The sequence below is a fragment of the Paenibacillus sp. NMA1017 genome, assembly GCF_058895805.1.
In genome coordinates, this window is the sequence record NZ_JBZXYR010000002.1 from 461,372 (window position 1) to 571,619 (window position 110,248).

Here is a 110,248-nt window from a genome sequence, read left to right on the forward strand (position 1 = left end):
ATTGAGCAAACCATTGGAGAACAAGCTGAGTCTATGGCTTCTATTGTCAAAGCTTCTGACAAGCTTACATTGATGTCTGGCGAGCTGGAAGAGCTTATTTCTTTCTTCAAGGTAAACCGAGAAGCATAATTTTATAACCTCTAAATAGCCATAGATAACAGTAAAGAACCTCTAATCTGCATAGAATGCGCATTAGAGGTTCTTTGATATACTCTTACGTACTTCTTAATTTATAAATCCTTCCAAAGCTGAGGTTGGCTTACCGTCAGCCTGCCAAGCACCTTTGTTATAACCCTGATTATAACCTGGAGTTGCAGCCGGCTCCCAATAAAATACCCCTGTACCTTTGCCGCCTCCGATGTTCCGAACCTTCGTTTTGATTGCAGAAATAAATGCCTTGGAAGCTGCAGGTTCGTTATATTCCATCCCAATTTCACTGATGACAATACCTTTACCGTATTTTGCAATGAGGTTATTGGCATTGGTAACCGTCTGATCCACCTTGTCCTGCCAGTCAGAAGGAGACGGATATAGAGACAATCCAATAAGGTCAAACTGGGCTCCATTATCAATCAGCCCACCGATATTCCAGTTCAACACAGAACCGTTATCCCCGTTGGCTAAATGTACGATCGTTTTAGTACTGCTGCTTACCGATTTTACAGCATTATTTCCTGTATTGACGAGCCAGGCATAGTTTTTCATGTTCACCGAAGCTTTGCCGTCTTCCCAGAGCATTCCATTGTTCGTCTCATTACCGATCTGCACCCAGTCCGGTGTTACCCCCTTGCTTTTCATCGTGTTCATAACATAGACCGTATGGGACCAGACTGCATCCATGAGTTGTGTAAATGTGAAACTGCGCCACGCGTAAGGTTTGTTTTGTTGCCCCGGATCTGCCCAGGAATCACTATAATGCAGAGTCAGCATAACGCTCATACCCAATTTTTTAGCTCGTTGCGCCAGTTCTGCTGCCTTTTCGGCATTCATGTATCCGCTTGCATAATCTTTCATGTCAGGGTTTACCCACACACGGATACGTACCGAGTTGATTTGATAGTCATCTCGCAAAATTTGCAGTATATCCCGACGAACACCCTTTTTATCCTTCCAAGTCATACCTTGCGCTTCCATTCCTGCTACCCAGCTTATATCTGCTCCTTTGGCGAAAGCAGGGGCGGCCGAAGCCGCACCCAACCCTACAGAGCCGAACGGATACAATAAGCTGGATAACAAGATCAACATCGCAAATACCATCGTGCGGTTACCTGTTTTCATAAGTACATCCTCCATTCAAATTGTATACTTCTCATTGCCTCTGACCAATCTACCAGCTCCCTCACTCGGGAAAACGACGGTGAACACACTTATAGAATGGTCTATTTATTGCGCTCTGTCTTTAAAACCTTAACAGAATAGGCATCCAATTGAACGCTGCCGTCTTCTATCGCATGATTTTCAAGCATATCCGTATAAGTTCGTCCATCCAATGTAATCCTTTGCGGCTCATGCGTGAAATTCAGTATAAAAATATAATCATGAACCCCATCGGTACGAATCGCTGTATTCACTCCATGAGGCAACTTCACATTGAGCGCTTTACTGATTCCTGCATCCTCAATTAAACTTCTGTAAAAATGACTGTGGAACAGTCCGGTGTTGCGTGATGCGATGTAATAAGCCTTTCCCTCTCCCAAACGGTTCACCGTCAAAGCCGGGCGTCCTGCATAAAAGTCTGAGCCGTACACAGCCAGTACCTCTGCACCCTCCGTATGAATGAGATCACACAATTCTACAGCTTCATACTCCCCTTGCAGATCCAGTTCATTGCCTTCAATCGGCAAAATGTGATTACGGTCATGATCATGCAATCCGTCAATCTCTTCCGACCAGATCCCCAGCGTCTTACGAAGCGGCCCCGGAAAGCCCCCAAGGAAGCACAAATCATGTTCATCTACGATACCAGACCAATAGGTTGCTACGAAAACGCCGCCATTTTCAACAAACTTCTGTATACGCTCCCCCACACCGCTGCGGACCATATACAACATTGGAGCTACCAAAAGTTTGTATTTAGAGAAATCTGCATCCATATGAATGACATCTACAGGCACACCCTGCTCCCAAAGTGCCAAATAATGCGCTTCTGCTGTCTCCTCATATTTCACACCTTTGTTCCGCGGTCCCTGTGAATCGTTGATTCCCCAACGGTTCTCCCAGTCAAAAATGACTGCGGCCTCCGCCGGTACAGATGTACCGATAACCTCCTCCAGTTTTTCCAGCGCATTACCGACCTCTGTCACATCTCCGAATACACGAGTGTGCTCATGTCCAACATGATCGACGACTGCACCATGCAACTTTTCACTCGAACCGCGGCTTTTCCGCCACTGAAAATATTGAACGGTGTCTGACCCATGTGCCACAGCCTGTAAAGACGATAGCAGATGCATTCCCGGTCGCTTCAGCTTGCTTACGTCTTGCCAGTTCGTCAAGCTCGGGGTACTCTCCATGAGCATCCAAGGCTTTCCTCCCTTAATTGAGCGAATAATATCGTGCATCATGGCCACTTTAGCAGCCTGACGGCTATCATCTCCCTCACGGTCATGCCACGTTGGGTAACTATCCCAGGATATAACATCGAGCAGATCAGCAAACTTCCAGTAATTCAATCCTTCAAAAAACTCCATTAAATTGGTTGTGACCGGAATTGCTGGATTTGCGGCCTTGAGCGGCACAATCTCATGTTTGATAAAATCTGCGGTCTGATCGGTCACAAACCGTCTCCAGTCCAAATTCAGGGCATGGACCTGTGTTTCACCGTGAGGTGCCGGGGACTCAACTTGGCTCCAATCTGTAATCGTATGACTCCAAAAGGTCGTCCACCATGCGTGATTAAGCTTGTCCAGCGTACCGTATTTATCCTGAACCCAAGCGCGAAATGCCTCCTGACAATAATCACAGTGGCAATCTCCACCAAATTCATTGGAAATATGCCAGCCAATAACAGCCGGATGGTTAGCATAACGCTCGGCTAGCTTCGTATTCATGATACGTACTTTTTCCCGGTAAACAGGCGAGGTAGCACAGTGATTATGGCGAAACCCGTGCAGGTTACGGACACGGTTAGCCTCCACACGCAGCACCTCAGGATATTTTTGTGACATCCAGGCTGGTCTTGCTCCACTAGGAGTGGCCAAAAATGCATAGATTCCGTTCTTAGCAAACGAATCCAGAATACGATCCAGCCACTCAAACGTAAATACACCTTCCTCAGGCTCCAAGGAAACCCATGAGAAAATACCGACAGACATCACATTACATTTGGCTAGTTTCATTAGACGGATATCCTCCGCTAACACCTCAGGGTAATGCTGCCATTGCTCCGGGTTATAGTCCGCTCCATGCAGCATACGTGGAACTCGCTCACTAATGGGAGGGTACTTGATTATGTTTTGATTCGTCACTACAAATCATCTCCTTCTATGAATTCTATTACTCTTTGACGGAACCTAGCGTCATACCTTTAACAAAATACTTTTGTAAAAATGGATATACAATTAGAATAGGCGCTGCACCAATGAAAATTTGCGCTGCATTAACCGTCGTTTGAGAAAGTAATTCCATCTCTTTGGGACTCATGCTCATGGAACTCATGTCCTTCTGAATAATTACAGTTTGCAGGAACGTCGCCAGCGGATAATCCTTTGCATTGCTCAAATAGAGCAGACCGTCAAACCAGGAGTTCCAATGAAATACCATACTAAACAGTGCAATCGTCGCAATGGAAGGCATGGATATCGGTAAAAAGATACTAAACAATGTCCGAAAATGTCCTGCTCCGTCGATCAATGCTGCCTCTTCCATCTCTTTGGGAATTCCTCTAAAAAAGTTCAACATAAGGATGACCAGAAATGTATTGACCGCTCCCGGCAAAACAAGTACCCAGAAGCTATCCATTAAATGAATCTTTTGAATAACCATATAAAATGGAACCAGACCACCGTTAAAAATCATGCTGAATACGAACAACCATGAATATACGTTTCGGCTACGGAACACAGATGTTTCCTTTGAAAGTGGGTAAGCAGCTAAAAAGGTAATAAGCAGTGTCAAGCCGGTCCCCAATACAGTCCGACAGACAGAAATCCAAATGGAATGCAGAAAAATCGGGTTATTCATCGTCTTCTTATAGGCTTCCAATGAAAATTGCACCGGCCACAGTCCAACCAGATTGGCATCTGCTGCTGATTTAGCACTAAACGATACCGCCAACACATGAATCAGCGGAACGATACACATGATGGACAAAATCACAAGCAAACAAATATTAAACACATTGAAGATGCGGTATGGCGTTGTTTTATGATACATGACTCTCCCTCTTTCAGCCTCGTGGAATCAAAATATGCGGTAACCTGCCCATTTGTAAGCAAGTCGATAAGATATCAGAATGAGAATCATACTAATAACGGATTTGAATAAGCCGATAGCAGTAGCAAAGCCCATCTCTCCATTGATTAACGCTGTCCGGTAGACGAATGTATCAATAATATCGCCTTTTTGGTAAACCAGCGGATTATACAGGTTGAAAATTTGGTCAAAACCGGCATTCAGCACATTGCCAAGTGCAAGCGTTCCAACAACGACTACCATCGGAATTAACGAAGGTACAGTGATGTGTAGCGTCTGTCTCCAGCGGCTCGCTCCATCCATTTCAGAAGCCTCATACAACGAAGGATTAATACCCGCCAGTGCAGCGAGAAATACGATGGTGTTGTAGCCGAACTCTTTCCATATATCCGAAACAATGACAGTAAACCGAAACCAGTTATTATCTCCAAGAAAAAAGATAGGCTGGATCCCGAAACTACCGAGAATACGGTTCATAAATCCATCTGTAGCCAACAGGTCAATCAGAATTCCGCCCAAGATGACCCACGACAGAAAGTGTGGCAGATAAACCAGTGTCTGAATGGATCGCTGAAGTCCGACCTTGCGAATTTCATTCAGCAGTATAGCAAAAACAAACGGAACCACCAGATTGAAAAACATCTTTAACACAGCAATAATTAGCGTATTCCAGACGACTTGAAGACTGTCCTCCCGTTGAAACAAAAAGCGGAAATTATCCAGTCCAACCCACTCGGAACCAGTTATGCCTAGCCAAGGCTTGTAATTTTGAAAGGCCATCACGATGCCGCCCATCGGAATGTAGCTGAATACAATTAAGAAAATGATGGCTGGTAGCAGCATGATATGAAATGGCCACGTACGTTGTAGACTTCTCATTGCAGTTCCTCCTGTAACTCTCATGGTATACTTCAATTATAAAAGCGTTTTCGCTGTCCCAACAGTTCAATAAACCAACATACATGGCACAAAAGCAATCATTTTTTAAGCTCGCCAAACGAATGAAACTCTTTTTCAAACACACCATGATAGCGCATTTAATTCCATTCCATCCGGGTGAAGCTGTATTAAAAAGGCTGCCCACCTCGGGACAGCCTCCTACTCTGTTACAACATCATTGGGTTTTACTTTTCGACGCTTTTATACCATTCGTTTACTTCATTTGTAATTTGTTCTCCGCCAGCTGTTTTCCACGTCTGCACAAAGGTATCAAAAGCAGAGATCGGCTGCTTGCCATAAATAATTTCATTGAAGGTCTGACTTTCAATCTTATCCAGATAGTCCTTTTTAGCCTTCATGGTTGGCGTAGTAGGGCCCGTGAACTGATCTTTCATGGAGATATCCTTCTGTTCCATAAGCACTTTGGCAGCTGCGGGAGTATCTTTTCCGTAGTTCACCATTACATCTTTCTCCAGACGGGTCTTCGGTTCTGCGCCGTTAGCCAAACTTAGCAAAGCCTTCATTTGGGCATCAGGTATACGCGCACCATCACGAACCAACAAATAACGAATAGAGTTTACATAACCGCCTGGTATTTTATCAATAGACATTAGCTTTCCGCCCGCATCCAAATCATAATCGTAGCCCTTAAACAGCCCATTCGACAAATCGCTATCCGGTTTGGCATTAGCATAATGGTCAAACAAATAGTTTTGATAAGTGAAAAAAGCTTCAGGATGCTGCATTTGTTTGTTGATTAGTACAACACCATTGGTGTATTGCGTACCGTGACGCATGGCTTTGTTGTCAGGACCTGCTGGAATCTTGATCGGCTTCCATACGGCACCCGGTGCATTTTTGACTGTATCCTGAAGCGGCCAGCCGCTCATCCAATATGGCCCAGGAATCATACCGGCTGTTCCTGCGACTGTAGGTTCTGCCGTTTTATTTTCATCCCACAATGCTGCTTCCTGAGGAATATATCCCTTTTTGAGCCACTCGCTCAGCTTTTGCAAACCCGGCTTCATGCCAGGCTGCACGGAGCCATATTCCAAACTGCCATTCGTGCCTTTGTTCCACTGCTGAGGTAGTGTGCCATATGCCCCGAAAATCCAGGACGGGTCACCCATCCAAGTGTTCATGGATGTTTTGAAACCGATGCTGAGCGGAATCACTTTGTTCGGAGCCAGTCCGTCCGGATTTTTATTTTTAAAGGCATCCATCACTTTTTCCAGATCATCCATCGTCTCTGGAGCCTTCATACCCAGCTTATCCAACCAATCTTGTCGTACCCACAATACATAATCATGGTTATAGGCAAAATCAAGCACAGGAATACCCATTTTTTTGCCATCTCGGCTATACTGATTCCATACGTTCGTATCCTGATTCATCGCCTGCTTCCAGGTATCCGAAGCGTACTTGTCAAACAACGGACCAGCCTCTGCAAACATACCAGAATCGATCATGTCCTGTGCCAGTTGCTCATTCTCCGTCCCCAATACAACGACGTCCGGCATCTCCTGACCGGAGGACATAGCCAATCGCAGCTTCGTAGCAAATGCGCCATTCGTATCTGTCACGGACCAGAGTGATTTGATATTAATACCGAACTTCTCTTTAGCCCATTTTGTCGCAATGTTATTTTCGATAGATTCACCATTTTTAAATTTTAAGGCGGGATCTACACCCCATACCGTGGAAATTGTGACTTCTGGATTGTATTTTTCTTTGTATACGTTTTCAGTTTTAGCTGTGCCGTCCGCATTCCCATCATTTCCCGCTCCTGAGCAGCCCACAAGGCCAACTCCTAATACCATAGTTGCGGCGAGCAACGACAACAACTTTTTTTTCGAATGAACTCGCATATTGTTCCCCCTCTAAAAATCATTTTCTACTCTTTTATTATAAGAGGGCTTTTCTTCGCAGCCTATGTCACAAAATAAATATTTCTGCACCTTTCCCAACTGATCTTTACTCATCTCATTTTACTGGTCCCGAAATTCATGCGGAGTCATTCCGTAATGCTTTTTGAACATCTTACTGAAATATTGGGGATTCTGATAGCCCAGTTCCGTCGTAATTTCGTATATTTTTTTGTTCGAATATTTGAGCAAATAAAGAGCCCGCTCCATTCTCATCCGGATGATATAGTCACCCAGACCTTCTCCGGTTTCAGCTTTATAGATTTTGGACAAATAGACTGGATGTAGATAAACCTGATCGGCAATCGTCTTAACAGACAGCTCCTGACCTTTATCCTGGGAGATGAGCTCCTGAACCTGCTTGACCACATAGCTTTTAGCGCTTTGCTCGCTTGCGGACCATTCAGATTTAAGTTTGTTCATCATGGAAAATATCCAGTCTTGGAGGTGAGGAAACGATTGAACCATTTTTTGCGCATGTAACGGATCGAAGCCGGCTTGATCCATCTGTGTAATGAAACGTCCTTGTTTGTGCGCTGTATACATAAAGGCGCTCGTCACCGAAATAAACAGTTCATATAAATGCTCGCGTGTATATCCCACCTCTTCCATTTTTCCAAATACACGGCTCACTTTCGCTTCAGCCTCGTCCCATTGCCTGGATTCAAGCAGATGAGTAAGCGTAGGGTGCATATAAAGCCCCTCCAGTGACTTAACTGAGCTGTGTGGCTGTTCTGTCTGTTCTTCTATGAATAGCAGTGTATCCGTCTCCTCCTGATGGTTCCAGTATAAGGATCTAATAGCTGTCTGATATAGCTTAGGTAGCTCCTCTGGAAACTTAAACCAGCCGGTTAATGTAACGTAAATTTCCCCTTTCAAGTAATTGCTCACATTTTTTCGAAAGGTCTCAATCGCCGCACGCAAAAAATGATTCTGCTCATCCATATTCCGTTCAGGAAATGAATTCCAATTCCCTTCTATTAATACAATTAAGCAGTCATGCGGTGCTTTGCAATGCCAAACGTAAAAATCAGGTGCGAACACTTCTTCAGCAATATTTCCAATCGCATACTCAATTAAGGAGACTGAATGATAGTCCATATCAGAAAAATGTTTCCCTAGTTGAATAAGCAGCATACTAGCAGGATATCCCGTGCGTAGCTTGATTTCGTACTCGGACATTTTGCTCTCTATTTTTGGTACTGGCAAATCACGCCCGAGTAGCAAATCATGCATCAAATGGGTCCGCAGTACACCAAAATCGTTTCTGCGGCTATATTGTAATTGATGAACCTTGTCAAACGCTTCCCATTCTTCCTTTAGCGAATCCATGGCGGCTGACACACATTTGATAAACTCTTCATCATCCACTGGCTTTAAAATGTATTCAAAAGCTTTAAGCTGGAGCGCTTTTTTCGCATATTCAAAATCGGCATAGCCTGTCAGCAACAAACTTCGGATATGTGGCCATCGCTCGTTTACCTCAACAATCAATTCCAGTCCCGTCATGCCAGGCATACGAATATCCGTAACCAGAATATCAATATCGTACGCTTCCAGTACATCCACCGCTGCTAATGCGGAAGCCGCTTGATGAACCCTCTCGATGCCTAGCGTCTCCCACGGAATGGTAGCTGCCAGACTTTCTGTTACATAACTCTCATCGTCTACTAGTAATATCTGAACCATCTGGTCCCTCCGTTTTAACTATATTCAAATTTGGCGAAGGCTCAATTAAACCATTCACTTGCTCTCCTTCTGTTGACAGCGACCATTTTAAAACCGCACGCAATCCTCCCAATGGAGACGAAGAGAATTCCAGTCCGGCATCTTCCCCAAAATGTAATCGCATGCGTTGATGCACATTCCATAGACCATATCCATGTTCCTCTTCCACAGGCTTGTCAAGCGTCGATGTCAGGGTAGTTATAGCCTCTCTACTCAAACCGAGTCCGTTATCATCTACAATCAGGTACATATACGAGCCAACACGCTCAGTCGAAATATGGATTATACCATCCTCCGCGTGTGGCTCTATCCCGTGCAGTACCGCATTTTCCACCAGTGGCTGCACTACAAGCGGCGGAATCAGCAGACTGCTGGCCTGTGAAGAAACATGCATTAAGAACGTTAGCCTTGGCATACGCATCTGCTGTATGTTCAAATAATATTGAACAAACTCGACTTCTTCTGACAATGGAACCAAATCCCGCTCCTGTCTTGTCGTATACCGATAATACCTGGATAAATTATGAGCCATGGCTACAACCGCCTCATGATTGCGCAGCTTTGCCATACTTGTAATAAACGAAAAACAATTATAAAAAAAATGCGGATTGATTTGTGACTGGAGCTGCTTTAGTCGCGCTTCCTTGACATGTAGCTGCTCAACATACACCTTCTCAAACAGCTCCTGAATCTGTTCGACCATCTGATTGAATTGGCTAGACAGGAAAGCAAACTCGTGACTCCCCCTTAGACTTAATCGAACAGCATAGTCTCCATCCTTTAATCTCCGAAATGCCCGCACAAGCTGAAGAATCGGCACTTGTACCTGTGAATGAAGCAAGTAAGCGCCAATCAATCCTACCAGCAGCGAGCCAACAACAGTTATATAAAACATTCGATTTGATGAGTAAATCGGAGACATCATATCGGACAAAGGCATGTAATCAATCAAATACCAACCAGTCGTTTGCGAAAGAACGGCATGAACCAGGTAGCTTTCTTCTCCAATTTTCACAGTCAGATTATCAACTTCATGGAGTCCCATTTTTTCCAATTTAGAAATCAACTTTCCAGAAAGCTCTTCATTTGCAGTACGATTAAAGATCACTCCTACACCCTTTTTATAATAAAAAGGCTCCTTTCGACCATCACCTTTGAAGCGGTCAAGCATGTCCTGAATATTACTGCTATCAAATTCAACCTTAATAATCGTATTAGCGGTTTCTGGATTACCGAGTGAAGAAAACGGGGATAATGTATACAATGAAAATATAAATTGGTCTTTCCCGTATGATCTTTTTTTGGATACCTGCCAGCCGTCTTTTATCAGCTGATTTAGTTTTTTCTGGTCATATAAACCGGCCCCATTCTCCGATACAACCCGTCCAAGCGAAGGAGAATAGATACTCAGCCCAGTTCTCCAATTAGAAGAGCTTTCTTGAAGCCCTAGCTTAGTTTGAATCCGTTTGACAAGGTTAATTCCATCCAGATTGAGAACCTTGTCCTTCAAAAAAATCGATTGAAAACTGGCTACATCAGGATCATGAATCAGCAGATGAGGCCAGGAGGAAATCATTTCAATGTTCGTGTTTACCTGATTTTGAAAAAAAGTCAGCTGGTTATAATTAGATTGATTCAACTCCTCACGTAATACACCTGTCGTTGTCTGATTAGAATAGACATACAGGATCAGCATAGGTATAAGCAATACAATAACGATGGAAACAATTTTAGTATAAAAATTAAATTTAAACATGAGTTTTACACATCCTCTGCACAAAAAACAGGCATACTTAAAAGGTATGCCAGAGCCCTGACCTTCGTTGCCGCCACTACATACTATACATTATTAAGGGTTGGCGGTGATAATATGTTTGACGCTAAGCAAATGGAATGGTTAGATCAACTATCTGCTGAAGACCTGGCCATATTAGGTGCCGGCTTCAATACACTAGGTGATTTTTTTGATTTTTTGGCGCTGATTAAAGCCAAACAGGAAACATCTAAGGAGCTAAAAGGTAAAAACACTAAATCAAAAACTATTTAATAACGAATTTTACACGAATCCCATCATCGTACTGATCTAACTGGTGACTGACCCATGATCCTGCCCCACGGTTATCCTTAGGAGCTATGTATTTGACATTTGCACCTTTGCCCCCTTCTGAGCACATAGCCATCGGCCATTCATCACGATCAAACCCTTTACGAGTAGGAACACCCGCAAGTGAATGCTTACGATTTTGCTCGGCTCCTTCCCGGTCAATTGTGCATACTGGTGATTTTCCCGCTTGAATGGCTTCCTTAATATGCTGCGCCGTTTCAGGATAACGACCTGACGGAAATTGCAGCGTTACTTGAGCCGATGAAGGCGGGTTCTCTCCTGTTATTTTCGTAAAAAGATTGTCTCCTTCAAACCAGTACGCTCCCACAGCTAGCAACACTAAGGCTATAAAACTTAGCAACTTTTTCTTCAATTTCCCTCTTCCTTTCAAGCTATTCCAGTAAATGACCTTCAGCTAAGGTAACCCCAGATTTTATTTTTTGTAACCCCTTACCGACTATAAAAAAAGGTTAAATATCCGACGACAAATAGTATAGAGAGGAGGTTGTACGAATGAACGATGAGATCAAACTAGCCGTGAGCCAAATGCAAGCCGTTGTAATCCGGTTACTGAATGGAAGTACCGTAATCGGCTGGCCTAAGCTCCTATCTGACCAAGAAACTCAGCAATTCAAGCTCTATGATGACGAACACGTATATACGATTTCCGTTAATGACGTGGATACAGTCGCAAGAGTTATTGTATAAGAATACCGGAAGCAACTTATTGAGACATCCAGTGGACAAGCCCAAACAAGGCGCACCACAGGAGAAGACTGATCAGAATCCCCCAAAATAAACCTTTAAAAAGCTTCATACCATACTGACAACCTTTCCGACTGGGCTTTTACCTCATTATAACATGTCAGAAAGACAGCTGTCGCAGCTTGCTCTTATATCATCTTCGTGTCATATATATTAAATTTTAAAATCTCGACACAAAGGAAAGAATGAAATAATTCCGAAAATTATGCCTGATCACCATTGAAAATGCAATCATGACATAATAAAAGTCACATTTTAATCAAAATTTAATGAAAGTTTTCCGAAAATGATGTATAATTATTGACATAACAAAACGCACGAGGTGATCATCATGGCATTATTAAACAGAGTTCAAGAATTAAAATTGCAACTCCCTAACGAGCATCATAGCATTTCACAATATGTGGAGCATGCATTGCATTCGATTGACAGTTTTGTGGAGCAACATCGTCAATTTGTAGCGGCCCAGGCTCTATATGGTGAAAAAATCAATGGTACGGAAGAAAGACTGTTTCGCGACACGATTTCTGAGATTAAAGCCCAGCTGATAGCTACTTTGGAAAAGACAGTTGAAGACTTCGCACACAAAGGCGATAAGCACTGGAAAAATCATTATCAGGACGGCGTAGAATAAGCTGAAAATACCCCCGGTCTTTGGACCGGGGGTATTTTAGTATAAGCGGATGTCGCATTGTACGCAGCTATTTTAACACTTTAGCAGATGTCGTTACCTTCTTACCATCATAGACTACTTTAATGCTGGAGCTACCGCTATCCAAGGCCTTCACCTGACCAGCTGTAACCTGTACAATCGACGGTTTGGAAGATGTCCATACCGCTGAGCTTGTCACATTGGTAGTAGCACCTGAATCATAAACTGCATTCACACTAAGCACTTGAGAGGAGCCTTTAGGCAGTTTCAGATTTTTATTGCTCAATACCAGTTTGAGCAGCTTAGGTGTGACCTTGATCTCAACGTTAAACGACTTATCCTGATATGTGCCCGTAATCGTTGCTGTTCCAATTCCAACGGCTTTAATAGAAGAGCCTTTTACAATTGCTACGGAAGCATTCGATGTTGTCCATTTCACTTTGCTGCTCAGTGTAGCTTTTTTACCATCCGTATATATGCCGACGACTTTGATGGACTTACTTCCTTTCAAATTCATACCAACACTCGAAAAGCTTGGTGTCAATGTAGAAATGGCCCCTTCCACAATGACAGGTACTTTCACATATTTATTCATATACATAGCCTTGATTCCAGAGTTACCGCCATTCACCGCTTTTACTTTACCATTTGCTACTGTAACTGCGGCTGTTGTACCTACCCAGCTTACCTGATTGGTAACATCCAAGATTCCGCCACCAGCCATGTGTGCTTTTACTGTCGGAATACTTGCTTCTTGGCCTGCAACCAATACGTATTTTTTCTCTGAAGCGGTTAGTTTAAGTACTTTGTATTGCACAGTCACTGGAATATCCAGTTTGAGCGCACCTACCGTTGCTGTCAATGTTGCACTGCCTGGGTTCACTGCAACCAGCTTACCATTTGCTATTTTAACTGCACTTTCACTGCTTAAGCTCCATTTCACATCGGATTGAACTGCTTTTTTAGCCCCATTGACCAAATAAGCAGATATACTCGGAAGAGAAGTTTTGCCTCCTGTTTCGAGAGTCAGACTGGCTTTGCTTGAAACCAGTTTTTCAACCGTCGGAAGTACATTAATCTTCAGAGTCTTGCTCAAACCGTGATAGGACGCTGTAATCGTCGAATTGCCTGCATCCATCGGTGTGATTTTACCTTGCTCGACTGTGGCAACCAGCGGATTGGAGGAAGACCATTCTGCCGTGTTGGTCACATCTGTTTTGCCGCCAGTCAGGTTGACATCGGTTGCACTAACCTGAATTGGGGAGCTACCCAGAAAGACCGATTTGGACCCAGTTGCATTCAATACTAATGCCTGAGAAGAAGAACGCACATACACAATCGTTTGTGCTTTATGTTCATCTTTGCTTGCTTTAATGTAAGTCACGCCTTTGGCAAGTGGACGAACCAGACCATCTTCAACGGTAGCAACAGCCGCATTCGAAGAAGTCCATTCGACACCGGATACATTTTCCGTTCCACCTCCAGTAAGTACACCTTGAGCAGTCAATTGCTTTGATTCTCCGCCAATCGTCAAATTAATAGGACTAGACGGATTTAATTGCAGCTTGCTGTAAGGCGATTTTACTGTAATCGTTGTACTTACCGTTTGCTGCTCATATGTGGCAACAATCTTAATCTGCCCTTTTGACACAGGAGTAATGAGTCCCTTATCTACCTTTAAAATACTTGAATCCCCAGAGATCCATTCTGCCTTTTGGGTTACATCTTCTTTTCCCTTTTCTGTCAATGACCACACTTTTAATTGAGCGGGGCTTCCACCCAGATTCAATGTAGTCGGATTTTGACTGTCCCACTGTACCGTGGAGGTCGTGCTCTCCTCGGCCCGGATCAAACCCGCTGGCCATGCTGCAAATACAAACATCAGCAAAGCAAGTAAGAAGGTACTCCGTTTGCTCATACGTTTCATACGCTCCATTCGTTTCTCTCCCTTAGTTTCATCTCTATAAAATAGGATATAATTAACAATCCCATTACTTTTATCGGTTAGCAGCTAGCTAAATTGAACCCTTCATCAAAAAAAGGTGAATAATTACAGTTAAAGTTCTCCACGCAGTGACCTTACCACAAACAAATGCTCTTCTTTAGATAAGGTTTGTCCATCCTCAAGAATTACATCGTGTGCCGAGTGACTAACCAGCTTTACATTATAAGCAATCAGCTGATCCTCTCTCCAAATCGTTACCGCCGACTGAAAATGAATGGCATTATCAAACTGTAACGGAACACTCATTATATAACCAATAGCGTTCAGCTTCGCCGGATGGCGGCTTCTACGCTCACGCCCCGGAGGAAGCATGGTAATATGCGTAATATTTTCAAAAGGAATAGCCAGCATTTTCGGGCCTAAAATAACGAACTTTCGTATATCATCCCATTTTTCGAGCGTGCCGCGTACCTTCTGGGTATGACCATTGTTGCCGTGATATAAAATGACCTGACGTCCCTTCCATTGACGCATGTCCTCACCTCCAGTGCTAGCGGTTAGGAATCTCCCACCGAATCGGCTCCATTCCATGCTCCTGCAAAAATGCATTGGTTTGCGAAAAAGGCTTGCTACCAAAAAAGCCTCTGTGAGCCGCCAATGGACTCGGATGAACGGATTTCAGCACCAAATGCTTGCTGCTATTCACGAAGCTTGCTTTTTTCTGCGCATGGCTCCCCCACAAAATAAATACTGCGGGCTGCTCGCGCTCATTAATCGCTTCAATGACAGCATCCGTGAAACGTTCCCAACCTATTCCCTGGTGAGATTGCGGTTGTCCTTCACGCACGGTTAACACGTTGTTCAGCAGCAGCACACCTTGCTCAGCCCAAGGAACGAGGTATCCCTTATTCGGAATGGGAGTGCCGATATCATCGCGAAGCTCCTTGTATATATTTAGTAGAGACGGCGGTGTTCGCACACCGGGTCTAACAGAAAAGCTCAAACCGTGAGCTTGTCCCTCTCCATGATATGGATCCTGTCCCAATATAACCGCTTTGGTCAGATAAAATGGCGTTAATTTAAGTGCGGAAAACAAGTCTTCTTTTGGAGGATATACCTTATGTAACTTGTACTCTCGGGCTAACGTATACCTTAATTCATTAAAGTATGGCTTTTCGACCTCTTCTCGTAGTACATCATCCCAGTCATTCCCAAACATACCCCTGTCTCCTCTCAATATGTAGATCTGTGAAAACGGTAAGCTTTTTGATCCAAAAAAATAAGCTGAACTCCTCATCCGGAGCCAGCTTATTTATTCGTTACCTGTGTTATATGCCGAAGGACCAGGAAAATATCCTTACGGTAATCAGCTACCGCAGGTCTAAATTCGATTTCCTTATTATAACATTAACGATAATGATGTCAAGTAACTGAAAGCTTAATTCCCTCAGAAGAAAAGCTCTTTATTGCTGTATTTATTACGATTTTGTATGAGCATTCAGGTATTCCAATGCATTATATAACATAACAGCAGCTTCGGCACGTGTAATCTCGCTTTTAGGATGAAACTTTTCATTTGCATCCAAAGTATTGACCTTGTAGACTAGCGAGCGTTGAATGCTACCTTGGTAAGAAGGCTCCAGTTCGCTGTCATCCGCAATATTCGCAGGTGCGATTTTAATCATCGGAAGAGCGCCTGCTTTTTCCATGCCCTGAATCAGCATGTGGGTGAACTGTTCCTTAGTCAGAGCTTTGGCAGGATCAATATCCTTTGGAATAACCACACCATTATAATGAGCGTTGATAAAAGCTTCGGCGTACCATGCATTATCCTTAACATGGGTAAACAGTCTACTGACCTGTGGCTCCTTGTTCAAATCAATGGCGGCCAAACTGAGCTGGAGTCCGCCGGAGATCAACTGAATGCCTTGGGCAGCGGTGACTTTAGATGACGGGAGAAACTGCGTGTCAGAGGCACCTTTGAGTAGACCCTGATCTTTAAGGGATATAATTTTTTCTTTACCACTTACGTTATCCAAATCCTTAAATTGCCGGTCTGCAGCAGACATTTGACCTCCAATGGAGAAGGACAAAATGGCTACAGTTGTAATGGCTGCAAATGCACTTTTTCTCATACTCATGTTATGTTCCACCTTGTAGTTGAATTAGGCCGCTTGGCCATTAACAACTTCATTGACGTAGTATAAGCTGGAAAGGTTGCAGGCAGACGCTGTTGCTTCTTATGCTACATACCCTCCTAATATAATACCTTCTCCAGACAGCGTGCCAACTCATCATCGGGAAGGGGCTTGCGATGCGTATTCTCTAGGTAGATATATTTCTCTGTTTCTGGCATTAGATATTGTTTGGACCATAGGAACATATCCGGACTGTCTCCCTGAAGACGAAGAAATCTCCGCACCGTGTCCGCATGAGAAATAGTGTTATCTAGATTGGTTAACCAATCTGCCCGGTAGAAATGCTCCCATCTTCCAGTTCCTGCGAGCGATAAAGCTTCTTTACCCATTCGGTAGCTCCAAACGGCATGAGAAGCTTGTATAAATGCTCGTGGATAATCTTTTCCAAGGAACAACCCATAAGCGCTACATAAGCTTGCCAGTCCACGTGAGCCACTTAGATGCAGTTCAATCTGCACAAGCAGTTGATTGTACAGCCTTCGACATTCATTTTCTGACAACTGCTTCATTATTCGTAGACACCGCTCTCGCAGTTCAACCCAGTCCGGGATTGCCGACTCGGCTTTTTCCTTGAACCAGCGAACCTGTTCAGGAAAAGGCCTTTCTCCAGTCGCCCAGTACAGCCGTTCATCACTGCCTTCTTTGCCTTGTAGCCAATACCCCATAATTTGCCGAGCTGGATGGTGATAGAATTCCTCCCCTGCCCGATCATCCTTATGCAGGCCATAAACGATCGTACAACGGGAATAATCCCGGTATAATTGGGAAATCTCTTGAAGCTGATTACTGTACAGCCGTCCGATAAAATCAGTAAGTTGCTCTTCGGCATCCACGTTACCATTGGTCCATAAATTTGCTACTAAATCCAGCATATATACATGCGGCAAAATATTTCCTGAATTGACCAACAGGTACTCGTCCGCCCCTGAAGTAAACGCTGTTGTTAATTCGTCTATAATCAAGTTGGCTGAGGAGGGAAATTGGGTAAGATGGTTCGACGCTTGCAAGTCGTGGAAGGTCACATGGTAATATACTCCATTCTTGCCCCCATCCTGCGCCTCAGGCAATGCTGGCACACGATAATTAAGATTCCCATGACGCCGGGATACCATTTTACCGTAACCATTGTCCGCCCATATTTTGATCACCCCTTCGGGTACTTCAATATGCCCCTGCTTGTATAACTCGGCAATCTCACCATACATCGCCATACAGCACACAGGCTGCTCCACAAATTCACAGATCATATTGTACTGCTTGCGAACCACATATGAGATTAATTGTCCGCGTTTGTCCGGCGTATTAAAGGAAGGATCATCTTCCCAAAAAGGCTTGTCACCCTGCCCGCGAAAAGACAATACCCATACAATTTTCTCTCCCTTTTGCCGTTCAATCGCTTCCTGCCACAGCTGTTCAAACAACTCGGGATGCTCTCTGTAGCTAGCTTGTTTACCCGGAAAGGCGCGCAAAAACATTTCCGCCCCCAACGGCTCGGCATGATGATGTGTGATCCATAAGCCCATGTCTGCTGCAAGCTTATGATGGATACCTGTGCGTGGTAAATCGGTTCCCGGAATCACCATATTTCCACCGCAGCGCAGTAACGCTTCAAAAACGGGCTGCCACACCTGCTCCGTTGGTGGATAATCTTCCTTCCAGCCAATCAAGCATACCTCATCATTGACAAACCATCCCCGATATCGGACCTTGGACGGTATACTGTCCACATTCTGACTCGGCAAAACTATGGTATCCCGCTTAGACGGGAGAAGCTCCGCCCAGAACCAGAACGGCTCCACACCCAGAGCAAAACGGCTGTAATGAAGCAGTCCATAAATAATTCCTAATTCATCACGGCCAATAATATGGAGTACCGTTCCCTTGCTACCAGCAACAAAACGCAGACAATAGCCCTCTGGCCAATGCGGACAACTATCTCCTTCCTGCGCATAACGGATAATGATCGAGGGCTCTACTTCTGTTTGCAATGGCTCGCGGCCAAACACTTGCTTATGATCTCGCGCAATCATGTTCCATGCGTGGGCAATTGGCACACTTTCATCAGTTTGAAGATTGTATCCGCTTTCAGATGAAATAGTCAGAGGTTCACAGGCTTTCATTTATTGTCATCTCCTATTTTTTTCAACTATGAGGATTCTTCTTGTCTTTATTTTATAGGTTGGCAACATACATATAAAGCTGTCCCAACGTAAATATAGTTTTTTTCGGTAAAACACTTGAGAGTTGAAGCTTCATTTGAGAAAGAAAAAAGTAAGGAACAGGAGAGAAATAAGAAAGACTTGACTGCTACACTAAAAATGTTCCAAAAAACAGACTGCTCTTAAAGATTCAAGCGCAGCAAAAAGGAGACTTGATATGAAATTAAAAAAACAATTTGCCTCTTTGTTCCTGTTGGCATTGATGGCATTTATCCCAATTCAGGCATATGCTTCTGGGTCCGTTCCAACCACTCCCTCTGGAATTCCGATTTCCGAAATCGAAAACAGAACAGATCAGATTATGAAAAAATATATAGGAACAGCGATTCCTGGTGCTGCGGTTTCCATAGTAAAGGACGGAAAAATTGTTTTTTCAAAAGGTTACGGATACGCAAACATCGAGAAACAAACACCCATGAGTACGGAAACAACCTATATGGAGGCCGGTTCCGTATCGAAATTGTTCACCTGGACGGCAGTAATGCAACTGGTGGAGCAAGGAAAGCTGGATTTGAATACGGACATCCGCACATACTTGCCTGACGGCTTTCTCAAGCCTTCTTTTGATAAGCCTATTACCCTGAAATCACTGATGAGCCACACGGCAGGTTTTGAGGAGCACCTGGAAAAACTTTTGGTTCATGATGCTGCTGATCTTAGACCTCTCAAGGAGCATATCGCATCCGGAAATCAGCCTGAACAGATTTATGAGCCTGGAACAGTGATTACTTATTCCAACTATGGGACCAACCTGGCCGGTTATATTATAGAACGTGTATCTGGAATGCCTTTTGAAACCTATATTCAGAAACATATATTTGAGCCTCTGGACATGAAGCATTCTTACTTTACACAACGATATGATCTTATCCCGGAGGTTATCGAACATAAAGCAACAGGCTACTCTAAGAAGGATGGAAACTGGGTGGCAAAGCCGAATGTTTTCTTTAATGATGTGCCGGCTGGTGCGTTAAACATTACTTCGGAGGACATGGCTCATTTTATGCTTGCTCATCTGAACATTGACCATTCCTTTAAATATTCGCTGTTCAACAAGAATGAAACCCTGCGAGAAATGCATGAGGCTTCGTATACCCACTATCCCGAGCTTCCGGGGAATGCCCATGGCTTTTGGGAACGGTTCGCGGGGGATTATCGTGTAATCGAGCACGGTGGAAATACAGATTCATTCTCCTCTCTGGTCTCTATCGTACCGGATCAAAGCTTTGGGATCAGCATCCTGACCAATGTGGAAAATGAAATGTCCGGTGCGAGAAGCGAACTCATTGACCTGTTTGTCGGGGATTCCCACGCTACTCCGCAAGCGGACAGCACGTTGAAGCATAGCGCGGATGTGGCGGGAAAATACCGCTCTGCTCGCGCAGTATCATCTGGTATATTGAAGCTTATACCCGTATTATCCAATGCGGAAGAAGTGGTCTCAGCCAACAGCAACAGCGGCATCACTCTGAGTATTCCATCCATGAATATTAATGTTGATTATGTAGAAACCAAACCCTATTTTTTTGAACGCGTGACTCCCGGGAGCACTCCTTATGATTACGCGGGCTTAAACATCAGTCGTCTTTTTTTCTTAACCAATGCCGATGGTAAAGTGACGCAGTTGTCATATGGAGTGATCGATGACCAATTGCCGATCTCCTTCCTGCAAACATCCATTTTTAGTTATATTCTGGTCGGGGGATGCGGTATTTGGTTTGCGCTTGGTTCTATTTTCGGTATTATTGGATGGCTGCGGAAGCTCAAGGACGCAAGAAAGCAGAAGAGTACTTCGCGGCTTCCCTTCCCTGACAGTGTAACCGTAATACCCTTGCTGGGTCTGCTTGTGATCGTCAATCTCATTGCTTCCAGCATCCAATTGATAGGCGCCCCCTTTCAGCCCATGTCCAATTTCAATTTGAATATTATCTTTTTCTGGGTACTTGGGCTTGCCTTTGTACCGGCCGCCTTTCTTGCTGTGAGAAGATGCACTGTTACCAAAACTACATTATTAAGAAAGATATACACCGCGACGCTGATTCTTTCGTTTCTAGCTATTTCGATTTTCCTGTATTCTTATAACTTCTACTTTTTGGCATAGATCTACTTGGTTTAATCCTTTTTATAGCATAAATAGCCCTGCGCAATATATTTCAAATCGAAACGTAAAAGACCGCCATTAGACGGTCTTTCTTTGTATTTTCTTCCCTATGAACACTCTTATTCATATTTCATAAACTACTAGTGTAGAAAACAGTTCTACAGAAAGAGAGTTGACTCAAATGAAACCTAAGAAAACTGGAAAAGGCGCAGCTTCTGTCCGCCGGACAATGAATAGACCCACTACACAGCCTCTCGCCTTGAAGAAAAAAAAGATTTTGCCTACCCAGGCAGTTGTTAGAAACGGTGGCTTTGAAAATCAAGATTTACCACCATGGATCGCAAATGTCAGCAACGTAACAGGCCAAATCTTTATTACCAATATCAATCCGCACAGCGGGAATCAAGCGGTCAGAATCACGGCTAACCCGGGGCACAGTGTCTCACTTAGGCAAACGATCTCCGATCTGCGTAGACAAAGAAGATACCGTGTAACCTTCTGGGTACGCAATCTAATCAAACCTTTCGGTGGTCGGCTTCAAGTTAGCCTGGGGGAGCAAACCTACACGATTCAACTTACTTCGCTACCTTCATCTCAATACGAGAGAGTCTCCCGCACTTTCTCAATCTCAGGAAATTCAGGAACAGTTTCCAGAGATTTAGTGTTCCGTGTTACAGCAGAGGATACCTTTGCCACAATTCTTTTGGATGATGTATCGATATCCTTACTAAGATCATAAATTACTTGGTATTGTAGGCATTTAGTCGTAAGCTCTCGCAAGAGCGACTTGATGGCACGAATTGATACACCGTAAGTTTGCCAAAACAAAAACACCTCCCCGTATGTTAACGGTGAGACGTTTTTTTGTTGATCTTGTGTATCTGCTGAATGCTCCGCTGCAGTTACAAGATCTTCATTATTTTCGTTCATTTAACTTTGATGTGCCCGTTATAAATCAAGAATGCCGAGGACCGGGATCGAACCGGTACGGTAGTCACCTACCGCAGGATTTTAAGTCATGAGTTTTTAATATACTGTAATGGCATACAGTTCTGAAATCCAGTATCCTCAAGGCTTTTATATGTTTATATATGTACTCATTTGGACTGTATTCTACACAAAATACTACAGTCTGTCCCCAATTTGTCCCCAATAAAAAGAGCAGAAGGATTAATTCCTTACTGCTCTTTTTGTCATCTACTAAATACAAAATCATTATCCGCCGACCACTAGGTTAGCGGGTGGTATCTTCTGCTGTATGTGTTGGTCCTGCCTCACTGCCAGTGTATTTTATTGTACACTGTAATCTAGTTTCTATCCTCCAACACATCCTAGGAAAAAGCCAGTTTAATATGAACCGTGATAATTATTCCGAAATTAAAAAGTGATACACTGATGAAGGTGACTCCGTCTCAACTTCTGCTGGCAATTCCAAATCGAATGCAATCGCCATGGATTTTATAAATATTTCGGCATTTTCCTTCTCAACATTCCATGGTATATCAATTTGATACTTTTTCATAGAGGCACTTCCTTTATATCATTCATTTTGTGTATAAGGTCATGGTTTACTGCTAATAGGTGCGATGTTATAATCATTGAGAATATTTTTCAAAATCCTTAAGGAGATTGATTTAATTTGCGTGTCTCCCGTGGGAGATGCCGACTAAAAATCTTACTCAAAGAACGTCGTATGAAGCAAGTTGATCTTGCTAAACGAACAGGGTACAGCGAACAATTGATCTCAAATTGGGCGAACAATAGAGATAAAATGTCAGCTGATGTAATGTTCAATATTGCGTTTGCTCTTGACTGTCAGGTCGAGGAGCTATACGAACTGATCTATGAGTGAGCCCGCCTGTCGGCTCTCCCTCGGGAAAAAACTATGGTTTAGCCATAGTTGCACCTCTTCCTTAAATTGCTGTGTTCCCACGCCCTCTCGCTCTTTTTTTATGTAGCATGTGTTTATCGGACAAGCACTTCGATATCCCCTCCTGTTTGCTTATATTTAAAGACCACAAGATGATTATACCAATAATCCTACAAATATTAGTTTGCCATAACCATGCTACTATTAAATCCCAATATTAGGTGTTTTGGCAACATAAATTCAGCCGCTGAATGTGTTACAAGTTTCGACATTAAAAGACAATAATTTTCGACAAAAAGAGCCGCTAATTAGTAGCAGCTCCAGTGGTGATTATTTTCGAATTCATGAAGCCCATTTCTTCGACTACCTCGTCAAACCGATGATGTGAAATTGGACACCTTTTCGATGTTTTAGTTACCTCGCACTCAAAGTAAGCGTCTTTGAAAATGCCATTAACGATTTTTACATTTTCCACATTCAACGTATTACTTCTATCTACATTCAAAAATTTGAACCCATTACTATTCAGGAAATTTTCCCAATGTCGTAAAGTCCCAATCATGTAGTAGGTTCTTTCAAATGTGTGCACTAGAATCTGATTCCTTTTACGCCCTTTAGATATAAAAAGAACCTTATCCACTGGTACGTTTTCACCATCGATAAAACCTTCTGGGTCTGCTGATGCAGTTAAATTTAGCATTTCAATTCCCCACTTTATTTTAGCAATTCTTTCGGTGGTTCAGGACTGTGAATCCATGACAAACTCGCTGTGCTTACGGAAGCAACTGCAAGTGTTGTAAGAAGTGCGGCAACATTGTGATACATAGTAACCTTCACTTTACTCAGTTTAGTTTTTTTCATCTCTATCACCTCCCCCTATTAGTGTTAAACTCTGAACAAAAAAACTAGCGGCTACTACCGGATAAGCCAACCACAAATTAAGTGCAACAATTGTAACTCCTAAATATTTTAACAATGGGTAGTATCGCCTTGGTATACGAGTCCTTCCCTCTATCCGTGATGGGGCATAGATTAAGACCAGTATCATACTTAATATCGACGTAATTACGACCCAATTATAGTTGAAATTTGCAAATGATAAGGCGGTAAGTAAAACTGTTGATACAACTATGCATGTTAGATTACTCTTTAAATGCATCCCACCCACAACTTGGCGGAGTAAAGAAAAAGAAATCATCGCCACTACTGCTTCTAGGACCTTACCCGTGTAAAACGAAATGCCAATAGTTAATAAAATAATTGAAACAGTGTTGATCACAACGGCTATCCCATGTTTTAAAACATTCACAGATGCCGGATGATCGGGTACAACGGTTTTGATGTGTGTTGCAATATCAAAAGCGATGGAATCAAGGTTTTTTATAATATTCACGCTCCGTTCTTAGCGCATAATATAAGAACATAGCAGATGCCAATGTTATAAATAAAATACTCAAAAAGAAATTGTTGAAGTAGAACATGAATGTACATGATGCTAGTACCCCGACTATCAGGATAACAACAAGTACGTGCTCCCATCTAAAACGAAGGTTTTCATAATCTGCTGTAAAGCCAATTTTAAATTTGTACAAAAACCACGAAATAGCTAATACCCATGCGCTGGTTACTGCTTGCGCCAATGATCCCTCTGCCGAGGTTTGCATTTCTGTTGTTAATGTGCCAAAGAGCATCAATATAATTACTGCTTGGAATAACGTGTACAGAAACGTGCCAGTAATGGATATGATAGCTGCCCAAATAATCGGCATCCTAACAACCGTGGTTATCAATAGTGTAAACAATATAATGTTTATGGTTGGAGCGAAAAAGGCTAATGATGTTTCCTCTCTTAAAATAAAGCTCTGCAAATTCATTATTAATCCAATAAACAATGCAGGCCATACATAGTCTAAAGCTCTAACTCTGAAAATAGTTAACATTAGAACAAACGCTGCAAAAGTTTCAACAGTCGAAAAAAGCAAGAACCGTATAGGCTCCCACATAACACATATCCCCTTCACATAAATGGTAACAAACACACTTTTAATACTACATTTGCTACCAATGCGTGGCAATCCAATTACCAAGGTAAATGGAAATATTTATGTATTATGTGAGGTAATTATTTTCAGCTTGTGAAAACAATATCCTCCAGCTTAATCCAGCTAAAATCATCTTCCCCACGAGACAGCTTTACTTCCCTTCTTGCCGTGTTTATAGAAGTAACCACCCCTGTCAGCTCTTCATCATCAAACGGGCTAAATACGGTCACTGTCACGGCTGTACGTGTGTTGTAAGACTCTATTAGAGCTTGTTCAATCAATTGTACCTCTTGGTCGTCGAGTTCTGGTTTCCCACGGCGCTGACGGTCTTTCATCAAACGCAAATAAGCCTCTTTATGCTCCGGTATAATAATGCGCGAGCTTTCCCATAAACCATTTTCCTCTAATTTTTTAGACATGTATGTAGCCTCCTGATGTATTATGTTCAAATTATATTCCGAACACTTGTTCCTTACAAGGGATATGTTTTCCAGAAAACAAAAATAAACCTCGGATATCTCCGAGGCTCAATATTCCGTATAGTATCGGTTTGCCGCTCCAGGCGGCGTGACAATCTTCTGGTCCCTGTCCCAGCCCTCTATTATTACGATATGGCGCGTATCCGATTTGTCTTCCCACAAGATGTAGTTTTCCTTTTCCAGAGCCAGCAGACCCGCCTTTATATCCGTTAAACTCCTACCTGTCTTTATCTCCAGCTCTTTCATGTTGGGCAACCGTCTTCGCCCAGCAGAATAGTTGTAGAGTATCCGTAGCAGCTTACGTTCGATATCAGGTAACAAAGCGACCAACTCCTTTGTTACTATTATATACAAACGTGCGTTCTTATAAAACTAAGAATATTATTCCAAATAAAACACTTCACAGTCTTGTATAATGATATCATATATGATATCATATATTCAGGAGGTGAGATATGGCTAGGGTCGATAAAATCATCGAGAAAATGAAAAACCGCCCTAACGGGATTAGGTTCGCGGAGATAGCAAAAGTCCTGAATCATCTGGGTTACATAGTGGTACGAATTAAGGGTTCGCATCACATATTCCGAAATGAGTCAGGAGACACGCTCCCGATACCTTTTGAAACACCCGTCAAGGCGGCGTACGTCAAAGACGTACTGGAGATCATCGGGGAGTAGTACCTCCCCTTTGTTCTCGAAATCATTTTATCCTAGCCTACATTAATATGGCAAATGAAAAACCGATCCAAAAAGACATAGCGTATTACATGGCGCTCCCGTATACAATTCAGATTAAGCATATGAACGACGAAAGCGGAAGCTACCACTTAGCTACAGTCGCGGAATTGGAAGGCTGTAAGAGCCACGGTGCAACACCAGAAGAAGCCCTGAAAATGGTTAGAGAAGCTATGGAGGGTTACCTTGAGGTAAAACTTGAGTTTGGTGATGAGATACCGGAACCAGTAAATGAAGAACAATTTAGCGGTAAATGGCTTCAACGTGCTCCAAAGTCCTTGCATAAGCATTTGATGGAGCGTGCAGCAGCAGAAGGCATATCCTTTAACCAATATTGCCTATATAAACTGAGTAAGTAACATATTTCTGAGGCTCCTCTATATTAGGAGGTAAACTTATGGTAAAGGCAATTTGGTTTATGATTATTACTATACTGGTCAGTATTGTCGCGTTTACTGGGTTGGTAATAGCAGTGGTTAAATTGATCCGAAAAAGAAAGGAATAGCCATGAAATACGGCCCGCGTAAACCCAGCCTAAACAAGCGTTTAGCAGCTCGTACCAGCCTTAAACGGCAGATTGTACACCGTGCAGGACTCAAGATGCCACGGGGCTGGGGATGGCTCAGAAACCCACGTAAGGCGGCATACAATAAGGTGTACAATCGCAGCACGTTCAATATATTCAAGCTGCTTTCCAAATTGTTCAAATAAAAAAAGCTCTGCCGACCAATTAAGGTTAGCAGAGCCTTTTACTATTTAACAATAAACCTCACTTTAGTTCCATCAGCATATTTATCTAACTGATGACTTACCCATGATCCTGCTCCCCGGTTATCACTAGGGGTTATGTATCGGATATCGGCACCTGCGCCACCTTCAGCACACATTGCCATTGGCCACTCGTCGCGGTCGTATCCTTTTTTAGTCGGAACACCTTTTAGAGACTCTTTCCTGTTTTCCTCAGCTCCATCCCTATCAATTGTACATACCGCTGAATGTCCAACTGCTATAGCATCTTTGATATGTGCTCCGGTTTCAGGGTAACGTGAACTTGGGAACTCCAACGTATACCCAGATGCTGCTTGCTGACTCATTGCTGTCGGTTCAGCATAGACACCTTGTACGGAAAAAATAGTGGCTAGTAAAAATACGATTAATCCTCTTACAAATCCTTTTATCATACGACACCTCCATAGTATTTAAATCTTCTCAATACTATATTGGGAGACATGTCGAAGTATCGCATATGTTGTCACATAATAAAAATAAAAATTAAAATTCACCATTAAACTTTATTTTGAATATATAGACATAAATGTTTAGACATTCCTTTATGATAATTGTATTCTTACTTAGCAAATAAAACAAAAAGGGGCTCTAACATGAAAAAAATATTTTTCTCTTTACTCTCTATCTTTTTTTTAGCTTCAATGTTTGCAAGTTCTTCTTTTGCTAGCTCAAGTAATGTTAACTTAATTCCAAAAATGACATGGAATAACATTCCTTCTGGAATTGCTAGTGCTAGTAGCAGTTGGAGTGATAGTCACCAACCATGGACCGTATTTGATCAATCCCTTAATGATAACGGGTGGTCTACAGCTGTAAATGGCATCCCTGGATGGATTGGTTACCAATTTGAAAAACCAGTTGTTGTGAACAAATATGTATTACAGGCTCGTGGAGGTAATAATTACAAGGCTGAATCTCCAAAAGATTGGACTTTTGAAGGCTGGGATGGAGCATCATGGGTGGTTCTCGATACACAAAAAAATCAAAGTAATTGGGATCAACCCGTAAAAAAAGAATTTACATTTAGTAACACAAAAGAATATATAAAATATCGGCTAAATGTATCAATGAATAATGGGCAAAGTATTCTGACTCTTGGAGCTTTTGAGATGTATAATACTAACCCAGTTGCTCCACCTACAACACCTGATCCATCTACAACACCTGACCCATCTACAACACCTGACCCATCAACAAAGCCTGATCCATCTACAACGCCTGGATCATCGGATACTGATGGATCATCGCAACCTACTGGAGACCGTGCTATTCTGACTATAACAATGGATAATGGATTTGATAAAGAATTCGATCTAAGTAAAAAAGAATTGAGTGCCTTCATCGCCTGGTATGACGCTAAAGATGCCGGAAGAGGTCCTTCATTCTTTGCCATTGATAAGCACAATAACAACATAGGTCCATTCAGCAACCGCAAAGACTACGTAATCTTCAACAAAATCCTTACGTTTGAAGTAAGTGAGTATTCAACTAAATAAAAGACAACAAAGGACTCCATACTGGTTACATTCCAGCGGAGTCCTTTTTCACATCTACTCTAAATTCAAACTGATTTCTCATGAAATAAGATCCGTTAATTTTAATCGACTCCGGTGTAATCTTCTCTAATGGACCGCCGTAATCTACAATATTTATCAAATCCTCTCCCAACGGCTGGACTACATACACTCTTACCTGGTTTAATGCAGTTGCAAATAATTCTATATCCGACTTTAACACTTTATATGTATGGTTCGTGTTGATCACCTCAGAATAGGCATTCGGTAAATAGTTTGAGAAACCCTTCAATAAAAAGCCATGGAGCAATCCGGTACTTTAATATTCCGTGAAGTATCTATACACGTCACCTGGCGGCATAGGCCTTCTCTGTCCACGCTCCCAGCCCTTTATAATTACGTCAAAACAAAATTTGTCATATATTAAAAGCCGATACAATCGCCTTTTTTCAGCACAAAGTGAACCTTACTGGATCTCCCCGATCGCTTGTAGGCCATTTAATTCGTATATAGAACGGATAAAATGGGGAATTTATAAATAGTTGATATCCAATGGAGGGTAAACATGAACAAAAACATAGAACCGGAATCTAATGATTTTTCCCGTTTGTTTGAGAGATCACTGAACGTGCCAGAAAACAGCGTGAGTTCACATAATAAATTAATGGCTGAACCCATTACCTTGGCTGCGCTAGGTTTAATGGTCTCACAAGGAGCTCTACAAGCACTTGGAGCAAAAATATTCAATTCAATTTTTGATACAGATTTAAATGTTAAAGAATTGTTGAAAGAAACCGTTCGTCAAATCGAAACCGTTGTACGCGAAGCTTTAAGTGCCGAGGCGATCCGTCAATGTGAGGCTAGAATTGATGCTTTAACGTCTTTAATGAGGGCGTATCAAAACGCACCAGATACAAGCTTGGACCGCTTAGAAGACGCGACCTCAGAATCAAACGGCCTTACGTCAGAATGTAAGTCTCTTGGTTTTAAAGCGGTTCTTCCATTTTGTACGGCTGTAGTGTTACAAATTGCGGTCCTGCAGGAGAGATTAGCGCGTTTCAATGATCCTGGTGAACGAACAACAATAATTCAATTATGCGAAGAATCCTATAATTATGCCGCGCAAGAGGCTATGCTTGCTTGTAAATTATGGTCCGATGGGCACTTCAGTGATGTAGAATACGGTCATATTGACGGTAATTTGGGGCTGCCTGGATGGTATTACACGTTTAATGATGAACAGGTTTTCTTAGGAACCCCCGTAAATCAACACAAAGATTGGGTAGTCCAGGAACGAGAACAGCGAATGATAGATATACTATCACAGTTACGAGAAGGACTGCAGTACGGACCAGCTATGAAAATAGCATATGACATTTGGAAGATTGCGAAAATGTATAAAGAACAGCAATAGGGAACGCCGTCGATGCCGATTAGATAATTGGTGTCAAATCTCCAATCACAAGGGGTGAAAAGTGTCATAAAAAATTGACACCGTTCACCCCCTTAAACATAAAAACACCCCACCAGCTTAGCCAGTAGGGTGTCACCGATACTTTTGCATGTGTAACTTATGTATTGAACTAAGGTGTAAGTACTTCTTCTTTATAAAGGATTGGTTTAAGAGCAAGTAACAAGTCTATATCTTCCTCTGGTGTTCTATTCTGCATTAAAACAACGGTTTTATTAGCTGTTATTGTAAAATCGTAACTCACTTTTTCAAAACTCAAAGCGCAATTTAGTGATGAAAGCTTACCTGCTGCCTTCATGCGATCATAATCTTCACTTAAATTAACGTGATCGCCGAAAAGAGCGGCACTTTTCAAAGTGCCTGTATTCAATCCTCCAAACCAACTCCCCCAGACATTGGTTGAATGTTTAACAACATAAGCAAAATCAACTAACGATCTATTGACAGAAAAACTTTCTGGAAAATATCTTTTGAAGCGTCTTATAGATCCGTTAACTGCGCTTTTATTACCTTCGAGAATTAAAATTTTTAATTCAGGATTATAGTATCCATTGATACTCTTATTCTCAATAAATCTTTCAAAGAAAACATCTTCACCGTAGGCTCTCCCACTTTTTCTCTTCACATCTTCATGAATGATTATAAGTTTTTGGAATCCCCTATAGTACTGTGTAGTTATTAACTTGATTTTTGATGATGGTTCTGAGTCTTGGTGACTATCCATAGACAATTGCTGCGGAGTCATCACCTCATTAGATTCACCAAACAAATCAAGCTTTTCAACATCTAAAAAGTGATAAGCTCGCATCTTTACTCCCCCACTAAAGATAAGAAATTTCCCGAAGCAGTTTGAAAATCAGAAAGAGTAGTGGTTGTGCATTCAATTCCTTTTTTGCCAACCTTAACGTTCCGCTTACTGATCCCCTTACTTTCATTGTACATAAAAGAAAAGTCAACAATAGAAGCCTTGTCAATGTTTTTTACAGCCAGTCCCATGAACGGGTTACTCTTGCCGAAATCAATCTTAAAAAGATATTTTGAATCTTCGGGTTTCGTTTCTTGTGTAATCAAAGTCATTAATGGAATTATTTTTTCATCCAATGTTTCCATTGCTAAGCTGTAAGATGCATTGTAATCTCTAATTCTTAAAACTAAATGCCCTCTATGCTCATCTTCATCCGCATCATAAATAGTTGCATAATCAAAGAATACATTTAGTCCTTTAGAAAAGGCCTGAATTGTATTATTATCAACCATTACAAACTCTGCTTTCCCATCAATATCCTCGATTTTTTTCTTAATTTTAATAAGTATTGATTCATCAAAGTTACCATCAAAAACTGAACTCACATTCCAAGTAGCATTGCTATTCAGAAAAATTATTTTGAGTCTAGATATGAATAAATGAAACTTATGATAGTAATTATATAATGTTGTTAAAATACCTAGGATACCAAAAGCATATTTGAGGAAGTCCAAAAAATTGGATAAAATATGATTCAGATTGTTATATACAGAAATGGCAATCACTGAAGTCAGGAGCGTGGCAAAAGAAAACAGGAATTTGCGACTATAGTACCATTTCTTCATACAAAAAAGCTCCTTTCTTAGTAATTCTCGTTGTTTTCATTATATTGGTAATAATCTGAAAAAACAATGAATGATTGCTCAAACAAAAATAACCCTGCTAGCATACACCAGCAGGGTACTGTTTTATCCTTTTATTCCGTGGTCATAGGCGTTTCTACAGCTTCTACCGGCGCTAAAATAAGCTCGGATTCAGACTGCACCTGAGTAGGAACAACAGCGACCCCATCCGCTGTAGCCTGAGCCAAGAAATCATTTATCTTTAGAGCAAGATCCGATACAGCTTCCTTAGCTGCGGCCTGTGCTACCTCCTCGTTTGGCTGTGCTTCAGTAGCCAATACTGCTTTTGTTTTGGTCTTATACTCCAGATATGCTTTCTCAATCGCGGATTTTAGCTCTACTTGGGATACTACGATACCTTGACTGGAAAGAGTAAGTGAAGCATACTGCAAAGCCTCCTGAAGCTTACGTTCTCCTCCAGCTTCTTTAAATGCTGTTTGAGCAAAAGCAAAGCCCTCCCCAGCAATTTTATGGATTACTTCCCTCTGTGCCGCCGTGGTACGCGCTTCTAGCCACACGTTAACCTTAGTCTTGAGTTTGTTCAGACCTCCTAAAACAAATGCTGTAAGCACACCCGCAGCGGCTGTGGCGATGGTATTTACGTAAGGTTGTACAGTTTCGATAATTGATTGCATGATTACTTTTCCCCTTTCGTTTTCAAGGATGTGATTTTGTGTTTTGAATCCCAGGACACTACTCCGCCGTAAGCTTCTGCAATTGGCTTGAGCTGCACATAAGCCGTGTTCTCTACAAGTTGGACACTTTGCAGCTTGGCTCCGTTTAAATACGCTTCCTTACGGGTGTTGTCCCAGTGATAGGATAATCCCAAGGCGTCTTCCAAAGATCGCAGCGGTACATAAGTTCTGGAGCCATACAGGAGTGCTTTTCCCGCTTCCTTGCCATTGACGTGGAATGTGCCGAATGATACGGATTTTGTGTTCTGTTCAGGTATAGCAGATCTTTTCCCGAATCGTGTCCGTAGTTCTTCAACCGTGCCGGAATACTCATTCATATCCACATTCCCTTTAATGCCTGCCACTTTACCGCTATCGCTGTATTGCCAAATATCCCAACGTTTCCACGTCACTGTGTCGCTTGGGACACGAGTATCACTGTATCGGGCTATCCATAGTGGGTAACCGCCTAATGAAGCATTAAAATTGGCTGCGAATGCATTGCCTGTATAGATAATGGGCTTGCGTCCTGTAAGTCGCTCCAACTCGAGCAGGAAGGCCAAAGCTACAGCACTAATAAGTGTTTTGGACAAGTTGCCAGGATTGTTTTCATAGTCCATTACAGGCGGCAAGTCCAGTGATTTCCCACCACCTACCTGTTCCAATACCCCTGCAAAATGCCTTGCTTCCGCTTTCGCTGCCTCAACATTGGTGGCATCTAAAAAGTGGTATGCACCTAGCAAAACCCCCGCTGTTCTGGCTCCTTTTGCATTCGTAGTGAATGTAGGATCAACGTAACGTTGCCCCTGGCTGGCCTTGATGAAGGCAAATGAAATACCATCCGCCTTGACCGCCTTCCAATCAATCTTTCCTTGATAACGGGATACGTCGATCCCTCTTGCATTACGGCTGTTTCTTCGTTGCATCGTCTTTCTCTCCTTCCTTACCACTTTTACTTTTCAAAACTTCGACCGCCTGTCGGATCACAGGCGGGATAGGAGCGCCGAGTCTACCGCCATTCTCCAAAATGGACAGCAGCTCATTTGCCATATAAAAATAGGCGACCGCATCCCGGAATAGGTGCGAATCGCCTAAGACTCCATCTATTAGATGGGATACTGCTACCATTGCAAAAATGAATACTTTTCGAGCGATACCGATAAGACCAATCTTGCTTTTTAAACCGGGTCCAGTTCCCTTCTTACCTTCAGCGCCAGCCGCGAATAATCCAGTTACGTAGTCAATAATGACCAGCGCGAGCAACACCCCCAATACTCCCGACCACCCACCGTAAAAATACGTTACAGCGCTGCTTCCTAAAGCAGTACTGAACTTAAAAACCTCCCACTTATCCACCTTGCTTCCCCCGTCTCTTTGTTCAGGAAACTTTACCTGAGCCATCATCGTTTGCTTTTTGATTCTTTTCTTCTTGAGCTTGTATCTCTGCTAATGCATTTCCTACAGCAATATCCAATCCCTCAAGTATTTCCTTACGTTTATGTGGCTGTGAAGCAATCACAGCAGAAATTACCTGTGTAATTTCCTCCACTGGTCTTGTTAAGTCCAAATGTGCCTCCAAAGTAGATACTATCTTCGCCAACTCCCTCACCTCCTTTGAGCAAATAAAAAAGACACCTTCTTTTAAAAGTGTCCTCTGGATTATCTTCCGTTCAATTCATATAGTTCCTGAGCAAGTTCTTTCACATCATTCTCATACAGCTTTGCAGCAATTTCATAAAGCTCTGGAATTTTCCCCATTACCTTATCGATGAAATCAATTTTGTTCTTTAGCTTCGGTTTGTGATCTTCGTTGTAACGATCTAATCTCGCGGTCAGATTGGTATGGTATTTCATTTCAAATTGCTTATACAGCTCACGCCAGCGTTCTTGATACCTTTTCCCACCTCTACGGACAACCCTGTTCAAGATTTGTCGTTTAGCGGCAAGGTCGATATCATCAACCAACCCGACAATGACCGTCTCTTTATATTCAATTTCTTCACGTTGGGATTTGATTACTTCGTTTTGTTGTCGCACAACCGCTAAAGTCTGTTTGAACATGGCTCTGGTCTGGTCGTCAACAAAAGGGAGATATGTTTCGATGAATGCATTTTCGTTCGCTACGTATCCTCCGGTCTTTCTAATGGAAGGTAGTACCTCATCTGCCACCTTAGCCTGAAATGCTTCAGCTACTTCATTTTTTGCCTTCATCGCAAGACGATAGAAAACATTCTCAGGTATATAAGATTCTTTCGCCCACTTGTGGTCGAAACCAAACTCATCCAGGTATTCAAAAATGCGTTCCCACCGGATGCTGTTGTATTCCTTCCCGTTCTTGGTTTCGCACTTAGTAAATCCAAGGCCGCGCACCGTATCTCCTAAATTCAGTTGAGCTGTACCATTTCCATCAATGAACCCTCGCACTCCATGAATCGTAAGTATATCCACAACCGATCATTCCTTTCTTTGAACGCAAAATAAGCCCCTGAGTTATCAGAGGCTTTCATACTTGTATTTTAAATTAGTTCTATTGCGATAACGCTACGGAATTAGAGGTCTGTTGATAGTTTATGTCGAAAAGATAGAAACACAATAAAGAAGGAGGCGTTAGTTTTGGACAGTAATCAAGTAGCTCATGATTTGACTATTTTATTTCTAAAAAATTCCGCAAACTTATCTGACTTAAAAAATCCAGAAGACTATGTTTGGATTTACCAAGAAAATTACAAAAGGATATTAAACGAAATTAAAGGAACTGAGTCATTTTTCTTTGGCTGAAAAGATTGAATCAATCTCATTAATGTATGCGGTTTGCATCACTGTACAATTGGTCGCGGCTTCTTTCGCCTTTTCCAATATGATTATAGCCGTCCCAACTGTGCAACGCTGCCCACCCAAATAAGTGAGTACATCTTTTACGCATTCAGCTACTTTTTCATTGTGAATACCTACAGCTACATCAACATGGATCGGACTTATATTGTTTCTTTCAGACATTATTAACCATCCACCTTTATAAAAGAGTAAAGGCCTATCTGAATTAGGATAGGCCTTTCTATGTCTTTATTGTATTTTCTATTTAGTGCATCGGTACTACGGATAAAAGAGGATTATCTGTTTTTATGTCGAATCTCGATTTAAAGAGAAATAGAAGGGAGGGATAATTATGCCAAACAAAGAGGTAAGAAACCAACCCGAGATCTTAAACGAATCTATAAACAAACTATCTGCGAGAGTAAAGCCCGATATCAAGAGTGGCAATAATAACAAAAAAACAGAGGGAGACAAAAAATGAGTAACCACAATAAACCTGCAATCCCATCAAAACCAATCCATATCCCCCCTGCTAGCGAACAAAGATCAGTCGACAAGCCTAGTGCTCGTATTTCATCTGCCGCTCCTAAGAAGAAGTAGTCTTCATATCTTCCAATTGGGCGTTTTCTATGTCATCAGGATCAAATATTTTGATATACGTTCCCGCCTTGGTATCGTACAGAATTTGAGACACGGAAATGTTGTGTTCGTTGACTAAATCAGTGAAAAATTTAATGTCGTTTAAGTTTAGGTAGCGTTCCGGTTCAAATGTACGGGACGCTTTACTTATACATCCGATAACGGGATCTCCTTCTTTATTTATTTTACCAATTTCAACCACTTGTGAATCGTTCTTAGTGAATATTTCATCCCAGACAGATGCGTTTTCCGAAAAACTAGCAACTCCACGTTTATTTCGAACTTTGTTGATCACTTTCATTTGAAAAGGATGTATCCATCTCACCCAAATCAAACTCATGAAGAAACTAACAATAACACTAAGAAGCAAGAACACAACGAGAAAGAAAATATCGTTTGACTTACTTTTTAATGCGTTCAACGACCAAACGATCTCCGTTTTTCCGATAAACCGTGAAGCGAAAATAGCGCTATTATATATTAGCAACGTCACAAATGAAGTTGGAAGCCATAATAGCGCAGCTACTGCCGTAAATTCTCCAGGTGTATGCTTCACTACTGGATTAACCCCAAATGATTGAATCCAAAAATACATTAGGAATCCGGGCAGTATAAAGACAATTGAACCTATAAAGTTTTCCATGTAGCACTTCCCTTTCCTTATATGTCATACAAAAACCCTCCGTTTTTAAGAGGGCTTCTGCATATAAGTATATAATTTGGTTATCACGGTAGCACTACGGATTTTATTTAAGTGCTGCTATAGCTTTATTTATTTCTTCTAGTTCAGTCTTATATTTAGCTATATTTGTTTCAGCTTCTTGTAATACTTCTCCCGTACCTTTTGTCTCGGAATCCAGATTGTCCATCATCTTCTTATTTCCTGAGTATTCTTCTCTAAGTTTGTTGTATTTTTCAAGAGACTGTTGTAGGTTATTTTTATCTTTTTCAGTATCATTTATAAATTTTTCCAGTTCGGTTTTTCTCTCTTCCAGTTTGGAAGCAGGCCATCCCTGGTATTTACCTGAAGAAGCTTTAACTTCAGTATTTTTCACTTCAGTATTTGTTTGTTTTGAAGAAGTATTCGACGATTCAATTTGAATTGTTTTCCCGTCCACTTTTAAATTCACTCCTAAAGAGTCGGTAACAGCTCTCAAAGGTACATGTGCCTTTCCGTCAACCACGATGGCATTTTCGACAAGCGAATTACCATTGACCTTTACCGCATATTCCCCTGCTACCTTTTCTCCGACTAAAGATTTAACTTGATCTGCAAATGAGCTACCAGCCGTAGCGACAACTGCTCCGATCAACACACCACTAAGTAAATAAGACCATTTTTTCATGAACCGTACCCCCTACATAGTATATATGTCCTAATATTACCATCGGTAGGAGGTACAGTAAACATTATGTTGACGAGCTACTAGAACTTCCGCCAGCGGGGATGTTAACTGTAGCCACAGTTTTTCCTTGGCTAAACAATTTTAGATTCCTGGAACCTGGGTCGAATGTTGCATTAACGATCAAACCATTAAACAAATCACCACGTATTTCAGCAATATCATTACGGAAATCTCTGAGAGTGTTATCAAGCCCTTTAATGCTCTCTACTCCTAAAGCCAGTCCACTTATTGTAGCTTCTGAAAAATCTACAGGACCTTTTAAATATGTGGCATCATCTATAGACCGGATAATAATAGGTCCCATGTTCCCTAAATGAAATCCTTCTCTATCTCCGTAGACACTTCCTCTTGGTGAGCCATCATCCATAAACAATAAGCCGCCTCCGTCATTGTACTGCCCTAATGAAACAGCTTCTCCACCGCGCGAATTATAAGCAGTAAGACCAATAGAGTTTATTTCTATGCGTCTTCCCTCTTTGGCTGTACGAAACAAGGCCCCTGTAATAATACCGCCCTCTATTTCATTACCGATTAGTTTGCTTCCTCGTATTGTACTTGCATTAACAGTACTGGCTCTAATATCTGAAGCATTCATTTCTGAATTATCAATTTTCCCTGTCAATTCTATGGAGCGAGCAATAATATGACCTTGCATGTCTATCCGTAATGGTGCGCTGTTGTAGTCGTCATGACCTGCGCTAATGCCGTTCGTGTTGATCTTTGTCACGTTATTACCGCTACCAATTACCAAGGATACAAAGTTACCCAGTTGCCCGACAATCTGTTCGGCTACCACCCCGCGCGCTGTAATTGCTGTTCTTGCTGTTTTACCTCCGTCCGTTGTTAAAACAACCCCGTTTGAAGTCATAATAACTTGGTTCTGAGCATTGGTCTTGTCCTGTAGGATTATGCCACGTTGATCGTACTTGATTTCCGTTTTGGAATTATCAATGTCGATCACGGCTTGCTTGGCAAAGGACTCAAATACTTCCGTTCGGATCTTCCCGTTACTGAACAGATTATTGATAATATTCTTGTTCCGCTCCAGGTCAGAAATGATATCTGCATAGTCCCGTAAATTGACATTTGATATGGTAGGCTCACTGTGTTTGTCTCGGCTATACGGATACTCTGTAAGCTCTGTAATCCGGGCTTTGAGTTTGTTCATATCCATAGCCGGGTCAATGCACATTACATTGTCGCCCAAAGCTGGTTTAGGTTCAGTATTGTCTATTTTGAACAGGTCCGCCGTCGATACGGTTACCTCCAGCGTCACGTTTTCCTGTTCAGCAAGCGCCTTACGTGTGGCCTTTAGCAAGTCCTCCGGTTCCTCTATGTCCTGTTCAATGATTTCCCCATCGTAAAAAGGAACCGACTCGCTGGCCCAATATTGAGCATAAGATGAAATTAAATAGTTAACAGCCAGTTTCCCGTTTACGATCGTTCCCGGTACGCCGGATAGCAAGCTCCGCTCCAAGTCGGTCAGTTTGGACGCATCCATTCCTATGAATGTCCGTCCATCCTTCATCTGAGCAAACATACGTGTCACAAGTGATTCACCTTTGTCTTTGAATGAACTGGATACGATATTCTTTTTGAGTCTGTATTGTAGTCCATTATCAGCCCCAATCTTTTTTCTCAGATTGATTACAAAGTTATCCGGTTCGACTTCACATTCATACATTTGCACAAGCTTATTGAGAGCTTCCAAGCACGTCCCACGCCCGAAGTCTTTGACATCATGCAAATCGAATGTGTCGTGGATAACGAATTTGAATCTCCCACCTGTAGCAGCTGTAATCAGTTCTGTGAGCTGGTTAATATGGATACCATAGGCTTCTGCAATATAAGATGCATACGGAAACTTGTAGTCATTTAGTTTGAACATTACGTGATTGCAATAGATATTTGCAGTCAGCTTTCGACCTTCCCGGGACCGACTCCGAGACTGAATGACATAAAATTGGCCACGCTCATCCCGAACGTGGCCCTTGATTTTTATCTTCTCCCTATAGTCTTCGCTGGTCATTGGAACCATAAAGGTTAACTCGTAGTCACTGTTAATCCTGCGCCGCCGCTGAATGTCATAAGAGTCCACCAGCGTACCAACGCGTCTCATGTTTTTATCAAACACTTGCATAGTTGGAGTAGGCATAGTCCACCTCTCTTAATATAAGAATTTATCCCGGTGTGTAATACGGAACAAAACTGTCCGGCCTGTCTCTGGATCTGTCCAGGTAAGATTGTTATTGCCGAGATTTAAGTCAAAGAAATCACCATTATACAAGTGAGAAACGTTCTGCCCATTGCGAGTGATCTTGAACTTACCTGAGTCAATCACAATAACTTCTCCCGGCCGGAACACATCTGTAAACTCAATGTAGTCGGTATGGAATTTTGACAGTTCCGCCGATATCCTTCCTTCCCCAGACATGGGTACTGCTTGCATCAGAATTTCTCGAACGTATTCTGCGTTAGTTATGCGTCCCTCGCCAGACATAGGAACGGCTTCCAAAGCATACTCACGGACAAAATCAGCCTGCGCCTGACCTTCACCGGACAACTCCGCAGCGGCAGTCATATCCAAAACAAATTCCAAAATGTATTCCGTTACGGTACCAGGTTCATCCACATTAAACGACATGAGATTGAAGGCATTGTCGCACTCAGATCCATCCGTCTCCACCTTCCGTGAGTACATTTGCCCGGAACCAGAAAGAGATGCAGAAAGGTCAATAATGTTCCCTTCTACATCTCCTGTATTAAAACCAAGGCTATTAAATCCACCATTAAACATAGCGTCCTCCTAACTTGCTAAGGAAAATTTTCCTATGCAAAGTCCAAGCCTGTAATGGTCTTATATTCCTCCGGTGTGATTTCCCCGAAACGGTTTGTCTCCGTGATTACTGCACCCTTCAATTTTTCTGCCGTTACCCAGTTCCACTTAAAAGCAAGAATCCAAAATGTCATGATTGATTAGCCCCTTTCAAATTGATTAGTTCCAATTTTGTAGCTGCCAGTTCAGCGCCCATGCTGGCTAACAGTTGAGTTTGCTGCATGGTTTGAATCTTCATTTCTGCGAGTTGCTGCCCAAGAAGTTCATCACTGGTCGGTTGTGCAGAACCCTTTACGATCAGACCGCCATCCGGTGCGGTTTCAATTTCCCGTTCTTCGATAGTTGCCCCTTCGGGTAGAGGGTTCATGGTCTGTTCTTCATACACAGCTTCTTTCTTGACGTTTCCATCATCGTCGTACTCTACTGGTAATACCAGGACTTGCTGTCGCTTATAGTCCCACGGCCCGATGTTGATTACCTCGTCATTTAAAACAACACATTCTTTTATCATTTTGCCACCCACCCCGTATTCCCAGAACCTGATTCTTTCACGTAAAGTGTGCTATTGGCTCCCCCATCCCTACGTCTATATATGGAGCCTACTAATGCTGTTAATGTGCCTTCAGGACTTCCGGCACCCGTATAAATAGAACCTGCAATGAATTTAGAATCATAGTCACTATTCCAAGCTTGTTGAGTTTGTCCTAAGAAAACACTCACTCGCGCGAATGCCCTAAATGCTGCTGGTCTATTGGGCTGAACAACTAATCGCACTCGTAGTTGTGTTTTGCCAGCAGGAATTGTAGGTATAATAGATTTTCGGTGCCAACTGGCATTTGCATCGCAGCCAGTGGAACCAAGATTCGCAGCTTTGGTGTCTGTTGCACTATCCAAACCTATTAGCTCCATATAAATGTCACCTGCACTTGAACCTACGCTATAAAATTCAACACTTATAATGTACTTGTCTCCAGGACTCACAAGTATGGATTCCGACTCTATGAATCTGTACCCCGTTCCACTTGCATCACCAAAGGCAAAATAAGCGGGTACGTCTCCTACTGCTGGTGACGTACTCCATCCTGTAGGATCACCGGAAAAGTTCCAACCCGTAAAGCCCATAAGTCCAGTACTATTAGGCATCATATTACTTGGACGATTTGAAGCCATTTTAGCGTTCCAGTTTGTACGCTCCGCTTCTGTGATATGTTTGGTAGCATCTGCAATGTGTGTTGTTAAAGCGCTACTGTTAGCTTTTGTACCAGCCAGATCATAAGCTGTTTTTACTGCACTCTCTGTAGCCGCTACATTATCCCGTGTTCCATCAATAGCATTTGATAGTTGAGTAATACCCTTTTTAGTTAAGGAAGCCTCTTGTGTCTTCTCGGCTACCGTAGTACTAAGAGTTGTTACCTTATTGTCGATTTCAGTGATGTTATCCTGCACTGCCCGAAAGTCACCAGCGGTAAAATTGCGTGCTACTCTTGTGCCAACAGGCCAAGCACGGGCAACACCCTCATAGCCACGGATACAGCCTTTCAACACGTTATCTTCCAAACTTGTATACGTAATCGTCTCTGCTGCATCTCCATTACCCAAAACGGCAATACCTTCGCCTTGAAGCAGCACGGACGGATTAGCAACAGTAATTTCCGTTTGTTTGTCCGTAATCAATTCAGTCAACTCTGTTTTAGGAGAGTTGACGACTGGTGGATACATTTTTTCCACGTTTCACACCTACCCTTCGTCTACTTTAATTTGCCCAGCCAGAAACCTGATCGTGTCATTTGTCTGGACCGTGCGTGGTGTTTTGACTGCACCGTGATAGACAAGATTGCCCCCGGTTGCTGCTGTCCGAATGCCTATGTGTGTTATCAATCCCCAATCTGCTCCAGCGATAGGAAAAGAGACATCCCCCACGCTGGAAGTAACAGCTCTACGATCCACTATAACTGGTTCTGAGAACGCCACAGCACGGCGCGTATAGCCTCCACCGCTTACTTCCTGCCCTGTATCCGCATCTGTAGGGCTGCTGGTGTATAGGGCAATGTAAAGCGCTTGAGGAGAAGCAAAGTTAATCCCCCGCAAGGCCGCATTAATACAGGCTGTTTTCCACCAGTTCGATTTACTAAGCAATATATCTGCCAATATAAAGACCTCCTATTCTACTTGATACTCATTCGCGATACGGAAATTCCGTATGTCGTTATTACCGATGTTGGTCAGGACAATAACAGGACTTGCCCTTTCGTCGCCAACTGATGTAACTGAAACGGTCTGCGGCGACTGCGTAATGATAGTCTCTCTAATGTTCTCTTCACTCTCAGGAAACGGATGCTCACCCATTTTAATTGGTATAGTCAGTTCCCCGTCCCAAAGTATCTTTTCGATATCCAACGTGCCAGCGTATCGTCCTATATACCGTCTTCCCGGCAAATCAGAAAATGTGAATACGATATCCCCTTTTTTAACATTAAAAAGAGCCGCCACTTGGGCGACTCTCCTATGGTAATCAAGGGTTGTATCATCAGCCATTAGGACGCATTCGAGATTGATTGTCCGCGCTCCGTAAGTACTGCCAAAATCCAGCTCTCCATCCCTCTCAGCTATTTCAAGGCTATGGTCTTTTGTCGGCGGTAACACAGGTATGTTGTGTTTTTTAAGTCCTAACCCAATGGATTTAAAAGACTTACCATCTGCCGTAGCGTCGATCATTAAGACTTACCTCCCCTCGCTTGCAACCTCCGCACCAGATTATCTCGTTCAGTCCAAAATACCTTTGCTGCGGATTCGTCTTCAATATAAGTATCGCCTGACTTTATTACGAACTGATTGCTAATTTGCTGCGGATTTGATCCACCCGAAGCTATTGGCATAGAAAAGTCAGGCATAGAAAAATTAAGTTTTGGCATCTTAAAATTGATAATCTTCCACAAGTTGCTTTGTTGTTGACCATTCAAATACATTTCCCCTTCTCGGGCAATGACGGGCACCTCAGCCCCCTTTTCTCCCTGGACTATCCCTCCAGAATGGAATTTTTGAAGCTTGCCTGTATCCTTCTTAATGCCATACTTATTCCGCAGAGCCGCATTCTCCTCATGTAGCTTAGCTTTCTCAGTTGCACCCGCTGAATACCATTTATCAATATTGGAATTATATCGTGCCAGGTCACTGTCTTTTTCAGAGATTGAGGAACCTGTATCAAAGGATGCAGACAATGAGGTGGCATTGATTTCAGCCATTTTAGCCTGATAGTCAGCAATAAACTGATCCAACTGACGCAGTATTTCCGCGTTCTTCTCGGTTTCTTTTGAGATTTGAGTATTTTTCAAATCTTCAGCTTTAGATTCAACGCCGTCTGAATATTCATCGTACTTCTCAGCAAGCTGATCATAATGCTGTTTGGTAGCTTCAATCTGGTCATTGTAATCCTTTTCTCGCTCAGTCTTCTCATCTTGAAGCTTTTTCTTTTGATCCTCCAAGCCTCGCTTTGCCAGCGTCCGGTTATGTTCCCGTTGCATATCCTCAATGTCTTTCTCGGTTTGTTTGCGCTCAGCGATACCCTCGGGACCAACGGCGGATTGGAGCAAGGCAAGACGTGCTTGCTTCTCTGCCATAGCACGATCATAGTCCTCGTCTTCATTAGCTGTCTGCATCTTAGCAAGCAAGTCGTCTATGGCCTTGATTTTAGCATCCTGAGCTTCGACAAAAGCATCCCGCTCCGCTTCAATCCGTTTGACTTCCTCATCACGAGTCTTTTCAAGCGCTTCCTTTTCCTTCTTGGCAGCTTCAGTAGCGGCCTTCTTCTGATCCTCCAAAAGTTGCTTCTTCAAGTCATGGACCTGTACATCAATTTCCATGCGTTGCTCTGACCCCTCTTTATAAAGAGCCTGCATTTTTGTCCATGCATTGAGCTGATCAGAAACAGAAATGGCTTCCATGCTTTTTTGGTAATTAATACGTTTCTGAAAATCGGATAGGAATTCATCTTCCAATGCCTTGCGCTTCTCATAGATTTTCTGTTGTAATTCAAAACTCTGTTCGGCGGTACGATCTTTAGCCTTACTCATGCGGATATAAGCATCGTATTCCATTTTTAAAATAGCAATTTGGCCTTGTCCTGCCATTTCCATTTTGGAAGTCTCTTTATCAATCCATTTTTCTGAATTTTGATATCGAAGCTCATTGTACTTGACAGTAAGATCGTAAATTTGCTTTTGGATATCTCTCTGGTTTGCTGGCAGCAGGTAGGCTTTATTTTGTTCTTTGGTATAGAAATCAAGAGATGATCTGGTCATTTCGATTTCTTGCTTGTTGGCCTGCCGCATGCGTTCGTTTTTCTTTTCTAGGTTGGCGACATCTTCTTCGTAGCGAGAATCATTCAATTTCTGAATGTCTCGTCCCCACTGCTTTAAGGCATCCTTGTCTTCCGTGAGGAATTGCTTATGCCGCTGCCCCAAGCGTTTATATCCAGCTATCTGTTGATCTATAGACCATTCATTACGTTCAGCGATGTATTTGAAGTTGTCCATATCATCGCTGTAAGAATCCTTACGAGCCTCAGCAGCTTCCCTGGCTGCTTTTTCAGCCGATTTCTCAGCATCGCTTTTCCCTTTTTTCTTATCCTTCTTACCTGACGAATCACTTACACCGAATCTACGATCTTTATAAAGATTGGTTAAAACATTAATTCGATGATCGTACTCTTTCGTATCCTTTTCATACTCACTGTATATTTCATCAAGTTCCTTTTTATTGTCCAATTTCTTCTTGTCTACATTAAGTTGATTCTGAAACGGAGCATTTAGGAAAGACTTAACTCCGGTCATATTGTTCAATTCTTTCTGTCTTGTCTCCACTTCTAATGAACTTCTCGCCATAACTCCATTTAGTGCCGCTTTGAGCTGTGCCAAGTTTTTAATAGCTTCAGCTTCAATGTTATATGCTTTTAACCGTTCATCTGTAGAAACTTTAGTGTTAAATGTGGAAGCCCTCTCCGATTCAAGGTCCGCTCTTGCTTTCTTCACTTTTTCTTTCCACAATTTTTCAATAGCACTTTTCTCAAAGGCCCACCCTTCACTCGTCTTATATATTTGTGCAGCTAACTCAGGATATTTTAATATTAAATCCGTTGCAGCAGCAGCGTTCATGGACTGCCCTTTTGTAAGATCATTTAAAACGCCAGTCAATTCACTCACAAGAGTGCTGTTACCTTGTATTTGCTCTCTTAAATCAGCAAGAGCTTCTTCTTGAGCTTTAGCACTTTCGGCTGCTGTTCCTGCTTTCCCTGCAAATTGGTCAAATCCATCAACAGCAATTTGCGTTAACTGTACATTAGTTTCTGCTAATGATTCAGCGAGTTTGTGGTTTTCTGTAACTAATGCATGGACTTCTTCCTTGGCATCCTTAACTTGACTCTCTTTATTCATGGTGCCCATTCTTTTTTCTATTCGTTCGTTCAGTACAGCTTCAATATCAGCTAATTTTTGTTGAGCCTTTGCTAATTCCTCAGCGTTAGTCTTTTGTTGTCTCATTATTTCAGACTGTTGGTCAAGTAAGGTTAATCTACTGGCTTCCCGTTTCTTTTGAATTAAAGTATTTAAATTTTCGATTTCTAGTTTTATAGCAGAATCACTGAAATTATTTGAAGATAATCGTTTAGCGCCTTCTTCTCCAAGTGTGATTACTAAGGCTTTTGACACTTCATCTAACTGCTTTTTTATATTTGTTTCTTTTTCTAAAGAAAGATTCCCCTTGCTAAGAGATTGCTCAAGTGACGTATGAGCATTTACCAATTTTGGAAGTAAATCAATTTGTCTCTGGTACTGGCTAATCATCTGTTGTGATGCACCAATTTCATCTTTTAAGGACTGAACGCGATCCCTGCTCGCCTTCTCCGCCTTACCACTTTGAAAGGCGAATACAGCGATAGCTCCAGCGATTAAAGACAACCCGGCTGTCGCTGCTGCTGTTGTGACCGTAGCGGCTGCTTGAGCTACAGATAGTGATCTCGTAGCCACCGTAGCTCCTTCTGTCGCAACAGCAAGAGTTCCCTGGGCAACAGCCGCCCCCTCCGTAGCGACCGTTCTCTGAACCGTCGTAAGGGTAGTTCCTTGCGATGAAACAATATTCACTTGGTTAGCAGTCGTATTTGCTCCTACAGCAACCGTTTCTGCTGTTTTAGCAGCAGTCAGCACTTTCACAGCTTCAACAACATTCATGATCGGTCCACTTAATGCTTTATACGCAAGTAATAATCCTCCAATTGCTGCCGTGCCTTGAAATACACCTGATGGAACTTTCGTAAGCCCAATGAGCAATTGGTCGATGGTATCTAGAACATCCTTGATCATGCGCCGTAATCCATCGTCGCCTGCATTGTTAAATATCTCAAGCAAAGATGCCTTGGTTTGTGCTGCTTTACGCTGAATGGTATCCATCTGAACTTTCAAGTATTCCATTGTCGATCCGGTAGAACCGATAGAGGCTGCTGTACCTAGCAAGATATCCCCTGCGTTTAAGGAAGCAGCCAATTTAGCATATTGATAGACACCGCGTGAAATATCCGCGTATGATTTTGTAAGATCATAATTCTTGTCGATTACTTTGGTCGACAACTCTAACAGGATGTCTTCTGCCCTTTTCCACTGCTCTGTACCATTTACAACTTCTTTTGTTTGAACTCCTAATCTCTCAATCTCTGCAACTGCTTTATCTGTACGGATTGTACCCAGGACTGTCTTCCACATGTTCCCCAAGTTTTCCCCGCTGAGAGCTGTGTTACGAACACCTGCTGAAATCAAGCCGTTCATAAAATCAAATGAAACGCCTGTTTCTGCCGCTATCTTACCTGTCCGTTCGAAGGCAGCTCCCAAGTCCCTCGCTGGTGCCATCGTGTCATGGGCAACCTTGGACCAGGAATCCAGCACGCGACCACCAAGCACCATGGCGTCGTTGCTGTCTTTAATCTGGACGCCATATTGAGCAAATGTGGACTCCATTGATTTAGTCGCGCCTTCAAGAGAAACCAAATCGACAGTCGAGAGCATCGTAGACTTACGCACCATTTCCTGAACTACGCCTGCGTCCTTATACATCCGGCCCCACAAACGCGCAGATTCGGTAACATCCATAATCTCACTTCCCAAGTCATGGGCCGTGCGAATGAATTTGGTCGTTTGGTCATGTAATTTTTCGGTGTTCATAACCATTTCTTTAGTGCCTTCGTTATATTCTAAAAAGTAATGTTCATTTGTTTGGATATAACCCGCCATGTTGGATTCTATCCCAACCAATCCTTCTTTTAGTGCTTCCTGCACTTTGTGCATGGCTGCATACATTGTGTTGAATACAAGCGCATGCGTAGCCATATCTCCTACTCGACTCATCCAATTAGGAGTTGTATTAAAAGTCTGCTTCATTTGCGCTTCGGTTTGGCTCAGTGAACGACGGATCTTCTGTTCTTCTTGAAGCACCTTTTCGCGAACCTGTGCTTCTTTCTGCTCTCTAGCGCGCAGAGCACTTAGCCAGAACTTTTCATAATCCTGTGCGTTTTTCCTCGCCTGCTGCGCTTCCTTATCCGCCATTTGTTGCAGCTTTATGCGGATAGCCTGTTCTTGCATAAGAACACGTTCACGCGTCTTATCATCCGTTCCTGCCCCTGAAACTTTAGCAACTCTCTGCCCGGTTGATGTCGCCTTATTTTGAAGGGCCTCCATCCGTTTTAGATGCTCTCGTTCCTGCTGCTCAATTGCATCCTCACGCTTTTTTACAATGGACTGCTGTGCTCTGAGTTTCTCGTCGGTTATCTTATTCGCCTGGTCCAGTTGATTCTTCCGAGCATTATTTAATTCTGCCTGTGCAGTACGCTGCTTTACAAGAGCTTCGGATTCAGCGAGAATCTTCTTCCGTCTGTCTTCTGCACTCAAAGCAAACTTATCCGCACTACTGGCTAAGGATTTGAAATTTTTCTCACTGATTCCTAATTCAGCATTTAGAAGTTTAAACGATTCAGCATTGGCTCTTGCTCCATTGTCGATAACCTTGAATGCAGGTAATATCTTGCTGGTATCCAGGTTTATTCGTGCGCCTACTACATCCTTATTTAAGTCTGCCACTTAACTCACCTCACAAATGGTTCAGGAAAAGTTTCCTGACCTAAATACAGAAAAAGAGGCATCCTGCATGATTGCGGATGCCTCTTAATTTACTTGGCGAAGAAACCAAGATCAGATAACGTCTTGACCTTCTTCGGCTTTTTGTTTTCCACATTGCCACCGTGAAGAATGATTTCAAATTCCCGGTTTCTGTTCTTAGCTTTCATTAAAGCTCTGATTTTCGGAATAGTCATATCAGGCCACTCCGAATCAGAAATACCATTACTCACGCATAAAGCCCAAAGTTCTAACCAGTCCGTTTCATGATCATCCTCAGCAGGATTAGACTCCTCCTGCTCATCTTCATCATCTGACTCTTCATCTGGAGGAAACGACTCAGAATAGAAATCGATCTAACAAATCATCCAGTACTGCAATACCGCCCTGGTCAATCAGTTCGTACTCTTTTTCCGTTATTTCCTCAACCAGCACGAGATTAAACACCTTTTTGTAAGTTTCCTCCACTTTAGGCCAGTCAACTGCTTCACGTTCTTCAGTAGCATCCCATTTTTTTCGGCCTATCGAAAAGGAAAACTTGTGTGCTACACCGTCCATTTCTTCACGTACCTGCCGGATCAATGCAATGGTCCCGATCTTCACATGTTTTTTGATACCCTCTGCTAACCGAATTTCTGAACCGATATTAAGTGTCTTATCCAGCTGTTTGTCTGTCATTAAATTTTCCTCCTCAATGTATGTAACCCCCAACCTGATTCGGCAGAGGGTTGGGTTTAATTGTTGGTTAGATACCAAAAATGATTTCTACTGCATATCCGTTAGGATTCTCTGGCGTGATATCCGGTTCCATAATCTCCAGTGCCAATGTGTTAGTGGTTGGCTTTTTGCGTTCTTGGGACACATCCAAAGTCCCGCCCCCAAGAGCCTTCCAAATAGTGAGCTGGCAAGGGACTTCTTTGCCGTTCCGATCATCGGTTAAGGAAAAACGATGTACCAGTTTAAATGGTTTCGGACGACGTTTACCACTTAAGCTACTTCTTGTAGCATTCTCCTTTGACCATTTGAACGTAACGGTAATTAACTTCCCTTCATTTGCAACATCAGATGTAATTTTTCCATCAGCTGTAATTACGTACTGTTCTGCTGTTGGAGTGGAAGCAACACGAGTCAGTTCAGTAAGTTCTCCTGTGTCAGTGTCTTTTAAGTAAACGCGGTCACTCTTATCAACAAAGGTTCCATTATACTTCGTCGGAGCCTTTAATTTATAGCCATCAGTAACGGTCAAAAATCCTTGCTCTACCTCATCAAATTGAACTGTGCCTTTTTCTGATTCAGCCCCTTGAGACAACTCAGCCAAAATATCAGAGTAACGAGGAACCTCCATAGAGGCTTTATCCCCTAAATCCTTAGCAGTATAGTGGAATGCATACCCACTATCGCCGCCCATTACTTTGTCCCAATCAAACTGCAATTGCAAAGTTACTTTAGTGATTTTATCATCAAGAAACTTGAGCCTTCCGCCTTCTTCATAAACCTGCGCTGACCCCACACCATCAAATACTAAAGGTTGCATATAGTTTCATCCTCCTTATGTGTGAACACAAAAAAATGGTCAGCTTATTTGACCAGTTCCCATAAACGCTTATCAATTTCTGCAATACGACTGTACTCTTTGGTTAACTTGTAACCCTGTTTTGGATTCCAGACTCCCATGATACCCAATCCTTTAGCAACCGCGATTTTTTCAGCAATCAGCGTTTCCCACTCGGTAGGTTCTGGTTTAGGAGGATTGGGTTGAGTCCAATTCAATTCGGCTTCATAAGTTGCACCAGCAAGAGTAACAACATTAAATTTGTACTTCTTGGTTGCATTTGCTTCGCTAAACCATAGAGTTTCCTGATCATCCGGTTCAATTTTAACCCCATCTTTTTCAATACTGGATACGTTGGTTTTAGCCAAAGAAACTCGCTTTTGTGCTGAATCCAGCAGCTCATATTCAACGTGGTTAACACCATTGTGATCACCGGATCTCCCGGTTGCTTTCCATACAGCTGCTTCTGCCATTCTGCTCACCTCAATTCATTCTCAAGTAATCAACATCGAAAATTGCTTTGTACCCCTTAGCCCCTTGGATGCCAGTAGCAAAATCTGAGTCATAGGACAGCACACAAAGATAGGACATAAACCCCTGTGCAAACAACCTTTTTTCGTGCAAGGTTTTGAATGCTCTTTCAAATAGAAGCTTTGCTTCATACGCTGTCTTACCGTAAAAGTCGATACAGAACTTGCCTTCGAACACCAGTGGATTAGTGGCATATCGTCCCGGCATGACATATTGGCAGATATGTGGAACTGTATCCTTAGAAACCGTTATCTCAGGCTCCATGCCTTTCGTAAATCGCTTTACGACATCAGCAGAGGATGATGAAGGAGTAAGCTTCAGCATGCTCATAAGTTCCGAATCTTCTTTCAATGCATTCTGAACAGCATCAATAAGTTGTAGGCTCACTCCCGTACCTCCTTGAAGTATCTGTGATACGGAAACTCAGTTATGACACGGCTAATGCTATCCAAAATACGTTTCCGGTTGGACTGGATTGCAATACGCAGGAAGTAGGTCGGCGGTGTGGCTCTGAATGAAGGATCAATGTCACCACGTTCCGCCAACTCCTCCAAGTCCACTCCAGCATAGCCCCCGCCAGATTCCTTCATAGTGCCGTCAATTGCCCGGTACTTTCCACGGGAACGACCTACAATAATATGATCACCTTTGGACCTCAGGCGGTTCCACGCTTCGCTGTTCATGTAGGTTATTAGACCGGGGTTTTGGCTGCTGTCTGCCATCTTGGAGCCTTTACCGAATTGTTCAAGCCACGCCTGCCAATAGTCAGCTGTGATATCTCCTGAAATCATCTGATTCGCAAGAACAAACATATGCATTTCCAAGTGGTCCCGAACTGCCGGATAGTACCGGATACCGCTTTTAGCCGTAAGCATGACCAGCTTTGTTAGTCCAGTAATTTCAACAGCCAGCTTATTCTCCAAATCCTTTGCGGCCCGCACTGCATCATACCCAGTAATCATCGGCGGTCCTCAGAAAGCTGTATGTGCAACAGATTAGGATACTTGATCCTATCTACCACATCTACCTGGTATGTCTTCCCGCCCATTACAATCCGGTCAGGCGCGGATAGACTTGAGTCTTGAGGGTCTCTTACATCGACTGTCGTCTGTAACTGCAAGGTAAACACAGTACTCGGCAGCAAGCCCGGCTCCTGTTGTCGCAATTGTGCTGTGACATACAGTGCAGAACAAACAACATCAGCAGCGACCGATGTAAATTCAGCAGCGCCCACCGGATTATCATTTGCATCGTAAGCTTGTTGGTATCTTTGCACCTCTACCACCGCATTTGTTTTAACTAAAGAACAGTAGTTGTCTTGATCTACTGTTTTTCTTAAGGTAAGAACCAAGAACGTGTCCTCTGTCTGCACCAAAGAACCACGATTAATGAGTGATTCAGGCGAGAATACACCGTTATAGACGTATTCTTTGCCTATTACAGTCGTCGCTTTGGTTTCCCTTGATAGAATCACTACATCTTCGTTTCCATCCACCACACACGGCGTATGGCGGTGTGAGAACTCATAGAACAACTTTCATCACCTACCTAAATGACCTATGTTCAAACTCAGACAGAAGATCGGCTATTTCTGGCGTAATCATGCTGTTGCCAAAGTATTCAATGCTGTAATCGAAGTCCTTTTTGGATTTCACATTTGAATTTGGATTAGCAGCAAGTTGTCCGATGATTAGGCCACAGGCCACCTTGACCTTATCAGGTATCGTCTCCCAACCGCTGGTATACGTCACTTCCAATTCTGCATAAGCTGAACCAAAAGGAGAGAAGCCACACCATACAGTGCCAATATCCTTGTCGATATCAATGGTGCTGGTGTCAGTGATTATTTCGAATCCTGGCGGACCAAAGAAATTGCCCAACAATCCCTGCTTCGGCCTCCCCTTAACTTCCTTTACTTCTACAACAGGATAATAGGACAAATGGCCTCGCTGCTGATCCGTAAGAGGTATCCGTTCAGTATAAGATTTGACTCCAATCTCACGCCTGCACCTTCCGTCGATTATGGCAGATGCTCGTGTTATCAGCGGCATAGTTAGTTTGACTCCTAAAGGAACAACATCAGTATCCGTTAATTCTAGATACTGACTCATTCTACATAGCCAGCATCAGCAAGCTCGTCTGCCAGTTCATCCGGTAACTGCGCTTCGCCATCCACGAAGTTAACGACCCCATTTTTAAAGTGAATCGTGTGAGCGCCCTTGCGCTGGCTTGGTGTACCGCGAAGCGTAACTTTTCGGACTGCCGGAATCCTAGCAGCTAGAAAAGAACTGCGCGCATCATTCAGCACTGTTGTTTGAGCATCGAACTGGCTCGGTTCTGTTCCTTCAGCGCCAACCAATATCTCTGCCGCTGTAACAGCCTCCTTGAATGCATCTGCCGATTGTTGAGGATATTGTCCTCCACTTTCACCAATCTCAGCCTGCGCTAACAATGCTGCGCTTTCAGCAATCGCATCTTTTAACTTGTCCAGATTCGATTTCGCCAACTGAATCATCTCCTCTCAAAATGAAAAGAGACGGTCATACCAACCGCCTCTTCGACTTTAAAACCTATTAGGATACCGCCGTAATAGTTGGGCGTTCAATGGTGCCGTATGCATGAGCGTAGCCTGGACCTTTGGCTACTGGAGCGCCATATTTGATGCCAACGTACTGTTCTTGCAGACTTGACGTTGTACCCAACTGGAAGAGGTAGATGCCCTTTTCTCCAACGTAGTGATACTCAATCATCGGCTCTGTCACGATGGCAATTCCGTAGTCAGTGTTTGTCGCCGTTTTTGCATTAACTGCCGAAGGGATAAACGGCTCTGGGATGATCGGCAGCAGACCTGCGGCTGTCATGATAGCTAACACTTCTAAGCCAGCAACCGTTGTTTTCTTGAGGTTGCTAATTTGCGTTTCATTGTTGGCAGCATTGCGTTCTTCTTCTTCGAGATAATGATGAGCAATTGGATGAATGTAAATAGCTGTTGGCATAAGCTCATACAATTCACTCGCTACCATAGCAGCTACCTTCGCCCGGATAGCAGACACGATTGATGCAGTTGCCCCAACTGTGAAAGTGTTCGTAATCTGACTTGCAAGTCCTACATATTGTAGAGTTGTCGGTACAGCCAAGCCAGTGTCATTGCCCCTCCAAAGTGCTTTACCATGCGTAAGTCCAATAGCATTTAGCATGTCATTCAGATCCTTGGCTTTCAATTCAGGAAAGTTGTTTTGTTGCTGGCCCAACGTTACGTCATAATGTCCAAAGTTGACTTGGTTCGTCAGCGCTTTGATCTTCACACCATGTGGCGTACGTTGATTGCTAGATGATGTCGCTGAGGGGTTACGCGGATCAACGAACTCACCACCATTTACAGTGTTTTGTTCGTAGTACGTCGAAATGTCACCTGTAGCTGGTACATAATTCAAACGTCCGTCCAGAATGGATGTACGGCGCAATACGTCCGTAATCTCTTTTTGAAAGTCGTCAGTAATAATTGCGCCTGGCCCCTGAAACTGAGCTGCCGCAGCAACCGAAACAAATTGAGCTACTCCAACACGGTTATTCATGTATTACACACTCTCCTTTTCGGCAAATTGTGCTTTTGCCTGCATTTTAAGTTTGAAAGATTCGGAAGTTGAAAGATTAAGAGCATCGACAGAAGCACAGAAGGTTTTGTAATCATTCACTTCCGCTCCGGCTGCAAGATTGGCATTACTGCCATACTTGGACAATAATGCGGACGCGCTGAATGTTTTGCGTTCCGGCTCTGCTGGAGGCGCACCCGCCGCTTTCAATTCTTTCAATTCTTTTTCTAAAGCGTCTGCTTTATCTTGAGCGGCCTTCAGGTCGGCAGCGGCTTGTTCTTCAGCGGTCTTTTGTTCAGCCTCTTCGTTCGACGCTTTAATGCTAGTGATATCTGTTTTAATTACTCCCACCTCTGTGACCACGCTTTGCACACTCGCAGTGATAGCAGTCATACCGTCTTGTAATGCCTTCATAGAGTCTTCCATCGCTTTGATTTGTTCCGGTGTCATATCAACATCCTCCTTGTTCTGTTTCGTATTACGAGCAGCAAAGCTCGTTGTTTTATAGGCAGCGGCCTCGGCGAACAAGATAGCTGCTCCTGTACCGCAAAACTCAATTACATCCAACACATCTTCAATATCCGTTGCATCCTGTACAGCGGCTTCCATTTCGAGCGACGCGCCAAATTGGTATTCGCTCCAGTTGTACTCAGCTGCCAGCCCATTGTAGTAACGAATAGTCGCAACCACATCAGGAAAATCCTTTGCGTAAATGTATCCATCAATCCATGCATACCCATCAAGTGAACGGTAAGCCTTATCAATCACAGCGACTTTAAATCGCGGATCATGGTCCGCCATACCGTTGGCATAGTCAATATTCAAGGCCATACCTACGAAGGTTTGAAGATATTGGTCGCAAACACTCGATGAAATACGAATACGTTTCCCTCCAGCCCCATGAGGTGAGCCGTCACTAGGTTGGTCAACAGCGAAAAGAGCGCATTTGAAAGGAACTTTGTTTGGATGACCTCCTTCATCGGACAACTTGAAGTCCTGAACGCGCATCCGCTGGTTGCTCATTTTCAACGTTTTAAGCATTTAGATTCTCACCTCCCTCCGCTAAACATTTGCTGCCTGCGCTCCGCCCTGTTCCTTGGCACAGGGACAGACCTCAAATAAGTCAGCTTCACAATCCTGCCGACGAACTTCGTCAACACGTCCTCACCGCCTTTCAGGGCAAAATAAAAACACCTACTCTTCAGCGGTGTCAGTTTCATCGTCTTCTGTTTTGTCTTTGTTTGGCGGATCATCTTCGGGAAGCTTACTTAACAGCTTGTCCTTCTCCCCTTGTATTTCTTCCTGAGTTTTATTCAGATCAATAGCCGACGTGCTGCCTGACTGTAATATTACTTCACCATGTTTATTAGGCAATGCTTTACGCGCCAGACCATCACGTACTTCATCTGGTGTCACAGTTCTTCGGTCAAGGTAAATCGCGTCAATGTCAGCCCTAAGCTTCTGATCCTTAAGTGACGCAGCATAGTGGAACTTAAACTCAATTACGCCGCCCAGCTTAAAAATGCCATCAATTATGTGATTGTTGATATGCTCCACGATGTTTTCCGCAATAGACTTGACCGTTTCATTCGTATCGTCGTCCTCACTGTCCGCCGTTGAACGGTTCACATCCTTTGTTTGCCCCAGCTTCTTCGGTGATATGTCAAAGGCGATAGCAACAATCTCAATTAAGAACCGTTGCCACTCAAGAAATAACGCCTTATCATCCGTAGCCCCCAAATCCAGTACACTTGGATTCTCTCCTCCTATGATAGGGTTAAGACCACGGCCCAGCACTTCATTTTCCCAATACGCACGGAAAGCAGCTATTGCTTTGGCATCAGAATTCCTTCCAAGGTTGATGAGTTTCCTGATAACAGTATTCGAAGCTTGTTTTCCAGCTGATCGGTGCGCGGATATAAAACTTTCAACTGATTCCCAAACCGTTTCGAGCGGCGAAAGTCCGAATGGTGTGTTAGTTCTCGGATTCATCCGTATATACATCAGGTCAGAAGACTTTAAATGAACATATTGCCCGTGAACCCGCTGTGCATAGCGATATGAATTCTCTTTCCCATCCCAATCAGGATACAAATCAACAGAGAAAGAATCTACAGGGTACATCCTAAACGGCCTGAGAGGGTCACCAGCTTTCAATACTTCCGATGAACCCGCACTACATACAAGCATATCCTCGACTATTTGCTCAATCCATGAACGGAATGAGTCGCCGGGGTTCGGCTTTAGTAATGATCGCTCAATAACTTTGCATATCTCTCTATATTTTTCTGTATCGTTCTCGTCGATAGCAGCTACGGACCAGTTCAGCTTTGTGATTCCGTTCTTGATAACGTTAATTGCTCTGCGTGGAATCGGGGATTCCGATAACGTTCGTAAGTTGGTCGGCGTTCTCTTCGGCGCTGGCTGGTTACTCCCCTTACTCATCATGATACCAAACGGGAATGGGTAGCTTTCCGTCTGTCGTTCAGGTTCGTTCTTCGGCCTTCCCGCCGCTAGCCAGTTAATTAGCCACTGTCTTACACCCAAGTCTGTACCTCCTTTCCTTGTAGACTTCTATGAAACAAGAATAACATCTGATTTATTCGTCCTTGCTTCGGATTTTTGCTTGTACGCATGCGTAAGCATCTACATAGCATACGGCAATCAGGCATTCAGCAGGAAGACCTTCAAAGCCTCCAGTCGCATAAACTTCGTCACGATTAAGATTGTACGCAATAAATGATTGATCTCTTTTTTCTCTCCATTTTTCTAATGCAAGGTCAACAAATTCAGAAACTTCATCCATGTCATTCAACCCTCCAGATATAAAAATAGAAGGCAGGAAAATTTTCCTGACCTTCTGCATTCGTTCATATTTCTATGTCTAAATAATATCATTGAGTTATTACGGTGTTACTACGGATTTACAGGTTGTATTTAAAGCATTAGATATTGTTAAGATTTTTGTTTCTATACAAATATAATTTACAATCAATCCATTCATTTATTAAATTTTTAGTAGCTAGCACTATTTCATGGTATGTGGGTTTCGCCTTATTAAACACCTCACCATTCTTAACTCCATGTCTAGACATGAATCCAGACCCGTCTCTAGTATTGATATAGTGGCTTAAGCCATCTCTTGTAAAAATTTTTATTGCATCCTGTAACTTAGTGCTATCAACATCTTCTTCTTTGATATTTTGAGAGAAATCATATTTAATGGTATCCAATACTCTAAAACAATTAATAAAAGTATAAAGTGGATCACTATTGAAAGTAGAAAAGAGAAGAATATTCTCTCTTACTAAATCATCAAAAAAAGCTAGTTCTATGATCCCTTCTGACCTTTTAGAAAACTTAAGCTCGTGTGAATCAAACACCTTGAAGTCAAAAGGATTCATTAACTCCTCAAGTTCTTTATTTAAATCTTTTTCAACGTACGCCTTTCTCCAATCAGTATCATCTGTAGAATAAAAAAGTTCACCCACTTGTATTGCACTAAAATTAGAGCCATTAGAAGCAGAGAGTTCTAAGGAAGCATTTAACATTCGCAAAAAACTCTTTAAACGATAAGAAGCTCTTGTGCTCTCTGATTCTGGCAAAGAATCTGCATGGATAGATCTTAAGTAAAATGTCTCATGTTCAGAAAAGTCAGTTACAGGGAAAATCGAATAATGTCTTGATCCCGTCTGAGCCAAAGAATAAGAAAAAGCGGAATATACTTTCAAATACCACATTATTACTCCTCCAATACATCTAACACTAGAACAACATAATAACTAATATAATCTAATATTTAAGTGGTAACAAGGAAGGGATACGGCATTTAATTATCATCCAAATGAAAAACTTGCCTTCAATTCAATATTCGCAAATGACAAAACAAAGGCATCTGCTCTATCAGGAGACTGCAACCCTCTTTTTTTCATATCCTCTTTACGTTCTAAGAATATCTTTCCATTACTCCCCATACGCCATTTCCTTGATGTGAGCTGTGTTATCAGTTTCTCATCATCTGGCAATTGCAATTCACCTGGCTTGCCGAGCACATAGTTACTCATATTAGCCTCAAGCATTTCCTTTACGTGTCCCCATTGCTCCGCCCCGAGATTGCCGTAATGACCATCTTCTGCTGCTGATCCATTGTTAACTGGAATGATGGTGTAGCCTAAACTTTTCTCCTCATTAATCTCATTCAATCTATCTGTTACAGCTCCCCCTATTCCACTATCATCAATTCTTATTTCTACTTCATCCACCTCTGAATGTTCGGCCTTCACATCATCAACCAGGCGCAATACCCATCCTGTGGTTGTCATAGTGTCCTGCTTATGGTGGAAATGAGTTCTTACTACCTTTCCGCCCATTCGTGCGTACATGGTTGTCTCATCGTCTCCAAAACGTGCAACGTCAACGCCGACAAATAACTTTGTTCCAGAAGGTTCAATTTTAACGTCATCTTTGGCAAATTCAGCAGCTTCCAGAGAGATGAATGTATCAGATTCACCACGGGGAAACTCGCCTTCTACACGGACGCGCCATACATCGCTGCCTTCACCATACTTCCGCTTGAGCATAGCGATATTATCCTTGCTTGTTCTCGGACTGTCCAAACAGGATACCTTGCGCGTTTTATAATCAGCTCTGTCCTTATTGTGTGAATCATAAAAAACACCCGACGTTTTCGTCGGGTTGCCACACATCAATATTTTATTGAACTCACCCGACAACGTACCTAAAATGGCTTCCATGATTGGATCAGCAACACCCGATGCCTCATCCACAATAAATAGCATGTAGTCCTCGTGAAAGCCTTGCATATTCTCAGGCTTGGTAGCTGTACGAGCTGTAGCGAACCAGCGTTCCTCATAGTTCTTCATGTAGATTTTGGTTTTAGTCCATTTAAGGATTCTTTTCAGCACTGGGCTTTTGGACTGCCATTTATTTATCTCAGCCCATAACACGTCATGTAGCTGCTGTCTTGTAGGAGCTGTACAAATCACTTTTGGATAAGGGAAGCAGGACAGAAACCAAAGGGCTGTTGCAGCTTCCAGCCCAGTTTTTCCTACGCCTTGACCTGAACGTACTGAAACGCGCGGATTATTGGCTAAATCCATTAGAGTGCTTGCCTGCCAATCATCAGGATAGAACTTAAGCATCTCTTGGCAAAACAATGTGGGATTCTTACGATACTCAGGAATCCGTTTCTTGAATGCTTGAAATCTCCGTTTCGTCTCCGGTGAGTCCTTCATCTTCATTACCTACCACCGCCTCTACCCAATCATCAATTAGATCGTCTTCTGTATTGCCTTCACCCGTGACCTTTGCTCTTTCAAGTTCAAGTTTCTCACGCTGCATCTTAAGTTTTTCGTCTTCAATCATCCGTTTATGTTTATCTGGCAACAAATCCATATATTTAGTCAGCACGTCCAATGCCTTTGTTTTGTCGTGTAGCTTTACACTCACTCCATCCTTACCCTGCTTGACTTCTGAAACCAGAGTTCCATCAATTTCATCGCTGTTTTTAAAAGAGACATAATTGTATCTGTACTTCTTCGTTTCTCCAGTGTCAGGATCAAACACGGGATCTCCTTCTAAGCCAAGAACATCCTCTTCCTTTTGACCGAATTCCACGTAGTCCGTTATGTCTGCAAAAGCAATTTTCATGTACTCCATTAGAACGCGCTGAGCATTTAAACCAACCCCATCCATCAGGGATTCGTTATAATTCTGTATCGCAGCCTTAATTTCAGGTTTCCTCAATAATTCCCATCCAATTGAATATGCTGTTTTCTTACTATATCCAGCAGCCATTGCCGCCCTTGTCGCGTTGAAATCTCTGAGGTATTCCATTATGAAGATCCGCTGTTTCGGCGTTAACCCCTCTTCGTCTGGAATTTCCGGCTCCGGCTTCTCCTCGATTACTGGAACGTTCTTTTTTGTTTTGGAACGCTCCATATCATTAGAGCGTTCCGGTATTTTTTTCGGAACGTTCCGTATTTCTGGAGCAGCGACTTTTAGCCCTTTAGCGAGTGCGTCTACTGTAAGCGGGGTAGCATATACCTCTCTTGGCTTATCACCTTGATATGTACCAACGAATTTACGCCGCTCCATTTCATCAATCAGTCGGGCCGCTCTGCTATAACCTATCCTCATTCTTCGCTGCAATAAAGAAACCGAGGCTTGTTTGGCCTCGGCTACAATTTGGACAGCTTTTAGAAAAAGCTCATCAGGATATGATGTTGTATCTTCATCTTCCTTTGGAGGTTCCTTTTTTTGATCAGTTTCACCTTCATCGGAATGTTCCGTATGTTTCACTTCTCCAGCAATTAAACTCTCCCACTTATCTTTTGCCTTCCATCCTCTTACCGTACCTTCAGATACACTAAGTTGAGAGGCTATATCTGTGAGACGTATATTGCCGGAACTGGATTTGTATAATTCAAATGCTTCGTCCCGTTTCGGATCTCTCTTTCGTCCCATATCTTATTATTCACCCCTTTTGATAATGTATCTGAAGCTAAGGAAAAGTTTCCTGACATACAAAAGAAGCCGCCTATTGGCGACCACGAAATTTTTCATTTTCAGGCGGTTTGGGCTTGAGCCATTCACCTTGTTCATTGATGAACGCATCTTTGTAGCGGCCTGATTCCAACTGTCTTATTATATCCTCTTCTTTAGCAACCAGTATTTTAGCAAGCTGATTAACAGTATAGTATTCACTACTTTTGTAGTCTAACTGTATAGGAACCGCCATTTCGTACAGCACGTCCAGAAATTCAGTAAACGTCAACTTGCCCATATTACTGATCCCCGAATAATAAGACGGTTTATAGTTAGCAAATTCTAGGAATGATTTTCCTTGAAACTCTTTTGCCAGGGCGTTACTAAGCCGTACGCTCATGAGATTATCGAATCGTGTTTTGAAGGTCATTTCTTCCATTTTAGCGTATTTTGCTTTGAATGCGATTATTTTTATAAGAGGCAAGTCTTTGCGATTACCCTCTTTCAAACGCATTCTAAATTGTTCACGATCCATTATCATCGGCTGTACCATCCTCTAAGGTGTGTTTGACCGACATTTTACAGTATGTTTCTTATAATCGTAAACAGCTATTAAGACACACATCGGAATCGAACCACTATTTACCTGTCACATCGCAAATAAAAAAGCACCTGTTAGGGCGCTTTTGTTATGCCGGATATTGTATAGTATCGTTATCTTTCATCGTGATAAAGTCAAGTATTGGATATTCTATTTTAGCTTCCTTTGCATTTTTTAAAAGTATTTCCTTTAATTCATCAAAAGACTTTTTCATTAGTTCTTCTTTCACAACAATCCTCTCCTTTACATTCCAATGGATGGAGAACTTTTGTAATCTGATCCGTATTTTCTTATCTTATCCTCTGTTTCAGACATTTGCAACTGTAACTTTTCCACTTCAATTCTTTTAGACCACTTACGATACAATGAAACAAGGTTCTTGTATGGTATACCAGAGGATCTAAAATGAGATATCCAGAGATGATTTTGTCTTATGAAACTGCAAAACACCTCTGATGAAGGTGTGAACAACAAATCCTCATCAGTAATTCTACTTTCAATAACAGCACTGTAGAACTCCAACTGATTCAATATTGTAACAATACCCAATTTGTGTTTTACTATTAGATCAGCCACGATTTCTTTAGTAAAATCGTTCTGATTAACTTTGAAATCAAGGTTAAATAGGTGCTCATCATTGGCTGGAACCTTAATTTCTTCAGCAACACTATCCCTAAATATTGAGGTTGCAGGAATTATTTCCTTCTGAAAATAAGCAAGGTATTCAATACTTTTTTCTGCAGCTGCCCTCTTATTCCTGACAAACAAATCCTCTTTCATTAGTCTCAATTGTTTTGCAGCAAGAAACACACTAATCACTAGGACTGTTCCAGCTATGTAATAACCAACCTCAATTATTTCTTTAATGATAGCCCACATGAATTTTCTCTCCCCTTACTTATAATATAATTCGACATCAGTCGGATTTATCCTTCCCAATGTGGCAAAATGGTACAATAAAATCTACTACAGATTTGTCTACCTTCCTAATTTACCTCATATACACCCTTAGCATTTGATCGGCTCTTTGGCTTACAAACACAATACATGGGAATTATTATATTTTCGTTCCATCTTTCGCTCGCGGAGCCTCTGAGTGGACTTATATCATCTCCTTACGACACAACAATTCGACACTAAGGAAGGATATTCCTTTTTATGCGCCGAAAGTATTAGTGCGAAAGGAGGTGTTTATATTGTATATACTGGAAGATATCTGGGACGGCGTCTACGAACGGATAGTTAAGCCCCTTTTAAAGAACGTTGCTGCTGTAGCCATTGGGCTATCACTTTTAACTGCCATATTTTATTATTTCTCATAAGGGAGGACACCTATGACAACATATTTTGTTGTTGGTACAAAGCAATTTACTAGTGAACTGCAAACAAAGCTCATGGCATTATCAAATAATGAGTTGAAAACTCCGCGTCCGTACACTCAGGAACTTGAACTTTTAATGTTTTCAAATACTCGAAGCAGCACTCCTGGTAAAAAAGACTTGGAATCGCGTTTCGGCGAATACTACCAGTTTATTCTGTTAAACAAACATGCGAAGAATTTACTGATAGACTACAAAGTTCCTTTAGAACTGCTTGGAACTGTAGAATATGAAGATCCAATTAATGCTGGTTTTAGCCTGCTAATCCGAAATTCAAGATTTATCTAACGAAATAGTGCCTGCGGACTCGAACGCACGTTATCCATTGAACACTGTAAAATCCCCGGAGATAAACCGGGGATAAGTGCTACTGCAGTTCTCGAACTACCTTAGCAATGTGAGCCGGAATAGCTATACCGTCATGCTCGGTCAATGAACCGTCTGCATGCAACGTAATAGCTAATTGGTCGTACTCACCATCATTACGTGGCACAGCTGGATAACCATAGGTAGTAGGTCCGCTATAGCCAGCCACTTTACCTGTCTTACTTTCCTTTTTAGCTTCTGCCTCTGTAGATTAGATATGGAAGATACCGTTTTTGTCCAAATAACCAAATCCACCATTTCGTACTGCGCTTGCTTCTGCTGGCATATTGTTTCCTCCTGTACATAGAAAAAAGCGTCGGTTTCCCGTCGCTCTCTCACTTATATTAGTTGCGCCCTAACCCTCCGTCATGCGCTTGCCACTGCCGCCCCCTTATACTTGCGGTATGGTTCCCAACGGGAATTCTTTCACAGCGATTACCGTCAATCGCTATAGTCCGCATTACGTGCGGAACAATCTGCCGCCCTTATTGATGGGGTATTATGACCCTCTTTACGGCTGTTCGAATTAGTTGTAGTTAGGTTCGATGCGGGCGAGGCGTATATCACGGCCTTGCGTCTATTCCGCCACCACGTTTAAATCTTAACGATTACAGAAGTTGATCAGCTAGTGTTTTAAGGCCACTTGGTACAGCAATTTGTTTACCATCATGTTCATTTCCGTTTACATAAGCTGTGTCTTTGTCTACATAGTAGACTACACCTTCGCCCCCGATAACTGGAAAGCCACTTTCGTCGTAATCCAGATTTGTACCTACATACTTGCCATGCTTGGCTGCTTCACTTTCCAACGGATGAAGATGTAAAATACCTGTGTTGTCCAAGTAAGCGTAACTATGTGCCATGTTTATTGCCTCCTAGAATGGATTTGATTTGTTCCTGAATAAAGTGTAAAGCCTTTCTACTCCGTGCCTACTACGGATTTGAATTAGTTTTCACAATAAATAAAGACCGCAAAGGCTTCAGCCCTTACGGTCTAATTTACTTCTGGCATTCTAAGTCCAATTTCGCCTTCCTGGTTTCGTCCCCGTCCATAGTCGATGGTGACAAAATCCAACGTCCGGTTGATCTTTAAACTGTTCGCTATGTTCGCGATAGCCCTACGCCGCTTATCTGCAAATGTTGTTTCTGAAATACTCGGAATATCACTGCGATATCCATTTTTCATGTACTGTTGAGCTTTGAGATATTTCATCCCATCCAGAAAGAGCAGTTTTGAAATGAGTCCTTCATGCTTATCGCGCATATTGTTTATTGCAAACTTAACGTTGTTCGTAATGAATTGATAGAATTTGTAGTTAATGTGGCGCTGATCCTTCAATATAACGGCATTAGCGGTCACGTCTGCTGTTAATTCTTGTCCCGAAACTCGCTTGGCAACCGATCCTTCCGCAGATAGCAAATCATACGCCGCCATTCCGTTTTCAATCTGCTGGAGTGAATATTCATAGTTTTTGATCACATCTACTAAATCGGTGTATTTGTTCAGCAGCCACTTGGTTTTTCTGATATCGTCCTTTTGGATATCGTCGAAAAAGTTTACCTGGACTATTTTTTGTGTATCAGTAGACTCATCTTCAAGACTATTTACTATACATATTTGATTATCATTCATCATTTATCATTCCTTTATATAATGTGATAATTTGGTGAAATCGTTATTTCTGGTAGTTAAATGTAAATAAAAACACTATAATAACCTTACACCATAGTTTGCACACAAAGATAAACAAACTAAGGAGGCTTTACTTTTGAAAAAATCTATTATTACTTTGGCTGTTGGCGCAGTTCTTCTTGGGACATTGTCTGTACCGTCTTTAGGTTTTGCAGAACAAACCAAAACTTCAGCAAACATCTCTTCTGGAACATCACATGCTCACTTAGAGAACGCAAAATGGGTCACTGGTATCAAAGGTGTGGCGGTCACAGAGTTTTTGAAAGTGTTGGCTCCAACTTCGATAATGTACAGACAAGGAGACTATGAAGGAGAAATTTATAGATATAGTTGGCGCCAAAAAAACAAAAATGAAGTATACCCATTATATCAAGGCCTTATTTATCACAGATAATAAAGTCAACCTTAAAGTAAGCACTTTTCTCATAAGTGCTTACTTTTTTTCATTGTTGTTATCTGCTATATTTTATACTCACCTCGCTTGGCGCCACTCTCTGTATAAGGATATACCTATCTATACTGACTACACCCACATATAACAGTAATGCGCATAATATAGAGGTATAGGCTCTTATCATGGGGTGTTCTCCCTGCGTAAATAATCATTAACGCTAGAACGGTAGAACTTGTACCCTTTTTTACTCATAATAGCTACATGAACGTCATCCTGATAGAATGATCCATGATTACGGTGCAGATACCGGATAATTAGTCTGCGAATCATAGTTTGGATCATCAGCGTTTCCCCCAATAGGTGGATGACATGCACAGGATAATAAACATAATAGTCACCCATAAAATGTTTCTATCCATGAACTCCCATATAGTCATAGCTTTTGAGCTGCTTTAGTTCCACATGCTGGGCTGCAATATTGGCCCTGTGTAATAGTTGGTTTGTTGCACATGGGGCATTTATGTGGAGACATATTCTCAACGTACCATTTTCTTTTTTCGACTTTATCCATTCTCATATATCCTCCCTTAGTGGGTGTAGGTAACACCTACACCCTGTATTGGTTTAATCCTTACTGGATAATGTTAAATAGGCAGCCTCTGCCCTCTGGCATGGGCTGGCGTTAAGTAAAAATGCTATATTAATTTCATCCCACCCAGAATCTTTATCTCGTTTAAATTCGTAACATGCCTCATACAAGCTATTTACATAGGCTACTCGATCCAACTCTATAGCCTTTGCCTGTACCTCCAGAGAGGCGGCAGCATCATTGCAGTAGTTTGGTGTTAATTTATCCGCAGGAAAGCCTGTAAGCTCCGCTAAAGCTACGTTAAGCTGCTGGTCTGTCATTTCTTGCGGATTGCTCGGCTTACAACTGTCCAGTAGCCTACGTATTGATAACTTTCCATGACCTTCTAGCATATCTATCATCCTTCCAACGCTTCTTCATAGTGCAGGAGCGTATTGTATTGGTGGTTACTCCCCTAATGCCTTCATTCTCTGTTCTTCGCGCAATTTCTCAACCGCCAACAAAACATCTTCTATATCATCGGTGCCAAGTGTTGAACAATCTCTATCGTCATAGCCTATTTCCAGCTTGATCATATGGAGATAATCAAAATCTAGGACATGATCTCCTGTTCCTCCGGTTTCACGTGGGAATGTCTCCAACCCTTTCATTTGCTCGGTGAGCAGGGCTATTTTCCGGTCCCTCTCTGCCAACTGGTCCACTAACTCGACAACTTTGGCAAAATGCATATTGCTGGTTACGCAGGTTTCGCGCATGCTTCTGACTGCCACCTCGCGTGACTCACAAGCGGCCCTGTTTCCTTCCTGTAGTTCCTTTACCTGCTGCTGGAGTGAGTCTACCAGGGCAAGAACCTCGCTGATTACCTGTTGCGGATTTGCTGGGTTTTTGCCATTGCGAGTCCACATCCCATCCTTGTCCAATTTTAGTACGCGCCCGGATGGTAGCTTATATGTCCGTTCACTCACCTTTACCGCCTCCTTGGGAAGCAGATTGTCCAAATATCTGATCGTGATGACCTGTCGTTTCTTCCAGATGTAGGTATGCGTAAATCATACCCATAGCATCTTTTATTTCCACCTTAATTCTATTGACCCAATCCTTGTACAGCTCGGGTTCAAGTAGCCCGTCACGCACCATGCCGGATACAACGTCGATCTTGGCTAAATGGTCCCTAATCTCTATAGCAGCCATTTTTGATTGGTTACGGGCGTACTGAGTGATATTCAATTCACCGTCGATTGCTTCGATATTCGGCTTTTTCATGACTGTGCATCCTCCCCTATCCGTGTAAATCCAATGATATTCCCTTCTGGATTTTTGATCAGAATACCCACATATTCGTCGTCAATGCGCTCTTTTTCAGCCGCCGTTTCACATTCGAAGACTTGCGCGTTAAGCAACAAATCAGTGTAGCCATCGTCGCTCTGATCCACCTTTACAAAATTATGTTTTCCATTTGATGAATCACGGACAAGTATATATTGGCTCATTCCTTGTTCCCTCCTTGGGGCTGTAGCAGCTCCGGGTTATCGTGTATGTTGCCTAAAACTACCGCATTTTCGTTTTCGAAATAGAGCAAAGTAGTTCCGAACGGATGGTGACCTATCAATTCGGCGTAAAATCCACCTTTCTTGTAAGTCACCTTGTAATGTCGCTTAACTATCTCGCCAGACATAGGGTTTTTGTAGCTTCCGTCCAAAATATCATCTTCATAAATGTCCTCGCCTTCCCGATCACGCAAACCAGTGAACCGTAACCAGACTACATCCATTTCCCAGTCCCAACCGTCTTCATCTTGGCGAGAATTGTCTGACAAGAATAATCCTCCTCTTGAAGCGATTTTTATTTCAAAGTTGTCATCCAACTCAGGACCGAGCATCACTTTATCTTCTTTATCCCACCATTTGAACTTAATTTTTGTATCACTCATTTATCCATTCACTCTCCTTATATATAGGGGTATAGGGTAAGAGGCTGTTATGCCTCATCCTCATTCTGGCTCGTGTAATACTTCGCGGCGGTATGCACTTACAACAAAGCTTTCTTTAACCACACCAGCTCGAATCATTGCATTTACGTCATTTTCTCCATCACCAAACCATTCCTTGGCTTTATCAATGATAGAGGCACATGCAGGACACCCTTCGCCCGATGAATGAATACCAACGTAATCATCGGCCCACGATTTACAATATCCATGGTTACATATCATGTTATATCTCCTTTATAGGTAGTAGGCCGGGACTATTTAAGAACACCGAATCTATCTGCCGTCTTTTCTAAATGCTTTATAAATCCGTGTAGCGTTACGGTTTTAGAATCCCGTCCACAATTTGAGATGTAAATAAAAAGCTCTGCCCCGACTTCATTGCTAAAATCAGCTTGCATTTCCTCTGCATCCGCTTTTTCATACCAATCTTGCAGACGTTTTATAGTTGGTGAATAGTAATCCATCTGTATATCTCTCCCTTGATATATAGGTAGTAGGGGGTGTATCCCCCTTAAAATAGTGACGGCTGTATAATAGCTGTATACCGTTTTGCTATATCCACATTTGCTGCTGACATCTCTATGACAGTACATTTGCGATTGTTTTCATAGGCAACTTTCAGAGTCGTTGCCCTACCTCCGAACGGATCCAGAACCCTTCCTCCTGGTGGTGATCCGGCAAGTATGCAAGGTTCAATTAGTTCCTCAGGAAATACAGCGTAGTGAGCTTCTGAGAAGTTGGCAGTTGCAACAGTCCATACAGACCGTTTGTTTCGTGTTTCGCCGCTACCGACTGCCTTCATTGCCCCGTTTATCTTCGCGCCACCATTCCCCCGGTCGGATCCGCGTTGATTCTCAATGTCTTGTGCTAACCTTGAAATGCTAGATTCCGCCAACGGCTCTTTAATAACTTCATGGTCAAAATAGTATTGCTCTGACTTATTCAGTTGAAAAACATATTCATGGGCTTTGGCTGTGCGATCCGTGACACTCTCTGGCATCGGGTTCGGTTTATGCCAGATGTTATCCATGCGTAAGTACCATCCTTCCGCCTGCAAAGCAAACGCAGCGCGCCAAGGGATACCGACCAAATCCTTGCTTTTTAATCCGGACGGAATCTTTGGTATTTTCGTAAGTGCAGTACCAGGCTCTATTACATAGACCTCTTTTTGAGCAGCTTTATTTTTCCACGCGCCTTTACCACTGCCTGCATAGGTATCCCCCGGGTTTAGCCAAAGTGTGCCGTCTGATCGAAGTAAGCGCCATACTTCCCGGAAGGTAAGCACTATGTGGGCAATGTACATTTCCGGCGTAGGCTCCAGCCCAAGGCATCCGGTCCACTCTGGCACAGTGACAGGTGGCAAGCCCGGCATAGGTGTATATGTCACCTCGGGCCACTCGCTGGCAGGCAGACCATAATCCCTCAATCCCCAATATGGGGGACTGGTTACGCATGTATGAAATGATCCGGCCGGCAGAGTAGGCATAACCTCTATGTTGTTGCCGTGTAGTATCATGTGTCTCTCCCCCTTATGGAGGGCTGTTCCCTCCTAATTAATCATCTTCCCAATAGGATTATTAAAATTTCTTCCGTCTTTATAACCCTGCGACAAAGCTTCATGATCGCTCATTCTATTTATGTTAATAGGTTTAGGGTTTTTCCAACCTGCATTTTCATAAGCAACTTCAACAACCTCATGTCTAACAAGCACCAGCGCTAAACTGTCTTTAGCAATTTGTTCTTTGAATTTTTCACGTAGCCCTTGCAAAAATCCAGTAATGTAATCGTTCTTTATTGCGTTTGCTACTTTTCTTGATGGTGTATGAATTTCTTTTAAATAATTGCTGGAATGGTATCTGATCGCACTTTCAGCAAACTGTTGTACTTCCACGGCAATTGACACATCATCAGGCAGGCCAAGAAATCCAATAGCATAACCTCTTTGGGTGTAGCTGTAACATCTAAAGTTATCCGCTACAATCCATGCCAATTGCTTCTCCCACCACTGAACCCGCACTTTACGAATAGATTTCCGGGTAGCTTCCATAACTGTTTCTTGTTCCGGTCTGACATCAGCGGTGGTAAGACCATGTTTTAGCATAAGGCGCTGCGCCAAAAGCATTGCGGCCTGAGCTTCTTCCGCATTACCGTTATTTTCTGCTAGTTTAAAAGCCTTCTGAATCTTACGGATTGCGTCTTGCATCTGTTGTCCCTCCTTCTTATCCCCTGGGCCTAAAATGTGTTATGTCCTCTCTGCCCTTGGGGGCTAATCTTCAAAACGTTCTCCGTAGCCATAAGATGGAGATTGCCTACTAAAATTCTTCAAAGCGTCGGATATCATATTTGTAAAAATAAGCATTTCTTTATCATCCATAGACTCCAGCAAACGCACTTCTTTAGCTTTCAAAGTTCGTCCTGCCGCTGAAGTAATCAGTTCCATAACTGGTTTCATGGATTCTAGATGCTCTTTCTTCTCAGCTTCCACCCGTTCACGCGCCGCCTGCTTGCGGTTGTACTCTTCCCAATCTTGTTCATCAAACCAGAATCTAGGTCCATAAGTTAATGAATATGTCGTTATCCATCCTTGAAGCTCTTCCTCGTTTGTCTGGATACGATCATGACAGGTATCGCAGACACGCATCGCATTTGTCTTTACACCGCGTCCGCTTCTGCCTCTTGGCATAACGTGATGGGTTTGAGTGGATTTACGACCACACCCACATTGACAGAGGCCTTGTGTCTCTTCTATTAATTCAGTAATTACTTCTGGCGGAAATTCAGCTCGATCAGCCCGTGACGGACGTGATTGGTGGTGAGCAAAGATGTCTTTCTTCCATTCTGGAATCGGCTTTTTGCTTTTCTTTCGCTGCCCAAGGCTGCTGTACGATTTCTTCTCTTTGACTTTTTTCTCCGGTTTCCAGAATGTTTGATGAGACATTCTCCCTCGCCACCTTTCCAACAATTTGAATTCGTTTTTCCTTTGCTCATGCTTATATTTTGTACCTAATCTACTTCTACGCCGTTACGGTTTCACTGCGGATTTTAGAGATTCTAACAAACCTGCATCCTCTAAAACGGAATAATGTTTGTACCTTTCTTCTGTTGTTACACGCACTTCGCTTATCGTATGAGAAGCATAGAAGGCTACGGCCTGCTGTACTTCGATAGGCTCCTCATCAAGCTTGTTCAAGTCGAGCTTTTTCATGAACTACTCTCCCTTGCAAGGCGATTATATTTTTCTTCAAAATTATGTTTTATCTCAGGTGGTAAGGTATCAATAGCCTCATTCCATATGTTTAATAATTCGCTGTTACATGAAGCAAACTTTTGTATATCCACGTAACGTTCCACCAATGCTGTAGTGAACTCATCCATTTCTTGTTCTGTCATACACCATGCCTCCATTACGTTTTTGGTTCCAGTACAATGTTGCTCTTTTGGATACAGTGTTGCGTATCAAATCATTCAGCGTAGGAAAAGTTTCCTGAACTGATCTTGGCTTGTGCCAACCTCACCGGATAATCCCGGTGAACGCTCTGAGCTTAATGACCTGTTTATACTCGCTCAGACGAGTTTTTAATTCTTTGATCCAAATTGTAAGCAGGACGAAACTCCATTCGAATTCCCAAAAACCATCTTGCCAGAACACCCATTGCTTGTATGTTTTTCTCATGAAAATATACCTCCTCAAATTCGATATCGTATTTTGAATATTTATTGATTGTCCTAATAATATACGATATCGAATATTAAGTCAACATGCCTTGCTAAAAATTATTCGCTATCGTATAATTCGGCTGAGAGGTGAAGTACATTGTTTAAAGTGAAACCGAATCTGATGCCCTTATTAAAAAAGAAAGGTATCATTCAAACGGAATTGTCTGAAATGACTGGAATTCCACAAGGTTCAATTAGTAGATTTGATAAAAATAGTCGCCATGAAGCCTGGCATTTATTCGCTATCGCTAAAGCGCTAGATGTTACGATTGAAGATTTGTTTATTACTGAGGAGCAAGAGGATTAATTAAGAACCCTCTATGCTCCTTTTGTTTTGCCTAGATCGGATTAAGAAGTCTTTCAAGCCGTATAACCTCTTTCTGGAGGTACTGAATTAAATCAGCTGCCTCCTCCAGCGCCATGAGCTTCCAGTCATAGGCTATATCTGGTACCTGGTCTATGGTGGTTCCATACTTTTTTAGACCTTTCTCATTTTGTTTGTCCAGCAATTCTATGATCCGTTGTGTGACCTCTGGACGTTCAATTTCATTTTGAGAGCGTTTCATTTAGTTCCCTCCTCTGTTCTCGGTAGAATAAGCGTATCGCCATAATACTCCATCTCTGCCTGATTAGGGTCAATCACTGGTCCCCAATGATTATTAGCTTGCATGATACGAACAATATCAGCTGCATATGTTTCGTCGGTGTTAACTACCAGATAGGTATTTAAAGCTGGCTTCCCACTCAGATGTCGCATCTCTTGGATTTTCCAAAGAATACGGGATAACTCACTTTTATCCCGATCATCCAGGTAATTCTCAGCATCCTCATTTTTGATTACGGTGAATTTGACTTTCATTCCGTCCAATTCTGACATTTTTAATCTCTCCTTCGGCTCGTTTTACTAATTTATTGATTGCTCGTTTTCGTTCTGCCCGTTCTTTCTTGGCCTGCCGTGTAGGGATAAATTCGCCACGCCGCTTAACAAGTATTTCAATTGGTAAAGTCGGGTATTTTCGTTGGAACAGCTTCAGTTTCACTCTAAAGGTAGCCGTTTCTACTCCCTTTATGTCAATTACTCGCTGGCTTCCATCAAGATCAGTAACAAGGAAATCTGCAATGTAGGTCACCTTCGGGCTTTCTTGTAAGATGTATTTGGGCTGACAGACAAAATCCTTTATTTCCCCCAACTGCTTTAGCAAAAGCAATTCCTGATAGTACTCACCTTCCATTTTGCTGTCGAAGCGAATACCAGTCACATTAAGGTTATATTTCTTTACCAACCATTCCTCGAATAGTGTTCCATCGGCGGTAACAATTACTTTTTTTGCATTGTATTTACTCATCAGTCCGCCGTCCTATATGGTTGTACTACATGAACGCTTTGAGAATCATCGTTGCTAAGAATAAAAATTGATTTCGTTTTCCCGGTGAAAACCAGTGTTGCTTTATCTCCATCCAGCGCTTTTAATGCATCAATTGCATATTTAGAATTTAAAGAAACAGTTAGATCCGGTCCTGCAAATTTAATAGGTACTATGCTCTCACTTGCCTTACCAGTTTGTTTCCCTTTGCCCCGAATATTTATCTCCTTTTCAGTTACATCCAACACAACTGTGTTGTTTTTCTCTTCTTTAGCTAGGGTGTAAATAAGTTCAACAGACTCTAAGAATTCTTGTTTGTTTATCTCAATCTTTGTGCAGTTAGCTGGGACAATGACCATTTGTTGTACGTCAGGATATGCCCCTTCCAAAACACGCGAGTAAAATGTAAATCTTTCTGTGCGAATGAATGCATAAACTACCTGACCATCGTTCGCCTTTGAAAACCCGAATTGTATATCATCCTTATCCGTTATGATCTTCTGCAATTCAATAAGACCTCTGGCTTCAATTACAGCACTTCCAAAATCGCCTGCTTCAACATCCTTCTCGGTTTTCGAAAGCCGATGCCGATTGGTTGCTTCCATTCCTATTTTCCCGTTCTTGAGGTAGACATTAGCTCCGGTTATAATCGGCATGCTTTTGCCATCAATGTCTGCCGCAAAGATTGCCTTTTTGAATAATCCCCTTAGGTCTTTACCTGCAATTTCAATATATTCATTGTCATTTATTGAAGGAGGAGGAGGGAATTCCTCGGGGTCTAACCCAGCCATTTCAATTTCTTTATTCCGGGATGTGATAATTACATTCAGGCCATCTTCAGACTCTATTCGAACCTCGCCATTTAATTTCTTGAGCATTTCCAAAAACAGTTTAGGCAGTACCACTTTGCCGATCCGTTCAATTCGAACATGCTCTTCGAAAATATAAGACTGTATCGTAGCTCTATCGTCAGTTCCCGTTACGGTTAGCCCCTCTTGGTTAGCTTCGATTAAGAAACATCCAAGTATCGGCATAATACTCTTCGTTGAAACGGCTTTGCTTGCATCTTCCAAAGCCTCAGCCAACAATGCACTGTCCACTACTATATTCATAAGGTTTGACCTCCTCCTTCGAACTGTCCTTTTTAGCATTTGGGTTACATTCCGTGCATGGACCTAATATCATCATGGAGCCGAGAAACTGATACGCTACCTTACTACCGCCGCATGTTCTGCACATATGCTTACCCCCTACGTCTATTCCGTCCACCTACTGGCAGTATTTTTACAAATGGTTCAATCCGCTCGATAATTCGCGCCGCTTTCTTCTCATTCTGCTCACTAGGCTTGCTGTCTTTTGGATTCGCCAAATGCTGTTTCAACTCACTCATGGTTAAATTCGATGTGTAGATCGTCGTTAGGCGTTCCATACGTCGCTGAAGTATCGGTCCCAGGACTTCATCCCTTGTCCAAGTCGTTAATGACTCGGCCCCAATATCATCCAATATCAACACAGGAACTGTCCTCAAAGCATCAAGCTTACTTTCAACAGTTTCTGTCTTTGAACCAATCGCATCCTTGACCTCCAGTAGGAAATCAGGAACATAGACCATCAGTACGCTTACGTCACGCTTAGCCAACTCTTGTGCAATGGCTCCAACAATCCGACTTTTGCCTACACCCATCCGACCGTAAAAGTACAAACCTTTTGTTGTTTCACCTGGTACAAATTCATCACAAAAGTTTATTGCCGCCGCAATTGCAGATATCCGCTGTGGGTCAGGTTCAATGTCTTCAAAGGTGGCATTCAGGATGTGAGCCGGGATGTAGTGGCTCTTGATCCTCTGACCTATTCCTTTTTCTCTTTCGTAAGCAGCTAGCAATGGACATTTCTGAAGTCGGAAGACCAGTTCGTCAGCTTTGGTCGGGTTAGGCTCCGCAACGCTTGTATGGCCCTTCTGTTCGTTCTGGCAAGCCAGCAAACCCGGACACTCGCTGCATTTATCGCAATAGGATATATGCTGTGACAGATCTCTATATCGTTTGGGTTCTGTCAAATCGTCCGTTCTGTCTGGAAACTCAGCTTTCAGCCGATGAACCTCAGGATGGTTTGCTAGACGTTCCAGCACCGCAGCCTGTCTCTTGGCAAAACCAGCGGGTATTAATGCCTTTAATTCTTTGCCGAAGCTCTCCATATGGCATCAACCTCCCTGTTTAGCCCTCAGTTTTGCAAGCATATCCGCAATATCTACTTTTGTGTATTCACTTGACGGCATATCTTGAGGTTCATCCATAACAGGCAAAGGACTTTCGGCTCTCTCCCCTTTAGCAACATCCTCCCGCAAAGCGTGTAAGGAAAAAATGATAGTCGCACAATAACTCAGACTTCGTATCCCATCGCGTTTATGTTTAGGTTTAAATTTATCAAAGGACTGATCAATTCCGTCCAAAGCGGTTTGAAGCGGTACACCAGCAGCTAGCAATTCATCAATGCTCGTTTCGTCGGCTGCTGTAATGTATAATCCTTTCCCCCTGCGCTGTAGGTACTTGTTGGCAACGGCGTTGTGATAATCTAGTTCCGCAGATGATATTTCGTCCTGTCCAGAGTCGGCATCTGTTTCAGGAGTGACAGGAACGGTATCCTGTCGGGTGAACGGTATCCCCTCATCTTCGGATTTGATTTCAGTCTCGGGCGTTAAACAACAACAACTTTCTTTTTCTAGTTCTAAATCTAATTCTTTATCTGTTTCGTTACCGACCGTTACTGTAACGTTACCAGTAGCGTTTCCTGTAACAGGAGGATCTGCTTCACCTGAACCAAGCTGCTTCTGCTTATCCCGATATTTTTGAACCCTCTTTTTAGTTTGTTCCCTGACCTTCTCCATTCCGTCCACATTCTGATGCTTCTCCCAGTTAGGCAGAAAGAAAGCTCCTTGCTCTGAAACTTCCAGCATCCCGAATCTTTCAAAGATGGATAGAGCCATTTTTATAACTGGCAGCGGCCTCTTGATCACTGAAATCAACATATCCTCTGTATATGGAATGGTTTCGGTCAGCATGATGTAACCGCCCATATTTGATCTACCTGTCATGGTCATTAGTTTGAGCCATATAACAATGATCGTGTCAGCTTCGGGCATATCTTCGATGATTTTAATTTTTTCGTCGTCAAACATGCCAGTACTGAGCTTGATCCATTTTATTTCTGCCATGTTTCAACCTCTTCTCAGCTTTTGAATCATAAGCCTACCTGTTTGCGTTGGCGTTGTTTCCAAACTCCGCTAGCAGAACCTTGAGGCTGTATTTTAAAGAGTTTATTACCTGGTCATTACTTTCCACAGCATTATTCCAGCGGACCTTATCAGCTTCTGCATCTGCTTCTTGGATGCGAAGTTCAATTACCGCCAATTCCGCACGCTGCTCCCTTAGGTTCTTTGCTGCAATATACGCTTCAGCATAAACACGCTTCCTCTCAGCATATTTCTTCTTATAATCCCTTACGGCCTCAGCTGCCTTGCGCCCCAGAAGAATCTGGACTTCGGTCAATAATTCAATCTTACGTGCCAGTGTAGCAGGGTAATCATGGCTGCATTGATCCGCAAGACTATAAAGCTCTCCGAGCGTATATTGTTTTTGTAGAGACAATGCAGCCACTCCTTAACCCTCTATTAATATTCTTCGCCGTAATAAGTATCAACTTCGTCTTCATCCACGATAACCTTGGCTCCAGTCGCAAAAATTTGGAACATCAATTTTTCAAAATGGTAGAACGATGTCATAATATCTTTGTTATTGGAAAGGTTCTGACCATCAATTTTAGAGTCATAGACGTGTCCTTCTTTGTCCAAGTGGAGTTGATATTTGTATCTGTACTTTGACTTTTCAGAACCCCACGAATCTCTACTTTCGCTTTCTGGATCAAAATAGATGTGACGATACCCATCCTCCTCGCCTTCCAAAATGAAAGATATTTTTTCACCATCTCGTTCATGGTCATCATTCTCATCTTTCTTCATTGCTTCAATCAATTCAGACAACTTGTATTCAGGTTTAATACCGACAAGCATTTGTTCCATGTTTTCTTTAATTTTTTGCACACCTTGAATATGGAGAGCCGCATTCAGCTGAGATTTAACTTCATTCAAAACCATGAGGTTATATCCGCTTATACCCAGTTTTCTCATATCGATTTGCAATTGCTCTTTTACATGATTTTCTAACTCTTTACGGAAATCTCCGTAACTGCCAAAGTAATCTTCTATCACTTTTTTGATAGTAGTCTCAAGTTGCTTTTTAATGACCTCCTCAACAAAACCGTCTTTTTGAATTGTTTGCATCGCATCATTTACCAAATTATTTAAGTTCATATTATTACGCTCCTATTTTCAATTTTTAAATTACGTGATATACTGCCGTTGAAATGTTTCTTAAATGATCGTGTTGGTAGCACGATTGTTTGTCTGGGCTTCTCTGTCTATTCTTTTGCGGTATAACTTACGGCAATAGTAATTACAGAAAAGTCCTTCTTCGTTTGGAGCAGGGTGTTTCTGACCATCGAATACCTCTTTCCCACAATGATTGCAGCAGCCTATTCCTTTGCCGGATATCTTGTATCCTGATGCCTTAGGAGCCTCTAGCCCTTCATATTCTTCGTTTTTGAACTGCTCCAACTCAATTAATTGGGCAGTAAGCAGATCTATTTGGGCATGAATTTCGTCATTAGGTAATCCGAATTTAACAGCATCAATACTATCCTCGTACAATTCCCGTAGTTGCGCTCTAAGCGCCCTAGACTGTTTATGCTCGTCCAACTCTCTCAGCTCCATATCTCCGCTTCAAGTTCGGATATTCTAGTTTTTAATTGCCTTTCTTGTTCCTTCAAAGGTTTCATCTTCTGGATACAAACATGATTAGGCCATGGACTATCTGTAACAGCATATTGAGTTTTATAAATGACCTGAAGCTTTTGTTCAATAAGTTCTTTTTCCTTTTGAAGAGAAAGCTTTTTCTTATCCTGCTCTGTCAGCTCTAGCATCTCAATATCTACTGCATGTTGACAATTCAACCAGCAATGCATAAGTAATACAGCGGATATAAGTGAGTCTGCTGGTTGATATAACGTAAACTTTTGCCCTTCATCATCTACGACTGGTACTGAGTAAATGGTTTGTGTCTGGCTGCTCATTTTGATTTCGCCTCACGCTGGATATTACGAACGATAATGGCATGTTGCAATGGATTACCAAACCAGATACGAGCCAGCTCTGGAAGAGTCATGTCGAAACCTCCTTTAGATATAGTCTTCGGGACGAAAATCTTGGACAAAATAAATCGCATCGGCGTAATCTATGCGCCGGATGTGGCTGTACTTTGCCACGCTGAACATGATTTTCAGCTTACTCCAGATCATCCGACGATATTTCCCAACCATCTCATTAAATTTGCCGTCCGTTTCCTGGTAACGATCTTTCGTGAGTGCGTTGGATCTGATTCTTACTGCATCCTGTAACTGATAGCATTCAGCATCCGTCAGGGTTACACTATCCCGAACCTCCTGAACCATCATCTGAACTTCTTCCACTTTTTCAGTTACATCCAAATGCATTTGCTTAATACCGTCCACAAGTCCACGAATTGCCATGCCTTGAGCCTCTGTCAGTTGCATTTGCTTTTCGACAACAGACAAGAAATCAGGCTGTTGATTAGGGTTAATTAATGTCATTTCTCTACCGCCCTTCTGCCATCTACGGCTGGTCGAATCTGTTCAACAAAGGCTTCCAGCATGTCCAAGCTTTCGGACAACCGCTTCTTTTCAGAACTACTTGCACTACCTATTGCACCCAGCATGAATGAGGTAATTCCGACCTTTTGTAGAAACTGCTTTACATGGATGCTGACTTGAATCGTATTGCTATCAGCCTCAAAACGAAGTTTCTTCATCTGAGCTGCTGCCTGCTGTTCATCGAAATCGTCCGGTTGCTGGAGCTTGATAGTCTCAAGTTCTTCCTTAGCTCTTTGATAGCCACCTCGCAACTGTTCTATTTTAAGACGCTCAGCCTCCAAATCTTCTTTGAGCTTGCCTTTCCAGTATTCGTCACGCTGCTTGAGTTGTGCTTCGGCTTCTTTTTCCTTCTGCCGGATGAATACAGTGGTTTCTTCCTCATGACGCTCTACAGCAGCAGATACGGCATCCTCAAGTTGATCCACAGGAATGGCATCTTTGTACTGTCTTTGCAACTCAAGCTTGTCAAGTTCTGCTTTCTCCGCTCTCTCTTCGGCTTCACGGACAGCGGCCTCCAACCGGGTTTTTGTCTCCACGAACGCTTTATGAGTGCTAATCAATCCTTCATCAAGCTGCTGGATAATCTCCGGTGTGGCATTCTCAGCGATGAACTTCGCCTTATCGTACTGTCTGCCAGAGCCGAACCCTGCTTGATCCGCTACAATGTCTCGTACTTGCCCGGTAGGTTGGTCAGGAAAATTTTCCGTACCTCCAGCCATGCGCTCTTTGGCTTTCAAACGTTCGGCCTCTTCAAGTCGCCGCGCCCATTCTACTCGTTCAGAAAAAGTGAACTCTTTACGATGTTCATTTTCAGAAATCTCAAGCTGAAGCTGATGTTCAAAGTCTTTGATTTCCATAATTCTTACTGTCACTTCTGAGCGTCCAAGGAACTGATGCGCTCTCAAACGCCGCTCTCCGGCAATTAGCTGATAATCCGGTGTTACTACAATAGGGTTTATAAGTCCGTTTTGTTCTATATCCCGTGCCAGTTCTTCGATTCCGCCGAAGTCTTTGCGGATGCGATCACTGACTTTGATTTTGTTAATGTCAATTTGCAAGTTGATTCTCCTTCCTAAGACCGATAATTAACTTTATCCTGTTCCCTTCCCCAGGCATCTAAAGCTGCGGAGCTGAACACAATCCTAGTTCCGTATCTCCTATGCGGAATTTGTTTCTTTTTACACATGTTGTAGAGCAATTTCTCCGAGATACCAAGATATTCGGCAGCTTGTTCCACATTTAATCTTTTATCTGTAGCTGTATTCAACCTTTCCATTAATCGTTTTTCGGCTGCGGCAACTTGAACAGCAACAATTTCGTTGATCGCTTGTTCAATAGCTGTCATAAAATCCTCCTTCTCGGTGTATAGTAATTAATAATTACGTAACCAACAAAAAAAATATTCAAATAAACGTAATTATCTATTGCGAAAGTGTTGGTTACGGTATATAATCTATTTGTGCATGAGGCTTACTGGTTCGGGTCTTTCACCGGATAAATCTTTCCAACAATCATAAACATCTGTTTTAAAATAGCGTGCTATTTTAAACATTAAACTTACACCAGGTGTTGCTAGACCTTTCTCTAGATGTCTCAAGTAAGTTTCAGAGATATCCAGTTCTGAAGCCACCTTTCTTTGGGTGCCAACCTCTTGTCTTAATTCGATTAATCTGAGTCTAGGGAGGCTTTCTTCAGATTTTGTTATATTACTTTTCTTCATTGGTATTCACCTCCAATCTTCCGTAACTGAATATTACCATGTAATTGATAATTACGCAAGTGTCACTTACGTAATTTATAAATCTTTTTTAGGCGGTGTATTTGTATGTCCTCTTTGGGCGAAAGAATTAAAGCTTTGCGAGAAAAAATGGGGTTGACACAAGATGATTTAGCTGATGCTTTGGATATGAATAGAGCTAATATTTCGAATTATGAGCGAGGAACAATCACTAAAATACCCAGCAATATTTTGGGGAAGCTCGCAGATGTATTAAACACCAACGCAGATTATTTGCTTGGAAGAATTGATGATGCTGCACCGAAAACATACTCCATACCTTCCTGGGCATCCCCTAAAGACGTACGAGATTTCAAGACAATGCTCTTAGAAGATGGCCCTATTATGTTTGATGGTGTACCAATTGAAGAAGAAGATCGACAAAAGGTACTTCGCGTCATGGAGGCTATGTTCTGGGATATCAAAGAGAAAAACAAGAAGACCTACGGACGAAAGAAAAAAGACGAGTAGGTGCAGCCTATGGACGCTACTATTGATAAACTCATAAAGAAATTCAAAACAAATAATCCTTATGAGATAGCCTATGGTCTGAATATCATTATTTATCATGCAGATTTGGGCCGATCAACCAAGGGGATGTATTACAGAAAAATGAGAAGAAGATGTATCGTGATACACAATAACCTGGATGAGAATTGGAAGCGCATGGTCTGTGCTCATGAACTTGCTCATGACCAACTACATCCGGGTTTAAATAGATTTTGGCTTGATCAGAATGCATTTTTTAACACTGGAAAATACGAGAGACAAGCCAATATATTCGCTTTGAAGCTACTTACACATGGCATAGATCAATATATCGACGAATCCATTTCACATTATTATTTGAGATGCGGAATTCCTCTCGAACTACATAAATTATTTATCCAGTAGTCATTATGGAATGATGGTAGTTTTTCCATGCACAAAAACAGAACATACGTTCCTATTAAGGAGGTGATTTAACTGATATAGGTCGTTAGAATCAGGATAGAATTAGGAAGGAGTTACACTATGGCTAAAGGAAGTATAGAAAAACGAGGAGAAAATACTTGGCGGTTAACAGTAGACCTCGGCCTAAATGCTGACGGCACCCGCAACCGACCACGTACATCTATCACAATTGAAGAGCCGGCATTAATGAAACTGTCTGTAAAATGCGCAAAATTATCGGAAGCCCCGAAAAAATTAAGAGAATATCTGGATGATCATTTGGCGGATTTCAAACGAGAAGTATTAAGCGGAAATTATATTGCGCCATCAAAAATGACTTTCAAGGACTTTTACGAAAATGAATGGAAACCAAAACATGCTGTGATTGAATATAAAAACGGCACCACTCTAAAATCACATTGTTCGAAAATCAACAATCACGTATTACCGACGATTGGACACAAACTACTTGATGAGATAACGACGATGGAATTGGTTAAGCTGTTTACTGATCTACGGAAACCAGGTGCTCGCGTCGACAAACGAGGAGGCAAAGACCAACTATCGTCTCGCACGGTGCAATATGCATATGATGTTACGATGAACATTTTTAAACGGTCTGTTGAATGGACCGTTATCAAAACAAACCCAATGGATGGTGTTAAGCGACCTCAAATCAGCAAAGAGAATAAGAAGGTGCGAAAGGATCGGAAAAATTACTACGAAGAAGATGAAGCGACAGCTGTAATTGATGCGCTACTTGAAACTAAATCGGTATGGCGTATGTATTTCCTTGCGGCAATTATCGGAGGTTTTAGACGCGGAGAGTTAATTGCACTTGAAATTGATGACTGCGACTTTGTGAATTGTAGGCTGCGGATTGACGAGAGCATATCAAACACCGAGGACGGTCAGGCCGACATAACGGACACTAAGAACGAAGCATCAAACGATTATGTGGACATGCCTCTGTGGTATATGGAAGAGTTGGCTGCTCACATCAAAGCGTGCCGGAAGCTAAAAATGAAACTGATGGACAAGTGGCAAGGTGGCGACCGCAATTTCGTATTCCATTCCGGCTACGGCAAGCCTTACTACCATACTACACCGACACAACGGTGGAAAGATTGGTGTGAGAAAAACGGGTTTCGATATGTAACCCTGCACGGTCTGCGGCATACGAATGCAACGTACTTATTAGAGCAAGGAGCATCTATAAAAGAAATTCAACATCGACTGAGACATGCTACATCGCAAGTCACCAGCGATACGTATGCCCACGTAACAAAAAGGCTCAGCCGCAAGACCGCTTCGCACCTTGATAAGTTCGATCCGAGAATCCGTCCCCAATCCGTCCCCAACGGCAAAAACGACGCTCATTCTTCTTGATTTTGTCGATTCTAAAAGTCCCATACAAAAACAAAAGATCCCTTATGTATCAAGGGATCTCAGGTGCTTTTCTGAATGCCGAGGACCGGGATCGAACCGGTACGGTAGTCACCTACCGCAGGATTTTAAGTCCTGTGCGTCTGCCAATTCCGCCACCCCGGCATAAACTTAGGAACGCTAATCTTTACACTTACTTGTCTTACAAGTATCTGAGAAACATACATCTGATATGAACTGTTCTCGTTATGTAAATGTCGTTCAATTGGGCACCAACATATAATACGATAATTTTATCGGTTTGTAAAGTGTTTTTTTAAAAAATAATAAAATTTTCTTTTTGTATAACTTGTGCGCATTTGAATTACACTAATAAACGTCTTTCCAAACTACCAGAAGGGGTGTTACGAATGCGTGAAGGTATGATTCCAGCTGTTCTTGGAACGGTAGTATCGGCTTCAGGCGCTGTGCTGCTGAGCAGTAAGTACAAACTTGCAGCTACAGGCATTCTCGGTTTCGGACTGGCTCATGTTGTTCTGGGAGCGATTGATCTGATTGAGCATCGCTAGTCGTTTGGGAAGTACCGGGCGGGATTCAACCCCTCCCGGTTTTATTTTTATCAACGTTTAGTCTGGAGCACAAGCGTTTATGTAAAGTGTAGAAGCTGAATATACCTAATAAAGGAGCTGTGATGTGCCATGAGAGATAATAACTCTGAAAAGAATCGTACTGATGATCAAATCGAACATAAACATTCCTTGGACAAGCGCGAGCCAGGATTTAATCGTATTCCTGACGCCGATGCAGATACACCTGCTGCTACCGATATGATTGATGAAGCCATAGGCCACGGGATAGACAAGTTGCGTAACGATTTCACAAAATAAAGCATGGGTAATAGGACATGGGTTTTTCAACAGCTCTTAATTCATCATTTTGATATGTACAGTGATTTCGTAAAATCACTTAAAGATCAGCATGATCCAGCCTATGATCGAGATCCACAGCACGATGCTGATTAAGAGTCCACACATGATACCAAAAGAGAAATTACCTTCATTCTTCGGCATAGTACTGCCAAATTTCAATCTAAGCTTCATTTGATTCCAGTTCATAGAACCCCCTCCTTAAGTTCTATTTCGGAATATGAAGCTTATTTTTGTAGACCTATAGTCATGTTTTTAAAAATAAAAAAGGGTTTTTCGTCCTATCATCCTGATCGTGGAAACAGGATTACAGCTATACCGACTAAACAAATCAATCCACCAATGAAATCGTACAAGTCAGGTGTCTTTTTATCAATCCACCAGCCCCATGCAATGGAAAGAACAATAAAGACACCGCCGTACGCTGCATATACACGCCCAAAGGAGGAGAACACTTGAAAGGTAGCAATGATTCCATATACAGCCAAAATCACTCCGCCGCAAAGTCCGACATACCATGTCTTCCCTTCCCGCAGCCACTGCCAAATCAAGTATCCTCCTCCAATTTCAGCGATGCCAGCCAATATAAAAAGTAAAGCTGCCTTTAACACCATTTCACATCCCTAATTCTTCAAATTCTTTTCGGTTTTTTTGGATATCTCATTAGAGCACTCGACCTAAAATGATAATCAATGCAATCACGCCAACCAGAATCAGCAGGTTTCATAGGAGTACCTCCTTTTCAATCCACTTTAATCATACCAAACTTTTCCGTCGATTTCGCGTTGCTTTTATGCATATACTTACCACATATTTCTGATTGCATCTTCATATATGTGAAGTGTACATCCATATGTCAATATTTCGCTGAATATAAAGTATGATGTCGAATCAAGGTAGAGTGGGTATTTAGACGTCTTTCATTGCAGGACGGTAGTTATGGTATAATTTAGTCAACTTGTTCAAGATCGTAACCAGCGCTCAATTGTTTACTCAACTTGTATTAAATTCACATCCAAGAATCCACATCCCGGTTACAACCTGCATTATCTGTTTGTAAACCCAGGAGGAGGATACCGATGTCCCCAATCTTTATAGCAAGTTTAATGATAATGGGCATATTTTTATTTCAGGCAGCCATCGTTCTCGGCATCATACATTGGATTTCGAAACACACCCAACGTCCAGCACAAACCAAAATGTATCTTACAATGGGTTTGCTCGTTGTAATTTTAGGCTTCCTTGTATGGGACAACTGGATACACTCACAGGAATTCAATGGATGGGCCACGATTAGTCTGCTGGTGATTATTATTAGCGCCTATATACAGCTTAGAAAACAAAAAGAAAAATACTAATCCCATTACCATGCATCAAAGGAGGAGCGCCATGAAATCTCACTCAACACGCTTTTGGTTACAGAGGGTGCTACTGCTAATGCTTGTTTTACTCTTCAGCGGCTCTCAGCAATCATTCATTGTTGCCGATGCCGCCCCGCCAATTAATGTTCAGGCCTCTACCAAAGCCAAGCAATTACTTGCCTACCTATCTAATGTACCGGATGATATGCTAATTTCCGGGCAGCATGATTACTTAGAGGCACCGGATGAACAAAATAACAAGCTACAACAAATCAGCGGACAATACGCAGGACTTCACGGCTATGAGTTTGGAGGATTGGCTAATCAGTCACGTACGGCCCTACGAGAGCAACGTCAGCGTGTTGTGACTAGTGCTATCCAATGGAGTGAGGACGGCGGAATCGTAGCTGTTACCTTCCATCAGGCGCTACCAGGCAAACCCAAAACGTGGAAAAACGTACAAGCAAAAATTACTCAAGATGAATTTAATCGTTACATCACGCCGGGTACCCCGCAATATAAACAACTGATCGCCGATCTGGATGAGGTGGCTCTATCCCTTAAGACCTTACGAGACGCAGATGTGCCTGTTTTATGGAGACCCTATCATGAAATGAACGGCAACTGGTTTTGGTGGGGGAACAAGCAAAATTACGCTAAGTTATGGAATCTAATGTATGATCGGTTCACTCATGTCCATCATCTGGATAACCTATTGTGGGTGTGGAGTCCCAATGCCCCAAACGCATATAGCACTCCCTATAATCTTTCCTTCCCAGGTATTAACCGGGTAGATATTCTTGCAGCTGATATCTATAATAATGATTACAAATTCTCCTACTACACCGAATTGCTAAAGCTTGCGCAGGGCAAACCTATGGGAATCGGAGAAAGTGATATTCTGCCGAGTGCGAAGGTGCTGCAAAATCAGCCAGCCTGGGCCTATGCTATGACATGGGGAAAGGAACTGTCGGCAACCAATTCACAAGCAGCAATCAGACATTTTATGAACCAAAATAATATTATCACACGAGACCTTCTTCATGAGTCCCTTCGCTGAAAGAAAAAAGCTTCCACTTTGCTTTAGGAGCAAAGTGGAAGCTTTTTTATACCAAATCCAAATAAAGCTCTCTAACTATTTCTGATAACTTCTTCAAGATCAATATCGGCATACGCCTCTTCACCAAGATGTACGGATACAATGGTGTAGATCCGCTTGGACAATCTAGACATCAGCCGATCACCCGGTGCTACAGAATATTCTTCCCGATAATCTCCAATTTTGTGAAAACCGCTGGACATATGGATGTACAAGTTGCCCCTACGTGTTTTACCATGCACCAACATCAAATCTCCTCCTGCTGTGTAACCAACCTAATTTCCCTGTTACATGTATATCGGTCAGAACAAGATAGGATATAAGTCCCTGGTATCCTTCTTTCGTTTCACATGTTAGTGCACGTACACGAAACGGGTCTGCCAGTGATGTGACAGACCCGTTTTTGTAAACCCATTTTCGTGATTTAGGAAAAAACTATTCTTGATAGGATTCTGCTATTGCATTCGCTGCAATGATTGCATTGTACACGTCAGCAGGACTAACCGGGAACGGCATGTTAACCATTGTATCATTCGATGCACAAGCAGCTTCAGCCACTTGGCGCCATTCAGCCTCAACAAATTCCTCTACACCCAAGTCACGAAGCGTCAATGGAAGGCCTACATCCTTAACCAGTTTAATCACGGTTTCCAGTTCTTCTTTCGGTGCATTTTCCAGCACTAGCTGGGTTAACAAACCGAATGTGACTTTCTCACCATGCTGTGCTTTATGAAGCGAAGGAACAGCCGTCATACCATTATGAATGGCGTGTGCTGCTGCCAATCCACCTGATTCTGCACCAACACCGCTCAGATAAATGGTAGCTTCAATCGTATCCTCCACCGCACGAGTATATACTTTACGATCTACAGCGCGTTTGGCCTTCACAGCATTTTCCAGCAACGTATCATAACAAAGACGAGCAAGTCCCAGCCCTGTAGTGGAAGGCTTGTTCAGAACCAGGTTATCCCCGTTGGCCTGATAGCAAGCACGAGCTTCAAAATAAGTGGCCAGTGCATCACCGATTCCAGCTGCAAAGAAACGTGCAGGCGCTGCTGCCAGAATGCCTGTATCCGCCAGTACAACGTCTGGATTAGTAGGCAGGAACAGATATTCATCAAAAGAGCCATCTTTTTTGTATATAACCGCAAGCGCGGTACAAGGAGCATCTGTAGAAGCAATCGTTGGGAAAATAACAACAGGCAGCTTTTCATAATAAGCCGTTGCCTTGGCGGTATCCAATGTTTTTCCCCCGCCAATCCCTACAATAATGTTCGAACCATGTTTACGCACCAATTCGCGGTTACGATCAATCTCTTCTTTTGTACATTCATATTGGAATTTCTCGAAGACCACTTGGTTACCAGCTGCTTCAATTGAAGCGCCTGCCTCCTTTTGGGCCCTTTCAAGTATGAACTCATCGCAAATAACAAAGGCTTTATCGCCATAATCCTTAATATAGTCATTTAACGACGAGAGTAGATTTTGTCCAGAAATAAATTTCTTGGGTGAAGTGACGGACCTTACAACGTTTGCCATGTAAATTCCTCCTCAGCTTTGACTCATACTCAAATTAATAATGATTTGGGCATGTGACCCCTTAACTATAAACCTCTTTTCACGTTATTAAAAGGCTTATTATGGAATATTTTATGAACAAATTGTGTATCTATTGAAATTGAACAGTCGAGCTCCATTCAGAATACAGGATACCCATCATGATACGATCGTAACTGTTGCCATCACGAAGAACAGCGGAACGAACTCTACCCTCAAGCTGGAACCCCGCCTTCTCATAAGTTCGGATCGCTTGTGTATTGTACTCAATCACATCCAAGCCGACCCGATTCAAATTGAGCTCATAAAACGCATAACGAAGAATGAGCCGTACCGCTTCTGCCCCAAAGCCCTTGCCGCGGTAGTCCGTATTACCTATACCTATTGCCAGCTGTCCGCTGCGATTATTCCACTCAATCCCGTGGATAGCAACAAATCCGATCAAGACATCATCTGCCAATGTTCTTAATCGAAAATAGACCTCGTTAGATCTGGGAGATCCTTCTGACTCCATCTGTTTCAATGTGTAAGGAAGCGCTAAATCCGTATCTACATTTCGCAGATACTTCGCATCCTCACCCCATTTGAACATCACTTCGGCATCTTCCTCCCTGACTGCGGCCAGTTTTATTCGTTCCCCATAAAATAAATTTTCGATCTTAATGACCCTTCAGCTCCTATTATGAATTGTGTGCCATGTTTTCCGTCATAATTGTCATGCTATCCGATGTCCGCAATATAAGCTCTCCCTTTTAATTCAATGTTTAAATTTTACAAAATAATCAAACATAACACAACCAAATCATTACAATTGTCATTGTGCGACACACAAAAAAAGACCTTGCAGCTGCAAGGTCTTCGCATAACTAATATTTAAACAACATAGCAACCAGTTGATATCCGGCTCCAATCGTCCAGAACAGCACATAATCACCGCGCCGGATACGACCCGATTCAACACCTTCATATAGAGCAATGAACGGGCTACTGGTACCTGTGTAACCATATCGATCACCCACATAGATCATTTGGGCATCCTCTAGCTCCAAGTGATCCTGAATCTTTAATACATTTGCCAACGAGAACTGAGACAGACAATAAGCCCGTACATCCTGAGGCGTCAGCCCATTCTTTTTTAAAATGCGTTCAAGCAGATCAAATGTTGGAGGCAAGGCCATATTGGCGTCGAATGGAAGCCACTGAATATATTTTCCGGGGGCGTTCCTTTGGAGTGTTGCCGCTAACCCCTGAGCCGGGTACAAAATTTTATCTATATTGACTGGGTCCGTAAAATACATCGAATCTATAAATCCGGTGTCTTCTTCTGTACGCTCCAAAATAGCCGCACATGCAGCATCTCCATAGTTCGCATAAGTAATCTCATCCTCCGGACCGGAAATGAGTGAATTATAATCCGAACCGATGATAAGCGCTGTCCGCACGTCAGGATTAGATAACATCGACCGACTGGCTTGATCAACAGCGACTGTCATCCCTGCACAATTCGCGTTGGAATCCATCACAGCCACATCATGTCTGGCCCCAATCGCATGGTGAACAAATAAGGCATTCATCGGAAACAGTGACTCAGGAACTTGAGTGGAAAACACGATCATATCCACGTCACGGCCTGTCATACCAGCCTGTTCCAGAGCTTTTTGCGCAGCCGCAATTCCCATTGTTAAACCGTTTTCGCTCGGGTCATCAATGATATAACGCTGTTTTCTACCCATATGCTCCATGAAGCGCCGAATATCTTTGCCCCGCTCGTCAAAATGGCGAACATAGTATTCGTTATCCAATGAATGGGACGGATGGTACACACCCAGTGCTTTTATTTTGATATGGCTCATCAGGCTTCCCCCTTACACATACGTCAGCGCATTATTGTACAACAATATCTACGTTGTTTAATCCTGCTTCGCGTGCTACTCGACCAAGCTGCATTTTAATAATGGTTTGTTGAAGGCTGATACCAAAGATTACTTTGGCAAATCCAGTTTCTTTATAACGTACAAATGAGCCCTTCAATTTTTCCACTTCTCCCGGACCCAAAAGTGCCATCTGGGTACAATCTACCTTGAGTGTAAAGCTAGACGCCTGAATGGATGAGGTTTTGGCTACATAATCTTTTACAAAGCTATTATACTCCTCCTGGCTAAAAACTCCATTCACCGCCATATGTACCGTTTTCATGGCTTGATCTACTTCGATAGTGTAAGGATGTTGACTCATTTTAGAAAGACTCCTTTAATTTCATTTTTTTGTCTATTAAGAGTATCGGAATAATAGGTAGAATTTTTAAGATTAAATCAGTTAAATCACCACTAAAATATTACAAATTTGCGAATATAAAAAACCGTCACTGCTTCTGGAAGAAGCAACTGACGGCTAGAAATTTGCGTATTCTCATGTGAAATTAATTCGTAAACGTATGGCGACCGAGTGAGATGACAGCCGGGCGACTTTTACTCCATTTGGCTGTGGCAATGGCCGGGTTGTAATAAAACAAGGACCCATTGGTGGGATCAGCACCATTAAGTGCCTGTCTGGCTGCACGGTAAGCAGTCTTGTTGGGTTTCAGGCGGTATTGTCCATCCTGTACAGCGGTGAATTGGCCAGGCTGCAAAATAACGTCCGGGATCGAGCTTGGAAACTCGCCGGACTGAACACGGTTTAATACGACAGCGCCAACAGCCACTTGACCTTCAAACGATTCTCCGCGCGCCTCAGAATAAATGATACGAGCCAGTTGATCCAGCGCGGTTACGCGCACTTCTCCGAAGGATTCCAGCTTGGCTTGTGTAGCCGCTCCGGCTACTCCATCAGGTGTCAGACCGTTATCCCGTTGAAAACGAGCCACCGCTTTACTGGTCAGAGAACCATAGTACCCAGTAAACCCGGCTTTGAAATAACCGAGCGAATGAAGCTGCTGTTGAAGCTCCAGCACCCGTTCGCTTTGAACCCCTTTCTTCAAAGCTGACGATTGTGCTTGTGCTTGTCCTGGTGCGACTGACAATACAGTACCTAACATACATGCGCAGGACAGGATTAAAATAGATAATTTTTTCATATTCCAGACAACCTCCTCTTCCATGTTCTGTCCGGTGCAACCATTCCGGCCTGTACAACTCAGGGACGTTTATCCGATGATGTTTCTTATGACATAACTTATGCCTAGCTGCAGAAATGACGCGTGGCTACATACGAAATGGGACAATCATGCTTTCACACGTCCGTTGCAGTATACCACAAGCCGCATTTACGTATCATCCGGCTCTGGTCCTAAGACTACCTAAGCAAATAAAACGCCATCCCTAGAGGGATGACGTGTATTAAAAGCAATGGATCATGTTCTGACCACACTTGAATACGTGACTTTTTTCGCTATTTTTCGCTTTAACTTGGCCGGGACCGGAGCCTGATTTCTATGAATTCAGATCACATTTCCGCGCACACATACATGGGCGTATGCATAGGGTAGCGTACGATCCTCAAATTTCGAATAACAGAAAGGCAGGAAACGACGCGTGAATTCATATATGGATTACACCTCTCCTACTGTACAATTCACCTATGATTTAAGTGATAATGTTTTGTTTCAGAAGGATGCTCAAAACTCGATCAACGAGCTGTCGATCCAGCAGCTGAATACATTGGCAAATGTATCGCTGCTGGATATTCGCCTTAGCACAGCTAATGTTGTGGAGCCTCACTATCACCAAAATGCCACAGAACTGGTATACTGCATCTCTGGAGCAGTAACCGTGTCACTGATTAACCCCTTCACCCTCGAGTTGCGACATTTTCCGATCACACCTGGTCAAGTGGCTAACGTTCCTCAGGGATGGTGGCATTATCTGGTCGCCACGATGGACAGCACTCATTTGTTGACCATTTTTAATGCTCCGACCCCTGAATTTATACTGGGCTCCGACATTTTGCGACTAACGCCAAGTAATATTCTGGCTCATACTTACTGCCTGAATGAGAATAAGATTCAGGAAGCACTCTCCCCTATTAAAAAGCCTGTCATCATCGGTCCCCCCAATGACTGCAAGCAGCAGCCGCCCCGAAAACCTGGGATACATGTAAGGCTTGCCGATACTTCAGCATATCCTCAGGCAGCCCCCCAAAAAGGTTACGCTTATACCCATGGATATCCTGGCTTCTCTTTTAATCCCTATCAAGAATAGGCTAACTCTAGTTAGGCTTTAAGTTTGAGGGAATACCTTTTCCCTGTATGTTCGCCGTTACCATAAGACCGTCCCTCTCATAAAATGCCAATGTATAAGAGGGGGTGATGGAATGGACGCTTATTACAACTGTTTGAACTGCATGAATAAAAAGGTGCGTATTCTCACCATTGACGGAAAACAGTACGAAGGAACCATTACGGATGTGGATCGTAATAATGTGTACTTAAAAACAGAACGGAACGGACGTGTACAAACGTCAGCCTTTTATCCTGGCTACGGGTATGGTGATCAAATCTTAACTTTGAGCCTGTTCACCCTGCTGGCGATTGCGTTAATTTAATCCCTGATCCATTGTCCGTTCCTGTCTATAAATGCCAATGTACCTCAAATGACAGCTGCCCAGCCCGGCACAGTTTGTGTAGGGCTTGTACGCTGTTATTTGAGGTGTTTTATCATACGTTCCATCCTCTAAAACACTTAACCCCCCATCGGTTATATACCGATGGGGGGTTAAGCTACTCATTTCAATTTAAACCCATAAAGACTTAGTAATGATAACAAGCAAAATGAACAGTACCAGGATAGCTCCTGTCGATGTCCATACTCCTGGGTAGCCCCCTACTGAACCGCCGCCACAACCTCTTTCACATTCACTCATGGTCATTGCCTCCTTCAATTCAAGGTACAACATAGCTTATGTATTGAGCTTTCCTATGGACCGGGCTTTTCGGCAATGTTATGAATGTTTTCGCTGATGGGCATTAGCCTACACCTTTCCTAGGCAGGAGCATAGGATAACACAACTAATCTTGAAGGAGTGAAGCAATTGAATTCAAATCAAATGCTCAATTACAACGTTAATCAACCTTTTCCTCACCATCCTACCTCTCACCACGTCGTGGTGCACCCTGTAGATCCATACGTCGTAGAAACATTAAAATCGGTGATCGGCAAGTACGTTGTACTTGAGACAACACGTGGCAGAATTGATGGATGCGTTGTTGATTGTAAGCCCGACCATGTCATTTTAGATGTATACGGAAAAAAATTCTTTGTTCGAATCAGCGAAATCGTATGGATCATGCCCAACTAAACAAATCAGACATTAAAAATCCTCGCAGATCCCGTTCCGGATTCGCGAGGATTGATCATGATATGATTTTGCTAATCGAGCTCTCCTGCCAGTGAAGCCCGGAGTTCATCTATCGTTCCGTTGTATTCATCCAAATCGACTTGGCCTCGAATACCCGGAACACTGCCTGTGCTACTGTACTGCCAAGCCCACCAGTTATTCCAAGCTGGAACCGCGGTCGGCTTTTGCGTAGTGCTGTATCGGGCTACCCACAGTTTATACATAGAAAATGTAGGATCAAACTTGGAAGCAAAGACATTACCCGTGTATACGATCGGCTGACGCCCGGTAAGCCTCTCCATTTCATCCAAAAAGGCATGAGCCACTTCGTTAATTTGTGCAGGTGTAAGACCTTTGGGGTTATTTTCATAGTCCATCACAGGGGGCAGATCCAGCCTGCCTCCTGCTGAATCTATAGCCCTGGCAAAATTAGCTGCTTCCTGACGAGCTCCATCCGCGGTAGTAGCATTCAAAAAGTGGTAAGCGCCAACCAAGATGTTAGCATCTCTGGCACCCTGTACATTTGTCAAAAATTGATTATCTTGATATTTTGTGCCCTCTGTAGCTTTAATAAAAGCAAATGTTTTACCTGCCGCTGCCACTTGCTGCCAATCAATATTGCCATTATAGTGTGAGACGTCAATTCCTTGCGCATGTCCATCAGAAGAAATCGCAGGTACAACAGGTATGGTAGGTATAACGTCCTCGGTAGTTGATGGTTCCTCCCTTTCCTGATCCAACGCTATAACCACCTTACCATCATCCGCATTGAGTACATGAAAGGGTGTACTCTGATTAAGATCGACCACGATGCGTACCGAGGCTGGGTTTGTACTAAACATGGAGTATCTTACTTGGGAAACATCTGGATCTTCTGTGACTGGAAAACTTCCTTGTCCACCATTGTTAAATGATTGCGATGCTGGAAATTCCTCAGCAAACTTTGTATCCGATATGTCTACAACAATACGGTCTGTATGAGTCAACGTGGTTACTTTGGGGGTTACTTTTCCATTAACAGTTATAGTTAATTGGTGATTAGCGAAGCTAATTTGGTTTATAGCCGTGCGCGCACTCTCTTTAGGATTACTTACAGCTGGAGTAGCAGTATGATCATGAGTGGACTCGCTATTGCGGCTTGAAGTAGGCGGAGTCGTCAGGAACACAGTTTTAAGCTCGTTGTTCCAGGCCACATCAATCCCTGTCTGTTCGGACACAAAGCGAAGCGGAACATAAGTCGTCCCCTCTCTAAGCAAAGGAGCTACAGCCAATCCCATTTGATGATCATTGACCGAGGCTATGGGATTGTTGACCTGAAGACTGAGGTTAAGATTTTGCTTATGTATAGTTATGGTCCCTGTCTTGGACTCCCAATTCACGCTATAACCCAATTCCTCTACAATGAGACGGAGTGGAACCAGTATATTCCCCTTTACTTCTTGAATCTGAACACCTTTGCCAACACTTATATCTTTACCATCCAACTGAAGATGTGAACTCGAAGATGCAGCATGACTTTCTCCTGGAAATGCTAGTAGAAACAGAAACAAAAAAGCAAATAAACAAATTTTCTTCATTATGTACCCTACCATTCTCTATATTTTCGCTTATGAAATTCTTGCACTCTATGATTCTCAGGACCTCTATTTTGATAGACGCGAATCATATGTAAAAAGTTACGATTGATTTAGTACATATTTCAGTCTTATCATACAAAAGTACTAAAAAACCCTGCCAGCTATACAGCAAGCAGAGCTTTTTCCAGTTTTATTAATCTAGTTTACTAGCAATCTTATCACAAACGAATACTTCATGTTCAAACCGTTAAAAATGTTAAACCTATAAGAATGATCGAGGTAACAGACAGTACCAGTAGGGGAAGCATTGCTTTCTCCCACAAAGCCTTAAAGCTCACATTCAGCCCCATGCCTACCATAGCCATCGTTAACATAAAGGTGGTAACTTGAGAAATTCCGTTCGTCAGACTAGATGGAACTACAATATATTTTCCAAAAACATAGCTACCCACAATACTTGTAGCCATAAAGCCGATGAGGAACCAGGGGAACTCCACTTTAGCGTCTGTACGAATTTTTCCGGTTCGTTTCATCCAATACATTAAAACAAAGCTGAGCGGTATGAGTAAGAAAACACGCCCCAGTTTGGCTAATAAGCCCATTGCAAGTGCATCCTGTCCGGCAGGTGCTGCAGCTAAGGCCACATGTGCAATTTCATGTAAACTGATGCCCGACCAGATCCCAAATTGCATATCCGTCAAAGGAAGCCAGGGTCGAAGCACGGTAAACAAAATGGCAAATATCGTACCAACCAAGGCAATGAGTCCTACTCCTATGGCTGTATCCTCATCTTTGGATTTTAACAAGGGAGAAACCGCTGCAATCGCCGCTGCACCGCAAACTCCTGTTCCAATACCAAGAAGAAGCGAAAGCGAAGCATCTGCCTTGAATCGTTTTGCCAGCCAAACCGTAAAAAAGATGGAAAATACAACGGTGCCCACATCACGCAAAAGTAAACCCAGTCCATGATGAATGACAACATCCATATTCAGCTTCAGCCCAAATAGCACAATCGCTCCACGTAGTATTTTCTTTGCTGAAAACTCAACCCCCGAGCGCACAGCTTCAGGGTATCCCCACAACTGTCGGTACAGAATAGCGAGAAACATGGCACAAGCCAATGGACCTACATAATGAAAGCCTGGCAATTCGTTCAGATCGTAGCCTGCCAAAGCAAATAACATCGTGAGGATAATGCCAGATATACGCTGGAATAATCGCCCTCTGTTCGAAAATAATTTGGTATGTTGTGTATGACTGTTCATGGTGAACCCCTCCAATTCTACATGCATACAGCTTAATATGTTTTTTGTCATAAGAAAAATAAATCATTATAATAATGATAATAAGTAAATAGATATGATGGATTTGGAGGAATGGGCTTTGGACCAATCTTTAATCGTATTTGTTAGGGTAGCGGAGAAACAAAACTTCACACGAGCTGCCGAGGTATTACACATGACCCAACCTGCGGTAAGTCAATATATTCAAACGCTGGAACGTAGCGTAGGAACCCGCCTCCTAGACCGTAGTAATAAATATGTGCGCTTAACCAAAGCAGGTGAAATTGTGTATCATCATGCCCAGAAGATTATCCGTCTCCATACACGGATGCAATATTTGGTGGACGAGCTGATACATACGGCAAAAGGAAACCTGTCTATCGGCGCAAGCTACACGTATGGCGAATATGTACTACCGCATGTGATTGCGCAAATGAGAACCCAGTATCCACTCATTCAGCCCTCCATTACCATCGGCAATACATTGGAAATTGAAAAACTCGTAATCCATAATCAACTGGATGTAGGCATTATCGAAGGAGAATTTCAGCATGACCATCTACACATTGAATCATTTGCTGATGATAGAATGTATATCGTCGTTCCGCAAAATCATCGTTTGGCTGGTAAATCTCAAGTGGATATAAATGAGCTGCATGAGGACATCTGGATTCTGCGGGAAGAAGGCTCTGGAACCCGGGAAGCGGCTGAAAAGATGTTTGCACGGCTTCGGTTCTCCCCTTCTCATATGATGAATTTTGGCAGTACACAGATCATCAAAGAGTCTGTAGAGGCAGGCTTGGGGATTTCTTTGCTGTCCCAATGGGTCATTCAGAAGGAACTTGCTCTGGGAACATTAAAAGTACTGGATATTCGTAATCTTCCGGTCATTCGAAAATTCTCCTTCCTAACTCCTTCTTCGACATTTGAGACGAAAGCATGCACCACTTTTTTGGAGATTTTGCGAAGTTATAATGTGAAAAGGTAAAGTGCAGAACCAACGAAAAAAGCACCCATAAAGGTGCTTTCAACATTAATCATTATAATATTTTTTATGAGGAAAGATGATCCATACCATGATATAAGAAATGAGAAAAATCAGCGTAACTTCCTTGGAATTGTTGCATATCATGAGCAGCAATACCTACAAAATTCCCTGTAAAACCACCGGATAAAAAGCTGATATCCTGCATTTCAAAAAGCCGCTTCCAAGCAGGTTTGTCTCCGACTCCATAATAAAATTGCCCGTGGGATGCATGGACTTCCACAGCTAAATGTATAGGAAGATCGTCCTGAAGCGTAATCGCTTGGGGAACTAAAGTAAATGTGTTGGCTTCACATCGCATCATGCGCAATACCTTCCCTTGTCCCTCTTCATAGCTAACATACGTATACAAATAATCCTCTTCATTGAGATACAGTAAAAGTCCCGCCATTTGCAAATAACTGGCTGGCTGATACTCCAGTGCTGTTTCTACCCGGAAATGATGATCCGTTTGCCGAATGGCAAGCACGTGATGCTGGAACAGACTTTGAATGGATTCTCCAGCCAGAATGCGAAGGTAGCCTGGGCGCTGACTTAATGAACACCAGCTCTCGTTAGCCAGGATACGCAATGTGTTCCACGTTTTGTCAAGTGTGGGGCCCTCGAAAAAGTCTTCGAAAATATACTCCTGCTGCTCTTGCTTAACCGAAATTGTCCCTTGAGGTGCAGGCACCTCCAATTGAGGCGTATGGCCCCCCGCGGTTAATCGCAGCCAGCCTTCATCATTCCAGTATACTTGCTGCAAGGCTGTTTCCCGTCCTAAAATGGCATATTTCCCCTCTACCGGACGTGTGCATAAATGAGCCATGTACCATTCGCCGTCCGGTGTTTGTACAAGACTGCCATGTCCTGCGCATTGTAACGGGAAATCCTGTCGATCACGTGATGTAAGCATTGGGTTGTGCGGGTCTACTTCATATGGTCCGGATATCTGCTTCGAGCGTGCCACGGTAACGGCATGCCCCGTACCCGTTCCGCCTTCCGCTGTAACAAGATAGTAATAACCGTTATGCTTGTAGATGTGAGGCGCTTCTGTTTTCTTCAAAGGAGTACAATCAAAGATTTTAACAGGCTCGCCAATAAGCTGTTGTTGCTTGCTATCATACTCCTGCATGACTATGCCTGAAGATTTATTGCTTTCCAACATGCGGTAATCCCACAATGCGTTCAACAGCCATTTGCGTCCGTCCTCATCATGAAATAAAGACGGATCAAATCCGCTACTATTAAGATAAACAGGTTCCGACCACGGTCCGTGGATCGTAGGCGCCGTCATCACAAAATTATGAACGTCCTTGAACGGACGCTTGGTGCTTTTTACATCCGTATAGAGCAGATAAAAAAGGTCATCTGCATAGCTAAGCTGCGGTGCCCAAATGCTGCAATTTTTAGGATTGCCTCTTAAGTCAACCTGATCGGTCAAAATATCTGTGCAGTGCTCCCAATGGGCCAAATCTTTGGACTGGTACACCCGTACTCCAGGCAGCCACTCAAATGATGACACCACAATATAGTAAGTATCCAGGGCTCGTGTAATACACGGATCGGGATTAAAGCCTTTTAATATGGGATTTTGGATCATCATGAGACCTCACTTCTCCTTACTTCCAAAATGTGACTTCATCAAAAACCTGTTCCTTGCTCCATGCTTTTGTTCCCGCTTCAAAACAATCCGCCCACGGAACACGCTGCTTACGTAATGCAGCAACTTCATCGTGTCCGTTATATTCCTGATAACAGACCGTTTTCTCGTTCGCGACATTGTCCCAATTGTCCCAACCACGTGGGTCAATATGAGCGCCCATTTTACAATCGACAAATACGGTCTTGGCATATTCCCGCCACGGACGCCCCAAAAAAACCGGGGTAATATCAGGCTCTGCAGTTAGGTAGCAATGGTTGAATACATAACCATACGCTTGTCCTTGTGGAGTAGAAGCGGCTGTGACGTAGCTCGTTTGGTTTTCATGATGGCGTAAACTGCAAATTTCACAATCTTCAAAATACGCGGTAGCCCCACCAAAAATAAAGTCCACCGTACCCTCTATATAACAATGCTGATAAAGCTGCCGATAGTGCCTATGATGCTCCTTCAAATGGATTCCACCAAACTGGAGTCGTTCTTTCGGTGCAGGAGGTAGAGGGCCTGTAAATAAAGTATCCTGGTACCCTTTAAAGGTACAGTTTCTAAAGATCGTTTCATCACAATGAGCATATACCGCAACGGCCTGCCCAATGGCTTCTCCTTGTCCCGCTGTGTTGGAAATCGTGAGATTTTCCAAGATCAGATGGCTACCACCTAAAAATAAAGTGGGTGTCGCAAAGGTCCCGATTTCCTCGCCTGCTTCATCCCGCTCCTTGGCATACCGATTCATTCGAATCTCTACCTGCCCGATGCCTATAATATGAAGATATGAACGATAAATTCGTACCTCTTCCTCATAAGTACCTGATAAAATAGTTAGCGTTTCCATTTCGTTGGAAGCCGACTGCTCCAATACAGCAATCGCCTCCTGAATCGTATGGAAATCACAAAAGGATTCTTTTCCAACTAGCATGGTTACCCCGATCCCTTCATTTGATTTACAGGTGTTCAGCTAAAAATAACTGCCATGCCGTTCGCATTTCCAACGTCTCCATATGTCCACCGCCTGCAATCACAGGCTGCCAATGCTCTGGGTGGCCTGCCTCCTGGTAAGCTTCCAGCAACCCTTTTGCCAAATGCTCGACTCCTTCAATAGGACACATCCGGTCATTTTGACCTGTTATACTCATCCGTGGACGAGGTACGATCCGCTTTTGAATATCCAGGGTGGTAAAATGCTTCAGCAAGCCGGGGACATAGGAATAAAAGCCATGATGGTCCAATCCCCTTTTAGCGATTAGCGTATGGGAATCTACCTGTCCACAAATATCAACCGTGACCTGTATCCGTTCATCTAACGCAGCCATCCACCATGCCATGAGTCCGCCCATCGACATACCGATTGTTGCGATACGGGAAGCATCAATGTCTTCACGCTGGCACATATAATCCACCAAACGACGGTTATCATACAGCATCATGCCCCACAGCACTTGGCCCTGCCAGAGCATTTCCTTTACCAGCTCGCTCTCGGTTTTGCCCCCACGTTCATTGAAGCCCCACATGTCAATGCAGCATACGCAGTACCCCATGTCTGTCAGGGTGGTAGCAAACGAGGGCTGCTGCAAGTAAGAGCTGCTATGGAGCAGTTCCTTGCGTCCGTTCGTATAATTGCCTCCGTGCGAATGGTTAAAAACGACCAATGGAAACGGACCGTTCCCTTGTAAGGGTGTAGCTACATAAGCGGGTACAGACTCGACCCCGTTCAAGTCGAGCAGGAGACACTCCAGTCGATATCCCTCACGCTCTTCTTGATTCAGCAGAGTTGCCGTTATAGGGCGATCTGCCGGAAGGTCTCCTAACAATGCTTGCAACTTATCCACGTTGTACCTCCTTTCATGCTCTCCTAATTCATCATATTTTGTTCAGAAGGTTGTATCGTTACTTGTTCTATCAGCTTTTCGGGCTGAGCTGTATTCTTCGAATGACAACGATTGATTTCAACATCTTCTCCATTTTCAATGTAAAAGGCAGGACCTTCATGATTCTCAATCGTCACATGTTGAAAACGAATATCCCTCACGTTACCTAGATAAAAACCACGGTTGTTCATATCTTCGATCCCTGTCATCATGGCAGGACGACCGGGAATTGCATTTTTATCCATAGAAATATCAATATTGGAAAATGTAATTTCAGCAATATATTGTTCTGCCAGTCCGTATAAGAATCCAGCAGCCGCATGAACCTGTCGTGCCGTAATATCGGAAAAATGGATTCGTCTAAAGCACGGGGTTTCATCGGTAATCGGATAGGGATTTTTGTCCCACACATATTTGTCTTTGCCCCGAGGACCGCAGAAATAATAAAGGTTCAGAATAAATGGACAAATTACATCTTCCATCACAATGTTGCTGACGCGAATATCCTCAATGGTTCCGCCACGTCCTCGTCTGGATTTCAGACGTATGCCCCGATCTGTTTGCTTGAACACGCAATTGCTGATCGTAACATTACGAATATCACCACTCATTTCGCTTCCCAGTACGACTGCGCCATGTCCATGCACCATCGTACAGTTGGTAATCGTAATATTTTCACATGGAATTCGCTCTTGTGTATCTTCAGTTCCTGCTTTGATCGCAATACAATCATCGCCCACATCTATATTGCAGTTGCTAATACGAACATTGGAACAGGATTCAGGATTAATGCCATCCGTATTGGGGGAGTCCGCCGGGTTAAGAATGGACAAATTATCAATCGTAACGTTATAGCAAGCGATGGGGTTTACAGTCCAACTAGGGGAATTTTTTAACATAACATCTTTAATGGTAACCCGCTGACAACGGTCAAAGCTGATTAATTTGGGTCTCGGATACTGCAACTCCTCTGGATGATTCCGGTGCTTTTCCCACCACGGTTGACCATTTCCGTCCAGCGTTCCACTACCTGTAACTGAAATATTCTCAAGGTGCTGCCCATAAATGCATGACGCATGTACTTCCCGCTGAACGCCTTCCCATCTGGATTCTACTATAGGATAATCAGCCAGATCCGTACTGAAGGACAGAATTGCGCCAGGGCTTACATGCAGCTCAATGTTACTTTTCAGAAAGATAGCACCTGTCAGAAACGTCCCGGACGGAACAAAAACGGTTCCTCCTCCAGCATTGCTGGCCGCTTCAATGGCAGCCGCAATCGCTCCCGTAGCCAGCGTCGTGCCATCCTGAACTGCTCCATAATCTACAATGTTATACAATTGCATTTCGTTCTCTCCTGTCTTTTTTTTTGTGAATACGAAAATGATTTATAGACTGGACTTGAAAATACACTAGAAAACGGAGTAGGCGGAATGGTGCTGGACAAGTGTCAGCGATGATAAGCACCATCCGCCTGCGTAGTGGCAATTCATGTACACTAATGTTCAACCTATATCTTTATTTTTTCGTTTTCTTATACGCTTCCTCATACTCAGCAGTAATCCGTGATCCACCAGAGTTTTTCCAGTTTTCTACGGCTGCTTTAAATCCGGCTTCGTCAAGCTCACCCATAATAAATTTGAAGGAGGCGTCGGTAATGATTTTCTCCAGCTCTGTTCCTTGCTCATTAGCGGTGACTGAATCCAGTGGCACGGTCGGGTCCAGAACAGCAAATTCATTATTTTCTCGGACTAATTCATTAGCCAGTTCCTTTTCTGGATTGGCATCTTTTAAGTTATAAGTCACTTCACTTGGTCTGGAGCTTGAAAACGGCTGAACATCTGCTTGCCACAAATCAGTATTTGTAATTTTGAAGGCTCCATCTTTTTCGATTTTATAATGAGTGCCTTCAATACCGCCGGTCATATACATATATACATCTTTGTCAATTAAATCATCTACAAATTGCAGCAGTCTCTTCAACTCAGCTTCCGTTTTGACTTCAGATTTCGGAAATGCCAGCAAACCTCCTACCCCGCTTCCTTCAGACCATACATGGTATTTACCATCTCCGTTTGAAATCTTGTTAACCGGTACCAGCTTCAGCCCTTTTTGCAAGCCTTGGGACAAGGTTCTGAGGTTAGAAATATCGATCATGCCTGTATAAATACCTGCTTTACCCTGTGCAAATTGTTGCTGCTGATCCGTTTTAGCAGTTACAGCAAAGTCTTTAGAGAGATATCCGTTTTTGTATAATTTATTGGAATACTTTAAGGTCTCCAAATATTGAGGAGTATCAAATTCTGGCGTAAACTTTCCGCTTTCATCTACTTTCCAGCCATTAGGTGTGCCAAAATAGGAGCTTAAAGTTTTGAAGCTGCTATAGCGTAGATCCGATCTGTCAACAAACCCAGTCGTATCATTCTTTCCATTTCCATCCGGATCATCTTCTGTAAACGCTCTCGCAACTTCATACAGCTCATCCAGTGTCGTTGGCACCTTCAGTCCTAAGCGATCCAGCCAATCCTGGCGAATGACCAGACCCGCCCGAGCCAGATTCTTCTGGAATGGAACGCCATACAGTACCCCTTCAATGGATGCGGCTTCCCGAACTTCAGGCGGGATTTTTTTCAAATTTTCATAATCATCCAAATACTTTCCTACATCCCAGAATAGCCCTGATTTCAATGAACTTCGTACTGAAGAATTTGTCATCATCGTCAGCGTTACCATATCGGCCAACTCGCCAGATGCAAGCGCGGTAGTGATTCTCTCTTCTTTGGAAGCGTCAGGCACCCAATTGAACGTGATTTTAGAATTGGTGTATTCTTCAATTTTGCTTTTGATCGTTTCTGTAGGCGGAGAAGCTGTATGCAATACGTTTAACCAGGTAAATTCCAGTTTGGACTTCGGATCATAGGTTTGACCGCTTTGATCCTCAGCTCCCTTGTCACCGCAAGCAGCTAAAAAAACACTCATGACCATTAGTATAGCAAGAAGGCCCGATACTCCCTTTTTCGTTGTGATTCCCTTTTTCATCGTGTTTGCTCCTTTTCTGTTTATATATTTATGCCATATCTTCCTCTTTCACCAGAACCTCTCGCTCTATTTTGCTGAACACCTGATGCGTCATCCACATCACGAGATAACCCATAATACTTGCTCCGGCAAAAGTTAGAATTCCTGGGTACAAGCCTAGAATCAATGCAAATAGCACGACAATGGCTACAAAAAGAACAAGCGTGTATTGTAAATACGAAAATCCAATCACGATCGACATTTTGACCTTCAGTCTGATGCCTTTCCAATCATAGTGAGCCAGCAACGGAAAAATGTAGGCCAAAGAGATGAGATACAAAAAGGCTCCAATAAGCGTCACCACACGAACATACCAGGACGAGACGTTGACGATATCCACGTAGAGCACGTAACCCACAAGGCTGTAAAGCCCGCCAATGATGGCTGCTTCTTTAAAGCTTTCTCTAAAGTAACGTACAAACGTCGAGAAAATGGCGACTTCCTCATTGCCCCGAATCCACTGCCTTAAAATACTAAGCATAGCAACGGTTGCAGGCCCAACGCCTATAAAACCCAAGCCCAGAATCGTCGCAACTGTCCAAAGCAAGTTAAGGTAGACCAGGCGCAGCAGGCGCATGCACCATTTGTTCATGTTTTCTACAAACCGTACCATTTTGCATCCTTCCCGTCGTCATTAGTAAACGCCGTCTTCACCAAATTTCTTGGCCAGTCGATTGGAGCCCATAATCAGGATTAAACCTACCACACCTTTAAAAAGTCCTACCGTCGTACTGAAACTTAATTGTCCATTCTTTAAGCCCGCAGTATAAATGTAGGTGTCAAAGATTTCGGCAACCTCGCGGTTTAATGAGTTCAATAGCAGATACATATGCTCAAAGCCCAAATCCAACGTGCTACCGATTTTCAAAATTAACAATGTAATAATGACTGGGCGGATCGCAGGCAAGGTAACGTGCCATGTCTTTCTGAGGCGTCCAGCGCCGTCCATCTCTGCTGCCTCATACAATTGCGTATCTACCACTGTAATCGCAGATAGATAAATGATAGTAGACCAGCCGAGTTCCTTCCAAATCACTTGCCCGATGTAGACCGTTCGCAGCCATTGCGGAGAAGTTAAAAAGCTGATCTTCTCACCGCCCAGCGCAGCAATCATTTCATTCAGCACTCCACCGTCTACGGTTAGGAATACATAAGAAATCGAAACAATGATAACCCATGACATAAAGTGCGGGATGTAGATGATGGTTTGAATAATGTTTTTAAAAAACATCTTCCTAACCTCGTTCAGCATAAGCGCCAAAATGATGGGCAATGGAAAAAAGATTACAATGTTCAATGCAAACAAAACCAGCGTATTGCGAAGCAGCATAAAAAACGTAGGCTCGGTAAACAAACGAATAAAATGCTTCATGCCTACCCATGGACTGCCTGTGATTCCTTGAAAAGCTTGATAATCCTGAAACGCAATCACCAATCCCCCCATAGGAAAGTACTTAAAAATAATGAAGTACACCAGTCCGGGCAAAACCATTAGATAGAGCAGCTTGTGTTTCTGCATTCGTAAAAGGCTTTCCGTCGTTCTTTTGCTCTTTTTCATTTTCATGTTTGGTGCGGGGACACTTGAAACTTTCATTAGTTCGACCTCCTTCAAACGTTCCTGTATACGTTTTCAAGAGTACGCGATTTTCGGTATTCCGCATATAATCATCAAATGATAGCGTTTACAAAATTAGGTGTGCAGCCTACTTTTCAACCTTTTCACCTTAGCTAATGATTACTACACAACCTAATGATCATCCGCTTTCGTCCATGATTAGAGAACACCTCAAGATTTGATTATATACGGAATTCTTTCCTCTTGATAAGGTTGACTTGTAAACGATTACAAGGAGGTCAACCACATGGCACAAGCATTACGAAAACAAAAATTACGAAAAAAAGAATCGCTGGGCAGTCGTATTTTCAACATTGTAAACAGTACACTATTGATTCTCATTGCCCTCACTTGTCTCTTACCTTTTTTGAATATCATCGCCAGCTCTTTTGCCTCAACCGAAGAAGTGATAGCCAAGAAGTTCATTTTGTTCCCAGTTACTTTTTCCTTGGATGCCTACCGCTATATTCTGTCGACTCCCACCATTTTTAGAGGTCTCGGGGTTTCGGTCGGAGTAACGATCGTCGGTACAGTTGTAAGTATGATATTTACTGCTTTTATGGCTTATGGATTATCCCGAAGATATCTACTTGGCCGCAATACGATTAACTTTATTGTCGTGTTTTCTATGTTGTTTAGTGGGGGGATGATTCCGACATTCCTCGTTGTAAAAAGCATGGGGCTTATCAATTCGTATTGGTCCTTGATTCTTCCCGTGGCCATTAATGCGTTTAACCTGATTATCATGCGTAACTTTTTTCAGGCGCTGCCGGATGATCTGGAGGAATCAGCCAAGATGGACGGGTGCAACGATTTTGGTATCTTCTTTAAAATTATGTTGCCATTAGCCCTGCCTTCTATTGCCACCATCTCTCTATTCTACGCTGTTGCCTACTGGAATACGTATATGCACGCCATTCTCTATATTAATGATTCTGCCAAATGGCCGATTCAAGTCTTGCTACGTCAAATTGTAATCGTTTCCAGTGGTATGCAGGCAGAAGGAACTGCTGTAGATGTCATCCCGCCTGCGCAGACGATTAAGATGGCAGTCATTGTCATTGCGACCGTTCCGATGTTAATCGTGTATCCATTTGTGCAAAAGCACTTTGTCAAAGGAGCTTTATTAGGCGCGGTTAAAGGCTAATTGGCTTGCTTCATCTTTCGGTAAGCTCCCGGTGTAACCTGTTCCTTTTTCCGAAAAGAGCGGATAAAGTTTTGCGAATTATGATATTGCAGTCGCTCGGCGATTTCTTTAATCGTCATATCTGTCTCAACGAGCCACTTCTTACCCATTTGCAGCCGGTAGCCCATCAGATATTCACTAAACGTCGTTCCGTATTCTTTTTTGAAAATGCTGCTTAAATAATTCGGATTGTAATGAAGTCGGTCTCCAATGAGTTCTAATGATAATTCCTGGTCATATTCAGCACGGATAATAGCAGCAATTTTCTCCGAGAGGCAGCGGAATTGCTGGTTGGTCTTCTCCTTCATGCTTTTTACCATGGGAAAAATAACTTGCTCTAACAGCATACGTTCTATCTCTTCCGGGTTACGGATGTCCAGCAAACGATGATACAAGGCATGATTGTCTTGCGTCAGCAGCACTTCAATCCCTAATAGCTGCTCCAATTGGATGAGGTTATTCACAAACCGTACCAGCAGCACTTCAAAGTTCATGGAATGATTGTTTTTTATCATCATTTCCTCCAATAAAGAGTGCACGGTATGATATACCTGCTCTTCGTCCCCTATTCGGATGGCATCAAACAGTTTTGATTCCAATTCCGTAGGATAATGAAGCAGTACCGGACCTGAAATGACCATGGAAATATCTTCATAAAAAATAATCGATTCTTTGCCTAAATTTAGGCGGTGATGCAAAGCTTGCTTGCTCATCTCACAGGCTTCTTTACTTTCTAATAAGTTATCATACGCCGTACTAATGCCGATGCTGATGGATACATTCAAATACTCTTTTACGTTTCGAACCAAAAGGGTCGCATCATCTAGGACTTGCTTTCTCATTTCCTGTTCGCTCTTACCTGTCAAAATTAATATGGTGGCCTGAGTGTTATCGTTCAAAATGATGGGAAGCATTCGCTGCTGCTCTGGAATCGTTTCTTCTACGATTTTATTAATAGCCAGCAACAAAACATCTTTATCCGAGGGCTCTCGATCTCCCAGATTATCCAGTTGGACTAACAAGGTAATATACATTTGATTCTCGATCTGCGGATAACCCAAGCGAGGCATTTTTCGTGCCAATTCCTCCGCAGAAATACGTTTGCGGAACAGGTTGAGAATCAATTGGGTTTCCAACTGTGGCATTTCGGACTGAATGAGACTTTCCAAGCTTTCCTTCTCGGTTACAATGTTGTCGATAGAATTAATAATCCATTCAATTTCATTTTTAGAAGGTTCATTTTTGAAAGCGAAATTAGGATTTTTAGGCAAGCTGCGTTTTATTTGCTGAAATGGCTTTGTAAAGTAAATGGCAATGAAGTACGCCACTACCACCATTAAGAGCGTTAATACAAGTCCCATCATGATGATCCCAAATTTGGTCGTTTGAAAGGCATCCGCAATTTCTTTTTTATCTAATACCGTTAAGTAAGTCCAATTGTTATAGGCAGATTTGGCGTAAATGACTTGTCGTGCAGGCTGCTGATCCGTTTTCTCCAAAGTTAACATACCTGTGTTGCTCGGCTTCACTGTAGCTTCTGAAATGTGCTGAAGCTGCTGGGTGGACAATAATTGTTCAGCAGGCTGGGTTTCATACATTAAATCGCCTTGATTATTCAGAATAAACACGGGCATATGATCCTCTGTTTGAATGGTATGACTTAACGTCTGCGACGAAATATCAGACAGCGCAATGGCCTGCTTCTTTTTGGAAAACACAGGCAAGGTATTAACAAAACGGATTCCGTTATCTGTTTTTATCCAGAATAGTCCCTTTTCTTGGTGATCGATATAGGTACTAATCAGCTTTTCTCGTTCCGTTTTCGTCAAATAGGACAGGCTTCCATTGGAGATTCTCCAATTCTGATCCAGACTGATTAGTGAATATTCCGTTCCCTCTAATCCCATCGTAGCAATATAATTGAGCTGAGTATTCACATTCCGATACGCTATAAAATCTTTTTCTGTAATGGGATTTTTCACAACATCATTAAAGGAACTGGTTGTGCTATACGTATTAAAAGCATATTCAATCGTTTGAATTTTCTGCTCTAGGCTATTTCTGATCTGCGCCATGTAGCTTTGCTTGGTATTGGAAACTCTCTCCACAACGGAGCTAATTGTTGTAAAATAGATGTAGCTACCAAAACTGGCCACCAATCCTATTCCCAAAACCAGAATCGTAATAAAAATAGTGTAGAACATTCTTCCTTTTTTCATTGCGCTCCCCCTCTGGCTCTTTGCATCACATCAAAATTATAGCGCTTTCATAACAAGGTTTAAATCATTTTTTTTCACGTGTGCATTATTTTTTACATCCGTATCATTCCAATTTAAGTTGATTTTGTTTGGTTTGCGGCAGTTAAAAAGAAATTTGGAGGAGTTACTTATGTTACATGTTGTTGGTCCTAAAGAACCGATTGTAAAAGAAGAATTTCCGTCAAACACTTCCTTTCTCTCCCTCTATCCCGTAGCAGTTCGTGAAGCTCGTCCTTTTATATTGGTATTACCTGGCGGTGGCTACGAGCATTTGGCCTCACATGAAGGAGAGCCTATAGCTCGATGGTTGAATGATCTAGGTATTCATGCGGGTGTGCTGGAGTATCAAGTCGGCGATTTCGAGATTACTTCCTTGTTGGAGGATGTAGAAAATGCTCTGCAATGGATTCGACAAACACCGCATGACTGGCTAGTCATTCCTGAACAAGTGGGGCTCATCGGTTTTTCAGCAGGCGGTCACTTGGCCTCCATTGTCTCCACAATAGGGACGGTAAAGCCAAATCTTCTGTTGTTGGGATACCCTGTAATTTCATTTCATGAGCCTTATACACATATCGGAAGCCGTACGCATTTTTTAGGTGAACAGCCGACGCTAGAACAGCTTCAAGCCTTTTCATCCGACCGACAAGTAACTTCAGAGACACCTCCAACTTTGATGTGGACTACGGCGAATGATGGCGCTGTACCGGTAGAAAATAGTCTGTTGTTCGCTTTTTCATTATCCCGGGAACGTATTCCGTTTGAACTGCATGTATTTGAGGAAGGGCGACACGGATTGGGACTGTCAGAGGACAACCATGAATGCCATCAATGGCTCAATCTGGCGGAAACTTGGCTTCAAAAACATGGATATGCTCGGGCAAGGCAACAGATGACAACTCGACTGTTTATCGCTGGGGACTCCACTGCAGCTCAAAAAGGGGCTACCGAAAAACCGATGACAGGCTGGGGTGAACACCTGCAAAGCTACTTGGCACCGTCTGTTCATGTGGACAATCGTGCCGTCAATGGACGAAGCACCAAATCTTTTATAACAGAAGGCCGGTTAGCTGATATTGAAAAAGATATTCAAGCTGGAGATTATCTGTTTATTCAATTTGGACACAACGATGAGAAAAAAGAAGATCCCACTCGCTATACCGATCCTGATGGAGAGTATCGTCAAAACTTAATTCATTACATTCAGTCCGCTAGGGAGCGTGGTGTAATTCCCGTGCTATTGACCTCTGTAAGCCGCCGCCGATTCACCGCAGACGGTGAACCTGATCCGCTGGCTGTAGGAGCCTACCCTGCTGCCATGAGACAAGTAGCCGCGGAAACCAAAACACCCCTGCTCGATATTTTTGAAGCTTCTCAGCAGCTTTATCGTTCAATGGGTGAAAAAGAGTCCCAGCAGCTATTTATGCATTTGCCTGAAAAAACACATCCTAATTACCCCGCTGGTGTAACGGATAATACCCATTTCTCTGACGAAGGAGCAAGACAGATTGCTCAGCTTGTAGCAGAAGCAATTCGTCAATGTACGGAACTGTCCGCATTAAAACAACGTATGGTAGAAAAGAATCCAGACAGCGGTGAGAGGCTTGCGCACCAACTTGTCAACTGATATCAAGTGCTAAATATACAAATACGAAAACGGACCTCGGGCATATCACTCCGACGTTCGTTTTTTATTCCGTGTGGATCAAAGACTATACAGCTAGGAGAGTAGTTCAAAAGTATGGTGAATTAAAAATCAAATACTTAAATTGTTATATTTTAATTATGTTGTACTTTTCGTGACTTTAGAATTGTTTTTCTGTATTATTTTCACAACATTTGTCGAATAAAGTGAAATTGACGATTTACATGGTATATTTTAGGAGTACATATCATGCATTAGGAGGAATTTTTTATGAATACTAAGAAAATCTTATTAACAACAGCAATGTCTTTGGGGCTAATTGGTAGTATCATCGTCCCTAGTGCGTCCGCGGCAGTAGGCCCTTCTCCGGTAATTACGCCTGTTGTAGAAGTTAACGGAGTATATTACAGAACGGCTACATTGCCACGAAATTATTCCTATGCGCTGTCAAATTACCCGGGGGATACTTATAAAGTGGCAAGCGGAAATGTCACAGTCACCGCTTCTGGCGTGGTAACAACTACTACTGCAACGACTGCAAGAGTCGAAATTTACGGCGGTAATGGT

Annotated in this window: 139 protein-coding genes and 1 tRNA gene (2 of these 140 cut by a window edge); 30 read left to right on the forward strand and 110 right to left on the reverse strand. The window is 42.7% G+C overall.

All coding sequences use genetic code 11. The features are described from left to right. Positions 1-129: the 3' portion of a methyl-accepting chemotaxis protein gene (locus tag AC5ELV_RS07120; RefSeq protein WP_493429642.1), read on the forward strand. It extends 1,635 nt beyond the left edge of the window; 129 of the gene's 1,764 nt are visible here — the last part of the coding sequence; its start codon lies beyond the left edge, outside the window; it ends in the stop codon at positions 127-129. 96 nt (positions 130-225) lie between these two features. Here the strand turns inward: AC5ELV_RS07120 and AC5ELV_RS07125 are convergent, their stop codons facing one another. The 7 genes from AC5ELV_RS07125 to AC5ELV_RS07155 form a co-directional block, all read right to left on the reverse strand. Beyond that, positions 226-1,278 (reverse strand): glycoside hydrolase family 53 protein, encoded by a 1,053-nt coding sequence (locus tag AC5ELV_RS07125; RefSeq protein ID WP_493429643.1) that lies wholly within the window; start codon positions 1,276-1,278, stop codon positions 226-228. Positions 1,279-1,379: 101 nt separating this feature from the next. Continuing rightward, positions 1,380-3,467: a beta-galactosidase gene (locus AC5ELV_RS07130; RefSeq protein WP_493429644.1), complete on the reverse strand. Its 2,088-nt coding sequence runs from the start codon at positions 3,465-3,467 to the stop codon at positions 1,380-1,382. 28 nt (positions 3,468-3,495) lie between these two features. Next, the gene (locus AC5ELV_RS07135) at positions 3,496-4,374 is read right to left on the reverse strand and encodes a carbohydrate ABC transporter permease (protein ID WP_069010559.1); all 879 of its coding nucleotides are present in this window, start codon (positions 4,372-4,374) and stop codon (positions 3,496-3,498) included. Between the two features lie 27 nt (positions 4,375-4,401). After that, complete coding sequence (locus AC5ELV_RS07140; protein WP_029517681.1) at positions 4,402-5,292, reverse strand: ABC transporter permease; 891 nt, start codon at positions 5,290-5,292, stop codon at positions 4,402-4,404. A gap of 245 nt (positions 5,293-5,537) precedes the next feature. Continuing rightward, the gene (locus AC5ELV_RS07145) at positions 5,538-7,220 is read right to left on the reverse strand and encodes a type 2 periplasmic-binding domain-containing protein (protein ID WP_493429645.1); all 1,683 of its coding nucleotides are present in this window, start codon (positions 7,218-7,220) and stop codon (positions 5,538-5,540) included. A gap of 120 nt (positions 7,221-7,340) precedes the next feature. Then, on the reverse strand, positions 7,341-8,966 hold the full coding sequence (locus tag AC5ELV_RS07150) for a response regulator transcription factor (protein ID WP_493429646.1): 1,626 nt from the start codon (positions 8,964-8,966) through the stop codon (positions 7,341-7,343). After that, the gene (locus tag AC5ELV_RS07155) at positions 8,938-10,761 is read right to left on the reverse strand and encodes a sensor histidine kinase (protein ID WP_493429647.1); all 1,824 of its coding nucleotides are present in this window, start codon (positions 10,759-10,761) and stop codon (positions 8,938-8,940) included. Before AC5ELV_RS07155 ends, AC5ELV_RS07150 begins: the two co-directional genes overlap by 29 nt. A gap of 114 nt (positions 10,762-10,875) precedes the next feature. Between AC5ELV_RS07155 and AC5ELV_RS07160 the strand changes: the two genes are divergently transcribed. After that, on the forward strand, positions 10,876-11,052 hold the full coding sequence (locus tag AC5ELV_RS07160) for a hypothetical protein (protein ID WP_016822419.1): 177 nt from the start codon (positions 10,876-10,878) through the stop codon (positions 11,050-11,052). Here AC5ELV_RS07160 and AC5ELV_RS07165 read toward each other — a convergent pair. Next, the gene (locus AC5ELV_RS07165) at positions 11,045-11,482 is read right to left on the reverse strand and encodes a NucA/NucB deoxyribonuclease domain-containing protein (RefSeq protein WP_493429648.1); all 438 of its coding nucleotides are present in this window, start codon (positions 11,480-11,482) and stop codon (positions 11,045-11,047) included. The two genes, AC5ELV_RS07160 and AC5ELV_RS07165, sit on opposite strands and share 8 nt — an antisense overlap. A gap of 140 nt (positions 11,483-11,622) precedes the next feature. Between AC5ELV_RS07165 and AC5ELV_RS07170 the strand changes: the two genes are divergently transcribed. After that, on the forward strand, positions 11,623-11,817 hold the full coding sequence (locus tag AC5ELV_RS07170; RefSeq protein ID WP_013310963.1) for a hypothetical protein: 195 nt from the start codon (positions 11,623-11,625) through the stop codon (positions 11,815-11,817). Between the two features lie 388 nt (positions 11,818-12,205). Further along, positions 12,206-12,508, forward strand: a complete 303-nt coding sequence (locus tag AC5ELV_RS07175; protein ID WP_493429649.1) for a hypothetical protein — start codon at positions 12,206-12,208, stop codon at positions 12,506-12,508. Between the two features lie 67 nt (positions 12,509-12,575). Here the strand turns inward: AC5ELV_RS07175 and AC5ELV_RS07180 are convergent, their stop codons facing one another. The 5 genes from AC5ELV_RS07180 to AC5ELV_RS07200 all read right to left on the reverse strand — a co-directional run bounded on the left by AC5ELV_RS07180 (position 12,576) and on the right by AC5ELV_RS07200 (position 18,789). Then, complete coding sequence (locus tag AC5ELV_RS07180) at positions 12,576-14,462, reverse strand: Ig-like domain-containing protein (RefSeq protein WP_493429650.1); 1,887 nt, start codon at positions 14,460-14,462, stop codon at positions 12,576-12,578. Between the two features lie 120 nt (positions 14,463-14,582). Beyond that, positions 14,583-15,005, reverse strand: coding sequence for a hypothetical protein (locus AC5ELV_RS07185; protein WP_493429651.1), 423 nt, complete (start codon positions 15,003-15,005; stop codon positions 14,583-14,585). Positions 15,006-15,021: 16 nt separating this feature from the next. Then, a complete protein-coding gene (locus AC5ELV_RS07190) occupies positions 15,022-15,690 on the reverse strand; it encodes a uracil-DNA glycosylase (RefSeq protein WP_493429652.1) in 669 nt (222 codons plus the stop codon). A 259-nt stretch (positions 15,691-15,949) separates the two neighbouring features. Next, the gene (locus AC5ELV_RS07195; protein ID WP_493429653.1) at positions 15,950-16,612 is read right to left on the reverse strand and encodes an S-layer homology domain-containing protein; all 663 of its coding nucleotides are present in this window, start codon (positions 16,610-16,612) and stop codon (positions 15,950-15,952) included. Between the two features lie 116 nt (positions 16,613-16,728). After that, complete coding sequence (locus AC5ELV_RS07200) at positions 16,729-18,789, reverse strand: glycosyl hydrolase 115 family protein (RefSeq protein ID WP_493429654.1); 2,061 nt, start codon at positions 18,787-18,789, stop codon at positions 16,729-16,731. Positions 18,790-19,045: 256 nt separating this feature from the next. Here AC5ELV_RS07200 and AC5ELV_RS07205 point away from each other — a divergent pair, with 256 nt between their 5' ends. Both AC5ELV_RS07205 and AC5ELV_RS07210 read left to right on the forward strand, forming a co-directional pair. Then, complete coding sequence (locus AC5ELV_RS07205) at positions 19,046-20,989, forward strand: serine hydrolase domain-containing protein (RefSeq protein ID WP_493429655.1); 1,944 nt, start codon at positions 19,046-19,048, stop codon at positions 20,987-20,989. A 181-nt stretch (positions 20,990-21,170) separates the two neighbouring features. Next, a complete protein-coding gene (locus AC5ELV_RS07210) occupies positions 21,171-21,728 on the forward strand; it encodes a carbohydrate binding domain-containing protein (protein WP_493429656.1) in 558 nt (185 codons plus the stop codon). 627 nt (positions 21,729-22,355) lie between these two features. Here AC5ELV_RS07210 and AC5ELV_RS07215 read toward each other — a convergent pair. Next, complete coding sequence (locus AC5ELV_RS07215; protein WP_493429657.1) at positions 22,356-22,511, reverse strand: hypothetical protein; 156 nt, start codon at positions 22,509-22,511, stop codon at positions 22,356-22,358. A 117-nt stretch (positions 22,512-22,628) separates the two neighbouring features. Here AC5ELV_RS07215 and AC5ELV_RS07220 point away from each other — a divergent pair, with 117 nt between their 5' ends. Next, a complete protein-coding gene (locus AC5ELV_RS07220; protein ID WP_476125405.1) occupies positions 22,629-22,841 on the forward strand; it encodes a helix-turn-helix domain-containing protein in 213 nt (70 codons plus the stop codon). 322 nt (positions 22,842-23,163) lie between these two features. On the opposite strand, the gene AC5ELV_RS07225 is transcribed toward AC5ELV_RS07220, so the two are convergent. From AC5ELV_RS07225 to AC5ELV_RS07250, 6 genes are all read right to left on the reverse strand, one after another. Continuing rightward, on the reverse strand, positions 23,164-23,559 hold the full coding sequence (locus AC5ELV_RS07225) for a LytTR family transcriptional regulator DNA-binding domain-containing protein (RefSeq protein ID WP_493429658.1): 396 nt from the start codon (positions 23,557-23,559) through the stop codon (positions 23,164-23,166). 14 nt (positions 23,560-23,573) lie between these two features. Then, the gene (locus AC5ELV_RS07230) at positions 23,574-23,720 is read right to left on the reverse strand and encodes a cyclic lactone autoinducer peptide (RefSeq protein WP_493429659.1); all 147 of its coding nucleotides are present in this window, start codon (positions 23,718-23,720) and stop codon (positions 23,574-23,576) included. Next, entirely contained in the window at positions 23,707-24,252 is a 546-nt protein-coding gene (locus tag AC5ELV_RS07235) for an accessory gene regulator ArgB-like protein (RefSeq protein WP_493429660.1), read from the reverse strand. Before AC5ELV_RS07235 ends, AC5ELV_RS07230 begins: the two co-directional genes overlap by 14 nt. Beyond that, positions 24,230-24,862: a hypothetical protein gene (locus tag AC5ELV_RS07240; protein ID WP_493429661.1), complete on the reverse strand. Its 633-nt coding sequence runs from the start codon at positions 24,860-24,862 to the stop codon at positions 24,230-24,232. The genes AC5ELV_RS07235 and AC5ELV_RS07240 overlap by 23 nt, the downstream gene beginning before the upstream one ends. 125 nt (positions 24,863-24,987) lie before the next feature. Next, entirely contained in the window at positions 24,988-25,320 is a 333-nt protein-coding gene (locus AC5ELV_RS07245) for a YolD-like family protein (protein ID WP_493429662.1), read from the reverse strand. Positions 25,321-25,428: 108 nt separating this feature from the next. After that, on the reverse strand, positions 25,429-25,701 hold the full coding sequence (locus AC5ELV_RS07250; RefSeq protein WP_493429663.1) for a hypothetical protein: 273 nt from the start codon (positions 25,699-25,701) through the stop codon (positions 25,429-25,431). A gap of 134 nt (positions 25,702-25,835) precedes the next feature. Between AC5ELV_RS07250 and AC5ELV_RS07255 the strand changes: the two genes are divergently transcribed. From AC5ELV_RS07255 to AC5ELV_RS07265, 3 genes are all read left to right on the forward strand, one after another. Next, positions 25,836-26,060: a type II toxin-antitoxin system HicA family toxin gene (locus AC5ELV_RS07255; RefSeq protein WP_058830682.1), complete on the forward strand. Its 225-nt coding sequence runs from the start codon at positions 25,836-25,838 to the stop codon at positions 26,058-26,060. A 47-nt stretch (positions 26,061-26,107) separates the two neighbouring features. Further along, positions 26,108-26,476, forward strand: coding sequence for a toxin-antitoxin system HicB family antitoxin (locus tag AC5ELV_RS07260; protein ID WP_493429664.1), 369 nt, complete (start codon positions 26,108-26,110; stop codon positions 26,474-26,476). Between the two features lie 148 nt (positions 26,477-26,624). Beyond that, positions 26,625-26,828 carry a hypothetical protein gene (locus tag AC5ELV_RS07265; protein ID WP_493429665.1) on the forward strand — a complete coding sequence of 68 codons (204 nt, stop codon included), beginning with the start codon at positions 26,625-26,627 and terminating at the stop codon, positions 26,826-26,828. A 41-nt stretch (positions 26,829-26,869) separates the two neighbouring features. On the opposite strand, the gene AC5ELV_RS07270 is transcribed toward AC5ELV_RS07265, so the two are convergent. Next, on the reverse strand, positions 26,870-27,298 hold the full coding sequence (locus AC5ELV_RS07270; protein ID WP_302055903.1) for a NucA/NucB deoxyribonuclease domain-containing protein: 429 nt from the start codon (positions 27,296-27,298) through the stop codon (positions 26,870-26,872). A gap of 201 nt (positions 27,299-27,499) precedes the next feature. Here AC5ELV_RS07270 and AC5ELV_RS07275 point away from each other — a divergent pair, with 201 nt between their 5' ends. Further along, positions 27,500-28,402: a discoidin domain-containing protein gene (locus tag AC5ELV_RS07275; protein WP_493429666.1), complete on the forward strand. Its 903-nt coding sequence runs from the start codon at positions 27,500-27,502 to the stop codon at positions 28,400-28,402. A gap of 25 nt (positions 28,403-28,427) precedes the next feature. On the opposite strand, the gene AC5ELV_RS07280 is transcribed toward AC5ELV_RS07275, so the two are convergent. After that, positions 28,428-28,670 (reverse strand): hypothetical protein, encoded by a 243-nt coding sequence (locus AC5ELV_RS07280; RefSeq protein ID WP_493429667.1) that lies wholly within the window; start codon positions 28,668-28,670, stop codon positions 28,428-28,430. A 315-nt stretch (positions 28,671-28,985) separates the two neighbouring features. On the opposite strand from AC5ELV_RS07280, the gene AC5ELV_RS07285 reads away from it, so the two are divergent. After that, positions 28,986-29,834 (forward strand): hypothetical protein, encoded by an 849-nt coding sequence (locus AC5ELV_RS07285; RefSeq protein ID WP_493429668.1) that lies wholly within the window; start codon positions 28,986-28,988, stop codon positions 29,832-29,834. A 169-nt stretch (positions 29,835-30,003) separates the two neighbouring features. On the opposite strand, the gene AC5ELV_RS07290 is transcribed toward AC5ELV_RS07285, so the two are convergent. From AC5ELV_RS07290 to AC5ELV_RS07320, 7 genes are all read right to left on the reverse strand, one after another. Further along, a complete protein-coding gene (locus tag AC5ELV_RS07290; protein WP_493429669.1) occupies positions 30,004-30,699 on the reverse strand; it encodes a hypothetical protein in 696 nt (231 codons plus the stop codon). 2 nt (positions 30,700-30,701) lie between these two features. Further along, a complete protein-coding gene (locus AC5ELV_RS07295; RefSeq protein ID WP_493429670.1) occupies positions 30,702-31,481 on the reverse strand; it encodes a hypothetical protein in 780 nt (259 codons plus the stop codon). Positions 31,482-31,612: 131 nt separating this feature from the next. Beyond that, positions 31,613-32,173 carry a phage holin, LLH family gene (locus AC5ELV_RS07300; RefSeq protein ID WP_493429671.1) on the reverse strand — a complete coding sequence of 187 codons (561 nt, stop codon included), beginning with the start codon at positions 32,171-32,173 and terminating at the stop codon, positions 31,613-31,615. A 2-nt stretch (positions 32,174-32,175) separates the two neighbouring features. Beyond that, the gene (locus tag AC5ELV_RS07305) at positions 32,176-33,138 is read right to left on the reverse strand and encodes a GH25 family lysozyme (RefSeq protein WP_493429672.1); all 963 of its coding nucleotides are present in this window, start codon (positions 33,136-33,138) and stop codon (positions 32,176-32,178) included. Next, entirely contained in the window at positions 33,116-33,616 is a 501-nt protein-coding gene (locus AC5ELV_RS07310) for a phage holin family protein (RefSeq protein WP_493429673.1), read from the reverse strand. Before AC5ELV_RS07310 ends, AC5ELV_RS07305 begins: the two co-directional genes overlap by 23 nt. Further along, complete coding sequence (locus AC5ELV_RS07315) at positions 33,591-33,812, reverse strand: hypothetical protein (RefSeq protein ID WP_493429674.1); 222 nt, start codon at positions 33,810-33,812, stop codon at positions 33,591-33,593. The genes AC5ELV_RS07310 and AC5ELV_RS07315 overlap by 26 nt, the downstream gene beginning before the upstream one ends. Positions 33,813-33,871: 59 nt before the next feature. Further along, positions 33,872-34,660 carry a BRO-N domain-containing protein gene (locus AC5ELV_RS07320; protein ID WP_493429675.1) on the reverse strand — a complete coding sequence of 263 codons (789 nt, stop codon included), beginning with the start codon at positions 34,658-34,660 and terminating at the stop codon, positions 33,872-33,874. Positions 34,661-34,825: 165 nt separating this feature from the next. Between AC5ELV_RS07320 and AC5ELV_RS07325 the strand changes: the two genes are divergently transcribed. Next, positions 34,826-34,990, forward strand: coding sequence for a hypothetical protein (locus tag AC5ELV_RS07325; RefSeq protein ID WP_493429676.1), 165 nt, complete (start codon positions 34,826-34,828; stop codon positions 34,988-34,990). On the opposite strand, the gene AC5ELV_RS07330 is transcribed toward AC5ELV_RS07325, so the two are convergent. From AC5ELV_RS07330 to AC5ELV_RS07475, 30 genes are all read right to left on the reverse strand, one after another. Further along, positions 34,973-35,209 carry a hypothetical protein gene (locus tag AC5ELV_RS07330; protein ID WP_493429677.1) on the reverse strand — a complete coding sequence of 79 codons (237 nt, stop codon included), beginning with the start codon at positions 35,207-35,209 and terminating at the stop codon, positions 34,973-34,975. The genes AC5ELV_RS07325 and AC5ELV_RS07330 overlap by 18 nt on opposite strands. A 403-nt stretch (positions 35,210-35,612) precedes the next feature. Continuing rightward, complete coding sequence (locus AC5ELV_RS07335) at positions 35,613-36,308, reverse strand: hypothetical protein (RefSeq protein ID WP_493429678.1); 696 nt, start codon at positions 36,306-36,308, stop codon at positions 35,613-35,615. Positions 36,309-36,411: 103 nt separating this feature from the next. Further along, the gene (locus tag AC5ELV_RS07340; RefSeq protein ID WP_493429679.1) at positions 36,412-37,011 is read right to left on the reverse strand and encodes a 2,' 3'-cyclic nucleotide 2'-phosphodiesterase; all 600 of its coding nucleotides are present in this window, start codon (positions 37,009-37,011) and stop codon (positions 36,412-36,414) included. A gap of 64 nt (positions 37,012-37,075) precedes the next feature. Continuing rightward, entirely contained in the window at positions 37,076-39,226 is a 2,151-nt protein-coding gene (locus tag AC5ELV_RS07345) for a phage tail protein (protein WP_493429680.1), read from the reverse strand. A 12-nt stretch (positions 39,227-39,238) separates the two neighbouring features. After that, positions 39,239-39,868 carry a phage distal tail protein gene (locus tag AC5ELV_RS07350; RefSeq protein WP_493429681.1) on the reverse strand — a complete coding sequence of 210 codons (630 nt, stop codon included), beginning with the start codon at positions 39,866-39,868 and terminating at the stop codon, positions 39,239-39,241. Between the two features lie 32 nt (positions 39,869-39,900). Beyond that, the gene (locus tag AC5ELV_RS07355) at positions 39,901-40,041 is read right to left on the reverse strand and encodes an XkdX family protein (protein WP_493429682.1); all 141 of its coding nucleotides are present in this window, start codon (positions 40,039-40,041) and stop codon (positions 39,901-39,903) included. Continuing rightward, positions 40,038-40,418: a hypothetical protein gene (locus AC5ELV_RS07360; RefSeq protein ID WP_493429683.1), complete on the reverse strand. Its 381-nt coding sequence runs from the start codon at positions 40,416-40,418 to the stop codon at positions 40,038-40,040. The genes AC5ELV_RS07355 and AC5ELV_RS07360 overlap by 4 nt, the downstream gene beginning before the upstream one ends. Continuing rightward, on the reverse strand, positions 40,415-41,635 hold the full coding sequence (locus AC5ELV_RS07365) for a phage tail protein (RefSeq protein ID WP_493429684.1): 1,221 nt from the start codon (positions 41,633-41,635) through the stop codon (positions 40,415-40,417). The genes AC5ELV_RS07360 and AC5ELV_RS07365 overlap by 4 nt, the downstream gene beginning before the upstream one ends. Positions 41,636-41,644: 9 nt before the next feature. Further along, positions 41,645-42,055, reverse strand: coding sequence for a phage tail fiber protein (locus AC5ELV_RS07370; RefSeq protein ID WP_493429685.1), 411 nt, complete (start codon positions 42,053-42,055; stop codon positions 41,645-41,647). A 12-nt stretch (positions 42,056-42,067) separates the two neighbouring features. After that, positions 42,068-42,622, reverse strand: coding sequence for a phage tail domain-containing protein (locus tag AC5ELV_RS07375; protein ID WP_493429686.1), 555 nt, complete (start codon positions 42,620-42,622; stop codon positions 42,068-42,070). Next, positions 42,622-48,024, reverse strand: a complete 5,403-nt coding sequence (locus AC5ELV_RS07380) for a transglycosylase (protein ID WP_493429687.1) — start codon at positions 48,022-48,024, stop codon at positions 42,622-42,624. The genes AC5ELV_RS07375 and AC5ELV_RS07380 overlap by 1 nt, the downstream gene beginning before the upstream one ends. Before the next feature lie 89 nt (positions 48,025-48,113). After that, a complete protein-coding gene (locus AC5ELV_RS07385) occupies positions 48,114-48,257 on the reverse strand; it encodes a hypothetical protein (protein ID WP_167518779.1) in 144 nt (47 codons plus the stop codon). A gap of 142 nt (positions 48,258-48,399) precedes the next feature. Further along, complete coding sequence (locus AC5ELV_RS07390) at positions 48,400-48,738, reverse strand: hypothetical protein (RefSeq protein WP_493429688.1); 339 nt, start codon at positions 48,736-48,738, stop codon at positions 48,400-48,402. A 67-nt stretch (positions 48,739-48,805) separates the two neighbouring features. Beyond that, the gene (locus AC5ELV_RS07395) at positions 48,806-49,594 is read right to left on the reverse strand and encodes a hypothetical protein (protein WP_493429689.1); all 789 of its coding nucleotides are present in this window, start codon (positions 49,592-49,594) and stop codon (positions 48,806-48,808) included. 44 nt (positions 49,595-49,638) lie between these two features. After that, positions 49,639-50,085: a hypothetical protein gene (locus AC5ELV_RS07400; RefSeq protein ID WP_493429690.1), complete on the reverse strand. Its 447-nt coding sequence runs from the start codon at positions 50,083-50,085 to the stop codon at positions 49,639-49,641. A 10-nt stretch (positions 50,086-50,095) separates the two neighbouring features. Further along, positions 50,096-50,530 carry a hypothetical protein gene (locus tag AC5ELV_RS07405; protein WP_493429691.1) on the reverse strand — a complete coding sequence of 145 codons (435 nt, stop codon included), beginning with the start codon at positions 50,528-50,530 and terminating at the stop codon, positions 50,096-50,098. After that, positions 50,527-51,105, reverse strand: coding sequence for a hypothetical protein (locus tag AC5ELV_RS07410; RefSeq protein WP_493429692.1), 579 nt, complete (start codon positions 51,103-51,105; stop codon positions 50,527-50,529). The genes AC5ELV_RS07405 and AC5ELV_RS07410 overlap by 4 nt, the downstream gene beginning before the upstream one ends. Then, entirely contained in the window at positions 51,102-51,677 is a 576-nt protein-coding gene (locus AC5ELV_RS07415; RefSeq protein WP_493429693.1) for a hypothetical protein, read from the reverse strand. Before AC5ELV_RS07415 ends, AC5ELV_RS07410 begins: the two co-directional genes overlap by 4 nt. 10 nt (positions 51,678-51,687) lie before the next feature. Then, positions 51,688-52,194 (reverse strand): hypothetical protein, encoded by a 507-nt coding sequence (locus AC5ELV_RS07420; RefSeq protein ID WP_493429694.1) that lies wholly within the window; start codon positions 52,192-52,194, stop codon positions 51,688-51,690. Positions 52,195-52,250: 56 nt separating this feature from the next. After that, positions 52,251-52,649, reverse strand: a complete 399-nt coding sequence (locus AC5ELV_RS07425) for a hypothetical protein (protein ID WP_493429695.1) — start codon at positions 52,647-52,649, stop codon at positions 52,251-52,253. A 67-nt stretch (positions 52,650-52,716) separates the two neighbouring features. Next, entirely contained in the window at positions 52,717-53,718 is a 1,002-nt protein-coding gene (locus AC5ELV_RS07430; protein WP_493429696.1) for a hypothetical protein, read from the reverse strand. A 3-nt stretch (positions 53,719-53,721) separates the two neighbouring features. After that, complete coding sequence (locus AC5ELV_RS07435) at positions 53,722-54,777, reverse strand: 3-oxoacyl-ACP reductase (protein ID WP_493429697.1); 1,056 nt, start codon at positions 54,775-54,777, stop codon at positions 53,722-53,724. A 153-nt stretch (positions 54,778-54,930) separates the two neighbouring features. Next, complete coding sequence (locus tag AC5ELV_RS07440) at positions 54,931-56,283, reverse strand: phage portal protein (RefSeq protein ID WP_493429698.1); 1,353 nt, start codon at positions 56,281-56,283, stop codon at positions 54,931-54,933. A 52-nt stretch (positions 56,284-56,335) separates the two neighbouring features. Continuing rightward, positions 56,336-56,542, reverse strand: a complete 207-nt coding sequence (locus AC5ELV_RS07445) for a hypothetical protein (protein ID WP_418026233.1) — start codon at positions 56,540-56,542, stop codon at positions 56,336-56,338. Between the two features lie 139 nt (positions 56,543-56,681). Continuing rightward, a complete protein-coding gene (locus AC5ELV_RS07450) occupies positions 56,682-57,476 on the reverse strand; it encodes a hypothetical protein (protein WP_493429699.1) in 795 nt (264 codons plus the stop codon). 96 nt (positions 57,477-57,572) lie between these two features. Next, positions 57,573-58,997, reverse strand: coding sequence for a DEAD/DEAH box helicase family protein (locus AC5ELV_RS07455; protein WP_493429700.1), 1,425 nt, complete (start codon positions 58,995-58,997; stop codon positions 57,573-57,575). Continuing rightward, positions 58,933-60,222: a terminase small subunit gene (locus AC5ELV_RS07460; protein WP_493429701.1), complete on the reverse strand. Its 1,290-nt coding sequence runs from the start codon at positions 60,220-60,222 to the stop codon at positions 58,933-58,935. Before AC5ELV_RS07460 ends, AC5ELV_RS07455 begins: the two co-directional genes overlap by 65 nt. A 73-nt stretch (positions 60,223-60,295) precedes the next feature. Continuing rightward, a complete protein-coding gene (locus AC5ELV_RS07465; protein ID WP_493429702.1) occupies positions 60,296-60,784 on the reverse strand; it encodes a hypothetical protein in 489 nt (162 codons plus the stop codon). A gap of 148 nt (positions 60,785-60,932) precedes the next feature. Further along, the gene (locus AC5ELV_RS07470; protein ID WP_493429703.1) at positions 60,933-61,073 is read right to left on the reverse strand and encodes a hypothetical protein; all 141 of its coding nucleotides are present in this window, start codon (positions 61,071-61,073) and stop codon (positions 60,933-60,935) included. Positions 61,074-61,087: 14 nt separating this feature from the next. Continuing rightward, positions 61,088-61,723 carry a DUF4760 domain-containing protein gene (locus AC5ELV_RS07475; RefSeq protein ID WP_493429704.1) on the reverse strand — a complete coding sequence of 212 codons (636 nt, stop codon included), beginning with the start codon at positions 61,721-61,723 and terminating at the stop codon, positions 61,088-61,090. A gap of 455 nt (positions 61,724-62,178) precedes the next feature. On the opposite strand from AC5ELV_RS07475, the gene AC5ELV_RS07480 reads away from it, so the two are divergent. Continuing rightward, on the forward strand, positions 62,179-62,511 hold the full coding sequence (locus tag AC5ELV_RS07480) for a hypothetical protein (protein ID WP_493429705.1): 333 nt from the start codon (positions 62,179-62,181) through the stop codon (positions 62,509-62,511). A 79-nt stretch (positions 62,512-62,590) separates the two neighbouring features. Here AC5ELV_RS07480 and AC5ELV_RS07485 read toward each other — a convergent pair whose 3' ends face one another. From AC5ELV_RS07485 to AC5ELV_RS07495, 3 genes are all read right to left on the reverse strand, one after another. Then, positions 62,591-62,758: a hypothetical protein gene (locus AC5ELV_RS07485; protein ID WP_493429706.1), complete on the reverse strand. Its 168-nt coding sequence runs from the start codon at positions 62,756-62,758 to the stop codon at positions 62,591-62,593. Between the two features lie 439 nt (positions 62,759-63,197). Beyond that, positions 63,198-63,452, reverse strand: a complete 255-nt coding sequence (locus AC5ELV_RS07490) for a hypothetical protein (RefSeq protein ID WP_493429707.1) — start codon at positions 63,450-63,452, stop codon at positions 63,198-63,200. A 131-nt stretch (positions 63,453-63,583) separates the two neighbouring features. Beyond that, entirely contained in the window at positions 63,584-64,225 is a 642-nt protein-coding gene (locus AC5ELV_RS07495) for a hypothetical protein (RefSeq protein ID WP_493429708.1), read from the reverse strand. A gap of 133 nt (positions 64,226-64,358) precedes the next feature. Here AC5ELV_RS07495 and AC5ELV_RS07500 point away from each other — a divergent pair, with 133 nt between their 5' ends. Next, positions 64,359-64,676 (forward strand): hypothetical protein, encoded by a 318-nt coding sequence (locus AC5ELV_RS07500; RefSeq protein WP_322252884.1) that lies wholly within the window; start codon positions 64,359-64,361, stop codon positions 64,674-64,676. Between the two features lie 180 nt (positions 64,677-64,856). Here AC5ELV_RS07500 and AC5ELV_RS07505 read toward each other — a convergent pair whose 3' ends face one another. The 14 genes from AC5ELV_RS07505 to AC5ELV_RS07570 form a co-directional block, all read right to left on the reverse strand. Next, positions 64,857-65,018: a hypothetical protein gene (locus tag AC5ELV_RS07505; protein WP_493429709.1), complete on the reverse strand. Its 162-nt coding sequence runs from the start codon at positions 65,016-65,018 to the stop codon at positions 64,857-64,859. 282 nt (positions 65,019-65,300) lie between these two features. After that, positions 65,301-65,657 (reverse strand): hypothetical protein, encoded by a 357-nt coding sequence (locus AC5ELV_RS07510; protein WP_493429710.1) that lies wholly within the window; start codon positions 65,655-65,657, stop codon positions 65,301-65,303. A gap of 54 nt (positions 65,658-65,711) precedes the next feature. Next, positions 65,712-66,230, reverse strand: a complete 519-nt coding sequence (locus AC5ELV_RS07515) for a hypothetical protein (protein WP_493429711.1) — start codon at positions 66,228-66,230, stop codon at positions 65,712-65,714. Continuing rightward, positions 66,223-66,528, reverse strand: coding sequence for a hypothetical protein (locus tag AC5ELV_RS07520; RefSeq protein ID WP_493429712.1), 306 nt, complete (start codon positions 66,526-66,528; stop codon positions 66,223-66,225). The genes AC5ELV_RS07515 and AC5ELV_RS07520 overlap by 8 nt, the downstream gene beginning before the upstream one ends. Beyond that, positions 66,525-66,755: a hypothetical protein gene (locus AC5ELV_RS07525; protein ID WP_493429713.1), complete on the reverse strand. Its 231-nt coding sequence runs from the start codon at positions 66,753-66,755 to the stop codon at positions 66,525-66,527. The genes AC5ELV_RS07520 and AC5ELV_RS07525 overlap by 4 nt, the downstream gene beginning before the upstream one ends. Then, the gene (locus tag AC5ELV_RS07530; RefSeq protein WP_493429714.1) at positions 66,752-67,195 is read right to left on the reverse strand and encodes a YopX family protein; all 444 of its coding nucleotides are present in this window, start codon (positions 67,193-67,195) and stop codon (positions 66,752-66,754) included. The genes AC5ELV_RS07525 and AC5ELV_RS07530 overlap by 4 nt, the downstream gene beginning before the upstream one ends. Before the next feature lie 60 nt (positions 67,196-67,255). Then, positions 67,256-67,477 (reverse strand): hypothetical protein, encoded by a 222-nt coding sequence (locus AC5ELV_RS07535; RefSeq protein WP_493429715.1) that lies wholly within the window; start codon positions 67,475-67,477, stop codon positions 67,256-67,258. A gap of 32 nt (positions 67,478-67,509) precedes the next feature. Next, complete coding sequence (locus AC5ELV_RS07540) at positions 67,510-67,719, reverse strand: hypothetical protein (RefSeq protein WP_493429716.1); 210 nt, start codon at positions 67,717-67,719, stop codon at positions 67,510-67,512. A 47-nt stretch (positions 67,720-67,766) separates the two neighbouring features. Further along, positions 67,767-68,771 carry a DNA-methyltransferase gene (locus AC5ELV_RS07545; RefSeq protein WP_493429717.1) on the reverse strand — a complete coding sequence of 335 codons (1,005 nt, stop codon included), beginning with the start codon at positions 68,769-68,771 and terminating at the stop codon, positions 67,767-67,769. Positions 68,772-68,804: 33 nt separating this feature from the next. Then, positions 68,805-69,458: a DUF2786 domain-containing protein gene (locus AC5ELV_RS07550; RefSeq protein WP_493429718.1), complete on the reverse strand. Its 654-nt coding sequence runs from the start codon at positions 69,456-69,458 to the stop codon at positions 68,805-68,807. A 63-nt stretch (positions 69,459-69,521) separates the two neighbouring features. Then, positions 69,522-70,193, reverse strand: a complete 672-nt coding sequence (locus AC5ELV_RS07555) for an HNH endonuclease (protein ID WP_493429719.1) — start codon at positions 70,191-70,193, stop codon at positions 69,522-69,524. Positions 70,194-70,277: 84 nt separating this feature from the next. After that, positions 70,278-70,460, reverse strand: a complete 183-nt coding sequence (locus tag AC5ELV_RS07560; protein ID WP_493429720.1) for a hypothetical protein — start codon at positions 70,458-70,460, stop codon at positions 70,278-70,280. Continuing rightward, on the reverse strand, positions 70,457-70,645 hold the full coding sequence (locus tag AC5ELV_RS07565; RefSeq protein ID WP_222821819.1) for a hypothetical protein: 189 nt from the start codon (positions 70,643-70,645) through the stop codon (positions 70,457-70,459). Before AC5ELV_RS07565 ends, AC5ELV_RS07560 begins: the two co-directional genes overlap by 4 nt. 121 nt (positions 70,646-70,766) lie before the next feature. Next, entirely contained in the window at positions 70,767-70,928 is a 162-nt protein-coding gene (locus AC5ELV_RS07570; RefSeq protein WP_493429721.1) for a hypothetical protein, read from the reverse strand. Between the two features lie 165 nt (positions 70,929-71,093). Here AC5ELV_RS07570 and AC5ELV_RS07575 point away from each other — a divergent pair, with 165 nt between their 5' ends. Further along, positions 71,094-71,279, forward strand: coding sequence for a helix-turn-helix domain-containing protein (locus AC5ELV_RS07575; RefSeq protein ID WP_493429868.1), 186 nt, complete (start codon positions 71,094-71,096; stop codon positions 71,277-71,279). 31 nt (positions 71,280-71,310) lie between these two features. On the opposite strand, the gene AC5ELV_RS07580 is transcribed toward AC5ELV_RS07575, so the two are convergent. The 14 genes from AC5ELV_RS07580 to AC5ELV_RS07645 form a co-directional block, all read right to left on the reverse strand. Continuing rightward, positions 71,311-71,538: a hypothetical protein gene (locus AC5ELV_RS07580; RefSeq protein WP_493429722.1), complete on the reverse strand. Its 228-nt coding sequence runs from the start codon at positions 71,536-71,538 to the stop codon at positions 71,311-71,313. Further along, positions 71,535-71,849 carry a hypothetical protein gene (locus AC5ELV_RS07585; RefSeq protein WP_493429723.1) on the reverse strand — a complete coding sequence of 105 codons (315 nt, stop codon included), beginning with the start codon at positions 71,847-71,849 and terminating at the stop codon, positions 71,535-71,537. Before AC5ELV_RS07585 ends, AC5ELV_RS07580 begins: the two co-directional genes overlap by 4 nt. Then, on the reverse strand, positions 71,800-72,318 hold the full coding sequence (locus tag AC5ELV_RS07590) for a DUF1064 domain-containing protein (protein WP_493429724.1): 519 nt from the start codon (positions 72,316-72,318) through the stop codon (positions 71,800-71,802). The genes AC5ELV_RS07585 and AC5ELV_RS07590 overlap by 50 nt, the downstream gene beginning before the upstream one ends. Further along, entirely contained in the window at positions 72,318-73,448 is a 1,131-nt protein-coding gene (gene dnaN / locus AC5ELV_RS07595) for a DNA polymerase III subunit beta (RefSeq protein ID WP_493429725.1), read from the reverse strand. Before dnaN ends, AC5ELV_RS07590 begins: the two co-directional genes overlap by 1 nt. A gap of 131 nt (positions 73,449-73,579) precedes the next feature. After that, positions 73,580-74,530: a primosomal protein DnaI gene (gene dnaI / locus AC5ELV_RS07600; RefSeq protein WP_493429726.1), complete on the reverse strand. Its 951-nt coding sequence runs from the start codon at positions 74,528-74,530 to the stop codon at positions 73,580-73,582. Between the two features lie 6 nt (positions 74,531-74,536). Next, positions 74,537-75,547, reverse strand: a complete 1,011-nt coding sequence (locus AC5ELV_RS07605) for a phage replisome organizer N-terminal domain-containing protein (protein WP_493429727.1) — start codon at positions 75,545-75,547, stop codon at positions 74,537-74,539. 34 nt (positions 75,548-75,581) lie between these two features. Further along, entirely contained in the window at positions 75,582-75,989 is a 408-nt protein-coding gene (locus AC5ELV_RS07610) for a hypothetical protein (protein WP_493429728.1), read from the reverse strand. Between the two features lie 14 nt (positions 75,990-76,003). Beyond that, positions 76,004-76,702, reverse strand: coding sequence for a hypothetical protein (locus tag AC5ELV_RS07615; protein ID WP_069289742.1), 699 nt, complete (start codon positions 76,700-76,702; stop codon positions 76,004-76,006). Positions 76,703-76,762: 60 nt separating this feature from the next. Continuing rightward, on the reverse strand, positions 76,763-77,146 hold the full coding sequence (locus tag AC5ELV_RS07620; RefSeq protein ID WP_493429729.1) for a hypothetical protein: 384 nt from the start codon (positions 77,144-77,146) through the stop codon (positions 76,763-76,765). 5 nt (positions 77,147-77,151) lie between these two features. Then, entirely contained in the window at positions 77,152-77,520 is a 369-nt protein-coding gene (locus AC5ELV_RS07625) for a hypothetical protein (RefSeq protein WP_493429730.1), read from the reverse strand. A gap of 105 nt (positions 77,521-77,625) precedes the next feature. Next, on the reverse strand, positions 77,626-78,057 hold the full coding sequence (locus tag AC5ELV_RS07630) for an ORF6C domain-containing protein (protein ID WP_493429731.1): 432 nt from the start codon (positions 78,055-78,057) through the stop codon (positions 77,626-77,628). Further along, positions 78,054-79,175 carry a ParB N-terminal domain-containing protein gene (locus AC5ELV_RS07635; RefSeq protein WP_493429732.1) on the reverse strand — a complete coding sequence of 374 codons (1,122 nt, stop codon included), beginning with the start codon at positions 79,173-79,175 and terminating at the stop codon, positions 78,054-78,056. The genes AC5ELV_RS07630 and AC5ELV_RS07635 overlap by 4 nt, the downstream gene beginning before the upstream one ends. Before the next feature lie 14 nt (positions 79,176-79,189). Then, positions 79,190-79,462: a helix-turn-helix domain-containing protein gene (locus tag AC5ELV_RS07640; protein WP_493429733.1), complete on the reverse strand. Its 273-nt coding sequence runs from the start codon at positions 79,460-79,462 to the stop codon at positions 79,190-79,192. A 108-nt stretch (positions 79,463-79,570) separates the two neighbouring features. Then, positions 79,571-79,837 (reverse strand): helix-turn-helix transcriptional regulator, encoded by a 267-nt coding sequence (locus AC5ELV_RS07645; RefSeq protein ID WP_493429734.1) that lies wholly within the window; start codon positions 79,835-79,837, stop codon positions 79,571-79,573. A gap of 105 nt (positions 79,838-79,942) precedes the next feature. Between AC5ELV_RS07645 and AC5ELV_RS07650 the strand changes: the two genes are divergently transcribed. From AC5ELV_RS07650 to AC5ELV_RS07660, 3 genes are all read left to right on the forward strand, one after another. After that, on the forward strand, positions 79,943-80,365 hold the full coding sequence (locus tag AC5ELV_RS07650) for a helix-turn-helix domain-containing protein (protein WP_493429735.1): 423 nt from the start codon (positions 79,943-79,945) through the stop codon (positions 80,363-80,365). A 9-nt stretch (positions 80,366-80,374) separates the two neighbouring features. After that, positions 80,375-80,788, forward strand: a complete 414-nt coding sequence (locus AC5ELV_RS07655) for an ImmA/IrrE family metallo-endopeptidase (protein WP_493429736.1) — start codon at positions 80,375-80,377, stop codon at positions 80,786-80,788. Positions 80,789-80,908: 120 nt separating this feature from the next. Further along, positions 80,909-82,216 (forward strand): tyrosine-type recombinase/integrase, encoded by a 1,308-nt coding sequence (locus AC5ELV_RS07660; RefSeq protein WP_493429737.1) that lies wholly within the window; start codon positions 80,909-80,911, stop codon positions 82,214-82,216. Positions 82,217-82,292: 76 nt separating this feature from the next. Here AC5ELV_RS07660 and AC5ELV_RS07665 read toward each other — a convergent pair. Next, positions 82,293-82,378: transfer RNA gene (locus AC5ELV_RS07665), tRNA-Leu, on the reverse strand. Positions 82,379-82,623: 245 nt separating this feature from the next. Here AC5ELV_RS07665 and AC5ELV_RS07670 point away from each other — a divergent pair. Then, positions 82,624-82,782: a hypothetical protein gene (locus tag AC5ELV_RS07670; RefSeq protein WP_013311032.1), complete on the forward strand. Its 159-nt coding sequence runs from the start codon at positions 82,624-82,626 to the stop codon at positions 82,780-82,782. A gap of 129 nt (positions 82,783-82,911) precedes the next feature. Next, complete coding sequence (locus tag AC5ELV_RS07675) at positions 82,912-83,100, forward strand: hypothetical protein (protein WP_493429738.1); 189 nt, start codon at positions 82,912-82,914, stop codon at positions 83,098-83,100. Between the two features lie 75 nt (positions 83,101-83,175). On the opposite strand, the gene AC5ELV_RS07680 is transcribed toward AC5ELV_RS07675, so the two are convergent. Then, positions 83,176-83,328, reverse strand: a complete 153-nt coding sequence (locus AC5ELV_RS07680) for a hypothetical protein (protein ID WP_165149143.1) — start codon at positions 83,326-83,328, stop codon at positions 83,176-83,178. A 95-nt stretch (positions 83,329-83,423) separates the two neighbouring features. After that, the gene (locus AC5ELV_RS07685; RefSeq protein WP_023989398.1) at positions 83,424-83,750 is read right to left on the reverse strand and encodes a YnfA family protein; all 327 of its coding nucleotides are present in this window, start codon (positions 83,748-83,750) and stop codon (positions 83,424-83,426) included. A 468-nt stretch (positions 83,751-84,218) separates the two neighbouring features. Here AC5ELV_RS07685 and AC5ELV_RS07690 point away from each other — a divergent pair, with 468 nt between their 5' ends. Further along, on the forward strand, positions 84,219-84,497 hold the full coding sequence (locus AC5ELV_RS07690; RefSeq protein WP_493429739.1) for a hypothetical protein: 279 nt from the start codon (positions 84,219-84,221) through the stop codon (positions 84,495-84,497). A gap of 31 nt (positions 84,498-84,528) precedes the next feature. Beyond that, complete coding sequence (locus AC5ELV_RS07695) at positions 84,529-85,560, forward strand: glycosyl hydrolase (protein ID WP_493429740.1); 1,032 nt, start codon at positions 84,529-84,531, stop codon at positions 85,558-85,560. 71 nt (positions 85,561-85,631) lie between these two features. Here AC5ELV_RS07695 and AC5ELV_RS07700 read toward each other — a convergent pair whose 3' ends face one another. The 6 genes from AC5ELV_RS07700 to AC5ELV_RS07725 all read right to left on the reverse strand — a co-directional run bounded on the left by AC5ELV_RS07700 (position 85,632) and on the right by AC5ELV_RS07725 (position 90,229). After that, positions 85,632-85,847, reverse strand: coding sequence for a hypothetical protein (locus tag AC5ELV_RS07700; RefSeq protein ID WP_013311038.1), 216 nt, complete (start codon positions 85,845-85,847; stop codon positions 85,632-85,634). 187 nt (positions 85,848-86,034) lie between these two features. Next, a complete protein-coding gene (locus AC5ELV_RS07705; protein WP_493429741.1) occupies positions 86,035-87,138 on the reverse strand; it encodes a glycerol dehydrogenase in 1,104 nt (367 codons plus the stop codon). A 130-nt stretch (positions 87,139-87,268) separates the two neighbouring features. Further along, on the reverse strand, positions 87,269-87,820 hold the full coding sequence (locus tag AC5ELV_RS07710) for a GNAT family N-acetyltransferase (protein WP_493429869.1): 552 nt from the start codon (positions 87,818-87,820) through the stop codon (positions 87,269-87,271). A 202-nt stretch (positions 87,821-88,022) separates the two neighbouring features. Continuing rightward, a complete protein-coding gene (locus tag AC5ELV_RS07715; RefSeq protein WP_493429742.1) occupies positions 88,023-89,009 on the reverse strand; it encodes a ketoacyl-ACP synthase III in 987 nt (328 codons plus the stop codon). Positions 89,010-89,040: 31 nt separating this feature from the next. Further along, positions 89,041-89,391 carry a hypothetical protein gene (locus AC5ELV_RS07720; protein WP_493429743.1) on the reverse strand — a complete coding sequence of 117 codons (351 nt, stop codon included), beginning with the start codon at positions 89,389-89,391 and terminating at the stop codon, positions 89,041-89,043. A gap of 184 nt (positions 89,392-89,575) precedes the next feature. Beyond that, on the reverse strand, positions 89,576-90,229 hold the full coding sequence (locus tag AC5ELV_RS07725) for a cell wall hydrolase (protein WP_071641696.1): 654 nt from the start codon (positions 90,227-90,229) through the stop codon (positions 89,576-89,578). A gap of 457 nt (positions 90,230-90,686) precedes the next feature. Here AC5ELV_RS07725 and AC5ELV_RS07730 point away from each other — a divergent pair, with 457 nt between their 5' ends. Both AC5ELV_RS07730 and AC5ELV_RS07735 read left to right on the forward strand, forming a co-directional pair. Beyond that, positions 90,687-91,352 carry a cupin domain-containing protein gene (locus AC5ELV_RS07730; protein ID WP_493429744.1) on the forward strand — a complete coding sequence of 222 codons (666 nt, stop codon included), beginning with the start codon at positions 90,687-90,689 and terminating at the stop codon, positions 91,350-91,352. 112 nt (positions 91,353-91,464) lie between these two features. Then, positions 91,465-91,695: a hypothetical protein gene (locus AC5ELV_RS07735; protein WP_493429745.1), complete on the forward strand. Its 231-nt coding sequence runs from the start codon at positions 91,465-91,467 to the stop codon at positions 91,693-91,695. A gap of 189 nt (positions 91,696-91,884) precedes the next feature. Here the strand turns inward: AC5ELV_RS07735 and AC5ELV_RS07740 are convergent, their stop codons facing one another. After that, positions 91,885-92,013, reverse strand: coding sequence for a hypothetical protein (locus AC5ELV_RS07740; RefSeq protein WP_013371969.1), 129 nt, complete (start codon positions 92,011-92,013; stop codon positions 91,885-91,887). A gap of 168 nt (positions 92,014-92,181) precedes the next feature. Between AC5ELV_RS07740 and AC5ELV_RS07745 the strand changes: the two genes are divergently transcribed. Next, complete coding sequence (locus AC5ELV_RS07745) at positions 92,182-92,448, forward strand: DUF2642 domain-containing protein (RefSeq protein ID WP_025719729.1); 267 nt, start codon at positions 92,182-92,184, stop codon at positions 92,446-92,448. A gap of 71 nt (positions 92,449-92,519) precedes the next feature. Here AC5ELV_RS07745 and AC5ELV_RS07750 read toward each other — a convergent pair whose 3' ends face one another. Both AC5ELV_RS07750 and AC5ELV_RS07755 read right to left on the reverse strand, forming a co-directional pair. Continuing rightward, positions 92,520-94,064, reverse strand: a complete 1,545-nt coding sequence (locus tag AC5ELV_RS07750) for a GH25 family lysozyme (RefSeq protein ID WP_493429746.1) — start codon at positions 94,062-94,064, stop codon at positions 92,520-92,522. A gap of 239 nt (positions 94,065-94,303) precedes the next feature. Then, positions 94,304-95,329, reverse strand: coding sequence for a YeiH family protein (locus AC5ELV_RS07755; protein WP_493429747.1), 1,026 nt, complete (start codon positions 95,327-95,329; stop codon positions 94,304-94,306). A 118-nt stretch (positions 95,330-95,447) separates the two neighbouring features. Between AC5ELV_RS07755 and AC5ELV_RS07760 the strand changes: the two genes are divergently transcribed. After that, positions 95,448-96,335: a LysR family transcriptional regulator gene (locus AC5ELV_RS07760; protein ID WP_493429748.1), complete on the forward strand. Its 888-nt coding sequence runs from the start codon at positions 95,448-95,450 to the stop codon at positions 96,333-96,335. Between the two features lie 64 nt (positions 96,336-96,399). Here the strand turns inward: AC5ELV_RS07760 and AC5ELV_RS07765 are convergent, their stop codons facing one another. From AC5ELV_RS07765 to AC5ELV_RS07795, 7 genes are all read right to left on the reverse strand, one after another. Beyond that, positions 96,400-97,977: a glycoside hydrolase family 43 protein gene (locus AC5ELV_RS07765; protein WP_493429749.1), complete on the reverse strand. Its 1,578-nt coding sequence runs from the start codon at positions 97,975-97,977 to the stop codon at positions 96,400-96,402. 16 nt (positions 97,978-97,993) lie between these two features. Next, complete coding sequence (locus AC5ELV_RS07770; protein ID WP_493429750.1) at positions 97,994-98,950, reverse strand: pectinesterase family protein; 957 nt, start codon at positions 98,948-98,950, stop codon at positions 97,994-97,996. A gap of 25 nt (positions 98,951-98,975) precedes the next feature. After that, positions 98,976-99,860, reverse strand: coding sequence for a dienelactone hydrolase family protein (locus tag AC5ELV_RS07775; RefSeq protein WP_493429751.1), 885 nt, complete (start codon positions 99,858-99,860; stop codon positions 98,976-98,978). 23 nt (positions 99,861-99,883) lie between these two features. Further along, the gene (locus AC5ELV_RS07780) at positions 99,884-101,245 is read right to left on the reverse strand and encodes a glycoside hydrolase family 28 protein (RefSeq protein ID WP_493429752.1); all 1,362 of its coding nucleotides are present in this window, start codon (positions 101,243-101,245) and stop codon (positions 99,884-99,886) included. 172 nt (positions 101,246-101,417) lie between these two features. Further along, positions 101,418-102,938, reverse strand: coding sequence for an extracellular solute-binding protein (locus tag AC5ELV_RS07785; RefSeq protein WP_493429753.1), 1,521 nt, complete (start codon positions 102,936-102,938; stop codon positions 101,418-101,420). Between the two features lie 28 nt (positions 102,939-102,966). Then, a complete protein-coding gene (locus AC5ELV_RS07790; protein ID WP_013311055.1) occupies positions 102,967-103,590 on the reverse strand; it encodes a YesL family protein in 624 nt (207 codons plus the stop codon). A gap of 21 nt (positions 103,591-103,611) precedes the next feature. Further along, positions 103,612-104,571 (reverse strand): ABC transporter permease, encoded by a 960-nt coding sequence (locus tag AC5ELV_RS07795; protein ID WP_493429754.1) that lies wholly within the window; start codon positions 104,569-104,571, stop codon positions 103,612-103,614. A gap of 268 nt (positions 104,572-104,839) precedes the next feature. On the opposite strand from AC5ELV_RS07795, the gene AC5ELV_RS07800 reads away from it, so the two are divergent. Beyond that, positions 104,840-105,739: a carbohydrate ABC transporter permease gene (locus AC5ELV_RS07800; protein WP_493429755.1), complete on the forward strand. Its 900-nt coding sequence runs from the start codon at positions 104,840-104,842 to the stop codon at positions 105,737-105,739. Here the strand turns inward: AC5ELV_RS07800 and AC5ELV_RS07805 are convergent. Next, positions 105,736-107,997, reverse strand: coding sequence for a helix-turn-helix transcriptional regulator (locus AC5ELV_RS07805; RefSeq protein WP_493429756.1), 2,262 nt, complete (start codon positions 107,995-107,997; stop codon positions 105,736-105,738). The two genes, AC5ELV_RS07800 and AC5ELV_RS07805, sit on opposite strands and share 4 nt — an antisense overlap. A gap of 169 nt (positions 107,998-108,166) precedes the next feature. On the opposite strand from AC5ELV_RS07805, the gene AC5ELV_RS07810 reads away from it, so the two are divergent. Both AC5ELV_RS07810 and AC5ELV_RS07815 read left to right on the forward strand, forming a co-directional pair. Then, on the forward strand, positions 108,167-109,663 hold the full coding sequence (locus AC5ELV_RS07810; protein WP_493429757.1) for a GDSL-type esterase/lipase family protein: 1,497 nt from the start codon (positions 108,167-108,169) through the stop codon (positions 109,661-109,663). A 288-nt stretch (positions 109,664-109,951) separates the two neighbouring features. Next, positions 109,952-110,248, forward strand: the 5' portion of a protein-coding gene (locus AC5ELV_RS07815) for a hypothetical protein (protein WP_493429758.1). The gene runs 36 nt beyond the window's last position; only the first 297 of its 333 coding nucleotides appear in the window; the start codon lies at positions 109,952-109,954; its stop codon lies off the right edge, out of view.

What these genes read in the sequence shown, in the direction of transcription:
- AC5ELV_RS07125 (WP_493429643.1), bottom strand. Translation starts at nt 1,278, where the DNA reads ATGAAAACAGGTAACCGCACGATGGTATTTGCGATGTTGATCTTGTTA.
- AC5ELV_RS07135 (WP_069010559.1), bottom strand. Translation starts at nt 4,374, where the DNA reads ATGTATCATAAAACAACGCCATACCGCATCTTCAATGTGTTTAATATT.
- AC5ELV_RS07140 (WP_029517681.1), bottom strand. Translation starts at nt 5,292, where the DNA reads ATGAGAAGTCTACAACGTACGTGGCCATTTCATATCATGCTGCTACCA.
- AC5ELV_RS07145 (WP_493429645.1), bottom strand. Translation starts at nt 7,220, where the DNA reads ATGCGAGTTCATTCGAAAAAAAAGTTGTTGTCGTTGCTCGCCGCAACT.
- AC5ELV_RS07150 (WP_493429646.1), bottom strand. Translation starts at nt 8,966, where the DNA reads ATGGTTCAGATATTACTAGTAGACGATGAGAGTTATGTAACAGAAAGT.
- AC5ELV_RS07155 (WP_493429647.1), bottom strand. Translation starts at nt 10,761, where the DNA reads ATGTTTAAATTTAATTTTTATACTAAAATTGTTTCCATCGTTATTGTA.
- AC5ELV_RS07160 (WP_016822419.1), top strand. Translation starts at nt 10,876, where the DNA reads ATGTTTGACGCTAAGCAAATGGAATGGTTAGATCAACTATCTGCTGAA.
- AC5ELV_RS07170 (WP_013310963.1), top strand. Translation starts at nt 11,623, where the DNA reads ATGAACGATGAGATCAAACTAGCCGTGAGCCAAATGCAAGCCGTTGTA.
- AC5ELV_RS07175 (WP_493429649.1), top strand. Translation starts at nt 12,206, where the DNA reads ATGGCATTATTAAACAGAGTTCAAGAATTAAAATTGCAACTCCCTAAC.
- AC5ELV_RS07180 (WP_493429650.1), bottom strand. Translation starts at nt 14,462, where the DNA reads ATGGAGCGTATGAAACGTATGAGCAAACGGAGTACCTTCTTACTTGCT.
- AC5ELV_RS07185 (WP_493429651.1), bottom strand. Translation starts at nt 15,005, where the DNA reads ATGCGTCAATGGAAGGGACGTCAGGTCATTTTATATCACGGCAACAAT.
- AC5ELV_RS07190 (WP_493429652.1), bottom strand. Translation starts at nt 15,690, where the DNA reads ATGTTTGGGAATGACTGGGATGATGTACTACGAGAAGAGGTCGAAAAG.
- AC5ELV_RS07195 (WP_493429653.1), bottom strand. Translation starts at nt 16,612, where the DNA reads ATGAGTATGAGAAAAAGTGCATTTGCAGCCATTACAACTGTAGCCATT.
- AC5ELV_RS07200 (WP_493429654.1), bottom strand. Translation starts at nt 18,789, where the DNA reads ATGAAAGCCTGTGAACCTCTGACTATTTCATCTGAAAGCGGATACAAT.
- AC5ELV_RS07205 (WP_493429655.1), top strand. Translation starts at nt 19,046, where the DNA reads ATGAAATTAAAAAAACAATTTGCCTCTTTGTTCCTGTTGGCATTGATG.
- AC5ELV_RS07210 (WP_493429656.1), top strand. Translation starts at nt 21,171, where the DNA reads ATGAAACCTAAGAAAACTGGAAAAGGCGCAGCTTCTGTCCGCCGGACA.
- AC5ELV_RS07215 (WP_493429657.1), bottom strand. Translation starts at nt 22,511, where the DNA reads ATGAAAAAGTATCAAATTGATATACCATGGAATGTTGAGAAGGAAAAT.
- AC5ELV_RS07225 (WP_493429658.1), bottom strand. Translation starts at nt 23,559, where the DNA reads ATGCTAAATTTAACTGCATCAGCAGACCCAGAAGGTTTTATCGATGGT.
- AC5ELV_RS07230 (WP_493429659.1), bottom strand. Translation starts at nt 23,720, where the DNA reads ATGAAAAAAACTAAACTGAGTAAAGTGAAGGTTACTATGTATCACAAT.
- AC5ELV_RS07240 (WP_493429661.1), bottom strand. Translation starts at nt 24,862, where the DNA reads ATGTGGGAGCCTATACGGTTCTTGCTTTTTTCGACTGTTGAAACTTTT.
- AC5ELV_RS07245 (WP_493429662.1), bottom strand. Translation starts at nt 25,320, where the DNA reads ATGTCTAAAAAATTAGAGGAAAATGGTTTATGGGAAAGCTCGCGCATT.
- AC5ELV_RS07255 (WP_058830682.1), top strand. Translation starts at nt 25,836, where the DNA reads ATGGCTAGGGTCGATAAAATCATCGAGAAAATGAAAAACCGCCCTAAC.
- AC5ELV_RS07260 (WP_493429664.1), top strand. Translation starts at nt 26,108, where the DNA reads ATGGCAAATGAAAAACCGATCCAAAAAGACATAGCGTATTACATGGCG.
- AC5ELV_RS07265 (WP_493429665.1), top strand. Translation starts at nt 26,625, where the DNA reads ATGAAATACGGCCCGCGTAAACCCAGCCTAAACAAGCGTTTAGCAGCT.
- AC5ELV_RS07270 (WP_302055903.1), bottom strand. Translation starts at nt 27,298, where the DNA reads ATGATAAAAGGATTTGTAAGAGGATTAATCGTATTTTTACTAGCCACT.
- AC5ELV_RS07275 (WP_493429666.1), top strand. Translation starts at nt 27,500, where the DNA reads ATGAAAAAAATATTTTTCTCTTTACTCTCTATCTTTTTTTTAGCTTCA.
- AC5ELV_RS07285 (WP_493429668.1), top strand. Translation starts at nt 28,986, where the DNA reads ATGAACAAAAACATAGAACCGGAATCTAATGATTTTTCCCGTTTGTTT.
- AC5ELV_RS07290 (WP_493429669.1), bottom strand. Translation starts at nt 30,699, where the DNA reads ATGCGAGCTTATCACTTTTTAGATGTTGAAAAGCTTGATTTGTTTGGT.
- AC5ELV_RS07295 (WP_493429670.1), bottom strand. Translation starts at nt 31,481, where the DNA reads ATGAAGAAATGGTACTATAGTCGCAAATTCCTGTTTTCTTTTGCCACG.
- AC5ELV_RS07300 (WP_493429671.1), bottom strand. Translation starts at nt 32,173, where the DNA reads ATGCAATCAATTATCGAAACTGTACAACCTTACGTAAATACCATCGCC.
- AC5ELV_RS07305 (WP_493429672.1), bottom strand. Translation starts at nt 33,138, where the DNA reads ATGCAACGAAGAAACAGCCGTAATGCAAGAGGGATCGACGTATCCCGT.
- AC5ELV_RS07310 (WP_493429673.1), bottom strand. Translation starts at nt 33,616, where the DNA reads ATGATGGCTCAGGTAAAGTTTCCTGAACAAAGAGACGGGGGAAGCAAG.
- AC5ELV_RS07330 (WP_493429677.1), bottom strand. Translation starts at nt 35,209, where the DNA reads ATGTCTGAAAGAAACAATATAAGTCCGATCCATGTTGATGTAGCTGTA.
- AC5ELV_RS07335 (WP_493429678.1), bottom strand. Translation starts at nt 36,308, where the DNA reads ATGGAAAACTTTATAGGTTCAATTGTCTTTATACTGCCCGGATTCCTA.
- AC5ELV_RS07340 (WP_493429679.1), bottom strand. Translation starts at nt 37,011, where the DNA reads ATGAAAAAATGGTCTTATTTACTTAGTGGTGTGTTGATCGGAGCAGTT.
- AC5ELV_RS07345 (WP_493429680.1), bottom strand. Translation starts at nt 39,226, where the DNA reads ATGCCTACTCCAACTATGCAAGTGTTTGATAAAAACATGAGACGCGTT.
- AC5ELV_RS07350 (WP_493429681.1), bottom strand. Translation starts at nt 39,868, where the DNA reads ATGTTTAATGGTGGATTTAATAGCCTTGGTTTTAATACAGGAGATGTA.
- AC5ELV_RS07355 (WP_493429682.1), bottom strand. Translation starts at nt 40,041, where the DNA reads ATGACATTTTGGATTCTTGCTTTTAAGTGGAACTGGGTAACGGCAGAA.
- AC5ELV_RS07360 (WP_493429683.1), bottom strand. Translation starts at nt 40,418, where the DNA reads ATGATAAAAGAATGTGTTGTTTTAAATGACGAGGTAATCAACATCGGG.
- AC5ELV_RS07375 (WP_493429686.1), bottom strand. Translation starts at nt 42,622, where the DNA reads ATGATCGACGCTACGGCAGATGGTAAGTCTTTTAAATCCATTGGGTTA.
- AC5ELV_RS07385 (WP_167518779.1), bottom strand. Translation starts at nt 48,257, where the DNA reads ATGACTATTCCGAAAATCAGAGCTTTAATGAAAGCTAAGAACAGAAAC.
- AC5ELV_RS07390 (WP_493429688.1), bottom strand. Translation starts at nt 48,738, where the DNA reads ATGACAGACAAACAGCTGGATAAGACACTTAATATCGGTTCAGAAATT.
- AC5ELV_RS07395 (WP_493429689.1), bottom strand. Translation starts at nt 49,594, where the DNA reads ATGCAACCTTTAGTATTTGATGGTGTGGGGTCAGCGCAGGTTTATGAA.
- AC5ELV_RS07400 (WP_493429690.1), bottom strand. Translation starts at nt 50,085, where the DNA reads ATGGCAGAAGCAGCTGTATGGAAAGCAACCGGGAGATCCGGTGATCAC.
- AC5ELV_RS07410 (WP_493429692.1), bottom strand. Translation starts at nt 51,105, where the DNA reads ATGATTACTGGGTATGATGCAGTGCGGGCCGCAAAGGATTTGGAGAAT.
- AC5ELV_RS07420 (WP_493429694.1), bottom strand. Translation starts at nt 52,194, where the DNA reads ATGCCGCTGATAACACGAGCATCTGCCATAATCGACGGAAGGTGCAGG.
- AC5ELV_RS07430 (WP_493429696.1), bottom strand. Translation starts at nt 53,718, where the DNA reads ATGAATAACCGTGTTGGAGTAGCTCAATTTGTTTCGGTTGCTGCGGCA.
- AC5ELV_RS07435 (WP_493429697.1), bottom strand. Translation starts at nt 54,777, where the DNA reads ATGCTTAAAACGTTGAAAATGAGCAACCAGCGGATGCGCGTTCAGGAC.
- AC5ELV_RS07445 (WP_418026233.1), bottom strand. Translation starts at nt 56,542, where the DNA reads ATGGATGAAGTTTCTGAATTTGTTGACCTTGCATTAGAAAAATGGAGA.
- AC5ELV_RS07450 (WP_493429699.1), bottom strand. Translation starts at nt 57,476, where the DNA reads ATGTGGTATTTGAAAGTATATTCCGCTTTTTCTTATTCTTTGGCTCAG.
- AC5ELV_RS07455 (WP_493429700.1), bottom strand. Translation starts at nt 58,997, where the DNA reads ATGAAGATGAAGGACTCACCGGAGACGAAACGGAGATTTCAAGCATTC.
- AC5ELV_RS07460 (WP_493429701.1), bottom strand. Translation starts at nt 60,222, where the DNA reads ATGGGACGAAAGAGAGATCCGAAACGGGACGAAGCATTTGAATTATAC.
- AC5ELV_RS07465 (WP_493429702.1), bottom strand. Translation starts at nt 60,784, where the DNA reads ATGATAATGGATCGTGAACAATTTAGAATGCGTTTGAAAGAGGGTAAT.
- AC5ELV_RS07475 (WP_493429704.1), bottom strand. Translation starts at nt 61,723, where the DNA reads ATGTGGGCTATCATTAAAGAAATAATTGAGGTTGGTTATTACATAGCT.
- AC5ELV_RS07480 (WP_493429705.1), top strand. Translation starts at nt 62,179, where the DNA reads ATGACAACATATTTTGTTGTTGGTACAAAGCAATTTACTAGTGAACTG.
- AC5ELV_RS07490 (WP_493429707.1), bottom strand. Translation starts at nt 63,452, where the DNA reads ATGGCACATAGTTACGCTTACTTGGACAACACAGGTATTTTACATCTT.
- AC5ELV_RS07495 (WP_493429708.1), bottom strand. Translation starts at nt 64,225, where the DNA reads ATGATGAATGATAATCAAATATGTATAGTAAATAGTCTTGAAGATGAG.
- AC5ELV_RS07505 (WP_493429709.1), bottom strand. Translation starts at nt 65,018, where the DNA reads ATGATCCAAACTATGATTCGCAGACTAATTATCCGGTATCTGCACCGT.
- AC5ELV_RS07510 (WP_493429710.1), bottom strand. Translation starts at nt 65,657, where the DNA reads ATGCTAGAAGGTCATGGAAAGTTATCAATACGTAGGCTACTGGACAGT.
- AC5ELV_RS07520 (WP_493429712.1), bottom strand. Translation starts at nt 66,528, where the DNA reads ATGAAAAAGCCGAATATCGAAGCAATCGACGGTGAATTGAATATCACT.
- AC5ELV_RS07525 (WP_493429713.1), bottom strand. Translation starts at nt 66,755, where the DNA reads ATGAGCCAATATATACTTGTCCGTGATTCATCAAATGGAAAACATAAT.
- AC5ELV_RS07530 (WP_493429714.1), bottom strand. Translation starts at nt 67,195, where the DNA reads ATGAGTGATACAAAAATTAAGTTCAAATGGTGGGATAAAGAAGATAAA.
- AC5ELV_RS07535 (WP_493429715.1), bottom strand. Translation starts at nt 67,477, where the DNA reads ATGATATGTAACCATGGATATTGTAAATCGTGGGCCGATGATTACGTT.
- AC5ELV_RS07540 (WP_493429716.1), bottom strand. Translation starts at nt 67,719, where the DNA reads ATGGATTACTATTCACCAACTATAAAACGTCTGCAAGATTGGTATGAA.
- AC5ELV_RS07545 (WP_493429717.1), bottom strand. Translation starts at nt 68,771, where the DNA reads ATGATACTACACGGCAACAACATAGAGGTTATGCCTACTCTGCCGGCC.
- AC5ELV_RS07550 (WP_493429718.1), bottom strand. Translation starts at nt 69,458, where the DNA reads ATGCAAGACGCAATCCGTAAGATTCAGAAGGCTTTTAAACTAGCAGAA.
- AC5ELV_RS07555 (WP_493429719.1), bottom strand. Translation starts at nt 70,193, where the DNA reads ATGTCTCATCAAACATTCTGGAAACCGGAGAAAAAAGTCAAAGAGAAG.
- AC5ELV_RS07560 (WP_493429720.1), bottom strand. Translation starts at nt 70,460, where the DNA reads ATGAAAAAGCTCGACTTGAACAAGCTTGATGAGGAGCCTATCGAAGTA.
- AC5ELV_RS07565 (WP_222821819.1), bottom strand. Translation starts at nt 70,645, where the DNA reads ATGACAGAACAAGAAATGGATGAGTTCACTACAGCATTGGTGGAACGT.
- AC5ELV_RS07570 (WP_493429721.1), bottom strand. Translation starts at nt 70,928, where the DNA reads ATGAGAAAAACATACAAGCAATGGGTGTTCTGGCAAGATGGTTTTTGG.
- AC5ELV_RS07575 (WP_493429868.1), top strand. Translation starts at nt 71,094, where the DNA reads ATGCCCTTATTAAAAAAGAAAGGTATCATTCAAACGGAATTGTCTGAA.
- AC5ELV_RS07580 (WP_493429722.1), bottom strand. Translation starts at nt 71,538, where the DNA reads ATGAAACGCTCTCAAAATGAAATTGAACGTCCAGAGGTCACACAACGG.
- AC5ELV_RS07585 (WP_493429723.1), bottom strand. Translation starts at nt 71,849, where the DNA reads ATGTCAGAATTGGACGGAATGAAAGTCAAATTCACCGTAATCAAAAAT.
- AC5ELV_RS07590 (WP_493429724.1), bottom strand. Translation starts at nt 72,318, where the DNA reads ATGAGTAAATACAATGCAAAAAAAGTAATTGTTACCGCCGATGGAACA.
- dnaN (WP_493429725.1), bottom strand. Translation starts at nt 73,448, where the DNA reads ATGAATATAGTAGTGGACAGTGCATTGTTGGCTGAGGCTTTGGAAGAT.
- dnaI (WP_493429726.1), bottom strand. Translation starts at nt 74,530, where the DNA reads ATGGAGAGCTTCGGCAAAGAATTAAAGGCATTAATACCCGCTGGTTTT.
- AC5ELV_RS07605 (WP_493429727.1), bottom strand. Translation starts at nt 75,547, where the DNA reads ATGGCAGAAATAAAATGGATCAAGCTCAGTACTGGCATGTTTGACGAC.
- AC5ELV_RS07615 (WP_069289742.1), bottom strand. Translation starts at nt 76,702, where the DNA reads ATGAACTTAAATAATTTGGTAAATGATGCGATGCAAACAATTCAAAAA.
- AC5ELV_RS07625 (WP_493429730.1), bottom strand. Translation starts at nt 77,520, where the DNA reads ATGAGCAGCCAGACACAAACCATTTACTCAGTACCAGTCGTAGATGAT.
- AC5ELV_RS07630 (WP_493429731.1), bottom strand. Translation starts at nt 78,057, where the DNA reads ATGACATTAATTAACCCTAATCAACAGCCTGATTTCTTGTCTGTTGTC.
- AC5ELV_RS07640 (WP_493429733.1), bottom strand. Translation starts at nt 79,462, where the DNA reads ATGACAGCTATTGAACAAGCGATCAACGAAATTGTTGCTGTTCAAGTT.
- AC5ELV_RS07645 (WP_493429734.1), bottom strand. Translation starts at nt 79,837, where the DNA reads ATGAAGAAAAGTAATATAACAAAATCTGAAGAAAGCCTCCCTAGACTC.
- AC5ELV_RS07650 (WP_493429735.1), top strand. Translation starts at nt 79,943, where the DNA reads ATGTCCTCTTTGGGCGAAAGAATTAAAGCTTTGCGAGAAAAAATGGGG.
- AC5ELV_RS07655 (WP_493429736.1), top strand. Translation starts at nt 80,375, where the DNA reads ATGGACGCTACTATTGATAAACTCATAAAGAAATTCAAAACAAATAAT.
- AC5ELV_RS07660 (WP_493429737.1), top strand. Translation starts at nt 80,909, where the DNA reads ATGGCTAAAGGAAGTATAGAAAAACGAGGAGAAAATACTTGGCGGTTA.
- AC5ELV_RS07670 (WP_013311032.1), top strand. Translation starts at nt 82,624, where the DNA reads ATGCGTGAAGGTATGATTCCAGCTGTTCTTGGAACGGTAGTATCGGCT.
- AC5ELV_RS07675 (WP_493429738.1), top strand. Translation starts at nt 82,912, where the DNA reads ATGAGAGATAATAACTCTGAAAAGAATCGTACTGATGATCAAATCGAA.
- AC5ELV_RS07680 (WP_165149143.1), bottom strand. Translation starts at nt 83,328, where the DNA reads ATGAACTGGAATCAAATGAAGCTTAGATTGAAATTTGGCAGTACTATG.
- AC5ELV_RS07690 (WP_493429739.1), top strand. Translation starts at nt 84,219, where the DNA reads ATGTCCCCAATCTTTATAGCAAGTTTAATGATAATGGGCATATTTTTA.
- AC5ELV_RS07695 (WP_493429740.1), top strand. Translation starts at nt 84,529, where the DNA reads ATGAAATCTCACTCAACACGCTTTTGGTTACAGAGGGTGCTACTGCTA.
- AC5ELV_RS07700 (WP_013311038.1), bottom strand. Translation starts at nt 85,847, where the DNA reads ATGTTGGTGCATGGTAAAACACGTAGGGGCAACTTGTACATCCATATG.
- AC5ELV_RS07705 (WP_493429741.1), bottom strand. Translation starts at nt 87,138, where the DNA reads ATGGCAAACGTTGTAAGGTCCGTCACTTCACCCAAGAAATTTATTTCT.
- AC5ELV_RS07715 (WP_493429742.1), bottom strand. Translation starts at nt 89,009, where the DNA reads ATGAGCCATATCAAAATAAAAGCACTGGGTGTGTACCATCCGTCCCAT.
- AC5ELV_RS07720 (WP_493429743.1), bottom strand. Translation starts at nt 89,391, where the DNA reads ATGAGTCAACATCCTTACACTATCGAAGTAGATCAAGCCATGAAAACG.
- AC5ELV_RS07725 (WP_071641696.1), bottom strand. Translation starts at nt 90,229, where the DNA reads ATGAAAAAATTATCTATTTTAATCCTGTCCTGCGCATGTATGTTAGGT.
- AC5ELV_RS07735 (WP_493429745.1), top strand. Translation starts at nt 91,465, where the DNA reads ATGGACGCTTATTACAACTGTTTGAACTGCATGAATAAAAAGGTGCGT.
- AC5ELV_RS07740 (WP_013371969.1), bottom strand. Translation starts at nt 92,013, where the DNA reads ATGAGTGAATGTGAAAGAGGTTGTGGCGGCGGTTCAGTAGGGGGCTAC.
- AC5ELV_RS07750 (WP_493429746.1), bottom strand. Translation starts at nt 94,064, where the DNA reads ATGAAGAAAATTTGTTTATTTGCTTTTTTGTTTCTGTTTCTACTAGCA.
- AC5ELV_RS07755 (WP_493429747.1), bottom strand. Translation starts at nt 95,329, where the DNA reads ATGAACAGTCATACACAACATACCAAATTATTTTCGAACAGAGGGCGA.
- AC5ELV_RS07765 (WP_493429749.1), bottom strand. Translation starts at nt 97,977, where the DNA reads ATGATGATCCAAAATCCCATATTAAAAGGCTTTAATCCCGATCCGTGT.
- AC5ELV_RS07770 (WP_493429750.1), bottom strand. Translation starts at nt 98,950, where the DNA reads ATGCTAGTTGGAAAAGAATCCTTTTGTGATTTCCATACGATTCAGGAG.
- AC5ELV_RS07780 (WP_493429752.1), bottom strand. Translation starts at nt 101,245, where the DNA reads ATGCAATTGTATAACATTGTAGATTATGGAGCAGTTCAGGATGGCACG.
- AC5ELV_RS07785 (WP_493429753.1), bottom strand. Translation starts at nt 102,938, where the DNA reads ATGAAAAAGGGAATCACAACGAAAAAGGGAGTATCGGGCCTTCTTGCT.
- AC5ELV_RS07790 (WP_013311055.1), bottom strand. Translation starts at nt 103,590, where the DNA reads ATGGTACGGTTTGTAGAAAACATGAACAAATGGTGCATGCGCCTGCTG.
- AC5ELV_RS07795 (WP_493429754.1), bottom strand. Translation starts at nt 104,571, where the DNA reads ATGAAAGTTTCAAGTGTCCCCGCACCAAACATGAAAATGAAAAAGAGC.
- AC5ELV_RS07800 (WP_493429755.1), top strand. Translation starts at nt 104,840, where the DNA reads ATGGCACAAGCATTACGAAAACAAAAATTACGAAAAAAAGAATCGCTG.
- AC5ELV_RS07805 (WP_493429756.1), bottom strand. Translation starts at nt 107,997, where the DNA reads ATGAAAAAAGGAAGAATGTTCTACACTATTTTTATTACGATTCTGGTT.
- AC5ELV_RS07810 (WP_493429757.1), top strand. Translation starts at nt 108,167, where the DNA reads ATGTTACATGTTGTTGGTCCTAAAGAACCGATTGTAAAAGAAGAATTT.